The organism is Chryseobacterium foetidum (genome assembly GCF_025457425.1).
Taxonomy (GTDB): Bacteria; Bacteroidota; Bacteroidia; order Flavobacteriales; family Weeksellaceae; genus Chryseobacterium; species Chryseobacterium foetidum.
Map to the genome: position 1 here is coordinate 3,398,950 of NZ_JAMXIA010000001.1, position 115,343 is coordinate 3,514,292.

Annotated in this window: 106 protein-coding genes, 1 pseudogene and 1 riboswitch (2 of these 108 only partly in view); of the genes and pseudogenes, 69 read left to right on the top strand and 38 right to left on the bottom strand. The window is 36.5% G+C overall.

Going from position 1 to position 115,343, the window contains the following annotated elements:
• The 3 genes in view from NG809_RS15730 to NG809_RS15740 are tightly spaced (at most 16 nt apart) and all read right to left on the bottom strand, a layout consistent with a single transcriptional unit that may run on beyond the window.
• Positions 1–190: the beginning of a hypothetical protein gene (locus NG809_RS15730; protein ID WP_262152219.1), read on the bottom strand. Its footprint begins 671 nt before the window's first position; the window shows 190 of its 861 coding nt (coding positions 1–190); it begins with the start codon at positions 188–190; its stop codon lies off the left edge, out of view.
• A gap of 16 nt (positions 191–206) precedes the next feature.
• Positions 207–629 carry a hypothetical protein gene (locus NG809_RS15735; RefSeq protein ID WP_262152220.1) on the bottom strand — a complete coding sequence of 141 codons (423 nt, stop codon included), beginning with the start codon at positions 627–629 and terminating at the stop codon, positions 207–209.
• Position 630: 1 nt separating this feature from the next.
• Positions 631–903, bottom strand: a complete 273-nt coding sequence (locus tag NG809_RS15740) for a hypothetical protein (RefSeq protein WP_262152221.1) — start codon at positions 901–903, stop codon at positions 631–633.
• Between the two features lie 351 nt (positions 904–1,254).
• On the opposite strand from NG809_RS15740, the pseudogene NG809_RS18435 reads away from it, so the two are divergent.
• From NG809_RS18435 to NG809_RS15800, 13 genes and pseudogenes are all read left to right on the top strand, one after another.
• A pseudogene (locus NG809_RS18435) lies at positions 1,255–1,515 on the top strand (recombinase family protein); the annotation flags it as partial.
• A 38-nt stretch (positions 1,516–1,553) separates the two neighbouring features.
• Positions 1,554–1,718 (top strand): hypothetical protein, encoded by a 165-nt coding sequence (locus NG809_RS15745; RefSeq protein ID WP_262152222.1) that lies wholly within the window; start codon positions 1,554–1,556, stop codon positions 1,716–1,718.
• Between the two features lie 142 nt (positions 1,719–1,860).
• On the top strand, positions 1,861–2,442 hold the full coding sequence (locus NG809_RS15750) for a toll/interleukin-1 receptor domain-containing protein (protein WP_262152223.1): 582 nt from the start codon (positions 1,861–1,863) through the stop codon (positions 2,440–2,442).
• Positions 2,443–2,453: 11 nt separating this feature from the next.
• Positions 2,454–3,404: a caspase family protein gene (locus tag NG809_RS15755; RefSeq protein ID WP_262152224.1), complete on the top strand. Its 951-nt coding sequence runs from the start codon at positions 2,454–2,456 to the stop codon at positions 3,402–3,404.
• A gap of 6 nt (positions 3,405–3,410) precedes the next feature.
• On the top strand, positions 3,411–4,184 hold the full coding sequence (locus NG809_RS15760; protein WP_262152225.1) for a hypothetical protein: 774 nt from the start codon (positions 3,411–3,413) through the stop codon (positions 4,182–4,184).
• A 3-nt stretch (positions 4,185–4,187) separates the two neighbouring features.
• Positions 4,188–4,598, top strand: a complete 411-nt coding sequence (locus tag NG809_RS15765; protein ID WP_262152226.1) for a TIR domain-containing protein — start codon at positions 4,188–4,190, stop codon at positions 4,596–4,598.
• Between the two features lie 2 nt (positions 4,599–4,600).
• Positions 4,601–5,548 carry a caspase family protein gene (locus tag NG809_RS15770; RefSeq protein ID WP_262152227.1) on the top strand — a complete coding sequence of 316 codons (948 nt, stop codon included), beginning with the start codon at positions 4,601–4,603 and terminating at the stop codon, positions 5,546–5,548.
• Entirely contained in the window at positions 5,545–6,036 is a 492-nt protein-coding gene (locus tag NG809_RS15775; protein WP_262152228.1) for a hypothetical protein, read from the top strand. Before NG809_RS15770 ends, NG809_RS15775 begins: the two co-directional genes overlap by 4 nt.
• Positions 6,029–6,547, top strand: coding sequence for a hypothetical protein (locus NG809_RS15780; protein WP_262152229.1), 519 nt, complete (start codon positions 6,029–6,031; stop codon positions 6,545–6,547). The genes NG809_RS15775 and NG809_RS15780 overlap by 8 nt, the downstream gene beginning before the upstream one ends.
• Positions 6,548–7,171: 624 nt before the next feature.
• Positions 7,172–7,504 (top strand): hypothetical protein, encoded by a 333-nt coding sequence (locus NG809_RS15785; RefSeq protein ID WP_262152230.1) that lies wholly within the window; start codon positions 7,172–7,174, stop codon positions 7,502–7,504.
• Positions 7,505–7,558: 54 nt separating this feature from the next.
• Positions 7,559–8,647 (top strand): efflux RND transporter periplasmic adaptor subunit, encoded by a 1,089-nt coding sequence (locus NG809_RS15790; protein ID WP_262152231.1) that lies wholly within the window; start codon positions 7,559–7,561, stop codon positions 8,645–8,647.
• 18 nt (positions 8,648–8,665) lie between these two features.
• Positions 8,666–11,788: an efflux RND transporter permease subunit gene (locus tag NG809_RS15795; RefSeq protein ID WP_262152232.1), complete on the top strand. Its 3,123-nt coding sequence runs from the start codon at positions 8,666–8,668 to the stop codon at positions 11,786–11,788.
• The gene (locus NG809_RS15800) at positions 11,769–13,214 is read left to right on the top strand and encodes a TolC family protein (protein WP_262152233.1); all 1,446 of its coding nucleotides are present in this window, start codon (positions 11,769–11,771) and stop codon (positions 13,212–13,214) included. The genes NG809_RS15795 and NG809_RS15800 overlap by 20 nt, the downstream gene beginning before the upstream one ends.
• 150 nt (positions 13,215–13,364) lie before the next feature.
• On the opposite strand, the gene NG809_RS15805 is transcribed toward NG809_RS15800, so the two are convergent.
• The 4 genes from NG809_RS15805 to NG809_RS15820 all read right to left on the bottom strand — a co-directional run bounded on the left by NG809_RS15805 (position 13,365) and on the right by NG809_RS15820 (position 16,800).
• Positions 13,365–14,237 carry a helix-turn-helix domain-containing protein gene (locus NG809_RS15805; RefSeq protein ID WP_262152234.1) on the bottom strand — a complete coding sequence of 291 codons (873 nt, stop codon included), beginning with the start codon at positions 14,235–14,237 and terminating at the stop codon, positions 13,365–13,367.
• A gap of 84 nt (positions 14,238–14,321) precedes the next feature.
• Positions 14,322–15,437, bottom strand: coding sequence for an alanine/ornithine racemase family PLP-dependent enzyme (locus tag NG809_RS15810; RefSeq protein ID WP_262152235.1), 1,116 nt, complete (start codon positions 15,435–15,437; stop codon positions 14,322–14,324).
• Position 15,438: 1 nt separating this feature from the next.
• Positions 15,439–15,885 carry a GNAT family N-acetyltransferase gene (locus NG809_RS15815; RefSeq protein ID WP_262152236.1) on the bottom strand — a complete coding sequence of 149 codons (447 nt, stop codon included), beginning with the start codon at positions 15,883–15,885 and terminating at the stop codon, positions 15,439–15,441.
• 9 nt (positions 15,886–15,894) lie between these two features.
• On the bottom strand, positions 15,895–16,800 hold the full coding sequence (locus tag NG809_RS15820; RefSeq protein WP_262152237.1) for a universal stress protein: 906 nt from the start codon (positions 16,798–16,800) through the stop codon (positions 15,895–15,897).
• Positions 16,801–17,916: 1,116 nt separating this feature from the next.
• On the opposite strand from NG809_RS15820, the gene NG809_RS15825 reads away from it, so the two are divergent.
• Positions 17,917–19,374, top strand: a complete 1,458-nt coding sequence (locus NG809_RS15825) for an SdrD B-like domain-containing protein (RefSeq protein WP_262152238.1) — start codon at positions 17,917–17,919, stop codon at positions 19,372–19,374.
• A 30-nt stretch (positions 19,375–19,404) separates the two neighbouring features.
• Positions 19,405–19,938 carry a hypothetical protein gene (locus NG809_RS15830; RefSeq protein WP_262152239.1) on the top strand — a complete coding sequence of 178 codons (534 nt, stop codon included), beginning with the start codon at positions 19,405–19,407 and terminating at the stop codon, positions 19,936–19,938.
• A gap of 183 nt (positions 19,939–20,121) precedes the next feature.
• Here NG809_RS15830 and NG809_RS15835 read toward each other — a convergent pair whose 3' ends face one another.
• Positions 20,122–21,027, bottom strand: coding sequence for an IS1595 family transposase (locus NG809_RS15835; RefSeq protein ID WP_262147160.1), 906 nt, complete (start codon positions 21,025–21,027; stop codon positions 20,122–20,124).
• A 344-nt stretch (positions 21,028–21,371) separates the two neighbouring features.
• Between NG809_RS15835 and NG809_RS15840 the strand changes: the two genes are divergently transcribed.
• The 4 genes from NG809_RS15840 to NG809_RS15855 are packed head-to-tail and all read left to right on the top strand — an operon-like array spanning position 21,372 to position 24,991.
• Entirely contained in the window at positions 21,372–22,466 is a 1,095-nt protein-coding gene (locus NG809_RS15840) for a fatty acid desaturase family protein (RefSeq protein WP_262152240.1), read from the top strand.
• Positions 22,467–22,484: 18 nt separating this feature from the next.
• On the top strand, positions 22,485–23,663 hold the full coding sequence (locus NG809_RS15845; RefSeq protein ID WP_262152241.1) for an acyl-CoA dehydrogenase family protein: 1,179 nt from the start codon (positions 22,485–22,487) through the stop codon (positions 23,661–23,663).
• A 3-nt stretch (positions 23,664–23,666) separates the two neighbouring features.
• A complete protein-coding gene (locus tag NG809_RS15850; RefSeq protein ID WP_262152242.1) occupies positions 23,667–24,392 on the top strand; it encodes a PIG-L deacetylase family protein in 726 nt (241 codons plus the stop codon).
• On the top strand, positions 24,392–24,991 hold the full coding sequence (locus tag NG809_RS15855; RefSeq protein WP_262152243.1) for a class I SAM-dependent DNA methyltransferase: 600 nt from the start codon (positions 24,392–24,394) through the stop codon (positions 24,989–24,991). Before NG809_RS15850 ends, NG809_RS15855 begins: the two co-directional genes overlap by 1 nt.
• Here NG809_RS15855 and NG809_RS15860 read toward each other — a convergent pair.
• Positions 24,946–26,130, bottom strand: coding sequence for a glycosyltransferase (locus tag NG809_RS15860; protein ID WP_262152244.1), 1,185 nt, complete (start codon positions 26,128–26,130; stop codon positions 24,946–24,948). The two genes, NG809_RS15855 and NG809_RS15860, sit on opposite strands and share 46 nt — an antisense overlap.
• A gap of 232 nt (positions 26,131–26,362) precedes the next feature.
• Here NG809_RS15860 and NG809_RS15865 point away from each other — a divergent pair, with 232 nt between their 5' ends.
• On the top strand, positions 26,363–26,788 hold the full coding sequence (locus tag NG809_RS15865; RefSeq protein ID WP_262152245.1) for a hypothetical protein: 426 nt from the start codon (positions 26,363–26,365) through the stop codon (positions 26,786–26,788).
• Positions 26,789–27,192: 404 nt separating this feature from the next.
• Here the strand turns inward: NG809_RS15865 and NG809_RS15870 are convergent, their stop codons facing one another.
• Complete coding sequence (locus tag NG809_RS15870) at positions 27,193–28,026, bottom strand: phosphatase PAP2 family protein (protein ID WP_317619152.1); 834 nt, start codon at positions 28,024–28,026, stop codon at positions 27,193–27,195.
• A gap of 897 nt (positions 28,027–28,923) precedes the next feature.
• Here NG809_RS15870 and NG809_RS15875 point away from each other — a divergent pair.
• From NG809_RS15875 to NG809_RS15895, 5 genes are all read left to right on the top strand, one after another.
• Complete coding sequence (locus NG809_RS15875) at positions 28,924–31,818, top strand: SusC/RagA family TonB-linked outer membrane protein (protein ID WP_262152246.1); 2,895 nt, start codon at positions 28,924–28,926, stop codon at positions 31,816–31,818.
• Positions 31,819–31,829: 11 nt separating this feature from the next.
• Positions 31,830–33,365, top strand: coding sequence for a RagB/SusD family nutrient uptake outer membrane protein (locus tag NG809_RS15880; RefSeq protein WP_262152247.1), 1,536 nt, complete (start codon positions 31,830–31,832; stop codon positions 33,363–33,365).
• A gap of 144 nt (positions 33,366–33,509) precedes the next feature.
• Positions 33,510–34,001 (top strand): cupin domain-containing protein, encoded by a 492-nt coding sequence (locus NG809_RS15885; protein WP_262152248.1) that lies wholly within the window; start codon positions 33,510–33,512, stop codon positions 33,999–34,001.
• A gap of 794 nt (positions 34,002–34,795) precedes the next feature.
• On the top strand, positions 34,796–36,466 hold the full coding sequence (locus NG809_RS15890; RefSeq protein WP_262152249.1) for a helix-turn-helix domain-containing protein: 1,671 nt from the start codon (positions 34,796–34,798) through the stop codon (positions 36,464–36,466).
• A gap of 117 nt (positions 36,467–36,583) precedes the next feature.
• Positions 36,584–37,702 (top strand): lactonase family protein, encoded by a 1,119-nt coding sequence (locus NG809_RS15895; protein ID WP_317619153.1) that lies wholly within the window; start codon positions 36,584–36,586, stop codon positions 37,700–37,702.
• Between the two features lie 68 nt (positions 37,703–37,770).
• Here the strand turns inward: NG809_RS15895 and NG809_RS15900 are convergent, their stop codons facing one another.
• Positions 37,771–38,163, bottom strand: coding sequence for a DUF7674 family protein (locus NG809_RS15900; protein WP_262152251.1), 393 nt, complete (start codon positions 38,161–38,163; stop codon positions 37,771–37,773).
• Positions 38,164–38,309: 146 nt separating this feature from the next.
• Between NG809_RS15900 and NG809_RS15905 the strand changes: the two genes are divergently transcribed.
• From NG809_RS15905 to NG809_RS15925, 5 genes are all read left to right on the top strand, one after another.
• Positions 38,310–39,323 carry a nucleoid-associated protein gene (locus NG809_RS15905; RefSeq protein ID WP_262152252.1) on the top strand — a complete coding sequence of 338 codons (1,014 nt, stop codon included), beginning with the start codon at positions 38,310–38,312 and terminating at the stop codon, positions 39,321–39,323.
• A 230-nt stretch (positions 39,324–39,553) separates the two neighbouring features.
• Positions 39,554–41,761: an ATP-binding protein gene (locus tag NG809_RS15910; RefSeq protein WP_262152253.1), complete on the top strand. Its 2,208-nt coding sequence runs from the start codon at positions 39,554–39,556 to the stop codon at positions 41,759–41,761.
• Positions 41,762–41,781: 20 nt separating this feature from the next.
• The gene (locus NG809_RS15915; RefSeq protein WP_262152254.1) at positions 41,782–42,333 is read left to right on the top strand and encodes a biliverdin-producing heme oxygenase; all 552 of its coding nucleotides are present in this window, start codon (positions 41,782–41,784) and stop codon (positions 42,331–42,333) included.
• Between the two features lie 111 nt (positions 42,334–42,444).
• A complete protein-coding gene (locus NG809_RS15920) occupies positions 42,445–43,371 on the top strand; it encodes a malate dehydrogenase (protein WP_262152255.1) in 927 nt (308 codons plus the stop codon).
• Between the two features lie 124 nt (positions 43,372–43,495).
• Positions 43,496–44,371, top strand: coding sequence for a helix-turn-helix domain-containing protein (locus tag NG809_RS15925; protein WP_262152256.1), 876 nt, complete (start codon positions 43,496–43,498; stop codon positions 44,369–44,371).
• Between the two features lie 142 nt (positions 44,372–44,513).
• Here NG809_RS15925 and NG809_RS15930 read toward each other — a convergent pair whose 3' ends face one another.
• The gene (locus NG809_RS15930; RefSeq protein WP_262152257.1) at positions 44,514–45,419 is read right to left on the bottom strand and encodes an NAD(P)/FAD-dependent oxidoreductase; all 906 of its coding nucleotides are present in this window, start codon (positions 45,417–45,419) and stop codon (positions 44,514–44,516) included.
• A 100-nt stretch (positions 45,420–45,519) separates the two neighbouring features.
• On the opposite strand from NG809_RS15930, the gene NG809_RS15935 reads away from it, so the two are divergent.
• Complete coding sequence (locus NG809_RS15935) at positions 45,520–45,894, top strand: Fur family transcriptional regulator (protein ID WP_262152258.1); 375 nt, start codon at positions 45,520–45,522, stop codon at positions 45,892–45,894.
• 28 nt (positions 45,895–45,922) lie between these two features.
• Here NG809_RS15935 and NG809_RS15940 read toward each other — a convergent pair whose 3' ends face one another.
• The 3 genes from NG809_RS15940 to NG809_RS15950 form a co-directional block, all read right to left on the bottom strand.
• Positions 45,923–46,240, bottom strand: a complete 318-nt coding sequence (locus tag NG809_RS15940; protein ID WP_262152259.1) for a hypothetical protein — start codon at positions 46,238–46,240, stop codon at positions 45,923–45,925.
• Positions 46,241–46,300: 60 nt separating this feature from the next.
• The gene (locus NG809_RS15945) at positions 46,301–46,666 is read right to left on the bottom strand and encodes a hypothetical protein (RefSeq protein WP_262152260.1); all 366 of its coding nucleotides are present in this window, start codon (positions 46,664–46,666) and stop codon (positions 46,301–46,303) included.
• 65 nt (positions 46,667–46,731) lie between these two features.
• A complete protein-coding gene (locus tag NG809_RS15950) occupies positions 46,732–47,223 on the bottom strand; it encodes a hypothetical protein (RefSeq protein WP_262152261.1) in 492 nt (163 codons plus the stop codon).
• Between the two features lie 106 nt (positions 47,224–47,329).
• On the opposite strand from NG809_RS15950, the gene pafA reads away from it, so the two are divergent.
• Positions 47,330–48,973, top strand: coding sequence for an alkaline phosphatase PafA (pafA, locus tag NG809_RS15955; RefSeq protein WP_262152262.1), 1,644 nt, complete (start codon positions 47,330–47,332; stop codon positions 48,971–48,973).
• Positions 48,974–49,076: 103 nt separating this feature from the next.
• Here the strand turns inward: pafA and NG809_RS15960 are convergent, their stop codons facing one another.
• The 4 genes from NG809_RS15960 to NG809_RS15975 form a co-directional block, all read right to left on the bottom strand.
• Positions 49,077–49,394: a barstar family protein gene (locus NG809_RS15960; RefSeq protein WP_262152263.1), complete on the bottom strand. Its 318-nt coding sequence runs from the start codon at positions 49,392–49,394 to the stop codon at positions 49,077–49,079.
• Between the two features lie 158 nt (positions 49,395–49,552).
• Positions 49,553–50,059, bottom strand: a complete 507-nt coding sequence (locus NG809_RS15965; RefSeq protein WP_262152264.1) for a ribonuclease domain-containing protein — start codon at positions 50,057–50,059, stop codon at positions 49,553–49,555.
• A gap of 91 nt (positions 50,060–50,150) precedes the next feature.
• Positions 50,151–50,942: an NAD(+) synthase gene (gene nadE, locus NG809_RS15970; RefSeq protein ID WP_262152265.1), complete on the bottom strand. Its 792-nt coding sequence runs from the start codon at positions 50,940–50,942 to the stop codon at positions 50,151–50,153.
• Positions 50,943–50,953: 11 nt separating this feature from the next.
• Entirely contained in the window at positions 50,954–51,487 is a 534-nt protein-coding gene (locus NG809_RS15975; RefSeq protein ID WP_262152266.1) for a GNAT family N-acetyltransferase, read from the bottom strand.
• A gap of 43 nt (positions 51,488–51,530) precedes the next feature.
• Between NG809_RS15975 and gldB the strand changes: the two genes are divergently transcribed.
• From gldB to NG809_RS16020, 9 genes are all read left to right on the top strand, one after another.
• A complete protein-coding gene (gene gldB, locus NG809_RS15980; RefSeq protein ID WP_262152267.1) occupies positions 51,531–52,517 on the top strand; it encodes a gliding motility lipoprotein GldB in 987 nt (328 codons plus the stop codon).
• A 95-nt stretch (positions 52,518–52,612) separates the two neighbouring features.
• The gene (gene gldC / locus NG809_RS15985) at positions 52,613–52,939 is read left to right on the top strand and encodes a gliding motility protein GldC (RefSeq protein ID WP_262152268.1); all 327 of its coding nucleotides are present in this window, start codon (positions 52,613–52,615) and stop codon (positions 52,937–52,939) included.
• 1 nt (position 52,940) lies between these two features.
• A complete protein-coding gene (locus tag NG809_RS15990) occupies positions 52,941–53,642 on the top strand; it encodes a hypothetical protein (protein ID WP_262152269.1) in 702 nt (233 codons plus the stop codon).
• Between the two features lie 109 nt (positions 53,643–53,751).
• Positions 53,752–54,891: a cystathionine gamma-synthase gene (locus tag NG809_RS15995; RefSeq protein ID WP_262152270.1), complete on the top strand. Its 1,140-nt coding sequence runs from the start codon at positions 53,752–53,754 to the stop codon at positions 54,889–54,891.
• Between the two features lie 214 nt (positions 54,892–55,105).
• Positions 55,106–55,555: a GNAT family N-acetyltransferase gene (locus NG809_RS16000; protein ID WP_262152271.1), complete on the top strand. Its 450-nt coding sequence runs from the start codon at positions 55,106–55,108 to the stop codon at positions 55,553–55,555.
• Between the two features lie 64 nt (positions 55,556–55,619).
• On the top strand, positions 55,620–56,123 hold the full coding sequence (locus NG809_RS16005; protein ID WP_262152272.1) for a DinB family protein: 504 nt from the start codon (positions 55,620–55,622) through the stop codon (positions 56,121–56,123).
• Positions 56,124–56,278: 155 nt separating this feature from the next.
• A complete protein-coding gene (gene tnpA / locus NG809_RS16010; RefSeq protein ID WP_262152273.1) occupies positions 56,279–56,707 on the top strand; it encodes an IS200/IS605 family transposase in 429 nt (142 codons plus the stop codon).
• Positions 56,708–56,772: 65 nt separating this feature from the next.
• Positions 56,773–57,321 carry an L-threonylcarbamoyladenylate synthase gene (locus NG809_RS16015; RefSeq protein ID WP_262152274.1) on the top strand — a complete coding sequence of 183 codons (549 nt, stop codon included), beginning with the start codon at positions 56,773–56,775 and terminating at the stop codon, positions 57,319–57,321.
• Positions 57,322–57,802: 481 nt separating this feature from the next.
• Positions 57,803–59,230, top strand: a complete 1,428-nt coding sequence (locus NG809_RS16020) for a CCA tRNA nucleotidyltransferase (protein WP_262152275.1) — start codon at positions 57,803–57,805, stop codon at positions 59,228–59,230.
• A gap of 80 nt (positions 59,231–59,310) precedes the next feature.
• Here NG809_RS16020 and NG809_RS16025 read toward each other — a convergent pair whose 3' ends face one another.
• The 5 genes from NG809_RS16025 to cdd form a co-directional block, all read right to left on the bottom strand.
• Positions 59,311–60,321 (bottom strand): T9SS type A sorting domain-containing protein, encoded by a 1,011-nt coding sequence (locus NG809_RS16025; protein ID WP_262152276.1) that lies wholly within the window; start codon positions 60,319–60,321, stop codon positions 59,311–59,313.
• A 40-nt stretch (positions 60,322–60,361) separates the two neighbouring features.
• Positions 60,362–61,651 (bottom strand): T9SS type A sorting domain-containing protein, encoded by a 1,290-nt coding sequence (locus tag NG809_RS16030; protein ID WP_262152277.1) that lies wholly within the window; start codon positions 61,649–61,651, stop codon positions 60,362–60,364.
• 27 nt (positions 61,652–61,678) lie between these two features.
• Complete coding sequence (locus NG809_RS16035) at positions 61,679–62,803, bottom strand: YncE family protein (RefSeq protein WP_262152278.1); 1,125 nt, start codon at positions 62,801–62,803, stop codon at positions 61,679–61,681.
• A gap of 15 nt (positions 62,804–62,818) precedes the next feature.
• Positions 62,819–64,840: a TonB-dependent receptor plug domain-containing protein gene (locus NG809_RS16040; protein WP_262152279.1), complete on the bottom strand. Its 2,022-nt coding sequence runs from the start codon at positions 64,838–64,840 to the stop codon at positions 62,819–62,821.
• Between the two features lie 117 nt (positions 64,841–64,957).
• Positions 64,958–65,093, bottom strand: a riboswitch (cobalamin riboswitch).
• Between the two features lie 47 nt (positions 65,094–65,140).
• Positions 65,141–65,623: a cytidine deaminase gene (gene cdd, locus NG809_RS16045; RefSeq protein ID WP_262152280.1), complete on the bottom strand. Its 483-nt coding sequence runs from the start codon at positions 65,621–65,623 to the stop codon at positions 65,141–65,143.
• Positions 65,624–66,032: 409 nt separating this feature from the next.
• On the opposite strand from cdd, the gene NG809_RS16050 reads away from it, so the two are divergent.
• The 4 genes from NG809_RS16050 (at position 66,033) to NG809_RS16065 (ending at position 68,255) form a co-directional block, all read left to right on the top strand.
• Complete coding sequence (locus NG809_RS16050) at positions 66,033–67,079, top strand: NADH:flavin oxidoreductase/NADH oxidase (RefSeq protein ID WP_262152281.1); 1,047 nt, start codon at positions 66,033–66,035, stop codon at positions 67,077–67,079.
• Between the two features lie 56 nt (positions 67,080–67,135).
• The gene (locus tag NG809_RS16055) at positions 67,136–67,414 is read left to right on the top strand and encodes a DUF2752 domain-containing protein (protein WP_262152282.1); all 279 of its coding nucleotides are present in this window, start codon (positions 67,136–67,138) and stop codon (positions 67,412–67,414) included.
• Between the two features lie 19 nt (positions 67,415–67,433).
• A complete protein-coding gene (locus NG809_RS16060; protein ID WP_262152283.1) occupies positions 67,434–67,760 on the top strand; it encodes a CCC motif membrane protein in 327 nt (108 codons plus the stop codon).
• 162 nt (positions 67,761–67,922) lie between these two features.
• A complete protein-coding gene (locus NG809_RS16065; RefSeq protein WP_262152284.1) occupies positions 67,923–68,255 on the top strand; it encodes a CCC motif membrane protein in 333 nt (110 codons plus the stop codon).
• Positions 68,256–68,308: 53 nt separating this feature from the next.
• On the opposite strand, the gene NG809_RS16070 is transcribed toward NG809_RS16065, so the two are convergent.
• Positions 68,309–68,662, bottom strand: coding sequence for a winged helix-turn-helix transcriptional regulator (locus NG809_RS16070; protein WP_262152285.1), 354 nt, complete (start codon positions 68,660–68,662; stop codon positions 68,309–68,311).
• 263 nt (positions 68,663–68,925) lie between these two features.
• On the opposite strand from NG809_RS16070, the gene NG809_RS16075 reads away from it, so the two are divergent.
• Entirely contained in the window at positions 68,926–69,990 is a 1,065-nt protein-coding gene (locus tag NG809_RS16075; protein ID WP_262152286.1) for an NADH:flavin oxidoreductase, read from the top strand.
• Positions 69,991–70,497: 507 nt separating this feature from the next.
• Positions 70,498–70,854 (top strand): hypothetical protein, encoded by a 357-nt coding sequence (locus tag NG809_RS16080; RefSeq protein ID WP_262152287.1) that lies wholly within the window; start codon positions 70,498–70,500, stop codon positions 70,852–70,854.
• Between the two features lie 97 nt (positions 70,855–70,951).
• Here the strand turns inward: NG809_RS16080 and NG809_RS16085 are convergent, their stop codons facing one another.
• Complete coding sequence (locus tag NG809_RS16085; protein ID WP_262152288.1) at positions 70,952–71,281, bottom strand: hypothetical protein; 330 nt, start codon at positions 71,279–71,281, stop codon at positions 70,952–70,954.
• A 355-nt stretch (positions 71,282–71,636) separates the two neighbouring features.
• On the opposite strand from NG809_RS16085, the gene egtD reads away from it, so the two are divergent.
• Positions 71,637–72,614, top strand: coding sequence for an L-histidine N(alpha)-methyltransferase (egtD, locus tag NG809_RS16090; protein WP_262152289.1), 978 nt, complete (start codon positions 71,637–71,639; stop codon positions 72,612–72,614).
• A gap of 375 nt (positions 72,615–72,989) precedes the next feature.
• The gene (egtB, locus tag NG809_RS16095; RefSeq protein WP_262152290.1) at positions 72,990–74,180 is read left to right on the top strand and encodes an ergothioneine biosynthesis protein EgtB; all 1,191 of its coding nucleotides are present in this window, start codon (positions 72,990–72,992) and stop codon (positions 74,178–74,180) included.
• A gap of 792 nt (positions 74,181–74,972) precedes the next feature.
• On the opposite strand, the gene NG809_RS16100 is transcribed toward egtB, so the two are convergent.
• Positions 74,973–76,976, bottom strand: a complete 2,004-nt coding sequence (locus tag NG809_RS16100) for a BCCT family transporter (RefSeq protein WP_262152291.1) — start codon at positions 76,974–76,976, stop codon at positions 74,973–74,975.
• 414 nt (positions 76,977–77,390) lie between these two features.
• On the opposite strand from NG809_RS16100, the gene NG809_RS16105 reads away from it, so the two are divergent.
• Entirely contained in the window at positions 77,391–77,624 is a 234-nt protein-coding gene (locus NG809_RS16105; RefSeq protein ID WP_262152292.1) for a hypothetical protein, read from the top strand.
• An 85-nt stretch (positions 77,625–77,709) separates the two neighbouring features.
• Here the strand turns inward: NG809_RS16105 and NG809_RS16110 are convergent, their stop codons facing one another.
• The 9 genes from NG809_RS16110 to NG809_RS16150 all read right to left on the bottom strand — a co-directional run bounded on the left by NG809_RS16110 (position 77,710) and on the right by NG809_RS16150 (position 89,394).
• A complete protein-coding gene (locus tag NG809_RS16110) occupies positions 77,710–77,982 on the bottom strand; it encodes a DUF1294 domain-containing protein (RefSeq protein ID WP_262152293.1) in 273 nt (90 codons plus the stop codon).
• A 113-nt stretch (positions 77,983–78,095) separates the two neighbouring features.
• On the bottom strand, positions 78,096–81,122 hold the full coding sequence (locus NG809_RS16115) for a type I restriction endonuclease subunit R (RefSeq protein WP_262152294.1): 3,027 nt from the start codon (positions 81,120–81,122) through the stop codon (positions 78,096–78,098).
• 3 nt (positions 81,123–81,125) lie between these two features.
• Positions 81,126–81,902, bottom strand: coding sequence for a hypothetical protein (locus tag NG809_RS16120; protein ID WP_262152295.1), 777 nt, complete (start codon positions 81,900–81,902; stop codon positions 81,126–81,128).
• Entirely contained in the window at positions 81,895–83,079 is a 1,185-nt protein-coding gene (locus NG809_RS16125; protein WP_262152296.1) for an AAA family ATPase, read from the bottom strand. Before NG809_RS16125 ends, NG809_RS16120 begins: the two co-directional genes overlap by 8 nt.
• 4 nt (positions 83,080–83,083) lie before the next feature.
• Entirely contained in the window at positions 83,084–84,442 is a 1,359-nt protein-coding gene (locus tag NG809_RS16130) for a DUF262 domain-containing protein (RefSeq protein ID WP_262152297.1), read from the bottom strand.
• 22 nt (positions 84,443–84,464) lie between these two features.
• Complete coding sequence (locus NG809_RS16135; protein WP_262152298.1) at positions 84,465–85,727, bottom strand: restriction endonuclease subunit S; 1,263 nt, start codon at positions 85,725–85,727, stop codon at positions 84,465–84,467.
• 36 nt (positions 85,728–85,763) lie between these two features.
• On the bottom strand, positions 85,764–88,115 hold the full coding sequence (locus tag NG809_RS16140) for a type I restriction-modification system subunit M (protein WP_262152299.1): 2,352 nt from the start codon (positions 88,113–88,115) through the stop codon (positions 85,764–85,766).
• Between the two features lie 51 nt (positions 88,116–88,166).
• Positions 88,167–88,421 (bottom strand): hypothetical protein, encoded by a 255-nt coding sequence (locus NG809_RS16145; RefSeq protein WP_262152300.1) that lies wholly within the window; start codon positions 88,419–88,421, stop codon positions 88,167–88,169.
• A gap of 79 nt (positions 88,422–88,500) precedes the next feature.
• Complete coding sequence (locus NG809_RS16150; protein WP_262152301.1) at positions 88,501–89,394, bottom strand: exonuclease domain-containing protein; 894 nt, start codon at positions 89,392–89,394, stop codon at positions 88,501–88,503.
• A gap of 768 nt (positions 89,395–90,162) precedes the next feature.
• Between NG809_RS16150 and NG809_RS16155 the strand changes: the two genes are divergently transcribed.
• Positions 90,163–90,456 (top strand): GIY-YIG nuclease family protein, encoded by a 294-nt coding sequence (locus NG809_RS16155; protein WP_262152302.1) that lies wholly within the window; start codon positions 90,163–90,165, stop codon positions 90,454–90,456.
• Between the two features lie 859 nt (positions 90,457–91,315).
• Here the strand turns inward: NG809_RS16155 and NG809_RS16160 are convergent.
• Positions 91,316–93,061 carry a DKNYY domain-containing protein gene (locus NG809_RS16160; RefSeq protein WP_262152303.1) on the bottom strand — a complete coding sequence of 582 codons (1,746 nt, stop codon included), beginning with the start codon at positions 93,059–93,061 and terminating at the stop codon, positions 91,316–91,318.
• Between the two features lie 245 nt (positions 93,062–93,306).
• On the opposite strand from NG809_RS16160, the gene NG809_RS16165 reads away from it, so the two are divergent.
• The 5 genes from NG809_RS16165 (at position 93,307) to NG809_RS16185 (ending at position 98,332) form a co-directional block, all read left to right on the top strand.
• Entirely contained in the window at positions 93,307–93,837 is a 531-nt protein-coding gene (locus NG809_RS16165) for a hypothetical protein (protein WP_262152304.1), read from the top strand.
• A 38-nt stretch (positions 93,838–93,875) separates the two neighbouring features.
• On the top strand, positions 93,876–94,103 hold the full coding sequence (locus NG809_RS16170) for a hypothetical protein (RefSeq protein ID WP_262152305.1): 228 nt from the start codon (positions 93,876–93,878) through the stop codon (positions 94,101–94,103).
• Between the two features lie 669 nt (positions 94,104–94,772).
• Positions 94,773–94,931 (top strand): hypothetical protein, encoded by a 159-nt coding sequence (locus NG809_RS16175; RefSeq protein ID WP_262152306.1) that lies wholly within the window; start codon positions 94,773–94,775, stop codon positions 94,929–94,931.
• Between the two features lie 254 nt (positions 94,932–95,185).
• Positions 95,186–97,519 carry a TonB-dependent receptor gene (locus NG809_RS16180; protein WP_262152307.1) on the top strand — a complete coding sequence of 778 codons (2,334 nt, stop codon included), beginning with the start codon at positions 95,186–95,188 and terminating at the stop codon, positions 97,517–97,519.
• A gap of 3 nt (positions 97,520–97,522) precedes the next feature.
• The gene (locus NG809_RS16185; RefSeq protein WP_262152308.1) at positions 97,523–98,332 is read left to right on the top strand and encodes a DUF4249 domain-containing protein; all 810 of its coding nucleotides are present in this window, start codon (positions 97,523–97,525) and stop codon (positions 98,330–98,332) included.
• A 207-nt stretch (positions 98,333–98,539) separates the two neighbouring features.
• On the opposite strand, the gene NG809_RS16190 is transcribed toward NG809_RS16185, so the two are convergent.
• The gene (locus NG809_RS16190; protein WP_262152309.1) at positions 98,540–98,677 is read right to left on the bottom strand and encodes a hypothetical protein; all 138 of its coding nucleotides are present in this window, start codon (positions 98,675–98,677) and stop codon (positions 98,540–98,542) included.
• An 84-nt stretch (positions 98,678–98,761) separates the two neighbouring features.
• Between NG809_RS16190 and NG809_RS16195 the strand changes: the two genes are divergently transcribed.
• The 13 genes from NG809_RS16195 to NG809_RS16255 form a co-directional block, all read left to right on the top strand.
• Positions 98,762–99,280, top strand: a complete 519-nt coding sequence (locus NG809_RS16195; protein WP_262152310.1) for an RNA polymerase sigma factor — start codon at positions 98,762–98,764, stop codon at positions 99,278–99,280.
• Between the two features lie 10 nt (positions 99,281–99,290).
• Positions 99,291–101,828 carry a vWA domain-containing protein gene (locus NG809_RS16200; protein WP_262152311.1) on the top strand — a complete coding sequence of 846 codons (2,538 nt, stop codon included), beginning with the start codon at positions 99,291–99,293 and terminating at the stop codon, positions 101,826–101,828.
• A 67-nt stretch (positions 101,829–101,895) separates the two neighbouring features.
• On the top strand, positions 101,896–104,664 hold the full coding sequence (locus NG809_RS16205) for a TonB-dependent receptor (RefSeq protein WP_262152312.1): 2,769 nt from the start codon (positions 101,896–101,898) through the stop codon (positions 104,662–104,664).
• Positions 104,665–104,667: 3 nt separating this feature from the next.
• Positions 104,668–109,194: a TonB-dependent receptor plug domain-containing protein gene (locus tag NG809_RS16210; RefSeq protein ID WP_262152313.1), complete on the top strand. Its 4,527-nt coding sequence runs from the start codon at positions 104,668–104,670 to the stop codon at positions 109,192–109,194.
• Between the two features lie 219 nt (positions 109,195–109,413).
• The gene (locus NG809_RS16215) at positions 109,414–109,917 is read left to right on the top strand and encodes a GbsR/MarR family transcriptional regulator (protein ID WP_262152314.1); all 504 of its coding nucleotides are present in this window, start codon (positions 109,414–109,416) and stop codon (positions 109,915–109,917) included.
• A 94-nt stretch (positions 109,918–110,011) separates the two neighbouring features.
• On the top strand, positions 110,012–110,389 hold the full coding sequence (locus NG809_RS16220; RefSeq protein ID WP_262152315.1) for a hypothetical protein: 378 nt from the start codon (positions 110,012–110,014) through the stop codon (positions 110,387–110,389).
• A gap of 56 nt (positions 110,390–110,445) precedes the next feature.
• Positions 110,446–110,790: a hypothetical protein gene (locus NG809_RS16225; protein ID WP_262152316.1), complete on the top strand. Its 345-nt coding sequence runs from the start codon at positions 110,446–110,448 to the stop codon at positions 110,788–110,790.
• A 6-nt stretch (positions 110,791–110,796) separates the two neighbouring features.
• Positions 110,797–111,198, top strand: coding sequence for a hypothetical protein (locus tag NG809_RS16230; RefSeq protein ID WP_262152317.1), 402 nt, complete (start codon positions 110,797–110,799; stop codon positions 111,196–111,198).
• Positions 111,199–111,299: 101 nt separating this feature from the next.
• Positions 111,300–111,677, top strand: a complete 378-nt coding sequence (locus NG809_RS16235) for a hypothetical protein (protein ID WP_262152318.1) — start codon at positions 111,300–111,302, stop codon at positions 111,675–111,677.
• A 504-nt stretch (positions 111,678–112,181) separates the two neighbouring features.
• Positions 112,182–112,964, top strand: a complete 783-nt coding sequence (locus NG809_RS16240; protein ID WP_262152319.1) for a fatty acid desaturase family protein — start codon at positions 112,182–112,184, stop codon at positions 112,962–112,964.
• Positions 112,965–113,046: 82 nt separating this feature from the next.
• Positions 113,047–113,496 (top strand): SRPBCC family protein, encoded by a 450-nt coding sequence (locus NG809_RS16245; protein ID WP_262152320.1) that lies wholly within the window; start codon positions 113,047–113,049, stop codon positions 113,494–113,496.
• Positions 113,497–113,614: 118 nt separating this feature from the next.
• On the top strand, positions 113,615–114,337 hold the full coding sequence (locus NG809_RS16250; RefSeq protein WP_262152321.1) for a YqjF family protein: 723 nt from the start codon (positions 113,615–113,617) through the stop codon (positions 114,335–114,337).
• A 776-nt stretch (positions 114,338–115,113) separates the two neighbouring features.
• A protein-coding gene (locus tag NG809_RS16255) for an alpha-L-fucosidase (protein WP_262152322.1) crosses the window boundary here: on the top strand, positions 115,114–115,343 show its 5' portion. It continues 1,213 nt past the right edge of the window; 230 of the gene's 1,443 nt are visible here — the first part of the coding sequence; its start codon is at positions 115,114–115,116; the stop codon falls past the right edge of the window.

Here is a 115,343-nt window from a genome sequence, read left to right on the forward strand (position 1 = left end):
GGCTGACAATTTCTGTTTTGAATCCTGCTTCAGTTGCAACGTCCTTTAGTAACGCTCTTATTTCTTGCCAATGATCTGCCGTACAGTTTTCCATCGGTGAAATTGGCATTATAATTCCGCAGGTAAGTTGCGATGTTTTGACAGTCTTGTACGGTGATTCTGGAAGTTCTACTGGTGTAATTTCTTTCATTTTGCTTATTCTTCTCTTAAATAAAATATGATTCGATATAGGTCTCCGGATAATCACCTTTTTCAGATAAAGTATTGTCGAATTTTTCCTTGTAGATTCTTTTGACGAACTTGTCTGAGCTTTCGTAAAAATTATATGACGTTGAATCTTTATAAACTGATATAACAGACATTGATCTATTACTGCTTTTTTCAGCTTCTGTAAGTCCTTCCAGAAATATATTGAATACCATCAACTGATAGTTATTACCATTCTTTTTGGCGTTCTTTATAATATATTTGCAACGTTCGAAATTGTCTGAAAGATTTTCCCTTTCAAGTTTTAATGTTGCATTGTACAAGCTGATAACATCATTATAAGATACTGTTTTAAAAAGTTGTTTATCTTGACCAAACAATAATCCAGATATTAAAACAAATAACATTAGGATTTTTTTCATACTATCTCTGTTGCTGTTTAATTAATTCTATAGTCACATATAAATATACACCATCCTTTTCACTTTTTTTCCACTGCCTATCTGTAACTTTTCCAACCGGCTTAAATTCTTGTTCAAGAATCTTCGTAAAAACATCGCTTCGTTTCTTACCTGGGATTTCTTCCATAGCTACAATATCTACCGAGTCACCAACGATTGGTGATTCCGGAAACTCGTACATACCTGTCCACAACTCAGATATATGTGGAATTCTAAAAGTAACTTTTACGCTCATTTTTTAATTTTTATCAAATATAATTAATCTTTAGTGAAGTAACCAAACCAAAACAAATCCGTTGGATTTACTTTCATTCTTGCTTTCAAAGTAGATAAGATCTTTTCATCGCTTATAACTTTGTAGTTCCGGGATCTTGCAATCCCTTGAGTTTATTGTAACAAAATATGAAAATAGGATATGCATGAGTTTTGACCAAAGATCAAAATTTAGATAGATAAATTGAAGTCCTACAAAAAGCAGTTTGTGAAAAATTTATCAGTAAAAATTTCCGACACAACTAAAAATCGCCCGGAGCTCGATAAGATGATCGAGCAGTTTTAGAGAAAGTGATGAGCTGTATGTCTAAGGTATGACCGATTAGGTAGTAGTTTGAAAAACATTATTGATATTGTCTTAAGTTTGAGTGATAAAGGAATTATAATAAAAAGTCTGATGGATGGGGTCGATACTTCAACCATCAATGGGCGATTATTTTTTAATCTCACGGCTTCCTTAGCTGAATATGAAAGAGAATTAATAAGAATAAGAACCAACGCACGATTGCAATCTGCAAGAGCAAGAGTAAACTTGGTGGCAGACCGAAAGGTTATACTGCTAAAACAATTATAAAGCTACTTCTTCTACGGTCAATTTATAAAGATGCAACAATGCGTCCTGAACAAATTTACAAACCTTTCGGATTGGCCAGAGCAACATTTTATGGATATGCTGAAATTCTGGATCATCATACAGATGAAGAAATAAAATATGGGAAATTAAAAAATAAACGAGCATATTTGAGTATGTGCTATCTGAAATTAGATAATAACTAAAAACACCGTATTTTTACTGATGGTTCTAAACATTTTATTTAATAAATTCCCACACAAAAATACCAATTACGGATAACCGTAACTTAGATTTTTTTATTAAGACTATCTTAGTCGAGAAAAATTAAAATAAAAACTGAAATTTATGCCATTATATGATGAAGCCTACCTCAGAAATTTGAGTAGAAATCAACCTCTTTTTGAGAGCGATAAAATGTTTAGTGAAAGTAAAAAGAAAACTTCTTTCGATATATTTCTTTCTCACAGTTTTTTAGATAAGGAAGCTGTTTATGGATTATATTATGAACTCACAAACTTGGGTTTTTCCGTATATGTAGATTGGATTGTTGATTCTGACTTGGATCGGACAAATGTAACAAAGGAATCTGCAAAATTAATTCAGAAACGTTTAAGGTCTAGCAAAACATTATTGTTAGCAATTTCTCAAAATTCTGATTTGTCCAAATGGATACCATGGGAATTAGGCTATGTTGATGGACATACACAATTATGCGCTTTAATTCCGGTTGCAAAAAGTGGTGATAGTAGATATACTTTCACTAGGAGAGAATACTTGCTTTTGTATCCTTTTATAAAAAAAATTCCCGATAATTTTGGAATTAATAAATTATGGGTTGCCGATAGTAATACGAAATATATCGTATTTGAAGAATGGCTTAAAAATGAAAATCTATTTGAAAGAGATGTTAACATCGCAGAATTATAGAAATTATATTTATGAGAAAAGCTTTAATAGTAGGAATAGATGATTATCCAAATGCACCACTAAATAGCTGTGTAAAGGATGCTATTAGTATGGAAAATATTCTAGAAAAAAATGGGGATGGATCTCCAAATTTTCATGTAAAACTATTAATAGACAAGCCAGAAGCTATCAATAAAAAAATATTAAGAAGCAATATTGAAAAACTATTTGAAGGCAAATCTGATATAGCTCTATTATATTTTTCAGGACATGGATTAGTAAAGTCTACGGGAGGGTATATTGTAACGTCGGATTTTGAGAAATATGATGAAGGAATTTCAATGAATGATATTCTGACACTTGCTAATAAATCTGAAGCGATTTACAAAATTATTATTCTTGATTGCTGTTATTCTGGAAAATTTGGTAATATAGAAATAGGAGACTCTTCGGCAGCTTACTTAGGTGATGGGCTAACAGTTTTAACTGCCTGTAGTGATAAGGAAACTGCAATATCTATCAATGGCTCAAGTGTCTTTACGTCTTTACTTTTGGATGGTTTACAAGGTGGTGCTGCAGATTTAAGAGGAAATGTTACACCTGGACATCTTTACGCTTATGTTGATGAAGCATTGGGAGCTTGGGATCAGCGACCTATTTTCAAGACGAATGTTTCGCAATTTACCTCTTTAAGACAAATAACTCCCAGAGTATCCAAAGAAACATTGCGAATGATTACAACATATTTTATTCAAGCTGAAGATGAATTTAATTTGGATCCGAGTTTTGAATTTACAGAAGAATCTGCAGTTACAGAAAATGTTCATATCTTTAAAGATCTTCAAAAATTTCAATCAGTAGGTTTGGTTGTCCCTGTAGATGAAGAATACATGTACTATGCAGCCATAAATAGCAAGTCTTGCAGGCTTACTGCTTTAGGATATCAATATTGGAGATTAGTTAAAGAAAATAAATTATCTTAGATTATGATGGATTTTTACGAAGAAGAATTGTTTTTTGATGGAGATATTGCTAAAGAAAAAGGTATTTTCGATCCTGATAAAACTACTGCAGAAGAAGAACCCGAATTGTTAGGACTAAAAACTAGAATAGGTAACAGACCCATTGTTTATAATCTACAACAGCTATTTGATTTGGCAAAAAAGAAATTGCCTCCAGAGTTGGAAGTTCAGTTTCAAACGCATAATATATATTTAATTACTCATGCGGTTGGGATAATGAGAACAAAAGGAAGTGCTAAAGTTGTAGAATTACAGTATAATGCTGAAATTACTAGTTCAATGGAAGCACAAACGATAGATTTATTTCCTAAAACTAAATTTATTGATCGATTTAAAATAGAAACCGGACTATCAGGAACAATCATGGCAGCAGGAAATTTTTCGGCAGAAGTTCCTGACGAACTAAAAAATTCTTTATCAGGAACTAGCTTGACATTAGGTGGTGAATTGAATTTAGAGCTTTCAACAAATACAAAGTTTGTTGGAAAGATTAATTATAGTATCAAATTGCCTGTAGTACAATCTTCAGGAATTGCTTCTAATAAATGTAGTTGGGTATTAAAACCTGATGAAAACCCTTTACTAGGTGATCAACTTCTTATTCAAACTATTGCAGTTCCCAAAGAAGTAAAAACTTTAAGCTACTCTGTAAAAGGACTTGTAAAAATAAGTAAAGGATGGCTTCGTAAGGTAGAAGAAAAAGAAACAACAACACAAATCATAAATATAAAACTAACATAATATATGGCAAATCCAAGAGCTTTTATAAGTTTCGATTTTGATAATAATGAAATGCAAAAGATGTATTTTATTGGACAATCAAAAAATTCCCGCACTCCATTTAATATTGAGGATTGGTCTTCAAAAACTGCATTGGCGCAATATAGTTGGCAGGACATAATAGAAGGTAAAATGAAAAAGTGTAATCTGATGATTGTTTTGGTAGGCAGAAGTATGAGTACTGCCACGGGAGTAAATAAGGAAATCCAGATGGCGCTTAAAAATAATGTTCCTTTTTTTGGTGTCTATGTAGATGGCGCAAGCTCTTCATCAACTTTACCAATTGGATTACCTAGAAATAGAGTTATTCCATGGACTTGGGATGGAATTGCTTCAGCAATTACACAAATGTTAGGTGAAGGAAAAAATCGCTAAATATGAGAGGAGCACTTATTGTAGGTGTTAACGAGTATAGTTTTGGAGAATTGCCTGGTTGTGTTAAAGACGCTCAAGACTTAGCTAAAGTTTTACATAGAGATGATTTCAATAAGAGAAATTTTGATATAGATTTGATGATATCTGATCAAGAACTAATAACTCAGAAGTCATTGAGAAAGCGAATTGAGACACTTTTTTCTACAAATAGTGAGGTTGCACTTTTTTACTTTTCAGGTCATGGAACTGAAAATAATCTTGGGGGATATATTGTAACACAAGATGCAGAGAAGTACAATGAAGGAATTTCAGTTTACGAGATTTTACAAATTGCAAATGAATCAAATGCGAGAGATAAAATTATAATATTAGATTGTTGTAACAGTGGTCATATGGGAAATCTCCCACTTGTCAAAAATGACATGGCTTTGCTAAGTAAAGGTGTATCAATAATTACAGCAACAAATGCTAAACAAAATTCTTATAATACCTCTTCTGGTAGTCTATTTACATCACTTCTTATACAATCATTACAAGGTGGTGCAGCAGATATTTTAGGTAAAGTTTCGATTCCAGGAGTATTTTCTTATCTTGATCAAGCTCTAGGTTTTTTTCATATTCGTCCATTGTTCAAATCTCATGTAGAGTCATTAGTTTCTTTGAGAGATTGTAAGCCAGCTTTAGAGTTAGATATTCTTCAAAAAATAACTGAATATTTTCACACTGATGATTTTTTATTTCCCTTAGATCCTGAATTTGAGCCTACGTTTGATAATCATGTTATAGAGAAAGTTAAAGTATTAGAACACTTACAAAAATTTAGAGACGCCAGATTGTTGTTACCTATAGGAGAAAATCATATGTACGATGCCGTAATGCAATCAAAAAAATGTGGTTTAACAGCACACGGAAAATATTATTGGTTATTAGTTAAAAATGGATTAATATGATACTAGGAATTACAGGTCATCAAAAACTGGAAAATTTTGATGAAAATTGGATTATTAAAGAAATTAGAAACTTTGTATTAAAAAATTCTGTAGATAAAGGAATTTCTTGTTTAGCAATAGGAGCAGATCAGTTATTTTGTGAAGAGTTAGTTAATAATAAAATTGATTATGATGTAATCATTCCCTGTGAAAATTATTTATCTACATTTAAAAAAAAAGAAGATATTTTAAAGTTTACCTCATTATTAGGCTTATCAAAAAATGTTTTAACTCTTAATTTTGAGAAGCCTAGTGAAGAGGCATTTTATGCTGCAGGTCAAAAAATATTGGAATATTCTACGACAATTATTGCGGTATGGGATGGGAAACCAGCAAAAGGTTTAGGAGGTACTGGTGATATTGTCAAAGCTGCATTATCATTTGACAAGAAGGTTTACCATATTAATCCAGTAGAAAAAAACTCTAAATATTTAAACTGTAATGATTAATGTATTTATATCTCATCCAACTCCTTCCAATGATCAGCAGGATAGTTTCCTTATTCTACTTAAAGAACTTTTAGCCGCGGAAGGATTAAAGCCGGTTAACTTAGGTACGAGTAACTATGATTTTAGAAAACCCTTAAAACCTATTAAAGAATTAATTGAAAGCTGTCATGGTGCTATAATTATTGGATTAGAACGTCATCATAGTTACATTGGTTACGATAATGAACAGTCGGTTAGCAAAAAGGAAACTCTACATAAATTTACAACAAGCCCTTGGATTCATATTGAAGGAGGAATGGCTTATCAGGCTGGGCTACCTTTAATTATATTGAAAGAAGAAAAGGTTTTTTCTGAGGGAATACTTGATCCTAACAATAGTGATTCATATATTTTTGATTTTATATTAGATAATAATATTGAAAAACTCTCAGAAAATATTAAAAAAATTATTGAAAGTTGGATCAAAGAATTAAATAAGACCGACCCTTATAATACAAATAAAAATTCTTAAATAAAGATAAGGATCGATGAATAAACAAAATAAAGAAACAGTAAATATTACATTATACAATGTGATTTCTCTTTGGCAGAAAAATTATCGGTCTAAATTTAGAATTGAAAACTGAATTATAAAATTTAGGTGAGCTAACTACATTTCTGAGACTGTTTATCAATGTTTTAAATAGAAATATGTAGGATAATAAATGATAGAAAGGTCAATGTTCAATATATATCCACAAATTACACTAGTAATCAGTACCTTATTTGTACCTTTAAATTATAACTAATTGGTTTTCAATAATGGTTATTTTCGAAGAAGTCAAATAATTATTGATTAATAATAATCAATAAAACATATTTAACCGCTGTGGACGAAAGTCTGTAGCGGTTTTTCTTTTGTAGTTTGATTAGTGACATTAAAATATTTATCCGTGAAATCTGGAGAAAAAATTTGAGAAACTAAACCATCTTCAGTGTGAAATATATATATATATGGATAAATATGTCTGTAATCTTAAATTTTTATCATTTTAGTAAAATTTACAGTTTTTTAACAGGTTTTTTTAACGATTCCGAAAAATAACCTTTTATATTTGTAAGCATATGTTTTTGTAAACATAATTTTTTTGAATCTATGCTGACATTCAGAGTATTTATTATCATTTATCTCACGATTCTTTCTGCGCTCTTCAATTCCAGATGGGCAGATGAATCGTTGGATAATATTCCGCGCGTTCACCAGAATACAGAGGAGAATGGTATTAATTTTCTTGATCATTCGTACATGAATGTCAAAGCTGTACAGGTTGGTTCAGGCAGCATTAAAGTTTTTGCAGTTTGTAATGAACCTTTTGAAGCTTTTGCAGCATTTGATTTCAAAAACACTCTCACAAAATACTTTTCAGTAAACGCAGAACCCAAATTCTGTGCGGTCAAAGCCTATCTGCATCTTCTTCAAAAATTCTGATTTACCGGTCAACTTAGATTTCAATTCGGTTTTTTAGTAATTAAATATTCAATAATGAATACAAAGAATGTCATATGGTGCAGTATTGCACTGCTATGCGCACTGTCATGCGGTGAAGGCAAACAAAATAAAACAGCAAAAAATAAAGAAGTTCCTGTACTTCAAATCTCAGAGAAAGATACACTGATCAGTAATGAATTTGTAACTGATATACAGGCCAAGCGAAATGTAGAAATGCGGGCGAGAATTGGTGGCATTATACAGAAAATTTATGTGAATGAAGGTCAGTTTGTAAAGCGTGGTCAGCCTTTATTTAAAATTAATGATGCAGAGCTGCAGATGGATTTGCTGAAAGCCAATGCCACACTGAAGCAGGTTCGGGCTGATGTGAAAATCGCTGAAGTAGAATTAAGCCAGATCAAAAGTCTTCACAGTAAAAAGTTTGTAGCCTCCAACGAACTGGAACTCGTAAAGGCGAAATTATCATCTGCCAAAGCACGGAATGCCTTCGCAGAAGCGGAGAGAAAAACCGTTTTGCAGAAAATTGGTTTTTCTACCGTTGTCGCTCCTTTTGACGGCGTCATAGATGTTATCCCTCACAAAGACGGAAGTTTGGTTGAGAAAGGTACTCTGCTTACCACGCTATCTCAACTTGGAGAGGTGTATGCCTATTTTTCAATTCCTGAAAATAAGTATTTTGAACTTTTGAAGAACAATAAGTTAAAGAACCATCAGAAGATCGAACTGACGCTTCCAAATGGTATGGTATACCAATTTAAGGGCTCTCTGCAACCTGCCGAAAGCGAGATAGACCGTGCAACTGGTTCTATACAGTATAAGGTATTATTCCCTAATCCAGACAGATTTATAAAACACGGTACATCCGGAAAACTGAGCATTTCAGACACAATGGAAGATGCTGTAATCATCCCTCAGAAATCTACTTTCTCAATACAGGACAAAACCTATGTTTATCTGGTGGATCAGGAAAATAAAGTGAAAATGACCAACATCAAAGTCGGAGCAACGCTCTCTGATTCCTATATCGTTGACAGCGGACTTAAAAAAGGAGATGTACTGATTGCTGAAGGATCACAGTCTCTTAAGAACGGTGATGTAGTTAAAGTTAAAAATCAATTATAACCTCTAAATAATTTGATCATGGTAGAAATGTTTATAAAGCGAAAGGTTCTTTCGCTGGTTATTTCCATTGTCTTTGTTTTAGTGGGAATATTGGCTTTAACGGGTATGCCTGTAACTCAGTTTCCAGATATTGTGCCACCATCTGTAACGGTCACGGCAAAATATACCGGTGCCAATGCAGAAGTGTCAGCAGATGCCGTTGCACTGCCTCTTGAACGTGCAATAAACGGAGTTCCCGGCATGACTTATATGTCGACAGTCACTTCAAATGATGGGTTGACTTTGATTCAGGTATTTTTTGAAGTGGGAACAGATCCTGATCTGGCAGCTGTAAATGTACAGAACAGGGTAACGACTATTCTTGACGAACTGCCGGAGGAAGTCATCAGAGCGGGAGTTACAACGGAGAAAGAAGTCAATAGTATGCTGATGTATCTGAATATTACAAGCAGTGATCCCAGTCAGGACGAACAGTTTATCTATAATTTTACAGATATCAATATACTTCAGGAGTTAAAACGTCTTGACGGTGTCGGGCGTGCTGAAATCATGGGTCAGAAAGAGTATTCTATGCGGGTGTGGCTTGATCCTCAGAAGATGGCAGCTTACAGTATTTCTGCTGATGAGGTCACTTCAGCACTGCAGAAACAAAATATATCTGCTGCTCCGGGAAAGGTGGGAGAAACCTCAGGAAAAACATCCAGCCAGCGTCAGTATGTAATGAAGTACAGAGGTAAATTTAATGAGCCTGCTCAGTACGAAGAGATTCCCATAAAAGCAGAGGAAGACGGTACAATTTTGAAGCTGAAAGATATCGCTAGGGTAGAATTTGGTGCACTGACTTATGGAATGGTCTCAAAAACAGACGGTAGGCCTTCAGCATCAATAATGATGAAGCAGAGACCAGGTTCCAATGCTTCGGAAGTGATAGAGAATGTAAAAAACAAAATGGCCGAACTGAAAGGAACTTCCTTTCCGCCGGGTATGGAATACAATATGGCGTATGATGTCTCGCGGTTTCTGGATGCTTCGATCAGTTCGGTACTTCACACGTTGGTGGAAGCTTTTATTCTCGTGGCAATAGTCGTCTACCTGTTCCTGCAGGATTGGCGTTCAACACTGATTCCGGTAATGGCAGTGCCGGTTGCTTTAGTCGGAACATTTGCATTTATGGATATGATGGATTTTTCGGTCAATCTCCTTACCCTTTTTGCCCTGGTTCTCGCTATCGGTATCGTGGTAGATAATGCCATCGTTGTGGTAGAGGCGGTGCATGTTAAAATGCATGAAGGCCATCAGCCAATGGAGGCAACTGTTCTGGCAACCAAAGAAATAGCAGGAGCCATTATCGCCATTACGCTTGTGATGTCTGCTGTTTTTATACCGGTCGCCTTTTTAGATGGTCCTGTAGGAGTGTTTTACAGACAGTTTTCATTAACACTTGCCATAAGCATTGTTATTTCAGGAGTTAATGCGCTGACCCTCACGCCGGCCTTATGTGCCATTATGTTAAAGCCACATGTTCATCATGCAAAAAAGGGTTTAACGGATCGTTTTTTTAATTCTTTTAATAATCTTTTAAGCAGGATTACGAATGGTTATGTGACGGTTCTTTCAAAATTTGCGCGCAGAACATATTTTACTTTCGGATTATTATTTCTATTCATAGTATTCACATGGGGAAGTTCCAGAATTCTTCCGGGAGGTTTTATTCCTATGGAAGATCAGGGAATGGCGTACGTAAGTGTTACAACTCCACAGGGAGCGACTGTTGAAAGAACAGAAAAGGTTCTGGACGAAATTACCGTAATGGCTAAAGACATGGACGGCGTGGAAAATGTGACAACTCTGGCCGGTTACAATGTGATTACAGAAATTGCAGGTGCTTCCTACGGTATGGCGATGATTAATCTCGCCGACTGGAAGGAGAGGGATATTTCTGTGCAGGATTTTATCGCAGATTTATCTGAAAAAACACAAACTATTTCTGATGCGGAAGTTGAGGTTTTTGCTCCTCCCACCGTTCCGGGTTTTGGTAATGCCAGTGGATATGAACTGCGACTTCTCGACAGAAGCGGAGGTGGAATAGAAAATATGGATCAGATCACCAAAAACTTTGTTAAAAAATTAAATGATGCACCTGAGCTCAAAAACAGCTTTACAGGTTTTGATGCTACTTTTCCGCAGTATATGGTCAATATTGATTACGATATGGCGGCAAAAAAAGGAGTTTCGGTTGATAATGCGATGTCTACATTACAGACAATGTTGGGATCATACTACGCTACAAACTTTATCCGTTTTCGTCAGATGTATAAGGTGATGGTGCAGGCCGGTCCGGAACACAGAAGCCATCCCGAAAGTATCCTGAATTTATACTTAAAAAATGACAAAGGTGAAATGGTTCCATTTTCAACCTTTATCACAATCGAAAAAGTGTACGGACCCGAAGTTCTCACAAGATACAACATGTATCTTTCTGCAATGATCAACGGGGAGCCTGCAGATGGCTACAGTTCCGGAGATGCCATCGCTGCGGTGGAAAGAATTGCAGGAGAAACCCTTCCCAAAGGCTTTGATATCGAATGGTCCGGTATGACAAGAGAAGAAATTCTGTCTGGGAATCAAACAGTTTATATCTTTTTGGTATGTCTTGTTTTTGTGTATCTCCTTCTCGCAGCCCAGTATGAAAGTTTCCTGCTTCCGCTGCCGGTTCTTCTCAGTTTGCCTACGGGAATATTTGGTTCTTATATCACCCTTTACATCTGTGGTCTCAATAATAATATCTATGCACAGGTTGCTTTGGTAATGCTCATAGGTCTTTTGGCTAAAAATGCCATTTTAATTGTTGAATTTGCGCTGAGCGCCAGTAAAGAAGGACAGGATGTTATTCCTGCTGCAATTGAAGGAGCCAAACAACGTCTGAGACCAATTTTAATGACGTCTTTTGCATTTATTGCAGGACTTATTCCGTTGTGTATTGCTTCTGGAGCTGGAGCGGTCGGCAACCGGTCGATAGGGACAGCTGCTGCCGGAGGAATGTTGATCGGAACTGTTTTCGGATTGATCATTATTCCAGGACTGTACATTTTTTTTGCAACCCTTGATAAAAAAAAGAAGAATGAAAAAACCAAAATTTAAATTTATATATTCGATTTCTGTTGTTGCCTTATTGAGTTCCTGTAATGTTCCGAAAGTGATGCATGTACAGCAAATCAAAAAACTTCCTGAAGAAATTCAGGTAAACAGCAAAGATCTGAAAGGAAAATACAGTAGAATCACTCTTGAGCAATGGTTTAAAGATCCAGATCTAAATTCATTGTTTAATAAAGTCACTCAGGCAAATCCTGATTTTCAGATTGCCAGAGAACGTGTAGACATGGCCAACAGCCTGCTTCGTAGATCAAAGACTGCTCTGTTGCCCACTTTAGAGTTAGGAGCACTTATCTCTGCTGATCATTACGGAAAATATACCATGGAAGGTGTCGGCAACTTTGATACAAACCTGTCATCAAATATTGGAGAAGATCAGAGAATCAGCACTGATATTACACCAAATTACTGGATTGGCGGTAGAAGTACATGGGAAATTGATGCATGGGGAAAACTCAAAAACAAAAAACTTTCTGCACAAAAGAAATTTCTGGCGTCGGGTGAGGGTCTCAGGTTATTGCAGATCGATTTAATTACAGATACTGCCAACCTCTATTATCAGTTGATTGCCTTGGATAAACGTCTCAAAATATATCAGGAAAATTTTAAACTTCAGCAAAGGGCTTTTGAAATTATAAAGGCTCAGAGAGAAGTGGGGAAAGTGACCGAACTTGCGGTACAGCAGTTTAAGGCTCAGAATAATAACTGGCTTGCAGAAATCGAACATATTAAAGTGGAAATTATTACCGTGCAGCAGGCACTTGCAACGCTCACCGGAGAATATGGCGGAGAAATAAAACGCGGTACAGATCTGCTGCCTACGAATTTTGAAATTCTCAATAAGGAAATTGATGTGACTCAAGTGATTCATTCAAGACCTGATGTAGCATCAAACTACTTTACCCTGGAGGCTTCGCATGCAGATGCGAGAGCGGCTAGAGCAGCATTTTATCCCAAAATTGATCTCAGCGCAACATTTGGATTAAATTCTTTTTCTGCCGAAACACTTTTTAAACCGGCGTCCCTTGCCGGTCAGCTTTTAGGCGGACTGATGGTTCCTGTACTGAACAGAGGAAAAATTAAATATGAATTTAATATTGCTAACAGTCAGCAGGAAATTGCTTTCCTTAATTATCAGAAGAGTGTGACGTCAGCTTTTAACGAACTTCAGTCGGTTCTAAAACAAACCAAAATCTACCACAAAGTCCTGGAGCTTAAAACTGAAGAAGTACAGTTTCTGGATCGGGGGATCGAAGTTTCCAATGATCTGTACATCACGGGATATGCAAATTATCTGGAGCTTATCAATTCGCAGAGAAGTAAACTTCAGGCTGAGCTCGATCTTCTGCAGTTCAGACATCAGAATACGCAGAATAATATTCTTCTTTTTAAGGCTTTGGGTGGATCTGCATAAAGTTAATATGTCACCGGCCATAATTCCGGAAGGTAGGGATTAAATCTGATGCAGGATTTAGCTGACAGTTGTAACGCCGGAAAAAAATCAAGAGGATTTGTCATCAGATAAATCCTTTTTTTATTTTTAAAATAATTATTAAGATTAAGACTATTCTGTTTTCATTAAGCGGTATTTTGCGGGAGCATAGTTCGTGGCAGATTTAAAGTATTTTCCAAAATGAGAATTATCCCCGAAGCCCAATTCGTAAGATATTTCTGTAACGGATAGGGTAGTGTGCAGCAGCAGTCTCTCAGCCTCCAGAATAACTCTGTTTTTAATGAACTGACCTGCCGGAATATCAAGATTTTCTTTGATCAGCACATTGAGATAGTTGGCTGTGATATTCAGTTTTGCGGCATATTGGGAAGTGGTTTTTAATTCTTTGAAATGACGGTTGACCAAATTGCTGAAGTCATCCACAATTTGTTTTTTGTGATCAACAGACCGCTCAACTCTGTTTTTTTTGTCTGAACTGCGGATGTATTTTAATACAAAAACTTTGAGCAAAAGACAGATAATTTCTTTTCTTAAAAATTTACTTTTTAAATATTCGGTCTGAAGCTCTTCAAATGTCCTGCTGAGATCTGCAAAATGTTCTTCAGATAAGACAATATAAGGTGAAACGTCGTTAAGGGCGTTATCACTTTTAATCACTTTGTTTCCGGTGTAAACGTAATTGTAAAACGACCTTGTAAACATCAGAACAAATCCTTGACTGCATCGAATGTTTTTAAAATGGTAAACCTGATTGTAATTGATAAAAAAAAACTTTCGGGATTTCACATCAAATTCCTGACGATCGATCATGATTGAACCTTCGGCATTTTCGAAAAGTAAAAAGCTGTAAAACTTATTCTTCAGATGAGAATCTGAATGCATTTTCTCAGCAAACTCATCAAATGGCAGGATCAAAAACTCATTACGCAGGGCAGAATGGGCTTTGAGTTTGCTTAAAGTCAGTGACTGGATGTTGTGATTCAAAATTTTAAGTTTTTTATTTAAAACAGATGCATAAAAAATACCACAATTGTAATTGCGGTATTGCTTTTTAAATTTAGATGAAATTTAGTTGCTGTTTTCAAGTATTTTAAATTGACGTGCATTGATTTTATGCTCAACAACCTTGTCAATGTATTCTGAATTCATCGCCCGCAGAACGGCCATATAATTCATGCTGAAATCAATAGTGTCTCCCACGTGATAATCGCGGTCGTTGGTCGCAAGATCCAGAATCATCATATCTGAACTTGCCCCGATAATTTCAATTCCTGAAGAAAGTGGCTCGATATGTCTGATATCAACATCAAGGATTCCAACATCAACAATGGCGCGAAAAGAAGTCCTGCCTTTTTTCCTTTCATCGTGCTGAGGGATTTCTCCGGTCAGGTTAGTTCCTGCATCACCTGCTGGAATCATTGGTTTCTCAACAATTTCAATAATTTCTGCAGTCAGTTTAAATACATCCTGATACATTCCGCTGATGACAGAATCGTTGTAAACATCTGTTCCGAAGAACAAAGTTTCGCCTACCCTGAAGTGATTGATTCCTTCCGGAATTTTATCTTTAAAAATAAGCGGAATGGTCACCGATGAACCTGCCGATATAAATGGAATTTTTGTCTGATGGATTTCTTCGGTAATTTCTTTAAACCGGTTGAGTTTGATCAGTTTTTTTTCATCCGGAAGTATTCCGTTGAGACAGTTGAGGTTGGTGCCAATTCCCACAATTTCTATGTTTGGGATTTTTTTGGCCTCGCCGTAGAACTGCGGAAGATTTTTGGCCATGATTCCTTCTCGTAATTCTCCCATTTCCACCATGATCACAATTTTGTGAATCTTTTTTTGATTGATGGCTTCTTCAGATAGTGCTTTGATGGTCTCAAGTTCAGTATTGAAACTCACATCTGCATATTTGACGATGCTTTCGGCTAATCTTTTTGCGGGTGGTTTAATATAAACCGTCTGTGTTTTGGCTGAAATCTCTTTGATGTGACGAAGGTTGGTCAGACGCGAATCGCAGACTTCCCTGCCGCAGATTTTTAAAAGACATTTCAGAAACTTTTCATTTCCGCAGAGCAGTTTTGCCACTACAGCCCATTCGATATGGTGTTCTTCGAAAAGCTGATTAAGATAATTATAGTTGTGATGTAATTTACTGGTATTTAAAGTGATATATGACATTTTATTTTTTTAACCGCATTTCAAGATATTTGCTGGAGAATCCCAGTTTTCTGTATAAATGTATTGCCGGATTTTCCGGTTCACAATGGAGTGCGATATCTCCCTGTGAAGATTCAATAGCCTGTTGCATAAGTTTTTTTCCTATTCCCTGACCCCGCACATTTTTATCGGTAGCGATGTAAACGAGGATGTTTTCAGGGATGTAGCCGCCCATTCCGGTTTTATTTACCACGACAGCGCCTGCCAGCTGATCTGTATTTTCATCACGTGCTGTGATGATAAGTCCGCCGGGTTTGTTGTCAAGTCCTAGCGAATAGCTGACAGCGTCCGAAATATCTTTCTCCGGATCACCGTATTTTTCAAGATGCTCAAAAAGAAACTGAACGATCTCCTCTTTTTCGTTGGCGTTGGTTCTGTTTTCATCTGAATATTTTTGTATTGTTATCATAAAATTCTGTTATCCCGGATGCGGCATTGTAATATCAAAACCAATCTGATCCTGTGAAAAGTTTTTGCTCAGTTCTCTGTTTTTAAGGAACAGCAAAGGCACATCCGTGTAATTAATAATCTGTTTGAAAAAATTTTCCGAGAAAAATGACTTCCAGCTGTCTTCATCTTTGTAATTAAGAATGATAATATCTGTACTGTCGTCTTCAGAAAATTTTGAAATCTGCGTAGCCTTGTTTCGCGTCAGTAAAAACTGAGAATCATAGTCCTGCGATTTTATGGCAAGATTAGTTTTGGCACGTTGATACGCTTCCTTGATTTTTACCACATCCTCATCGGTACTGATTCCCAAAAGACTTATTATGCCTTTGTTTCTTTTGGCAATGGCAATGGAAAGTTCAATTTTATCTGCTAAATCTTCCAAAACACGAACCGGAACGAGGATTTTGTCGAATGAGTATTTTTTACAGTTTTCAGGCACGAGTAAAACAGAACAGTTGGCATCGGTTAATATCTGATAGGATAATGATCCTAAAACCAGCTGTACGAAATTCTGCTTTCCGGAGCTCCCGCAGATAACGAGATCTGCTTTTTCAGAGTAAATCACTTCGTTCATCCCATTCAGTAAACGGTCATTTGTGATTACAGATTTTATTTCCAGTGTAGGATATTGAGCTTTTAAAGAAAGCAGAAGTTCCTTTAGCACCATCTGTGTTTTTTGATAATTATCGCTGATGGTTTCAGCAGCTGTGACCTGTATTCCGGTGCGGTCAATGATCGAATGACTTGTGATATTGTGAAATAAAATGATCTTTGCTTTATGACGCGCAGCAATGTGCACAGCCATTTCGACTGCATTGTGTGATTTCGCGGTGAAATCAACCGCTACTAATATTGTACTGATTAAATCCTGCATTTTGGTGTGAATAATTAATTCAAAAGTGAAGATGCAAAGTTAAAGTGTACCGTTTTGAAATCATGTCAGAAATGAATACGGTTGTGGTATATTTTATCTTTCAACCAATTCGATTATGATGAACATCAGATTGAATAAGTAATGCATAGGTAAATTGCAACAGTAGATTTTAGATTTGATTATTTTTTTTTTCGAAGAAATGGTAAAAATCAGTTTTCGTTGATGTAAATGAAATTGAATCATTTTTCTGAAGCTTTCTTTCATGTTGTCAGATAAAAGATGCAGCAACATAATAAATTATCACGATTGTCTTTAGGTTTTTCTTGGGCTCTGAAGTTTATCAATAAAAATCTGGTAAATGATAATTTTTCCTTAATCAGGATTGCTGATAATAATAAATATCTGAATTTGTATTGACCATTAAGACTGCAATCTGATTTAGAAGTTTAATTTTTAAAGTAAATTAATCATTTGGTAAGCATTTTATGGTTGAATCACTGAATTACGTAACGTTTCGTTAATTTTCAACATAATTACGCAAGCGTCAGGGTTGATCGTTATTAAGTGAATTTATCGATAAGATTAAAAATAAACTGATAAAATAAGTTTTATTGTTAAAGCATACCACGTTTAGTATAAATCTGCTAAAACGGCATAATTTTCCTTAAGTTAAAATAATCTACGAACACACCACAAAAAAAAGAAATGACTTCTAATAAAATACTGAACCAGAATTTTGATTCCGGATTTTATCAAACGTGTATCAAAAAAACTGAAAAGTTTTTATCAACACTGTTTTTTAATCTCAATACAATTTCCATTGACATCTATTACATGTCAAGGTCTGAAAAATCCTTTAAGCCCTTGGTAGCAATTCGGGTATCCTGCCACAGAACTTATTTCTAGTTTAATTTTCTTCAGGTTGCGTCTGCAAAACGAAACGGCTTTCTAATAGTTTTTAGAAGCTGTTATAAAAAATTGCTCATTAATCAATGTGTCATGAACTAATGTTCTTATGCACTTCTGATTAGGTGTGATGCAAACCCGTGTCTCTATAATTCATTTAAACAAGCAGTCAGCATATCCGCTGATTATAACCCATTTTATACATCTATAATGAAAAAAAGAATTATTCTTTTATCGATTTGCTTTTGCCCAGGCGTTTTTTTTGCGCAGGTCACCGCAAGTAAAATCTACACCGATTTTAACGGTTTCTGGGAAAGCATGGTTTCCGGTGCCACGATTCCTGATAACAGTCATAACCTGTTGGCCTTTGAAGTTGGTTCAACGGTTTACTCAACAGGCGTAAATGATAATGTACTTACAACACATGGAATTACATTTTCACCAGGGAATTTTACAGCATTGCCTATCGCCACCAATCCTAACCCTACCGACGGAACGTACATCGGAGTTGGGAAAATGTACGGGGGCTCAGGTAATATCAGTCCGATTCCTGTCAGCCTTCCTATAGCTCAGTATCTAAGGGATGGGGTAAAGGGTCTGGATATAGGATCTGCAATCTTTAATTTTCCTGTGAGTGCAGAGATCAATTATCAGATTGACGGTATTACACTTTCCTCCATCGGCGATGGGATTCCCGATTTGGTGATTACCCAGATGGGACAGATCAGTAATGTTCAGGATCATTACATGTTTAAAGACGCGGCAGGCAATATTGTTGGTAGTCAATACACTGTAGATTTATCCACCATACAGAGTTTGGGACTTTTCAGATGGAAGTTTTACAACGCCAACGTAAATCCGCCAACGTATAATAATGTTGTAGGACCAAATGACACCAACAATACAAGAGATGTGAGAGTGGTCACGCTGGACTGGGCAGATCTTGGTATTACAAGTGCCAATGCCGGTTTGGTAAAAACATTTGTACAGGAATTTTCCGGGCAGAGCGATTTGTCTTTTACTGCTTATAACGAAGGGTCAATTAACTTGAGATTACCAATCAGCGGTACTGTTTTTAATGACAATAATGGTGGGGTTCCTAATGGAACATCATATCAGAACGCAACGGTAGTTCTTAACAGCAGTGCAGGAAATACGGTGTCTTCAACGATCACGGATGTTAATGGTTATTATGCATTTAACAATGTTGTACAGGGAGATTACTCTATTAATTTAATTATTCCCGCGGGATATCAGGTGGTGGGCAACAGTGATGGCCAGGCATCTGCCATGATGAATATTCAGGTCGGAAATTTTCCGGTTCAGAATAAAGACTTTGGCATCTACAGACTGCCATGTGTAAAGCCCGGAGCTTTAGGAACACCTGCCGGTTTTGCTAAAATGGGAATTCTCACAAAAAAGAATATATCGCTTCCTTCATGGCCAAAAAATGTTCCGAATGGACACATAGTTATGGATTCTGACAGCAAAGGTTTTGTAATAACCCACATGACAACAACGCAAAGAAATGCTTTGGTGCCTGTAGTAGGAATGATGATCTACAACACCACTTTACAGTCTGTACAGATCTACAGAGGCAATACACCAGCAGTAGACACTTCAAGATTGGGATGGAGCAGTATTACCCGTGCATGCAACGAAGAATAAACGCAATTGATGATAATTAAAAAAGAAAAAATGAAAAAATTTAAAAATGCTGCAGCAATACTTCTTTTAGTATTCAATGCAACTGCTTTATCTGCACAGATAGGCATCGGAACAACTTCTATTACCAACAGCAGCGTATTGCTTGAATTCAGCAATGAGGCAAAAGGAATTATTGTTCCTCAGGTTACATCATCTACTGGCGCTCCAGGCGGAACTTTTATATTTGATATTAATGATAAAGTTTTAAAGGTAAAAGAAGATAAAAATCAAGGTGTAAATGGAAATTGGACAAGCCTTAGCAACAACAGCATTCCTGGAATTTCGCACACATTTTCCAATGCGGGAGCTGATGTAATTGGAAACAACGGCGTAGTGATGGGCAACAGCAGCAGTACTAAGTCTGGTGCTTTAGTTCTGGAATCTACTACAAAAGCTCTGGTTTTACCAAAAGTGAGCAATCCTCATAGTGCTTTGATAGGTGCCATCGCAGGTACAATTGTTTTTGATACTGCATCCAATACACTTGCTGTTTACGATGGTGCAAACTGGAGTTACTGGAAATAACAACAGAAAAATAACGATGATCACCAAATATCATCATTTTTTAAGCCTACATGATCTTTGTACAGTGCTCCTTTTTTTTGGAGCACTTTTTTTGCATTAAATCCATTTAATCAGAACTTTGCACTGTAAAATCTTTTTGGTTAATATATTTCATTTAAATTTTTAATGTATATCCGTTTTTAATCATACCGCTGTAATATTAGCAATAATGAGCCTTTCGAAGAGTTGGTCGCCGAAATATCTCCGATTTAGTTTGTAGATAAATTCATTTAAATACAGTTGAAGGTATTTTCTTTTGATTTTATGATAATTTCCCAATAAATTCCGTTTTGCATTACTAATGGTAATATGAACCCATTTTAAGGTTTCATTTGTGGTTTCTTTATCCGATTTCTCTGTGATATGAAGCTCTACAAAATCAGAGATATCAACGTACGAGGTACTTTTATCAGTGAAAACAATACTTTGATTATCGATCGATTCCTTAATGGTTTCGTTGATTTCAAGGGAAAGATGCGTTTCTAAAACTTTAGCTTTAAAGTATCTGCAGGATTTTGATTTTTCACCAGTCTCTATATTTTCCAAAGGCGTAGATTCGGCCATTACAGCAACATTTTGTTTGCCCGCTGCACCTCTGCCGCGGACTCCTTTTTCCTGCTCAATCTCACTGGATTCTACTGTAAAATAGCCTTCATCAAATTCAATCATTCCTTCTAAAGTATATTTTTCGTCCCGTGTTCCCATTGCTTTTCTTAGCTTATGAACCATTGCCCAAACAGGCTCATAGCGTTTCAATCCCAATTGCTTCTGAATTTCTTTAGACGAAAATCCTTTTTTTGTAACGCTCATTAAGAACATTGTCTTATACCAAATTAAAAATGAAAGATTAGAGTTCTGCATAATGGTGCCGCTTTTCAAAGAAGTCCTTTTACGGCATTTTTTGCATTCGTAGCTCCAAATGCTCTTAATCCAGAAATGTTCTTTATGACCACATTTGCATGCCACGCCAATCTTATCTCTCTGTTTCTTAAAATGAATTCTGCAATCTTCCTCTGTCCCAAAATGAGCGGTAAAGCTAAATATATCCATCTAATTATTTAAATTACAGATAAATATACGAAATTATTACGAATTACGGATATACATTAAATTTTTAAAGGTTTAAATATCATCTCTAAATTCATACAGATTTTTATTAGTTTTGAAAAATTTTCCATCTTCAGAACGCCTGAATTCTCTTTTTTTAAATTAAATAAAAGAGAATTGAATTGATAAGACGGAAATCATTTTTTTGGAGTATAAGTGGGAATGATTATTGCATTATGCAGATAAATTCCGGTAGTTTGCCGGTATACTTTAACTTTCTCCTTATTCCAACTACCAGTCTTAGCACATCTGTTTGTTCGCGAAAAGTTGATCAAGTACGATAGGTTATGTCACAAAAAGTCAAATTTTCATCTTCTTCCAACTCACGTTTTTATGCTACCGTAAGAAGCAGGGTGGATTTATTTTTCAGTCAGCAGCAGCTCAGTCAGCATGCAAATGCTCCAATGTGGCGCAAAACAGCTTTCTTTTTAACAGGATTCACAGGAATTTATCTTGTGATTATTTCAGGACTGACACCGCTCTGGTCGCTGATTCCGCTATCTGTTTTACTCGGAATGTTCAGTGCTTTTGTAGGCTTCAATGTTTGTCATGACGCTATTCACGGTTCACTATCAGGAAACAAAAAAGTAAACAAAATGTTCGGTTTTATTTTTAATCTGATCGGAGCCAATCCTTACGTCTGGAGTATTACCCACAATATAGTTCACCATACGTACACTAATATTCCCGGGCACGATGAGGATATTATAGTTGCACCCGGACTTATCAGAATTGCTGAAGAAGATGAGGTGAATTCCATTCAGAGGTTCCAGCACTGGTATGCATTTCCGCTTTACAGTCTTGCTTCGTTGTCATGGGTTTTCCGTAAAGATTATCTTAAGTTTTTCCAGAAAAAAATAGGGTCTCATCAAAACAGACACCCTAAGCTGGAGTATTTTAATTTATTCTTTTATAAAGCATTGTATTATTTTCTCTTTATCATCTTACCTCTTTTGGTTTTGGATATCACATGGTGGCAGTTTCTGATAGGATTTTTACTCTTGCATATTGCCGAAGGATTGACGATGGGACTCGTTTTTCAGCTTGCACATGTGGTTGAGGGTACAGATTTTCCTGTTCCTGATGACAAAGGATATATCGAGGAGGCCTGGGCCGAGCATCAGATGCGCACAACGGCAAATTTCGCCACCCACAATAAAATCGCAGCCTTTTTTCTCGGCGGACTCAACAGACAGATTGAGCATCATTTGTTTCCAAAAGTTTGCCACATTCATTACGGTGAGATTTCAGTAATTGTAAAAAAGACAGCATTGGAATTCAATTTGCCTTACAACGAAAACAAGAGTTTTTTGTCTGCACTGCGTTCGCATTTTATCACATTGAAAAGATTCGGCAAAGAAGCGGCTGTTCATCAGTATTGATTTTTATAAAAATTAAATTTGAAAAATAAACACGATAAAAAGCACAAATCAGATTTGGCAGAATTAATCAGTTCTGCCAAAACGATAGGAGATTCATCACAGGTCGAAGCTGCAGAAACAGATTCTGTAAAATTCTTTCCCGAAGAGACTTTGGATAAAATAAAATCTGCGAATCTCTTAACGGCAAGCATTTCCAAAAATTATGGCGGACAGAATTTAGGTCTGAAATCCGGAACCAATCTGGCGTTGCTCACTATTCTCAAAAACATTGGCAGGGGAAATCTGGTGATGGGAAGGGTGCTGGAAGGTCACATCAATGCACAGATTTTAATCAACCAGTTTGGTACGCACAGGCAAAAAAAGAATTTTACTGAAGACGCTTTTGATGGTAAGCTTTTCGGCGTCTGGAATACTCAGGCGCAGGACGGAACATTTCTTACCAAGGTAAAAAAAGACACTTTTCATTTGAGTGGTTCAAAAACCTTTGCAACCGGAACAGATTATGTTTCTCGACCGATTGTAACCGCTGCCAGAAAAGATGGATCATGGCAAATGTGCGTGGTTCCTTTGGATGAGATTACCGTAACGAAAGATTCAACATGGTGGGATCCGATGGGAATGAAAGCGAGCAGAAGTTTTAAAATGACATTCTCTAAAGCACAAATTTCCAAAATTAATCTCCTGGGATCTGCGGGTGAATATTATCAGCAGCCCGGTTTCAGTGGTGGTGCGATACGTTTTGCGGCTGTTCAGCTGGGTGCGGCGGAGCAACTTTTAGATGAAACAAAAAAATATCTCAAAAGTTTAAACAGAACTGATGATCCGTTTCAAAAAATGCGTTTGGGACAAATGGCTATTGCCGTAGAATCCGGAAATCAATGGTTAAACGCTTCTGCTTTGAAACTTGATCGGTATATGGAAAATCCGACAGTTTCTGAAGGTGAAAACTTTATCATGTATGCCAATATGATGCGAACTGCAATCGAACAGATTTGTACTGAAGTGATTAACCTTTGTCAGAAATGTGTTGGCGCACGTGGCCTCAATAAACCTTATCATTTTGAAAGGATCATCCGTGATCTGAGCACTTATCTTCGTCAGCCGGCACCGGATGCGGTATTGGCAGATGTTGGAAAATATATTTTACAGTCAGATATCAGTTCAGGGGAAATCTGGAATTTAAATTTAAATAAATAGAAAATGATTCAAAACAATTTTGAAAATATACCATTAGCGCCGGAGCAGTGCGTAACAGGATTTGGAACGACGCTCATTGTGGCTCCGCATGCAGATGATGAAAGTTTAGGTTGTGGCGGCGTGATTTCACTGCTTCGCAAATTTGGGCAAAATGTATATATTCTTCTGCTTAGCGACGGTACTTTATCACATCCCAACAGTAAAGAACACCCCGCTGAAAGACTGAGAGATTTACGTGAAAAGGAATTGCTTGATGCATCTGAAATTCTCGGTGTACCGGCCGAAAACATTATTTTTTGCAGATATAAAGACAGAAATGTTCCATCAATTCATCATGAAGGATTTGAAAATGCAGTAAATAGTATTTCAAAAATGATGGGAATGATTCAGCCGCAAAGTATTTTTGTCCCATGGAGAAGAGATCCGCACCCTGATCATCAGGCCGCTTTTCAGTTGATTAACGCTTCGGAAACTTCGAATGCAAAAATATATGAATATCCAATCTGGCTTAAGGAATTAGGTAAAGAAGGAGATAAACCAGCTCAGGATGAAACAATGCCTTTCCGTTTAAATATCAGCAGTGTGCTTGCTCAGAAACAGGAAGCTATTTCACAACACCGTTCGCAGATTAACGGTATGATTAGCGATGATCCCGAAGGATTTCAGCTTTCTCAGGAAATGCTCAGTCAGTTTAATGTTCCCTACGAAACTTTTTTTATATCAAAATAATGAATGAAAAACAATCTTTAGATTCAGAATACTTCAAAAAAGTCTATGAAGCCAACGAAGACCCTTGGAACTTTGAAAAAAGCGAGTATGAAGCTAAAAAATACGCAGCTACCATCGCAGCACTTCCCAAAAAACACTATGAAAATGTATTGGAAATTGGTTGCTCCATCGGGGTTCTGACGCAGTTGCTTGCAGAGAAAAGCATTCAGCTATTGGCAACAGACGTTTCACAGAAAGCTTTGGACATGGCTCAAAAACGATGTGAAAATTTAAAAAATGTTAGTTTCGAAAAAATGAGTTTTCCGCAGGAACTTCCCGAAGATCAATATGATCTGATCATGATTTCCGAGGTTGCTTATTATCTTTCTCCGGAAGACTGGCAGTCTGCCATTGGAATCTTATTTGACAAATTGAAGTCAAAAGGAAATATCGTGTTAGTACATTGGTTGCCTGAAGTGCACGATTATCCACAAACCGGTGACGAGGTTCATGATACATTTGAAGAATTAATGAGAGACAGAATGAAAAATGTCTTTTCCGACCGTGCAGAAACTTACAGAATTGATGTCTGGGCAAGATCGCAGCCCGAAAATTCCTGAACTTTAGTCTGTAAATCTTTAATTGCAATATCAATTTGTACAGGTGGAAATCTATTTCTGCCTGTAATTCTTTTTAACTGCATCACCTTCTTATACCATTCACCAAAATAATGATCCTGAAGAAAAGATCTGTATATTTCGCTGTTTACAATAATTTCAGGGGCAATTTCTTTCATCGATTTCTGAAAATCTGACTCTGTTGGGCTTTTCAGATCCCATAAAGTTCTGAGATTTCGTTTTTGAGTAAGCCTGTAAGTGATGGATGCAGAGGATTCAACAAAATAATCTTCAATATGGTTTCCTAAATTTTTCCAGACATTCAGCTGATAGGAAAGCCCAATTTCTGTTCGGCCTACGCACCTCGCAGAAGTATATACCTTCACTTTGTGGCTGTGACGGATTCTCACATCCACGCCTTCCAGCCTTTCAAAAAAAGCACAGTCTTCAAGATACTTCACTTCGGGAACTCCGCCTGATCGGGAATAGCAGTCTGTAGTAATCGCAAAACTTCCGTTAAAATGCTGGTGATGTCGCGGATTACAATCAAAACTTCCATTTATAATTTTTCCTTCGAGTTCGGCAATCAGCAAATGATATTTTTCGTCCCTGAAATGATGTAAAAGTGTAAATTCATCCAGTCCTGAAAGTTCCTCATCTGATAATAAAATTCTTCCTCCAACTGCTTCCGCACCATTTTCAATTTCATGAAGTGTTTGTGAAATCCAATCCGGAGCCACCATCGTGTCACCGTCTGTTGTTAGAATAATACCACCACCATTTTTTGAAAGTCTTAAAAACGCACACTCCATCAGTTTTCTCCTTACATAACCGATATTTGCCTGCCCTGGTAAAAGTTTCACTTCTTCTAAATAAATGTTGAGATGTGGATGTTTTTTTTGAAACTGTTGAATCAGATTCACCGAATTATCTGTACAGTTATTGGCTAAAACCAGAATTTCGAATTGTTGTAAATTGATGGGTTCACCGAAAATATCTATTTGATCAGCAAACGAGGCCAGTGTTTTTAAAATATATTTCTCTTCATCCTTCACCGGAATTACGATGCTCGACTTTACATTTGGTAAAATATCGGTTTCTGAAAAAAATGATTCGTCAGACTGTTTTATAGGATTTTTCATATATTACTTTATGGTTATCAGATATTCAACTTCAGATGAGACAAAATTTTAAAAAGAATATTTTTGACTTTAATTATAATTGGAAAAATAATCCGTAAGTTTCCTGAAAAGTTGAATTTCAGTAAGATATTTGCAATTCCAATACCAATGACCATCAAAATAGTGGGAAGGAGGAAGTTTTAAAAATATTTAAATAAAATGTTGGAGTTTTAATGATTAAATTGAAAAAATTATGATAAATATAAAAAGTAAACGTGAAAAAATGAACGCCGTCTTTACGAAACATCATCTCAGAGGTTTGCCTTTTGATGCGGTTATTCACCATTTCAGCGAAAAAGATCAACATGAACATATCCATGATCATCCTTTCAGTTTTACGACACATATTTTGAAAGGAAGTTATGTAGAAAAAATTTATCATATACATGAAGACGGAACCTACACTTCTGAGATCCTACACAGAAAAGAGGGTACATCGCATTTTGTTCCGGCAGATACAATACATGAGATTATTGAGCTTCCCGAAGGCGAATGTTTTACAATGATCAGACCCAATGAACGAGAAAAAGAAACTTATTTCTACCGTTTTGAGGAAGGAAAAGTTTTTGTTAGACGTTGGAACCAGCGTAAGTTCAGGGAATTTCAAAAGGAAATTTAGATTGGTATTTTTGAACATACTGAATATACTTTAGTGATTAGCTTACATTAGACAACTTATTCAGTCACTAATTTTGTTGCACTTTACTTTTTCTGTATGTAAAATTCAAGTAAAAAAAATATCTATCATGTTTAAAACGGTATGATGAAATATTAAAAAAGTTTGTTACTGGTTTTTGAGTTTATTTTTGGTATTCATGCATTACTATGCCGTTCTTTCAGATAAAAAATTGGCATTGCAAATCCGTATTTTGAATTTCGGCACAGCCTTATAAATATCTGAAAACCTGGTGAAGCAAAAAAGGAATTCAAACTTCGGGATTACAGTAAGGTTTTAAAAGGTTGATCATTCGTGTTGTAAGCATTTTATATGATCTGGGACAGTAAGCTCAGCATTTTTAAAGTTTAATCTTTAGTAGACGGACGCCTGTTTTGTCTTAACGTTAAAAGTAATACTGACAATGGGTTGCTGTTATTTTTCTTGTAATAAAAACCAACTCCAAATGTTATCATTGCAGGAAAAAAGAATATCATCGCTTCAAAACCACTGTAACTGTATAATAACATTGTTCCCAAAATAAAAATCCATCCCGCAAGAAAATAATAATTAGCTATTCTGCTGTTGATGTATTTTGAATCATTCTTACGTACAGGAAACACTATAAAGCTGAGATGTGCAAGTACAGTTCCCGTCAAAATATCTACCAAATGATGCTGATACGTTGTTAATGTTGAAATTCCTACAAGAATAAGTGAAATCATAAAGAACAGGCGCCATTTGTCCACCTCTTTGAGTACTGACCAAAATACAAAAGCAAAAACAATATGTAAAGAAGGAGATTGGTTGAATGGTGAATCAAACTGTGTTAAAAAAGAAAACGGAAGGTTCAAAAGTGCGTTTGGAACCTCTTGTTTAGCGAATGAAAATCGCAGAGGAACTGTAACAAAGCAAAAGCCGGCAATACAGATTACAAAGAGCATTCTCAGAGTTAATGTCTTCAGCTGCTCCTTACTTTTACAGCAAAAAAACACAAGGCAGAAAAAAAGCCCTCCAGCCATGTAGGGTATAATCGTCCACGGGATAAATGGTATTGATCTTTCAAAATCAAAAATAAACGATGGCACGCTGCTCAAATTAGAGGCGTACAAGGTGCAAAGATTATATACAATCATAAACACTATGGTACAAAGTGTTAATGCGTATGCCTGTTGCCGAATCTGTATTTCCCTGTCAGTCATTCTCACAAATTATATTATACTGAATTTAATTGTACTGTTGCCTGCCTCCACACATTTCTTTTAGAATAAAACGTGTTCATTTAAATAACAGAAGTTTCTGCATTTCCCTGAAAGTTTTACGGGAGTAATTTTTAATGATGTCAAATCGAAAAAGCAAAAAACAGAATTCATTGTAATTTTCAGTATTCAAAACTCTTACCAAGTTCCTTCCTTGATGTTCATCAGGTCTGAAAACGATGAGATATATTGTATGAAAACATTGTGAAGAGACTCATAGTAATTCGTTGTCCATCAGTCAGCAAATGAATCTTTAAATGATATGGAAGTGTTTTTGAAGAAATGAATTTCGTACGTAACAATCGAAATTGTAATTATTGTAAATAAACAAAAATGATGATTACCAATATCATTTCTTCATATATCATTATCTCGCAACTGGAAAGCCTGGTGTGTATTAATCACAATTTTAATCTACAAATTACGAAATAATCTAAGGTTGATAATTACATATTTACGATACAAATCTGTCATTTCACAAAGTTTAGAAATGTTTCCTCAGAGATGTGAACTTAGGCTTAAAGAGATATTATTCTAAACTTACAGACTTTCAAGTGAAAACCTGGGAATTTTTTCTGTTTACAAATGAAGCATTTCAAACACAATATTTTGATATATACAAATTAATAAATTGTTAAGTGCTTTAATTATGAGATGGTTACGCTAGTCTTGGATTTGTGAGATATAGGCAGGTAACCGCAGGATAGCAGAAATTGATGATAACTATACATTTAGGAAATTAAAATATGAGAAATATCATGTATCTGCAGTTTAACTTTTTCTCAGTTTTAATTTCATCTGAACTAAAAATTAAATAATTAATAATCCACCAATCAGAGAATGAAGAAATCCATAGTAGCTCTAGGTATTTTATTCGGTACCACAGGTTTGATCTTCGCACAGGAAAAAGACAGCATTGCAAGTCCCAACAGCAAGACAAAAGATATTGAGGAAGTTGTAGTAATTGCCTACGGTTCGCAAAAGAAAGGCGAAGTGACCGGTTCCGTAGGAAAAGTGAATGTTGAAAGTTTTAAAGACCGTCCTATTGCAAGAGTAGATCAGGCTTTAACAGGGCAAATTGCCGGTGTTAAAACACGTTCCACAACAGGTAAACCTGGAGAACCACTTGAAATCAGGGTGCGTGGTACGGCTTCAATTTCTGCAAATAACTCACCAGTGTATGTGGTTGACGGAATGGTTGTAGATGATATTGCCAATATTTCGCCGGATGATGTGCAATCGATTGACGTGCTTAAAGATGCGGCTTCTACGGCCATGTACGGATCCCGTGGTTCAAACGGTGTTGTGATCGTTACTACCAAGAAAGGAATGTCAGGAAAACCTTCATTTACCTATTCTCAATATTACGGAGTGCAAACAATAGAGAAAAAGCTGGATATCATGACGAGCACAGAATGGATCGATTATGTGTCTGAAGCCATCAACAAAAGATGGGTTTCTCTTGCTCCGGGACATTTGGCCTCCGATAGCTATGAGAAAAGAGCTCAGTATTTTAATCTTGCAAATACTACAGATTATAACCTTGCCAATATTACTGCAATGGTTGATCCGCGATGGGGAACCGATAAGGTGGCATACATAGACTGGCAGGATGCATTTTACCGTCCCGCGTCTATTCAGAATTATCAGTTGGCAGTGAGAGGCGGTAGCAACAATGTGAAATATGCAATTTCCGGAGCTTATTTTGATCAGGAAGGTCTGGCATTGAACACCGGATTTAATAGATTTAACTTAAGTGCGGTTATCGATGTTAATATTTCACCCAAATGGAAGGCGGGAATTTCATTAAGACCCAGTTATTCAAAGAGCTACGGTGCCGCTGTTGACGGAAAGGACAATGAAGCGCATAAAATGCTTTCTATGGTTCCGGTTGCAGAACTTTCTGCGGGACTTTACACCAATTTCTGGAAAAATCAGAGATACCGATGGGCAGGCTCTACGGTGAGCCCGATTGGTGTTCTAGAGAATACAACGAATAATACGAACGAATTCAGATTGCTTTCCAGTTTGTACATGTCCTATGATATTGCACCAGGATTAAATTTCAAAATTTCGGGGGGCGCAACCAATAATTTCAATATCAATAATGGTTATACACCAACCTTTAATCTCGTGACAAATATTCCAGGGCAGGTGAGTATCGCCAGCAGAAGAACGGTGAATTACAACAGATATTTGGGTGAAGCTTTATTAGATTACAAGAAAAGATTCGGAGATCACAGTATCGCAGCTATAGCCGGATACAGTGCTGAGAATTACAGAACTACTTCCCAATACAACAGAAACAGAGGTTTTGCCAATGATGATTTACAAACCTTCAACTTTACGCAGTCTGCATCAGTTCTTAATTCAGAATATACGGCTTCAGAATGGATGTTGGTTTCGATGTTTGGACGTGTAAACTACGATTACAAAAAGAAATACATGTTGTCTGCGAGTATTCGTAGAGACGGATCTTCAAGATTCGGATGGAATAACCTTTGGGGAACATTTGCCGCATTCGGTGGAGCATGGAAAATTGACGAAGAAAACTTCCTGAAAGATCAATCCTGGCTTAGCAATCTGAAAGTGAGATACAGCTGGGGAGAAAACGGAAATAACTCAATCGGTGAGTACCGGGCTTTCGGAACACTTGCTGGCGGAAATTATTCTTTCGGTGGTGCGTTGTCTAATGGTTTAATTCCAAACACAATTCCGAATCCTGATTTGACCTGGGAGAAAACGCAGTCTTCAGATTTTGGTTTTGAATTCGGATTATTCAACAGAATCAATTTTACAGCAGATTACTATATTAAAAAAACAAACGACTTACTTCTTCAGCAGCCGATTCCTTCATTGACAGGGTATACAACCATGTGGAAGAACGTGGGTTCGGTTGAAAACAGAGGTCTGGAACTGGATTTAAGCACCAAAAACCTAACAGGTGCTTTCAAATGGAATACATCAGGAAACATTGCTTTTAATAACAACAAAGTTTTACAGTTGGGAAGCTCTAACGCACCAATTTATACAGGTTTCAGTGGTTTAACCAACATTATCCAGGTAGGGCAGGAGTTGAATTCTTTCTATTTGTATGATGCAATTGGAGTACTTTCGTCGGCAGATATTGCCAATTCAGCAGTTGCAAAAACCAGTGGAGCAATCGCGGGAGATGTGAAGTACAAAGATTTCAACGGTGACGGTAAAATTGATGAGAATGACCGTCACATTATCGGAAGTCCTGTTCCGGATTATTACTGGGGATTCACAAATACTTTTTCATATAAGAATTTTGATTTATCTGTTTTCTTCCAGGGTCAGAAAGGTGGATACAGCTACGCATTGCTTGGGCGTGCAATCGATAGACCAGGTATGGGAACTACAACCAACGTGATGGGCAATTGGGCAAACCGCTGGCGTTCTGATGCTGAGCCAGGCGATGGTAAAACACCAAGATTAGACGGTACAACGGGAAGTCTTTTGGATACAAGATGGTTATATGACGCAACTTATATTCAATTGAAAAACATTACTTTAGGTTATAACTTTGATCAGGATCTGGTAAGCAAACTGAAAATTTCCAATCTTAGACTTTATGTGAGTTTGGAAAACGTCTGGAGAAAAGATAATTACTACGGCGGATACAATCCTGAGTCTGTGCAGTCAGACGGTACCGATTATGGTGCATATCCGAATGCCAAGGTTTATATGATGGGTCTAAACTTTAATTTCTAAAAATTTTTAAAATGAAAACAAACAAAAAATATACATTCCCGCTAAGATTTAATTTTAAAACTTTAAGTAAAGCATTGCTGTTTGGAGCGTTGACAATAGGAACAGTTAGCTGTGAAGACGATCTGATGCTTGAGCCGGAAAACAATATTACACAAACTTCTTTCTACACCACAGAACTGCAGATTCAGCAGGCACTGTCGGGCGTTTATTCCGCGATGATCAATTCTTCTTCAAGAGGAGGCTATGATGTTAATTTTTATCTTTTGGCATCGGAAGTCCGTTCAAATAACTTCACCGCACTTTCACAAAACGGAAACAGGGATTATTACGCTATCAACCGTTTTCAGGATACTTCATCTACAGAAGAAATGGAGATTCTGTGGGAAGATGCCTACCAGCAGATCAATTACGCCAACAATATTTTAGCAAGAATCGATGAGGTTCCTTTTGCCAGCAACACGGTAAAAGAACAGTACAGGTCTGAAACCAAATTTCTCAGAGCTTATGCCTATTTTGAGTTAATGCGTTGCTTCGGGAAAGTCCCTTTAGTTCAGAAACCTGTGAGTCCTGAAGAAGCGGTTACCATTCCAAGAACAGATTTAGCCACATTGTACACATTCATCACCTCAGAAATAGAAGCTTCCATAGGTGGATTGAAGGCAATTCATGACAATGCCAACAAAGGCCGCATCACAAAATCTGCTGCACATGCAATGCTGGGAAGAATTTATCTTACAGGCTCAGGTTTTCCTTTAAACAACACTTCTTACGTTGCTAAAGCGAAAGATCATCTATCTACGGTGATTTTGGGTGAAGGTCAGTTCGTTACTTTTGCTCCGAATTATGCAGATCTTTTTAAAAGTGTAAACGACAATAAATACCATATTTTTGAAATCCAGCACATCGGTGGTGGTTTATCTCAGGGATCCTATTTACCGAGCTACGTTTCTCCGAATTTTGGTTCGGCCGATCCGTTTTTCAATGCGCAAAGCAGCTTGTATACTGCCAATGAACTTGGCGTTTCGCAATCATTAATCAATAGTTATGAGCCTGGAGACCTTCGTTATCCGTTAACGATCAGAACCAGTTTTATCGCTACCAACGGACAACCGGATAATTCCAATTTCTTCGTGAAATTCCGTGAGAAAGGTATTGCATTAAGCAACCGTTACGATTGGCCAATCAATTTCCCTATTATCAGATATGCAGATGTTATCTTGATGTATGCAGAAATTTTAAATTCTCAGGGAAATACAAGTCAGGCAGTTCCACATCTTAACAGAATCCGTCAGAGAGCAGGTTTAGCACCGCTTCCAACCTCAATGTCTGCAGCAGATTTCACTACAGCGCTTCGTAAGGAAAGAAGAGTGGAGTTTGCAGGGGAAGGAGTGTACTGGCACGATTTGGTTCGTTGGAACACAGGAGTTGCGGTAATCAATCAGGCTGCGGCTCAGTTAAATTACAACTTTACGATTACAACAAACGATTATCTGTATCAGATTCCATTATCTCAGATTCAGGTAGCGGGATACGAGCAGAATCCTTAAAATATTTTTTTCATACTTATATTGATGATCCCTTCGTTTTTTAGCGAGGGGATTTTTATGCAGTAATGATTTTTTAAGTGGATTTAAAATAAGAATTAAATCTAAATTCCTAAATTGTATATATAAACCAAATCATAAACTTAAATGAAGAAGTCAAATTCAACAGTACTTACTATTTTAGCTGTGATCACCCTTTCATGCAAAGAGAAAAATAATGAAACTGCAGAAACTCAGATTTCTCCAAAACATGAAATGCTGTTCCCCAAAGGCAACAAGGTCCCCAATGACAAATTCACAGGAACGGTTTATCAGGCAATTTTGAGCGATGAGGGAACCCGTGTAAGCAACGTCACTTTTGAACCCAACGGGCGTACGCATTGGCACAACCATCCCGGCGGACAGACACTGTTGGTGACAGACGGCGTTGGCTATCATCAGGAAGAAGGAAAACCTGTACAGAAAATCAAAAAAGGAGATTTGATAAAAATCGCAAGAAATGTAAAACACTGGCATGGAGGCTCAGACACAGAATCAATGACGCATATTGCAGTAAGCATCGATCATGGGAAAAACCCTTCCCAATGGTTTGAGGAATTAAATAATGAAGAATTTAAACGTGAAATTTCAAAGAAATAAGTATAAAGGTTCAGAAATAAAAAAAGATAAGGATCACCGGAAAGATTCTTTTTTCAGGACAGCGGGCTTCTCAGAGGCCTGCCAAGATAACTGGAAGTCACCATCCCTTGGTAAAATCTTTTAATGATCCATATCTGTTTTTTACAGTTTCCGTTAAATGAAAGTTTAATGGAAACTCCCGTTATTTTTGTTTCGACTTTTAACTGTTTGATGGAATTTTTCATTTGCCATCATTGTTAAAAGTCTGCTGAAAGATCTGTATTCTATTTAATGTTTTTGTGTTTTTATAAATTCGAAACTGAAGATCTTCTGAGGCAATTTCACGATGTGAAAAATTACACTCCAAATAAACGGCTGGTCTGTTTCACGCAACCAAAGTCATGAGGTATAAAACCAGAAATAAAATAAATTCACTCATTTGATCGTTAACATGGTTGTAGATTTCAATCGCAAAAGAAAGATTTATTGAGATCAGAAACCTGTAAATTTTTTGTATGGTTATTTTTGTTTAAACTTTTTATCGCAACAGATCAGACAGGACTGAATTAATTTTTTTGCTAAATTATAAAGAGTAAGACAGCGTTACAATATTATGCAGGTATGAATATAAAATTCCAACGGATAAAATTTTAAAATTTTTACCAAATTATAATATAATAGACTTAAAATGAATTAATTATAAAAATATTTATTTTAAGATATTTTCGTTTGAAACACTGCATTTTATCTGTAAAATAAGTATTTTTGTACAACATCTTTTTTTGAAAATTAATATGCACGGGAAAGTTTTATGCATGATTATCTTTTTTATATGTCATCTTTTTTATTCGCAGGCATATTACGCTGAGTTGAGGAATAAATACTGGCAGTTTGAGGAGAATGATGAGAACGCTTTTGCATACATCAATATTTATATTAAATCATCAAAAAGAGATAAAAACTATGCAGAACTTTTTCAGGCATACAGTGACGCCATAAAATATTCTTCCAACAAAAAGATGCAATATGCAGACAGTGCTGTTGCTGCTGCCAAACTCTCAAAAGATCCTGACGTAATTGGTAATGCTTACCTTGCAAAAGGCAGTGTTTTCTATTTTACGCACCGAAAATTCAAACCTGCTTTGCATGAATATTTAAAGGCATACAAATACCTTGAAAATTCAAATGATCCATTCCTGAAGAACAGGAATCTCTACTACATTGGAGTTGTGAAAAGCTATCTTGGCTATTACAATGAAGCTGCAGATATTTTTAGAAAAAGCGTTGCATTTTTCAAACCCAATACAACGGGAAATATTCATCCCAATCTTATATTTAACAACCAAAAGGGATATTTGAATTCCCTGCACCAGCTGATCGTCTGTGAGCAGGCAATGGGAGATTATAAAAATGCGGTCATACACACAGAACAGGGTTTGAAAGAAACCCCCGCAACAAATGATTTTGAGCAGGAACGAAGTTATTTTTACAAAACCAAAGGCATCAACGAAATTCATCAGAAAAATTACACAGAAGCCATAAGTGATCTCAATAAATCAATTCCGGGTTTGAAAAAGGTGAATGATTTTTCGTGGATTTCAGCGATACATTATTATTCAGGGGTGAGTTACAGGAATAAAGGCGATTTGAAAGAAGCTGTAAAACAATACAAAGCTGTTGATTCCATTTTCAAAAAACACCATTTCATTTTTCCGCAGACCAGAAAAAATTATGAGGAACTGATAGATTATTATAAAAAAGAAAATAATCCTCAGCAGGAATTGTATTACACCCGCCAGCTCCTTAAGGTAGACAGCGTTCTCACCAATGATTTTAAATATCTTGCCGACCGCATTCACAGGGAATATGATACCAAATCTTTGCTTCAGGCTAAGGCTAATCTGGAAAACAAAAACAGTTTTGCCAAAAAACTGGTCATCATCCTGTCAATTGCTTTACTGATTTTAGGCGGGCTGGTTTTTTACTGGTTTAAAAGGAAAAAAGATCTTCAGAAAAAGTACAATCATATTTTGAATGAACTAAATTCCGTGAGGCCTGAGGTTATTCAGATTCAGGAAAAAAACATTGAGAAAAGCTCAAAACTTGATCCCGCTGTCATTAAAACCCTGAAAGACAAATTTAAGGAGTTTGAAAAAAGCAAAAGATTTCTTGAAAAAGGAATTACCGCAGGAAGATTGGCTGCAGAATTTGAAACCAACGCCACTTATTTTTCTCAGTTTGTGAGCGAATTTAAAGACAGTAATTTTAATACTTATGTGAATAATTTAAGGATAAAATATGCCGTTGATCAAATTTACAATCATAAAGAATGGCGAAAATACTCTGTTGAAGACATTGCATTGGCTTGCGGCTTCAGCAACAGACAAAGTTTTTCAAATTTTTTCTATGAGCAAAACGGTATGAGACCCGCAGAATTCCTCAAAAAACGGAACGAAGAAATTCTGGCTGAAAGAAAAATTGGCTGATATCAAAGAAAAAGATTTTACTTTTTCAGCCCTCTCTATGCTAATTTGAATAGAGAAAAATAGTATTTATTCACATCTTTGAAAGTAACCAAAAATATGAATTATAAATTGTTGATTTTGAAGACATTATTAATGTGCATGGTTGTTTTTCTCTACTCAAATTTATTTGGGCAAAAGACTTTTGTATTTTTTGGCTCGTTTAACTGGGATAAAGAAAAGGATGGAATTTTTGTTTATGAATTAGACACATTTAAAGGAAGTTTATCGAAAGTGACGACTGTAAGAAATATTAAAAACCCTTCTTTTCTCACGCTTTCTGCCGATGGAAAATACGTTTTTGCCTGCACAGACAGTAAAACTGAAAAAGACGGTAGTGTGAGCAGTTTTAGATTTAATTCTAAAAACAAATCGCTTACTTTCATCAACAGTCAAAAAAGTGGTGGTGAAAATCCGGTATACTTAGCTGCTCACAAAAATGGCAAATGGCTTGTAAACGGGAACTACACGGAAGGAAGCGTCTCTGTTTATCCGATTTTGGTAGATGGGAAAATTCAGCCTTTTGTTCAGAATATACAGTTTTCTGAAGGGAGTGTTAATAAAATGCGGCAGGACAGAGCTCACATCCATTCAACAGTATTTTCGCCGGATTTCAGGTATGTTTTTCTGCCGGATTTGGGAGCGGATAAAATCAGATGCTATCAGTTTAATGAAGATAGAAACAAGCCGTTGGAGAGTTGCAGCCAACCTTTTATCAAAACTACTGCGGGAAGCGGGCCAAGGCATTTCACATTTCATCCCAACGGAAATTTTGCTTATGTGATTGAAGAAATGGGAGGTGCTGTAAGTGCTTATCAATATAAAGAAGGAAATTTAACTAATATTCAGCGGATTTTTACGCATTCTGACAAATTCAAAGAAGGTTTCGAAAGTTCCGATATTCATATTTCTCCCGACGGGAAGTTTCTGTATGCTTCAAACCGTGGTTCTGAAAACAATATCGCCATTTTTGCCATTGAAAATGATGGAACTTTAAAAACAGTGGGTTATCAGTCAACAAAAGGGAAGCATCCACGTGCTTTTGGGATGGATGAGATGGGAAAATTTATCATTGTTGCGAACACGAGAACTGGAAAAGTTGTAGTTTTTAAAAGAAATTCGGAGACGGGATTACTGAAAAAAGCGGGCAGAAAAATTAAAATTAAAAATGTTTCTGCGGTGCAGATCAGAAAATATTAAATTTGATAAGGATTAAATCAAAAAAAAATCTCCCGTAACATTCCTGCTCAGGGAGATTTTTATAATTTTTATTTTCCAAAAAATATTCTGTCCTGCTTTCGCTGTTCATTATAAATCAGTTGGAAACTGACAGGCATATTCTGGTAAAGTACTTTCCACTGGCTTATTTTGCCATGTTTTCTGAAGCTTGAAAATGAACGCACAAAGATGTTTTCAATAATGTCTCTCACATATTCATCTCCCTTTTTGTAGATCATATCCATCAGTTTGATGTGGTAGGCAATAATGTTGGTTTTTGACTCAAGTAAGAGGGTTCTCAAATAATTTACAGTACTCTGAATGATTCCTGCAAAGTTGCCCTTTAGCGACAGTTCAGCAATCTCGGTACGCAGTCTCGGATAGAAAAATTTTAAATATTCTGCAGCGGTTTTCTGGTTTACAGATGTTTTGGTGTCTTTCATTTTGTTTAAAATTTCGGCTCAAATATTTCAGCTAAAAATATACCATCAAATGTTAAAATGCACTTTTTAAGTAAATTTTAATTTGAAAAAATATGAAGCTAAAATCTTCATAAAATTCTATCTTTGCACTCCATAAAAAATCATTGATGTTTACAAAAATTGTTGTCCACAGAGTCGGAAATAAAATCAACGGAGAATCGCTTATACTTTCGCAGGAAGAATTGCAATTGGATGAAGGAACGGTAGAAATGCTGGAAAATTATTTTCTGGGCTCGTTCAAGACAGAAGAAACCTATCAGTTTTACAGCGATACTTATTTGGTTAATAATCCTGTGTACAGCGCTGTTTCAGAAATTTTTGAGGACAAAGAAAAGTTTCTCTGGGAAGCAGAAAATATTGCAAAACATCTTTTTGAAGCAGCAGAAAATCCAAGAGTTCAGGGTGGAGAATTGTTCATCGTTTTCTTTGAGGACGAAAAAGAGGACGACGAAAAAGTGCACAAAATCGGGATTTTTAAAACAGAAAAAAGAGATTCTTTCCTGAAAATATTTCCTAAAAATGAAACCTTTGAGCTTGAAAAAGATCAGGGAATCAGCCTTTCTAAAATTGACAAAGCCGCATTGATTTACGATAACGGAAAAGAAAACGGCTATGTACTATCTGTGGTAGACAACAACAAAAACGGCGATATGTATTACTGGTTTGAGGACTTTTTGAAGGTAAAACAGCGCGACGACGAATATTTCCACACTCAGGAAGCTTTGATGGTTTATAAAGATTATATCACAAAGCAGCTTCCTCAGGAATTTGAGGTTTCAAGAGCAGATCAGGCAGATTTTTTGAATCAGTCTATCAATTTTTTCAAGGAAAAAGAAGAATTTAAATTAGATGACTTTGCAGCAGAAGTTCTGAAAGACGAGCATGTAATTGAAAGTTTTAATAATTATAAAACTGATTACGAGCAGGAAATGCAAATCAATATTGCTGAGGAATTTCCAATCAGTGAAGCGGCAGTAAAAAAAACGCAGAGACATTTTAAAAGCATCATCAAATTAGACAAAAATTTCCATATTTACATTCACGGTGACCGAAAGATGCTGGAGCAGGGTCAGGATGAAAAAGGGAAATATTACATGCTGTATTTTGATAAAGAAGTATAAAAAACAATGTAATTTGTATTCGTTTTAAAATAGGGAATTTGTGACTATGTGTTAATATGAATGCCGATAATGATTCATATTTTTTATATTATTTGTAATTAAATAAAGTTTTCCGGATTAAATTAATATATTTTAACTTATATTAAAATTATGATATAATTTCGAAAACTAATCTCAATCATAATTGAGAGAGATTAAATTTGGTTATATTTGATACTTTAAATATTGATATGAATTTCATAGAGTGTCACGAAGAGCCCATTCACATACCTGGGCATGTACAAAGTTTTGGATACCTTATTGGCGTTTGCTCCGTATCCGGGACGATTAATTTCTGCAGTGAAAACATCTGTGAGATTTTCGATATTGCCGTTGCAGAACAACTTTTAGGTAAAAAGATTTCAGATTTTCCCGGTATTCACACACTGTTATCTGAGTCTGCAATCTATAATTCCATAGAAGAATACACAAAAAGGGAAAACGAAACGTATTTTGATAAAATTTCTATAGATCAAAAGAAGTACCATTTTTCTCTTTTCAGAAACGGAAGCAATATTTTTCTTGAATTTGAGAAAGTAGTTGATAATCCGAATAAAAGGATAACCAATAAGTACGATAACTTTTACATAATAGACAACGATCAGGGAATTTGGGATCAGCTGCTTACTACGCTTTCCAATATCATCAATTATGACCGTATGATGGTCTATAAATTTATGGATGATGGTTCCGGTAAGGTCATTTCAGAAATCAACAACGGTATTCTGGAAAGCTACGCAGGATTACATTATCCGGAACACGATATTCCGAGACAGGCCAGGGAACTTTATGTAAAGAAGAGAAAAAGAATTTTCAGCAATGTTTATTCAGAGCCTGTTGCGATCATCAGCAAGATCGAATCTTCGGTAAATCTTACCTACGCAAGTGCAAGAGCGATGTCGCCAATTCATGGTCAGTATGTAAAAAATTCCGGAGCTGCATCAAGTTTCAGTATTTCCATTATCATTGATGATAAATTGTGGGGGCTGGTGACTTGTCAAAATAAGGAAGCAAAACACATCGATCTTGAAGACCGTGTGCAGGCCGGTATTTTTACGGTTTTGGCATCCAACGCCTATTCTTCATTTAAATCTAAAAAAGATTTGGAATACAGAATGGATCTTGATGTGAAATTATCTTTTCTGAAAGCTGAATTTTTAAAATACAATACACTTTTTGAAAGTCTTGCATCCAATAAAAGAGAGCTTCGTAATCTCCCTAAGGCAGACGGCTTTGCAGTGATTTCAGATGCTGATAAGATTACCGACGGTATTGTTCCTTCCTATGAAACGATTCAGAAAATTGTTGACTGGGCGTATGACAATACCTCAGATAATATTTTTATAAGCAGCAGTTTTTTAAAGGATTATGGTGCAGAATTGGGGCTCGACAGTACTGTAGCAGGCGTTATCATTTACTTTGTTGAAAGAAGTAAAAATGAAATTCTGATATGGTTCAGAAAAGAATTTGACGAGCACATCAACTGGGCAGGAAATCCTGAGAAAAAAATAGAAGTGATGTCTCTCAACGGAATTGACCGCAAAACGGTTTCGCCGCGTACTTCTTTTCAGGTTTTTACTGAAAATATTATTGGAAATTCAAAAAGATGGAGCTCAAAAAGCGACATTGCCGTAAAATCAATCAGGGATTTGATTTTAGGTACTTCGCACAAACAGTACATCATGATCAAAAAGCTGAATGACCAGCTGAAAAAAGTAAATGAGGAACTTGACAGTTTTTCCTACACGATTTCTCACGATCTTGGGACACCTCTTACAGTGATGAAACTTAATGCTCAAATGCTTCTTAAAAGTCTTGTAAATGCTGATGAGAAAGACAAAAAGAAGATTCAGTCCATCATTTCCGAGATTGATAATATGGCAGAAATGATGCAGAATGTTCTTCAGCTCAGCCGTGCAAAACACAGTGAAATTCTTCTTGAAAAAATTGAGACGGAAAGCACCATCGAAAAAATTACGGAAAATGCAAAGATAACCTACAACACGCCCCACAGTACAGTTGTGATAAAGCAGTGTCCGGAGGTTTTGGCAGACCGTACCATGCTTCATCAGGTCTTTTTAAATATCATCAACAACGCAATAAAATATTCTTCCGGCCACGAAAAACCTTTCATCGAAATTGAAGGTGCTGAAAACGGAGACTACATTATCTACCGCATAAAAGACAACGGAATCGGAATTCCTGAGACTGAAAAGCATAAAATGTTTAAGATTTTCAACAGGATGGACAATGCCAAAAAATTCAAAGGTAACGGAGTAGGGCTGTCTATTGTGCACAGAATTATGAACAGACTGGGTGGTAATGTTGATTACGAAAGTACAAATGAGGGTACTTGTTTTATTTTAACGTTTCAAAAACCTAAATTTGCTGAAATATAATTCTATTAGCAAATTTAGGAATGGTTTCAGAATATCTTAAACAAAAAACGGCAGATCTGCACGATGCCGCCGAAAAACTATTTAGTTCAGACAAAATTTTCAACAAAACTTTTACTTTTGATGATTATAAAAAGATCATCAGAAATAACTATTTAATGCTTTTAAATTCTGAAAATCAAATTATTGACAGTTTGTCGGCTCATTTTTCAGAAAAACTTCAGCTCGATCAACGTAAAAAATTATCTGTGATTGAAAAAGATCTGTCAGATCTTTCATTGGAAAAAGAACAGGCATCTCAAAAAGTGGAAGTATTAAATCAGAATGAAGCTTTGGGCATGCTGTATGTGATTGAAGGATCTACTTTGGGCGGAAATGTCATAGCAAAACAGCTTTCAAAGACAGAAGGTTTTGAAAACGTAACTTTCAATTTTTTTGGATGTTATAAAGAAAACACCGGTGTAATGTGGAAAAATTTCAAGGAAGTTTTGGATACGGAAGTAAAGGAAGAAAGTTATGATGAAGTGCTTGCCGGAGCCAAAAAGCTGTACACACTTCTATTAAATATCAATTAAATTTCTTAAATAATAATTAAAATTCCCGAAAGATTGCTCAATTTTTCGGGAATTTGTACATTTGGGAGGCAATAATTTAAACTAACAAAATAAATAATAAATAGTCACATTATGAAAGTAACCGTAGTAGGTGCAGGCGCTGTAGGAGCAAGCTGTGCAGAATACATCGCAATGAAAGATTTCTGTTCGGAAGTAGTTTTAGTAGATATCAAAGAAGGTTTTGCTGAAGGAAAAGCAATGGATCTGATGCAGACAGCATCCCTGAACGGATTTGATACAAAAATTACAGGTACAACAGGAGATTACAGCAAAACAGCAGGTTCTCATGTAGCAGTAATTACTTCCGGGATTCCAAGAAAACCAGGAATGACGAGAGAAGAATTAATCGGAATCAATGCAGGAATCGTAAAAGAAGTTACTGAAAATCTTGTAAAGCATTCTCCGGAAGTAATCATCATTGTGGTTTCCAACCCGATGGATACTATGGCTTATCTCGTACACAAAACCTCAGGTCTTCCTAAGCACAAAATCATCGGTATGGGTGGTGCTTTGGATTCTGCAAGATTCAAATACAGATTGGCAGAGGCTCTTGAAGCTCCGATTTCGGATGTTGACGGTATGGTAATCGCTGCTCACAGTGATACAGGAATGCTTCCTCTTTTGAGCAAGGCTACAAGAAACGGTGTTCCTGTATCTGAGTTTTTAAACGATGATCAGCAAAAATATGTACTTGAAGAAACCAAAGTGGGAGGTGCTACATTAACTAAATTGTTAGGTACTTCAGCTTGGTATGCGCCAGGTGCTGCAGTTTCTGTAATGGTTCAGGCAATTGCCTGCGACCAGAAAAAAATGATTTCTTGTTCTTTGATGTTAGACGGAGAGTACGGAGAATCTGATATCTGTTTAGGTGTACCTGCAATCATCGGGAAGAACGGTGTTGAAAGCATCGTGAACATTACTCTAACTGAAGAAGAAAAAGCTAAGTTTGCTGAAGCTGCACAAGCGGTAAGAGAAGTAAACGGAGATTTGAAATTTTAATCTTCATTGATCCTGATAAAATGAAAAAAATTCGGTACACCGCAGTGTGTGCCGAATTTTTTTTATGTTAAATTCAAAATAATTCGGTATATTTATTTTAGATAAATCAATAAATGAATTGCGCATGTACGAAGTTACCAATCAGCTGAAAAAGACGGGCTTTAGTGTCAATCATCTGAAACGTATTATGGAGCGCAACAATGGCAGCAACAATATCAATACTCAGGAATATTTCTGTATTCTGATCGCAATAGACGGTTTCGAAATCAATGTTCAGGGACGCGATTTTACAATAAAAAACGAAAGTATGCTCTTCGCAGGTCCACACAAGGAGGTTTTTGTGAGAAATACTGAAGGAAAAGATATTTACGTTATTGCATTTTCTGCAGCGTTTTACGAACAGAGCTCTATGGATTCTCTTCTTTTGAATTCTACACTTTTTTTCAATTATGAATCTGATATATTTATTGCACCTTTCATCACAGACCGCCATATTATTGAAAAATTTATCATCGAAAGATTGCTCAAATTCTACGAAAAAGGCGAAACGCTTTATATTTCGGCGGCTCACAACACTGTAAAAGCATTTATTCTTGATGCTATGCTCTTTGCTGAAGATGAGCAGATAGAAATTACCGACAATCTGGATTATGTTTCCTGTGTCAACAGATTCAGAGTTCTATTGCAGAGGGATTTTAAGGAATTTAAAATTGTAACCCATTATGCGAAAGCTTTAAATATCACCTCAAGAAAACTCACAGAGATGACCGAGTTTGTTACAGGAAAAACAGCAAAACAGATCATCACCGAAAAGGTAATCGCAGAATGCTATAAGCTTTTGAAATACAGCGGATTTACCATCTCAGAGATTTCTTACCGTTTAGGTTTTTCCAATGAGGGAAATTTTACACATTTTATAAAAAAACATACTGGAAAAAATCCCAGCGAAATAAAAAATGCCGCAGATGCTTCAGTGGTCAATCATTCAGGTTCATTTTAAAATATTTTTTAAGTTTTGGCAGAATTTAGAGTTTGTTTAAAAATCGTTGAAAGAGTTTCACCAACTGTTTTTAACTATAAAACCATTTTTTTTATCAAACTAATGTAGAAAGCCTTTTAATGTTTTAAAGTAATTGGCCAAACTAAAAAAAATCCGTCACCAATTCCATATTCGCCATCACACCAGCAACATTTCCGGTCAATACTGCATTTGCCACCGAACGCATCATCGAAGAATTGTCGCCGCAGACGAAAAGTCCCGCAATGTTTGTTTTTTGAAACATATCTGTTTTAATATGACCAAATTCCGTCAACTCACAACCTAAGTTTTCTGGTATGTGAGAATGTTGAGCAAATGGAAACGCTCCGTAAACCGCTTCAAAATCTATTTCTCTTCCATCTTCAAATAGCAGACTTTTCACATAACCATTTTTGTGTTTCAGTTCGGTAATGCCAGTTTCAATGATTTCAATTTGATTATATTTAAATTTTTCTAACTGTTCTTCTGAAAACTGAGCTTTACCTCTCGTAAGAATTGTAACATTCTCTGTTAAATTTTTAACTAAAGAAGAGATATGAAAAGCTCTGTCTCCATTCGCAATAATTCCTGTTTTTTTGCCTCTGTATTCATAACCATGACAGTACGGGCAGTGAATCAGCGAGATTCCCCATGATTCTTTGAATCCTTTGATATCCGGGATTTCATCGGTAATTCCGGTGGCAATGATCAGTTTTTTTGAATTAAAAATTTCACCGTTTTCAGTCTCCACTTCAAATCCAAAATCAGTTTTTTTTGCTGAAACAACTTTGCCGTCAAGAAATTCAACAGTTTCATATCTGGAAACCTGACTTTTCGCTAAAGTTGAAATTTCTTTAGGTGACCTTCCATCCTGAGTCAGGAAATTTTGAGAATGAGGTGTCTGTTCATTGCAGGGTTTCCCACTATCGATGACCAAAGTTTTCCGCAGTGATCTTCCCAAAGCCATTGCTGCAGAAAGTCCGGCATAGCTTCCGCCAATAATGATAGCGTCGTATTGAGTTGGATTCATAATTTTTGATTTTAAAAAAAATTAAGACAAAGTTTCGTTTGTAATATTTGTCAAATTTAGATAAAATTTTTATTATTGCAACATAATCGCATTAATAAATATGAAAAGAAGAAGTACCCCCACCAAAGAAGCCGTTTTGAACGTTTTGGCAGATTCAAAAAAAGCGATGAGTCAGGATGCTATTATGAAAAAAGTTTCTTTAAATATGGATCGAGCAACGGTTTACCGCGTGCTGAACCGTTTCTGTGAAGACGGAATTCTACACAGAATTGTAGCTGAGGATGGCAAACAGTATTTCGCAGTCTGCATCAAATGCGATGAAAAAAAATTGGCAGACCATCATTTTCATTTCAGATGTACAAAATGTGAAACGATAGAATGTTTGCCAATTGCCGTGCAGTTTTCACTTGAAAAAGGATATTCAGTGGAGAGGGTGAATTGTGTGTTGACGGGAGTTTGTAAAGAATGTGCGTGAAAAAGTATTCACATCTCAACATTTAAAGTTACTGTTTTACTGTTGACACATTTCGTCTTAAGCTAAACAGTACAACCTGAATGATGATCAGTGAAACAAGAATTCCGATTCTCACATAAGCATTTTCTGAAAATCTGTTGCGTATGACTTCTATGTAATTGATTTTCTCAATTGTAAATTCCTTTAGTTTGTCAATGTCTGTAAAACTGTTTACTGCAGCGGTTTGTGAATTGATTTCAGATTCATTGAGCGTGGCGGCAACATTAATCAGATTGACGTTGCTCATCAACAGCCAGCCAAAAAGCAATATTGAAATCAGTAAAAGACAGGGTCTGAGGAATTTCATTTAATTTTTTTTGAAACGGTTAAACTTCAAATTTAATGAATATTCAGAGAACTGTTAAGATTAAAGTTTGGCTATAAATTCTGCAATTATTTCTTTTGATTTTGTTTCATAATTGTCACTCAGCATATCAATTTCTTCGCCTTTTTTCATAATCTGTTTCAAATCTTCACGACCGGACAGTTGCGCGATTCTCGACATGTAAAAGTCTCCTTCAAAAACGAACTGTTCTGCAGATTCTTTGAAGCGTAAAATAAGAAAATCGAGCACTTCTTTATCATTCTTCTCAGCGATTAAATCCAGTATTCCCAAGTCATCGTACTGCAGTTGGTTGAGATTTAGAAAGGCATTTCTGAGTTTCTGTTTCTGGCCTTCATTGAGTTCAAATTTCCGGATGAATGTGTCTTTATCCTGATCGTAGTAAGACATGAAATCACTTTCCGGTGAGAGCTCGTATGTTCCTTCCCACCTTGTTGCTTTTTCAAGAGCGCAATCTACCAGCCAGTCAACCGTTTTACGTGTTGTTCTTCTGGATCTTTTATTTTTAAAATATCCTGCATTTCCAGAATTCTCTTTTTGTAGACCGCGTACTCATCCTCACTTAATAATTTTGAACCGTATGAAAGATCCGGTGTTTGATATCTTCCGTCATTTTTATCTTTTTCTATAAATGCCAAAGTCATCGTTCCTTTTTCAAAATATGCAGGTGCCGGACAGGAAATTCCTGTACTTGTATAGACTTCAATAATTTGTGTGGAGGAAATTTTTCCTTGTAGAACATCATGTACTTTGAGAACTGCAATTTCAGATTTAAACCAGTCATTTTCCTTTGCTTTTTTATTTTTCCTGATATCAATAACTTCTGCGTAAACAATGTTTTTAGAATCTGTTACTAATTTTCTCAAAGGTCTTGGCGAAATCGGATATGCAAGAATATTACAGCACACATTGAGTAGGAATAAAATTAAAAGAGATCTGAGTTTCATAATAAATAGTTTTTGTTGTAAAAGTATAACGCAAAAATTTAAATAAAATTTCACACACCAAAACTTTCAAAACCCTTAAATTTGTCACCATTAAAAAGTTATTTCAATGCTAAAGAAAATTACGATTGCTGCAGTTACTTTTGTTTCTCTAATGACGGTAAACGCGCAGAAAAATAAAAAATCTCAATTGGAAAAACCAAAATTGGTAGTCGGTTTGGTGATCGACCAGATGAGGTGGGAATATCTGTACCGTTTTTATGATAAGTACGGTGAAGATGGGTTTAAAAGAATGCTCAACAAAGGTTTTTCGTTTAATAATGTGATGATTCCTTATGTTCCGACGGTTACAGCTATTGGTCATACCACTATTTATACAGGTTCAGTTCCCTCGATTCACGGGATTGCCGGAAATGACTGGACAGACAGAGAAACCGGAAAAAATGTTTACTGTACTGCAGATACTGAAGTGAAAGGTGTTGGTACAAACGATAAAATTGGCGGACATTCTCCAAAAAATCTCTGGAGCACGACGATTACAGATCAGTTGAGGATTGCAAGTAATTTTCAGTCTAAAGTGGTCGGCGTTTCACTGAAAGACAGAGCATCTGTTTTACCGGCCGGTCATAATCCGACAGGCGCTTTTTGGTTCGATGAAACCAACGGAAATTTTGTGACAAGTTCTTACTACATGAATAGTTTGCCAGATTGGGTAAACAGATTTAACGAACAGAAATTAGCCGAAAAACTTGTTGCTAACGGTTGGAATACTTTATTGCCCATCATTGAGTACACAGAAAGTACGCGAGACGATGTTCCATGGGAAAAACCTGTAGGAACAGCAAAAACGCCTACTTTTCCATACAACAATCTTGCAGCAGATTATGCTGTGAATAAAGGCGTTTTGAGAACAACACCTTTCGGAAATACCTATACTTTAAAATTTGCTGAAGCCGCTATCGACGGTTATCAGTTGGGGAAAGATCAGATTACAGATTTTCTTGCCATCAACGTTGCTTCCACAGATTACGTTGGTCACGCTTACGGACCCAATGCGATTGAAGTGGAAGATACTTATCTGAGACTTGATATTGAACTGGCGAATTTCTTTAAAATGCTTGACCAAAAAGTAGGGAAGGGCGAATATCTTGTTTTCCTTTCTGCCGATCACGGTGGTGCGCACGCAGAGGGTTACATGAAAGAAAATAAAATGCTGACCGGATTTTTTGATGATGGTTTAGAGAAAAACTTAGGAGCTGAATTGGAGTCAAAATACGCCGCCAGCAAACTGATTTTAGGGATTGACAATTATCAGATTTACCTTGACCACAAACTCATTAAAGATAAAAAACTGGATGAAGTTGCCATCAGGAAAAGTATTATTGAAAATTTAAATAAAGACCCACGTGTTTTGTACGCAGTTGATCTGAAAGATGTAGCCAACGCTCCGATTCCGGAACCGATTAAGTCCAGAGTGATCAACGGTTATAACTGGCAGCGAAGCGGTGATATTCAAATCGTTTCACACGACGGAATGCTACCGACTTACGCTAAAAAAGGAACCACCCACAGCGTTTGGAATTCTTATGATGCTCACATTCCATTGATTTTTATGGGCTGGAAAGTGCCACAGGGAGAAAGCAATGCTCTTCATTTTATGACCGATATTGCTCCAACCATCGCTCAGTTTTTAAGAATTGAAAACCCAAGCGGAAACGTTGGCCAGCCATTGATTGAAGTTTTAGGAAAATAACTTTAATCAAATGTAAAAAATCCCCACAAATTAAATTTGCGGGGATTTTTTATGTCTTTACCAAACCTTCAAGGTTTAAATACTAAAGTAAATTTTATGAATATTATTCAGAGCTTTCATCCTCAGCATCAGTTTCTTCCTCATCCTCGTACTGCTCCAGATAATACGCAAAAGAAAAATCTTCCACTTCCTCTTCGGCATCTTCCAAAGTAGTCAGCAAATCTTCGAAAATCTCGAGCTGATCCACGCTCATATTAACAAATTCGAGATGCAGAGGCATTTCCAGTTCGCCGGAAATCACATCAGAAAGTGCATCCAGATTATCTCCAAAATGCTCCGGAAGTTTTACTTTTTCTTTAAGCTGGGCATAAAAATCTTCGTAATCACCAAGGTCTGCGAAGTCGATGTATATTGTGTTCATAGTTTAATTTTAAGAGTTGCAAATGTAAGGGTTTTTAAATCATTGCAATGAACAGCCTTTTCTGAGACTTTGTAAATGCAATCTTGCAGGGAATGATGCTTTTCAATATTCAAAATCTCTAAGAATTCTTCATCGTATTACTTCGTGCGATGACAGTTTTACTTTTTCTCAAAACTTTTGTAGTGATTTTTAGTCAAATAAACCTCTCCGTTTTTAGTGAAAACAATTCGGTCAGAATTTCGGTTTCCGCAGTTGTAATTGACGTCGGCTTCAAAATACTTTTCGCCTTTTGGCAGTTTTCCTTCACGGTTTCCAAAGTAATCTCCGCCAATTGCTTTTCCAGGCAAAACTTCACACAGATTTCCTTTAGAAGGATTCCACCCTTGCTTTTTTGCTTCGTTTTTGGTTAAATAATAATCAGGCAGCTGATGATTTTTTTTCACATAATTAATTACTGTTGTCGCTTCAGTGATTGAATAAATTTCACTATTGTTTTCAACTTTATTTTCCTGCTTGTAATCAGGATTATTTGAAGTTTTTAAATTTTCCTCAGTCGTAACAGGATCTTTCTTCTCTGCAATAAAATTATTATAAACATACATCGCAGACATTCCGAAGAGAAGTCCGAGACAGGCAAAAAAAAGCGAGCGCATTTTAGGATTCATATAATAAAATTTAATGTAGCAATATAACAATTTAGCAATGTAACAATCCTCTAAATTGGTAAACTGTTACACTGGTAAATTGCTACATTAATTAATTTCTCCATTCTTCAGGAATATCACACACCGGAATCGGATTGATTTTATGTTGTGCCGCTCTATTCATTCTGCTGAAAATTTGAAACACTTCCAGATCTCTTCCGCTATAATCAGATTCCGTTTTTGTACCCCATTCTTTCTGAATTTTTTCCAGCTCGGGATAGGTTGCGCCAATCTGCATTTCGTCGGTTCTTTCCGCGTCCCAAAGCCCATCTGTCGGGATTGCTTCCTGAATGTTTTTAACAAGATTTAAAGCTTTAGCCAAGGCATAAACCTCTGTTTTATAAAGATCTGCGATAGGAGAGATGTCGACCCCGCCGTCGCCGTATTTTGTATAAAAACCAATCCCGAAATCTTCCACTTTATTTCCTGTTCCGCATACTAGAAGTCCGTTGATTTGTCCGTAATAATAAAGAGTAAGCATTCTCAAACGGGATCTTGTGTTGGCAAAAGCCAGTTTTTCGTTCGGAAATTCATCGTCGTGAACATCAAACGTTTTGTACAGTTCTTCAAAAGCCGGAGTAAGATTCACAGACATTGCTTCAACGTTTGGGAATCTGGATTTTAAGTCATTCATGTGTTCCCACGCACGGTTTACCTGATCTTCTTTTTGACGAATCGGCATCTCAATTAATAAAGTTTTCAAACCTGTCATCGCTGCCAATGTAGAGACCACTCCCGAATCAACACCACCGGAAACTCCCAAAACATAACCCTTCACTCCTGATTTTTCGGCATAATCCTTTAGCCAGTTTACGATATGATCAATTACTTTCTGTGTCCGCATTATTTATTTTTTTAATATTTAAAATTCTCTTTTTTAAGTTCAAACCAAAAGCATTTATCTCCTTCGTCGATGAACGTTCCTTTTTCTTCAAAGCCCAGTTTTCTCAAAACATGATTGGAAGCGTCATTTTCAACATCAGCATACGCAAAAATAGTGTCAAGTTTCATTTCATTAAAAGCATAATTCAAAACTGCAACTGAAGTTTCTGAAGCATACCCTTTTCCCCAATATTCCGGTGTGAAACGGTAGCCAAGATCGTGAATGTTCTGATGATTGTTGATTTCTTTAATGAGTTTCAAACCGCTCCAGCCAATCAGTTTTCCGTTTTCCTTTAGAATGACGGCCCATCTTCCGATTCCGTTTTCTGTATATTGATTTCGAATGCTTTCGATCATGGCTGCACTTTGGCTGATGTCGGTCAATGGTTTTATTCCGACATATTTTACCACTTCAGGATTGCTGTCCATTGCGAAAAATGCCTCCACATCTCCAGGAATTATCTCCCTCAAGATAAGTCTTTCGGTTTCAATGAATATTTTTGCCATTAATTTTACTTATTTTTGTAAACTTAAATTTCATGTAAAAATAATGAAGATTTTTAGAATTGCGGCAGTTTCATGCCTTTTAGTTTTAGCTTTAAATTCATGTAAAAAAGAAAATGAAGCACAGTGGAAGGTGGAAATCACGCAACCAGCTGAGAAAGTTTCAATGACCGATATTTCAAAAGAGTTTTTTGATCCTAAAGTTTCTCTTGAACAGTTTCAGGCGAAATTTCCATGGTTTCAGGGGAGTGTTCCGGATGAAGATTTTATCAAAAGACGAACTGATCCTCAGGAAATTAAATTATATCAGGAAGCAGCCTCAAAAATTGATCAGACAAAACTGGAGAAAGATTTAAACGACCTTTTTTCACACATCAAATATTATTTTCCGAAATTTAAAACTCCAAAAGTTTTTCTTTTCTCATCTTCATTACAGATGATTCAGGAGCCGATTTTATATGATGAAAAAACCAATTTTCTTTTTGTAGACATTACAGGATTTATGGGTTTTAAAAATCCTAATTACAAAGGTCTGGAACTTTATTTTCAAAAATCGATGAACCCAAATAATATCGTTCCGAAAATTTCAAGAATTTTTGCTGAAAGGATTGTCCCTTTTTCAACTGATCATCAGAAGTTTGTTGATTTAATGGTCTACAACGGAAAAGTGATGATGCTTCAGGATGCTTTTTTACCGGAAACTCCGGATTATCTGAAAATGGATTACACAAAAGAGCAGTACGACTGGGCAAAAAATAACGAAGCTAACGTTTACAATTATTTCGTGGAAAGCAATCTTATTTTTGGCGATGATCACCGTTTGGTGGAAAGATTTATCAATCCCGGGCCGTTCTCAAAATTTTACACGGAAATAGATAACGAATCTTCTCCAATGATTGGCGTTTTCACGGGATGGCAAATCAGCAAAGCCTATTTTAGTAAAAATCCGGATACGAAACTGACGGATTTCATAAAGAAAGATGCTACTCAGATTTTTAACGAGGCGGGTTACAAGCCGAAGTTTGAGGAGTAGGGAAGCTGGGAGATGGAAGATGGAAGATGGAAGATGGAAGATGGAGATGAGCAGGATAATTTAGATAGAAAAATAAATATTAGAAAAATAGAGAAATGAGAAAAACTCAGATTACAATAGATGTGGAGCTGGACGAAAATCACGTTCCTGAAGTGATGACTTGGAATGCAGCTGATGGAGGCGTAGAAAAAGAAGAAACAAAAGCAGTAATGATTTCCGTTTGGGACGAAAAAACTTCTGAAGCCCTAAGAATAGACCTTTGGACGAAAGATATGCCGGTAGACCAAATGAAAATGTTTATGCACCAGATTTTTGTTTCTATGGGAAATACTTACCAAAGAGCAACTGGTGAAGATGATGTTGCAGAATGGATTGAACAAATAGCAGAGGAATTTGCCATAAAATCTGCGATAAAGATGTAGTATGTTTTTGTTGCATGATTTTTTCAAGTTTATTAAATTAAAAAACAGAATTAATCTATTTTCTTTTTTTCTTGCTTTTATCGTAAGTGTAATTTTTGTTGTAATATTTAACCTTACATCAAATCCAATTGCCTGGTTAGTAAGTTTGCTGATTTTTTACTTTGTATTTGTTTCTTTGTTGGAAAAGAAAATTTCTGGAAAGTATTTTAAAAATAAAAAAGACATTATCGGTTATATTTTTTACAGGGAATATTTTGGAGAGAGTAAATTTGATATTCATAAAAATTTTTCAAAAGAAGAAATTGAAGAATTTATAAAAGATTTAGATTGCAAAGAATTTATTTTAAAGAATAAAATTCAAAGCGAATTTTCTTTCAGAAAAAATAAAGATTATAACATTTTAAAATTTGAAGGTCCACATTTAAAACAATATACGAGAGAAATTCCTTGGGAAATAATATCATGGAAATATTCTTTTCAGGATGACGACAGTATCGAAGAATACTTAGAAATTGAATATGTGAATGAGCAAGGAATAGTAATTAAAGAAGATATTATTACCGAAAGAATCAGTCAAAAAACATCATTTCATCTCTTTTTATTATTTGTAATACATGATTTGAAATATGGACAAAGACTTTCTCTTCAAAGAGGCTATTACATGAAGAAAAGAAGCTCTTTTAAAATTGATGCATTTGGATAAATATTACATTCAGAAAAGTACATAGAAAAATAATTTTGGAATTTGTATTTTGGTAGCTCGTTAAAACATCCAGCTTCCATCATCCAGCTTCTAACCAAAAATATAAAAAATGAATTTCAACACTAAAGTAATACACGGAGGGCAACATCACGAATCTGCAACGGGTTCGGTAAATGTTCCTGTTTTTTTAACGTCAACTTTCGCACAGAAAAGTCCGGGAGTGCATTCAGGATATGAATATTCAAGAGCGGCAAACCCTACAAGACAGGCTTTGGAAGACTCTTTGGCAAGCATCGAAAACGGAGCGAGAGGTTTGGCTTTCGGTTCCGGTCTGGCTGCGATCGACTGTGTTTTAAAATTATTAAATCCAGGCGATGAGGTTGTTGCCGTGGATGATTTATACGGTGGAACGTACAGAATGTTTACGAGACTTTTCGAAAAATATCAGTTGAAATTTACCTTCGTGAATTTTGATGATGCTTCAAAAATTGCAGATGTAATTACTGATAAAACAAAATTAATCTGGGTAGAAACTCCAACGAATCCTTTGATGAAACTGGTTGACATCAAAGCAGTAGTGGAAATTGCGAAAGGAAAAGATATTTTAGTTGCAGTGGATAACACTTTTGCAACGCCATATCTTCAAAGACCAATCGATTTGGGAGCTGATATTGTGATGCACTCAGCGACAAAATATTTAGGAGGTCACTCAGATGTGATTGCAGGAGCTTTGATTGCTAAAGACGCTGAACTGGGAGAAAAACTTCACTTCATTCAGTTTGCAAGCGGCGGAATTTTAGGTCCACACGATTCTTATCTGGTTTTAAGAGGAATTAAAACTTTAGCATTGAGAGTCCAAAGACATTCTGAAAACGGAATGGCTGTGGCAAAATACCTTGAATCTCATCCTGCAGTTGCACAGGTTATTTATCCTGGATTGGAGTCTCATCCGCAATATGAACTGGCAAAAACTCAGATGAAAGATTTTGGAGGAATGGTTTCTTTCACTTTCAAATCGGGAAAAAAAGAAGATGCAATTAAGTTTTTAGAGAGAGTAAAAGTATTCACTCTTGCTGAATCTTTGGGAGGAGTAGAGTCTTTGGCCAATCATCCTGCATTGATGACTCACGCTTCAATTCCTGCTGAAAAACGTGCTGAACTGGGAATTACAGATGACCTGGTACGTCTAAGCGTTGGAATTGAAGATGCGGAAGACCTGATTGCAGATTTGGAAAAAGCATTTTCGTAAAATAATAAATCATTAACATCCGCCTCACAGCGGATGTTTGTGTATTTGCTATCATATCATCTTTTTACGATAAGAAATTTTTGGAATTTCACAAAGAGTAGAATGCCTTGTGAACCCTGTGAAAAACCATTGTGCTCTTTGTGGTAAAATATGAATTAGGACAAATTAGAAATGATAATGCAGGCAATCATTTATTTTTACTTAAATTTTTAAAATGAAAAACACAAGAAAGGCTACCCTTCAGGACTTACCTCAATTGACCAAACTGTTTGATCAATACAGAATTTTTTATCATAAAGATTCTGATATTCCTGCTGCTGAAAATTTTTTGAAAGAAAGAATTGAAAATAAGGATTCTGAAATTTTTGTTGCTGAAAATGAAAGTAAATTAGTGGGCTTCGTGCAATTGTATCCATTATTTTCTTCAACGAGAATGAAGCGGTATTGGTTGTTGAATGATCTGTTTGTCAATGAAAACTATCGTGGAAAAGGTTTTTCAAAACAGTTAATCGATGAAGCCAAAGAGTTGGCAAAATCTACAAATTCAGCAGAAATTCTCCTCGAAACCGGAAAGTCAAATGATATTGGAAACCAATTATATCCAGCTTGTGGTTTTGACCTATACGATGACGTGAATTTTTACGAGTGGACAAATAATGAATGATAATTGATAATTAATTAAATATTAGATCATCAATCATCATTTATCATTAATCAATTATATATTTATGACCGATTTCCAAAAATACATTCAAAGATATTTAGATTTAATTCCATCAGAAAACTGGTTGAACGAGTTAAGATTGGTGGGTGAGAAAACTGTTTCTCTGTATTCTTATTTGACAGAAGAACAATCAAAATTTGCTTACGCAGAAGGAAAATGGACTTTAAAAGAAGTTCTTTTGCATTTATCTGATACGGAAAGAATTTTTCAGTACAGAATTTTAGCTATTTCAAGAGGAGAAAAATCGGAATTACCTGGTTTTGATGAAGAAAATTATGCAGCAAATTCATTCGCAAACGATAGAAGTTTGGAATCTTTGCTGGAAGAATATCAATGTGTGAGAAAATCGTCAGAGATTTTATTGGAAAACTTAAATCCTCAAGTTTTAAAAAATACAGGCATTGCCAATGGAAACCAGATTTCTGTAGAAATCATTTGTAAATTAATTGTTGGTCATAATATTCATCATTTGAATGTGGTGGAGGAAAGGTATTTGCCGGAATTGTAAGCAGTTGCTTTACTCGTAATTCTTACTCAAAATCCGGAATTTTTTCACAATACTTAATCAATAGGAACGGGCTTTAGCCCGTTTTCTCATTTAAATGTTGCATTGGCTTTAGCCAAAATCTAAAAAAAATACTATTTTTAGCGAAAACAACACAAATGCCTTTCATTAAAATTTATATTCATATCGTATTTTCTACTGATAACCGAACTCCATTTCTAAATACTACAGATTTACGAGTGAAAGTTTGGAAGCACATTAAAGAAAATGCATCGGATAAAGGGATTTTTATGGACATGGTCAATGGGTATTGCGATCACTGTCACTGCCTGATTTCTTTAGGCTCAAATCAAAATATAGAAAAAATTGTTCAATTGATTAAGGGTGAATCTTCTTATTGGATTAATAAAAATAATCTAACAAAAGAAAAATTTTCATGGCAAGACGAGTATTTTGCGGTTTCAGTTTCTGAGTCGAAAATAGAATTAGTAAGAAATTATATTAAAAATCAGGAAAAACATCATCAGCATAAAAGTTTTGAAGACGAGTTTCAAGAGTTCATTGAAAAATATAATTTTAAAATGTAAGTTTTGGCTAAAGCCTAATGAATGCTTAATTTTGAAGGCGGGCTAAAGCCCACCCCTATTGAATTATGGAAAACATCATCAACATATTAAAATCCGGCGGAACCATCCTTTATCCTACCGATACCATCTGGGGAATCGGCTGTGATGCCACAAACGTCGACGCCATCAACAAAATCTTCGATATCAAAAAGCGCGAGAAAAACAAATCCATGATTATCTTGGTGGAAACAGAGAAGAGATTGCAGGATTTGGTAGATGTTCCGGAGATGGCGTGGGAAATTATGGATTTAAGTGAAAAACCGGTTACTTTAGTGTATCAAAACCCAAGAGGTTTGCCTCAGGAATTGCTTGCAGAAGACGGAAGTATCGGAATTCGTCTTGTAAAAGATTTGTACTGCAAAAAGCTGATTACAAAACTTAATAAGCCTTTGGTATCTACTTCAGCTAATTTCAGTGGCGATAAAAGTCCGTTGAAATTTTCAGATATTTCAAAGGAAATAATTGATTTGGTAGATTATGCTGTGGAAGAAAACAGAGAGAAAGTTTCAGAATATTCAGGTTCTTCGGTGATAAAAATCTGGAGTGATAATCGCATAAAAGTATTGAGAGAGTGATGTGGTGTCGCACAGATTTCACAGATTTTCACGGATTTTTTATACGTATTGTTTAAAACTTAATCTTTAAAAATTCCTTCGGTGCGCCCAGAATGAAGTTTATAAGATAATTATAAATAAACGATGTCAGGCTGAGCCTGTCGAAGCCTTCAGTCTTATGTGCTCTAGATATTTTCAAAGTATTAAACTTTAAAACTCATGTGACTCATGTGTCGTAAAATCTTTTGTGACTTTGTAGTATGAAGTACATTTATTTTATTTCACAGATTTAAACAGAGATTTCAGACGTTCACACAGAAAATCTTTGATTTTCAATCTCATGTGCTCTAAATATTCTCAAAGTATTAAACTTTAAAACTCATGTGACTCATGTGTCAAAAAATCTTTTGTGACTTTTGACTTCGTCTAATTTTCAATTTGTGGTTTAGAAACTTACAGTAAATATTTATCTTTGTCCATTAATTATCATCCCGCATAAAAAATGTTCATCAACCTCAATCAAAATCAAAACCTCAAACTTTTCAAAATCATTTCTGAAGTCGCAGCGGCAAACAATCAATCGGTGTACATCGTTGGCGGTTACGTGCGTGATCTTTTAATGAAAAGAAAAGCATCAACGGATATAGATTTTGTAACCGAACAGAGCGGAATTGAATTGGCTCAAAATGTAGGTAAAGAAATCGATCCGAAAATGAAAGTTTCCGTTTTTAAAACCTACGGAACGGCCATGATCAGATACAAAGACCTTGAACTGGAATTTGTTGGTGCCAGAAAAGAAAGCTACACCGAAGACAGCCGCAAACCGGAGGTGGAAGGAGGAACCATTGAAGACGATCAGAAAAGAAGGGATTTCACCATCAATGCGATGGCGATTTCTTTAAATAAAGATAATATCGGAGAATTGATTGATCCTTTTGATGGAATCGGCGATTTGCAGAAGGAAATCCTCAGAACACCTTTAGAACCGGCACAAACCTATTCCGATGATCCGTTGAGAATGATGAGAGCAGTTCGTTTTGCATCAACTTTAAATTTTACCATCGAAGAAAATTCTCTTGAAGCCATAAAACAGGAAGCTGAAAGAATCAAAATTGTTTCCATGGAAAGAATTATGGTTGAATTTAATAAAATCATGCTTTCTAAAAAGCCTTCTGTGGGTTTAAAATTAATGGAAGAAACAGGTTTAATGAAATTAGTTATTCCTGAATTGATTGATTTAAAGGGCGTAGAAGAAGTGGAAGGTCAAACGCACAAAGACAATTTTTATCACACTTTGGAAGTGGTTGACAATATTTCAGAAAATACCGACAACCTTTGGCTTCGCTGGGCGGCACTGCTGCACGACATCGGAAAGGCACCAACCAAAAAATTCGTGGAAGGAACAGGCTGGACTTTCCATGGGCACGAGTTTTTAGGTTCAAAAATGGTAAAAACTTTATTTCAAAAACTGAAATTACCTTTGAATGCAGATATGAAATACGTTCAGAAAATGGTAAAACTTTCATCACGACCAATTGCTTTGGTTACTGATGATGCTTCAGATTCTGCATTGAGAAGGCTTTTGTTTGATGCCGGAGAAGATTTGGAAGATTTATTTACACTCTGCAAGGCAGATATTACCACCAAAAATTCCAGAAAACAGGAAAGATTTAAGAAAAATTTCCAGTATGTGGCTGTTAAGATAAAAGAAGTTGAAGAAAAAGATCAGGTAAGAAATTTTCAGCCACCGATTTCCGGTGAAGAGATTATGACGATGTTTAATCTGAAACCTGGAAGAGAAATCGGAATTTTAAAGGAAAAAGTAAAAGAAGCAATTCTGGAAGGCGACATTGGAAATGACAGTGAAGAAGCCAGAAATTTCGTAATTGCTGAAGCTGAAAAAATTGGTTTAAAACCAGTAAAGATTTAATAAATCCAAAATACAATAATCAAAAAACCTCTTTCAAAATCAATCGAAAGAGGTTTTGTTATTTTAGAGATGATAACAAATTATTTTGAAACAATCAGTTTCAAATTCTGCTTACCATTTTCGTTTTCAAACTGCACGATGTAGTTTCCGTTTTTTAAATCTGAAATGTTCATCGCTCTGTCAACCGTTTTGCCTTGTTTTACCAACGCTCCGGTAATGCTGTAAATTTTCACTAAGATGTCCTTATCTGTAGTAATCTTGATAAAATCTGTTGCAGGATTAGGATACAAATTAATCTTAACTGGTGCTTTTTGATTTTCAGCAGTTGCCAAAACAGCAGTGTATTCGTTAATTACTCCCACGGCATTCAAGTCAAATCCTGATGATGCAAAAGGAGTAGGGAACGGGTCAATTGCCACATTTCCATAACTGTCAAACGTTCTGTAGCCTTCAACATTGCTGCCTACAACATCAATAATTTTCACATGGGTAATCTGAGATTTATTTAAAAGCGGATTATCCGGAATATCACTGATGTCAAAAGGAGTTCCGAAGCCTGAGATATATTTTCCTGCAAAATTATTCAGGTATGTTGCATCCATTGTTGCAAAACCAGGTCCGCCCGCATCAGGCGCATTCTGTACATAATCTGCAGGATATTGATTGTGAGAAGGGAACCGGAAAAAGTTGGTTCCGTCTGAGCTCACTTCCACGAAAGCAAGCTCTAAAAAAGCTTTCCCGGTTTGGTTAGACATAAACCCGTTTTCAAATACTGCAAAATCAAATCCGCTGTCGTTGGTAATTGGTTTGGCAAAAGTAAGAACAGCCGTTCCGCCGTCACCAAGACAAACCACAGAACTGTTGGGTGCACCGATAGCACTTTCAGGAGTTCCAACTGATGCATAAGCTGTCTGTGAACCGTTAATTTGTTGCAACCCTCGCACAACAGTTGCTCCCGTTGCCCATGATTTAAAAAGCGGACTGGCAGCCGGAATTGCCGTTGTTCCCGTAACATTGGCCTGTGGAGGATAGGTTTGAGCATCCAGAAAATTTACACCAATAAACGCAGCTGCGATGAATATATTTTTCATTTTATTTCTTTAAATTATTCCTTAAATTATTTATATTCAATTATTTAATGATGAATTTCTCAATTGTCTGAATGTTTTTTCCTGAAATCTGAATGATATAATTTCCTTTATTTAAGCCTGAAACTGTGATTCCGTTTTGATAAACACCGGATTTTACGATTCTTCCTGAAAGATCAACAATTTTAAACTGCGCTCCGTCAGCATTTTTCACATATAGAATATCTGAAACTGGGTTTGGATAGATTGAAATCACATTATTTACTTTCGTCTCAGCTGTTGCAAGACTTCCGGGAACAAATACATTCTTGTAAATATTGTTGATTGATCTTGTGGTGGTAAATGTATTTAATAGTGTTCCGGTTTGGTTGTAAACATTTAATGTAGAATTGTTAATATAGTCATTAGCATTTCCCTGAAAAATTTTCCCGTCGATTGCTGCAAAACCATAGAAATCACCGCTGTATCCGCTAGCGGCCGTAGTGAAAATTGGCGTACTGCTGAAAGTTGCCAAATCTGTATTCAAAGAATATACATTGGTTCCTCCTGCAATAAACAGTTTTGTTCCGTCTGTTGTGAATTTTAATCCGTCATATTGGCTAGCAGGTAACACCGCAGCATTTGTTATGCTTGAAGTTACTGTATCTGTTGTAGTATTGATTTTGTATACTGTAGATCCCGCAGATCCTATACATAATGCAAAAATATCGTTTCCAACGACAATGATAGACTGTAATCCCGGGCTCAACGTGATAGTGCTTGTGATTGCATTAGTGGCTGGGTTGATTACTTCAATGCTGTTTCCGGCTCTGAAGGAAGATTTGTTTACATAAACTTTCCCATTTGCCGTTACGAGTTCTTCAGGCTCCTCACTTAAAGGAATGCTGGTGATATACGCTAAAGTAGTTGCATCGTGTACAGAAACGTAATGTACCGCATCAGCATAATCTCCCGCATTGGTTGTAAAAATCTTCCCGTTGGCAATCGTAGTAGATCTAGGTCTGTCTATGTTACTGGTAATAGTCGCAGATTTTAAAAAGCTTGATCTGTTGGCAACAACTATTTTGTTTGAATTGTTCAAAACCAGATAAGATTTGTCTGCATTAAAATAAATTGACTGCAAAATATCCCCCAAAGCCTCACCATTATTGGCTAAACTGTATACGTTGTTCGTTAGGTTATTATTGGCATCGATATAGGAAATTTCTCCGTTTGGCGTACCGTAATTACCTTCATTAGCCACGATATACCCGTTTGAGTATTGTGCAGACATCAATGCGAATCCTGCGACTGTGAAGCTTAGTCTTAAAAATTTTGAGTAAAATTGTTTCATTTTTCTTGAATTATTTTTGATTTTAAATTATTTGTATAAAAAAGTTAAATGTCCCGGAATATCGCCGGTCTGTACTTTCCATTTCAGTTTTCCGAATTTGTTGTAGCAGAAAAGCTCGCCGGATGAAGTGTAATCTTTGGCATCACCAATAAAAATATCCCCGTTTTCAGGATTGGCAGCGATACCGTAAGGAATTACAATTTGAGACTGAGTTCCGTCTGTGATGAAATTGCTGCTCGTTTGTGCAAAAGTATCGGTATTGATAATTCCGTAGCCGCTTGATGTTCCACTGGAAGTATATTCGTAACTGAAATAATAAAGCCTGTTTTCGATAATTGAAAAATCACTGATATGCAGATTTATTTCTTTTACAACCTGATCGTTCTGAGGATTTAAAACATAAGTTTTAGCAGGAATATTTCCGAAATTGCCTCTTGAAGTCACCCACAGTTTTCCGGTATCATCTTTTTTAATTTTACTTAAATTGATGGCAACAGGAATTTTTTTAATCTCCGTAAAAGTGTTAAGATCAATTACAGAAACCGTGTTGTCATAATCGGGATAGCTGTACCCGCCGGAGTTGGCAACGTATAATTTATCGCCTACCACCTCAAGTTCATCCGGCTGTTTCCCAACATTAACCTGACCTACGATTTGCAAAGTATTTACATCCACTTTTACCACATAACCAGGCTGCGATACGCCTACCGCACCTCCATAAGATGTGATATAAGCATAATTGCCATGAAAATTAATGTACCTACAGTTTGGAATTTTTATCTCGCCGATGTGTTTTGCCGTTTTGGCATCCATCACTTCAACAAAATTTGAAAGATTAATTACTGCATACAGTTTATCCTTATACACTTTAATGTCATTTCCCACGTCGCCAAGGCTGTTAACAACATTTGGGTTCTGGGCATTGTAATAATTTTTGGTGAAAGCTCCCGTGGTGTAATCAAAGAAATCTATTGAAGCTTTGTTGCTGCCCATATTTCCTTCATTCAATACATAAAGCCCTTTAATGTTGATGTTTTCAGGTTCCTGAACTCCCGAAACCGTTGCTCCGTAATTGATATAATCGTAATCTTCTCTACAAGAATGAATGCTGAGAATAAAAAGAAAAGCTAAAAGTATCTGTATATTTTTCATTTTTAAATTCTGCTTTTAAAAGTTGACTCTCAAATTAACCCTGTAATTTCTGCCCGGCATAGGATAATTTTTAATCACGCTGTAGTTTTGGTCTAAAAGATTATTCACCTCAAGTCCGAGTCTGAATTTCCAGCCCTTAAGTTTAAATTCACGTGTACCCGAAATATCACTGCTGTACCATGGCTGCTCATAATTTTCTGGAATATTCTCAGACATATTGTAACGCTCGCCTACATAGATGTAGCTGTAATTCAGCTGCCAGTCTTTGTAAGTAAGCCCCAACAGCATGCTTCCGTTGTGCTTTGCAGTATATGGAATCTGATTTCTGTAATAAGAAGTAATGTTGCTTTTTGTGATATTTAAAGCTTCTGTAAAAGTATAGGTAAAACGGCTGCTGAATAACAGATTTTCAGAAAGCAGCCAGATCGCCTGTGCCGAAACATCTGCGCCTTTAATTTCAACTTCACCCAGATTCGTCATTGTCCAGCGGAACTGCTGGCCTTTCGGATAAGAGATAATTTTATCCTGAACCCTGTTGTAATAAGCATCAGCGATGATATTAATATTCTGTAAAACGCCTGTTTCAAAATCTTTATTAAAGGTAAAACCTAAATCGTACTGATTGGTAAATTCAGGTTTCAGCTCCGAACTTCCGACTTCTGCGTAGTACAGATCATTAAAAGTTGGCATTCTGAAAATTCTTTTATAAAAACCATGGAATTTGAAATCTGCTGCAAACGGCTGATAGGAAGCGAACACAGTCGGTGTAAATTCCGAACGGTTTTGAGGAACGGAAAATGTAGTGTTTTCAATTTTCTCCTGAACAAAAGTTCCCAAAACACTTCCCTGAATTTTAAATTTATTGAAATCAAACTGTGTAGCCAAAGCAATCAGTTCGGTATGTCTTTGAGGGTACGCAAACTGACGTAAGTTGGCATCCAAAGTATTGTATTGATAATCTGCCGAAAGATTGATCTTCCAGAATTTATACGGGGAATACTGTTGTGCTGTAGAAACATAAAATTCCTGTTGCTTGTAAATATTGTCAATAAAAAGTGGCGTTCCTCCGGGATTGTCATTGTAATATCTTGTATAATCATCAGCAAATTTAGAATTGATCTGAAACTTGTATTTGGACGAAATTTCCTTCTCGAAACTTCCCTGTACAAAAAAGTTTTTATCCCATTGTCGGCTTGATGAAATATCTCCGTTTCTGATGATTGCTCCCGGAACACCTCTTTCAGAATCGTAGTAGTAACCTTTGAGTTTCCAGATTCCGTTGTTGATTTTTCCGAAAACACCGGCTTCAGCACGGAGGGATTCGATGTCACCGTTTTCTCTGATGCCGCTTCGTTCCCAACCCAGACTTCCGTCGGGTAAGGCAACTTTTTGATGAAATTTATACCGTCCATGACCTGTAAGATATTCTGTATTTAAAGAAATACTGATGTTCTCCGTCAGTTTCTGCTCTAATAAGATGGAAGGATTTACCACACCAAAAGATCCCGAGCGGTAATTAAAATTGACATTCGTTTTCTTTGAACCTGAAAAAACCGGAGTTCTGCTTCGCAAGTAAATAGATCCCGAAGAACCAAAGTCTTTGGCTGCCTGAAAAATTTCGCTTTTCTGTCCGTTATAAAGTGAGATGGATTCTAAGTTATCTAAAGAAAATCTTCCAAGGTCAACGGTTCCGTTTTGAGCATTGCCAATAGGAATTCCATCGTAGAAAACCCCAACATGCTGCGTTCCCATCGCACGGATATTTACTGTTTTCATACCGCCAATTCCACCATAATCCTTCACCTGAATTCCGGAAAAATAGCGTACAGCATCCGCAACAGAAGTACTGTTGAGCTTCTCAAGTTCAGTTCCTGAAAGTTTTTGTGAAGAAATTACCCCTGTTTCCTGTCGCTTTCTGTTGAAGATAATATCCCTGATAACTGTAGTTTCAATACTGTCATTTTCTGTGTTTTGGGCAAAAACAGAAGAAGGGCTGGCGAGCATCACAAGCAATGCGGAAGAGTAAAAATATTTCATTCAGTTCAAATCAAATCAGTAAGAATCGCTGTGAATGAAAAGGTAGAAGGTAATAACCTGTTTTGCGTAATGCAAAAAGGAAAAGAGACCGACTGCGCTTCATTCCACGAAAGCTTCATCAAAAAAATGCTTTAGAAAGGTATCTGACTTATATTTTCTGAATTTCAGAAAAATACTTACAGTAGCGGGTCTGCTTCGGATTCACACCGAATTCCCTTTTTAAAACGTTGCAAATTTAAGCTTTTAAATAAGAACTGACAATGAGAAATTGATAATTTAGGAATGACTTTTTTACAGAATCTACAAAAAGCTGGAATCAAAATAAAACGGAAGCAAATCTTTCACGGAACTCACCTTATAAATTTCATCTGTAAGACTCGCAAAATAGATCTCAATATTCTGGTTCTGTTTCGTTTCGTATTCCATTAAACTCTGACGGCAGTTGCCACACGGTGGAATAGGAGGTGTTTTTTCTGTAGATTTTCTCGGACCGCCCACAACAAAAATTTTACTGATTTTCTCATTCGGAAAATTGGCAGCCACCCAGTAAATGGCCGTTCGCTCAGCACAAAGACCCGATGGAAATGCAGCATTTTCCTGATTGTTGCCTGAAAATATTTCACCGTTTTCAAGAAGCACAGCGCAGCCCACCAAAAAATGGGAGTAGGGAGCGTATGCATTTTCCCGTGCTTTTTTAGCAGCTTCCAAAAGGGAAATTTCGCTTTCGGTCAACTCGTTTTGTGCTGTAAAGTGCTCAAAACTGATCTGAAAATCTTTTTTCATTCAAATTAAATAAAGGGAGCTAAAAGTAAAACAATTTTCAAGGCTGGCAAAATATCTCAGAGATTATTCAATATTTAAAATTCAATATTCAATGTTCATGAATTGTTCTTATCAATTATATAATGCGAGGAGCTTCAAAATAATTAGCATTACAAAAATTCCTACTCATCACATCACTTGCGTATCAGACCCGTAGGGTTTAATATGAATAACCATAGGTGAAACCTATGGTTAAAGAACACTTACATGAAACAGAACCCGCAGGGTTCAACAATTTTAAACCTTAAACCTTAAACCTTAAACCTTAAACCTTAAACCTTGAATCTTCCATCTCCCGCCTTCCATCTTCCAACAAATTCCCCAACTTTCACTCTTATTTCGTATTTTTAAATTTTTAAAACAAAACTTCATGTTATACACACCAATCAACTTCAGAAATGTAGAACTGAAAAACCGCTGGGTAATGTCGCCAATGTGCATGTACAGCAGCGATAACGGACTTGCCAATGACTTCCACTTTGTACATTACGTAAGCCGTGCCCAGGGCGGAACCGGACTAATCTTCGTGGAAGCCACCGCCGTGGAGCCAAAAGGCAGGATCACCAATCACTGCATGGGAATCTGGAATGATGAGCAGGCAAATGCATTGAAACGAATCGTTGATTTCGTGCATCAGAATACAGAATCCAAAATAGGAATTCAGCTGGCACATGCAGGACGAAAAGGTTCTACATGGGAAAACAAACAGATTTCTCTCGAAGAAGGCTGGGAAACATTAGCTCCAAGCCCAATTCCTTATCACCCGACTGAGAGAATCCCTCATGTTTTAAGTGTTGAGGAAATTAAAGAGCAGGTTCAGAATTTTAAAATTGCTGCGAAAAAAGCTGTAGATGCAGGTTTTGATGTAATTGAAATTCACGCGGCACACGGCTATTTGGCTCATCAGTTTCTTTCACCGCTTTCCAATGTAAGAACGGATGAATATGGCGGGAGTTTTGAAAACAGAAGCCGTTTTTTACTTGAAATAGTAGATGCTGTCAATGAAATACTGAATGAAAATGTTGCATTGTTTGTAAGAATTTCAGGAACAGAATATGCGGAAAACGGTTGGGATATTGAAGACAGTGTAGCTCTTGCAAAAGTTCTTAAAGATCACAGCGTTGATTTAATAGATGTTTCAAGTGGTGGAAATATTCACGGTGCAAAAATTGAAGTTAAACCATTGTATCAGGTTCATTTATCGGGTCAGGTGAAAAAAGAAGCGGATGTAAAAACAGGAACTGTTGGATTAATCACAAGCGCCGAACAGGCCGAGTATATTATGGGACAAAATGAAGCAGATCTTATTTTTGTGGCAAGAGAAATTCTGAGGAATCCGTTTCTGGCAGTACAGAGTTCGTTTGCAGCTCACAAAGACTGCTTCTTTCCCCACCAGTATCTCCGCGCAAAATTATAATTAAAATACAACTTCCATCCTCAACCTTAGCCTCAACCTTAACCTCAGCCTCAAAAATGAAAATTGAAGAATACATGTTATCCTGTCCGAGCAAGAAATTTTTAGGAATAGAATGTTTCGGATGTGGCACCCAAAGGGCAATTGTATTGGTTTTTCAAGGGAAATTTGTGGAAGCTTTCCATATGTTTCCGGCGGTATATACGCTTTTGCTCTTTTTTATGACCGTAATTCTCACGTTTGTAGACCGAAAAAGAAACTACGGAAATATTTTGGTTATTTTAGGAATACTTAATGCACTAATCATGGTAATTTCTTATTTTTATAAACGAATTTAAACTATTACACAAATTTATTATGGAACAACAAAAATTACCAAATGCAACCACGGTGTTGGTTTTAGGAATCGTATCAATCGTAGGAACATGCTGCTGTACTGGTCTCGTCGGAGTAATCTGCGGTTTAATAGGGATGAACTTATACAAAAAAGACAAAGTTTTGTATGATCAGAATCCTGCTTCGTACACAGATTTCAACAATCTGAATACCGGTAGAATTTTATGCATCATCGGATTGGTTTTAGGAGCTATTCAGCTTTTGTATTTCGTATACATTCTTGCTACCATCGGCTGGGAAGGTTACATGGAACAGATGCGTGGAATCACCAACATGGGAAGAGGCTAATTAAAGAAAAATAATAATATTAACTGGAAGACCGCTTAATTGCGGTCTTTCTTTTGATGAGAAAAAAAAGATTTAAGGAGAGTGAATAATTTCATTAACTCTAAACTTAATCTTTTTCGCTGTCAGATTTTAATCAAATAAAAATTTAAACACTTTATAAATATGAATCAACAAAGTTTACCAAATGCTACGGCAGTTTTGGTCTTAGGAATTTTATCACTTGTATCATGTATCTGTTACGGAATTCCCGGTATCATCTGTGGCGTAATCGCACTGATCTTGTACAGTAAAGACAAGAAACTTTACATGAAAGATCCGCAACTCTACAACAACTACAGCAACCTGAATACCGGAAGAATACTGGCTATTATAGGTTTGGTCTTAGGAGCGCTGTTTTTAGCATTTATGATTTTCTATATTTCTCTTATAGGTATGGAAGCACTTTCAGATCCGGAGCTTTTGCAGGAAAGGATGAGAGAATTGCAGGACAATTAAAATAGTAAACAGAAGAAAGACCGCTCAAATTAAGCGGTCTTTCATTTTATTATTTATGCTGTAACAATACAGTCTTTATCATACTTTTTATCGGGATATTTTGCTTCCCATTCTTCAAGCTGAAACATGATAGGCAAAAGAGCCAAGCCCTTTTCAGTCAGCGAATATTCCACCCGCGGCGGGATCTCCTTAAACTCCTCGCGAATGACCAGACCATCGGTTTCCATCTCTCTCAGCTGATCTGTAAGCACCTTCCTGGAAATCACATTGATGCGTGCGGCAAGCTCACCAAACCTAAGTTTGCGGTCTTTAATCACCAGCACGATAATGGGTTTCCACTTACTTCCCAATGCCGCCATCGCTTTCCCGAGCGGACAGCTGTATGCCATCAGTTCATTCTTTTTCATAATAATACAGATTTTAGTTTAGTTTTAGTTGTTGTAGTGCTAAGTTATTAATTAACTTTTAAAGTTTTTATTAATAATCTGATTTTCATCTGAATAATAACATACTAAACTCATTAAAATCGCCTGTTGTTGATTTATACATTCGGTTACTTTTAAGTTACTATCAAATGTTACTGCAAAGTTACCACTTTTTTACACTTGTAAGATACAAATACAAACTATTATTAGTTACTTTGTGTAACAATTAGAAAACATTCAAGAAAATGAGCACACAATCGTTATTTAAACCATTTACATACAAAAATTTAGAACTCAAAAACAGAATCGTCATGGCTCCGATGACCAGAGCACAATCTGACAATGGAGTTCCGACACAGAAGATAGCAGATTATTATGCAAGAAGAGCAGAAGCTGAAGTTGGATTAATTCTTTCTGAAGGAACTGTAATCGACAGACCGGCTTCAAAAAACATTCAGAATATCCCGGATTTCTACGGAACTGAAGCATTAAAAGGCTGGAAAAATGTAATTGATGCTGTACACGAAAATGGCGGAAAAATGGGACCACAGATCTGGCACGTTGGAGATACCAGAAGTTCAGAAGACTATCCTTTGGTAGAAATGGAAAAAGCTTCCACTATGACATTGGAAGACATTAAAGACACCATCGCCAAATTTGCAGAATCTGCGAAGGCTGCCAAAGATTTAGGCTTCGATGTTTTGGAAATACACGGAGCACATGGATATTTAATTGACCAGTTTTTCTGGGAAGGAACCAATACAAGAACCGATGAATACGGTGGAAAAACCATTGCGGAGAGAAACCGTTTTGCTGTAGATGTTGTAAAAGCGATCAGGGCAGCAGTTGGGGAGGAATTCACTATTATTTTAAGACTTTCTCAATGGAAACAGCAGGATTACACGGCAAGAATCGCTAATACGCCTACGGAAATGGAGGAGTGGCTGTTGCCATTAAAAGAAGCAGGAGTCGATATTTTCCACTGTTCACAGAGAAGATTTTGGGAAGAAGAATTTGAAGGTTCTGATCTGAATTTTGCAGGTTGGGCAAAGAAAATTACAGGTCAGCCAACCATTACAGTAGGTTCTGTAGGTCTTGATGGCGATTTTATGAAAGCTTTCGCAGGAGAAGGAACAGAAAAGAAAACCGATTTTTCTGAACTGACACGCAGACTTGAGAGAGGCGATTTTGACCTTGTAGCCGTAGGAAGAGCAATCCTTCAGGATCCTGAATGGGTTTTAAAAATCAAAGACAACAAAACAGAAGAACTCGAGAATTTCTCGGCAGAAAGTCTTGCAGTATTATACTAAACCAAAAAAGATATTGATTTTGACAGATCAATTCAATACATAATTTACCTATTTATTTTTTTCTAAAACAACGCGGTTTTCATCATTTGAAAGCCGCGTTGTTCTTCTATTTGAGATCATTAAACACCCAAAGTCTGGAATTATAGATTTCATGATTTCAATAGAAACGGGCTTTAGCCCATTTATATAATGAAAAACGAAAATAAGGCTTTAGCCGAAACTTATATGGAAATATGATTGTCTATTTTTGATTATAATGCAAAATCAGCAGTCAATTTGTCATTCCGTAGGAATCTCAACATTCTTTAATAAAGTAGTTTAGATTCCTACGAAGCGACAAACAAACTTTTAAAATCTAAGTTATTACTAGGTACGGACATTCGTTTAAAATTTAATTAATTCCACAATTTTAAACAAAAAACTGAATATGATATGATTGCTATTAATTAATTACAATTAGTCAATAATCACAATTGCCTACATTTGCAGTCATTAATTTTCAAAAAAATGACAGTTCACGATTTAGTTGGCAGCTATATTATTCAGGGAAGCAATCAGGTGGAGGAAGATGATTTTACCTATCAGGGAATATTGACTTTAGACACAGACGAAAACAACCGGATCATCGCTGAATGGACGATCGGCGATCATACTCAAAACGGAGAAGGTTTTTTTAAAGACGATATTTTAGTTATCAATTTTAGATATGAAGGAGATGAGGGTGAAATTTTTAAAGGAGTTGCAGTCTACAGATGCATCAGGGAGAATGTTTTGGATGGGTTTTGGTATGAAAAGCATGGCGATCCCCGCTACTTAGGAAGCGAATATGGTGTAAAAATTCATAATTCTGAATATTTAAATTAAACTGCAAAATCAGTTGAACTATATTTTAAAAAAAAAACTTTGGCTTTCAGTTAATTCCGAAAGCCAAAGTTCTTAGTAAAAAATAATCTGTATTGTTTTATCTGTGTCTGATTCCACGTTGGTGGTAATCTACAGAAGGTTTTGGAGCATCATGATTTTTAAAATCTGATTTAATTTTTGCCGGATCAAAATGTCCGTGGGTATCTTCAATACTTTGCGCAGGCGTCTGGTATTTAACCTCTTTACCGTTTTTGAAATACCGGTTATCAATAGTACGGTAGATTTGATCTTCAGCATAAAAGTTTCCATCTGGTGCTGTAAAAGTTTTGGGGGACTGTGGCTTCTTTTTCCGGAATCCAAGTACCGTAATTCCACCTACCACTACCGCTGCTGCGATGCCAAGTGCAAATTTCGCTGGTGTTTTCATATTGTTTTGATTTTGAGGATAAACACACAAATTGCTTGCCAACACCGATTCAAAAAGTGAGATGAGGTAGCCGCGCACAGATCACATTCATACTTCAAACTCCCAAGTTCATACTCTATATCACGCCCACTCAAAGATTTTCTCCAAAAACAAATCCAAAAAAAAAACCCCAAACCCTCCGCATTCGAAAACTCCAAAAACTCTCAAACTCTCAAACTCTCTAACCTTCGCACCCCGCATCCCGCATCCCGCATCCCGCATCCAACACCCCGCACCCAACCAAATACCACATTTCCAAATTCACATCACCCTCGGCAAGATACTTGCATTGAAAAATAAACCAAATCAAATTATTATGAATTCACCCTGCGAAACGGCACCTCTCCTTGAGAAAAGCCCAACGCAGACTTTCCTGAAAGATGTACTTGAAGGTCTGTCTGCCCACCCCAAAAAACTTTCTTCCAAATATTTTTACGATAAAAACGGCGACCATCTCTTCCAGCAGATTATGGCTATGCCTGAATATTACCTGACGAAGTGTGAACTGGACATATTCAAAAATAAAACCCAGGAATTAGCAGATTCTATTGATTACTCAACACCTTTTGACCTCATTGAGCTGGGAGCGGGCGATGCCATGAAATCATCATTTCTATTAGAACATCTGTGTAATCTCGATTGTGATTTTAACTACATGCCTATTGATATCTCAGGAAACATATTATCTGTTTTGAAAGAAAATCTCACTGAAAAAATTCCTGCACTGAATATTATTCCGTTGGAAGGCGATTATTTTGATATGCTCGATGAAGCAACGAAACTTTCAGAAAGAAGAAAAGTTGTTCTTTTTCTTGGTGGAAATATCGGAAATATGTCCAAAGATGAAGCGGTTAATTTCTGTACAGAATTAAGAAAAAGATTCAGTCCCGGTGATCTTCTGTTAACAGGTTTTGACCTGAAAAAAAATCCACATACTATTTTGGCAGCGTACAATGACGGGGCAGGAATCACTGCTGCATTCAATCTGAATCTTCTTGCAAGAATGAACCGTGAACTCAATGCGGATTTTATTCTGACGAATTTTGAACATTATCAGACCTACGATCCTACATCAGGAGCCTGCAGAAGCTTTTTAGTGAGTCGTTTCGACCAGACAGTTCATATTGGAAATCATACAGTCGGTTTTAAAGAAAATGAATTGATTGATATGGAAATCTCACAGAAATTTTCACTTGAAGACATTCAGAATATGGCTAAAAAATCATGGTTCAGAATCGTTGACGAAATTAAAGACTCCAAAGGCTGGTTCGTAGATTCAATTTGGACTGTTTAAATAAGTTTTAATATCTTGATTAGAGTTTAGTAAAAAAATTGTGAACTCCGTGTCTGGATTTTATTGGGCATAAACACTTAAATATACGAGTGTTCGTTTTTTACCACAATGCAAAATATGTAGTGTTTTTGTCATTCTGTAAGAATCTATAATGCTTTGTTTTAAGTCTGTTGAAATTCCTACGGAATGACAAACAAACTGTAAAATTAAGTCATTATCAATTACGGACAGTCATTTTAATATAACTAAAAACAAGCTTCATTGATCTTATACGAGCAAAGCGGCTTAGTGAACCTTTCAAAAGTTAGCAATAAAAATTCTCTGTGAACTCTGTGTTCAGATTTACACCAAACAAAATAAATTAAACTGAAAATAATGGAAACAACAATATCAGCTGAAAAAAGAGGTCAGGATCTTACGGCCTCCGAAAGATTTACCCAAGTCAGAAACCGTTCGGTAGATATTTGCAGACCCCTCGAAACTGAAGATTACGTAGTACAGCCCATTGTTGATGTGAGTCCGCCCAAATGGCATTTAGGTCATACTACATGGTTTTTTGAAACCTTTTTGTTGCTGCCCCATTTCCCGGACTATAAAGTTTTTGATGAACAATATAATTTTGTTTTTAACAGCTATTATGAAACAATAGGAGCGAGGGTAATCCGCACAGACAGAGGAAATTTAAGCCGTCCGTCGGTAGCTGATGTTTTCAAATACCGTGAATATGTAGACGGTCACATGAATGATTTTCTCAACAGCAGCTTTTTTAAAGACGAACTTGAAGCATTGGTACAATTAGGTTTAAATCACGAAGAACAGCATCAGGAACTGTTGGTCACCGACATCAAATATATTTTGGGACACAACCCGCTCTTCCCCGCATACACCAATGAACAAGTGAGAGAAAAACGCCCTGAAGTTTCCGCAGAAATGATTCAGATCCCTGAAGGTGTTTATGATATTGGTTTTAAAGGTGAAGGATTCTGTTTTGATAACGAACTGGGCGGACATAAAGTCTATCTCAATGATTATGAAATTTCCACTGAACCGGTAACCAACCGTGAATACCTGGAATTTATGATTGAAGGAGGTTACAAAGATTTCAGACACTGGCATGCCGAGGGCTGGGACTGGGTTAAAATGAACAGTGCCCATTCACCGCTCTACTGGCACAATGTCGACGGAGTCTGGATGAATTACACATTTAACGGATTACAGGAAATTGATCTTTCAGAACCTGTCTGTCACATCAGTTTTTTTGAAGCTTCAGCATTTGCATCATGGAAAGGCATGAGACTGCCCACAGAAGCAGAGTGGGAGGTTGCCAGCGACCATTTCGACTGGGGAAGACGCTGGGAATGGACCAATTCTGCCTACCTTCCATATCCTGGATTTAAAAAAGAAGCCGGAGCAGTAGGAGAGTATAATGGTAAATTTATGGTCAATCAGATGGTCCTCCGCGGAGCTTCAGAAGCCACCCCGCCCGACCACAGCCGCAAAACCTACCGTAATTTTTTCCCGACAGGATTGCAGTGGCAGTTCACGGGAATACGATTGGCGAAGTGATTCGGGATTCGGGATGCGGGGTTCGGGATTGAGGGTTCATGATGCGAGATTTAAGATTCAAGATTCAAGGTTTGGGATGCGGGATTCGAGTTTCGTGATGCGGGATTCGAGTTTCGGGATAGATTCGAGCTTCATGATGCGAGATTTAAGATTCAAGATTCAAAGTTCAAGGTTCGTGATGCGGGATTCGAGTTTCGTGATGCGGGATTCGAGTTTGGTGCTGCGGGATACGATATACGGGGTTTATGATGCGAGATTTAAGATTTAAGATTCAAGATTCAAGGTTCGGGATGCGGGATTCGAGTTTGGTGATGCGGGGTTCAAGTTTCGGGATGCGAGGTTCGAGTTTCGGGATACGAGATTCGAGCTTCATGATGCGAGATTTACGATTCAAGGTTCAGGATTCGGGATTTAAAAATAGAGTTTCTGGGTCAAGCGTTTCGTCAATTCAATTTCACCCCGAACGGACGTGACCTAGCATCCCTCATCCAACCCCCGCATCCCGAAACATACATCGCACATCGCACATCAATCATCAATCATCAATCATCCGACACCGCGCATCCCGCACCTCGAAACACGCATCCCGTATCAATTATCAATCATCATTTATCAATCACACAACCTCCCGCATCCCGAAACACACATCGCACATCAATCATCAATCATCAATCATCCGACACCGCGCATCCCACATCCCACATCCCGCACCCCGAAACACGCATCCCGCATCAGTCATCAGTCATCAATTATCAATTATCAATTATCAATCATCCAACCTCCCGCACCCCCTCACTTAAACCTATGATTCGCATCGCTGCTCACAAACATCGTATTTTTCTCTTCGGAAATAATATCGATAAAGCGTTCATAATGTTTCAGCACGTCTGAGATCAGTTCATTTTTGGTGAATAATTTTACATCATAACCCTCCCTGTTGTCGCCAAAATAAGATTTTGGAAAATAGACACGGTTTTCTTCGGCATCGGGCAGATTCTCTTCATTCAGGAGAAATTCAGATACCATTTTAGACTCACTTCTTACTCCGTAGATGAAATTATTGATGAGGTCATATCTGATCTCAATTTCCAGTTGTTTAGGATTTTCGTCTGCATTAATTTTAGCATCGATTCCGTTCGCTTTAAATTCGTTTAAAAGATCTTCGAAAGCATCATTTGCGGTAGTTTCAATATACTGATCTGCAGATGCCACATCTTTAAAGGAGACAATCTGCTTCAGTCTTTCTTTCCAGTGCTCCCCAGACCAGGGAACGGTGGTGGAGGCAAAATCTTTTTCGTAATAATTTTTATCGATCATCAGAGCCTTAACCAGACTCACAATGAACAGAAGCATAATAACAGAAAAGGGCAGGGCGGTGATGAGGGTCATGCTCTGCAAAGCTGCCAATCCGCCTGCATTCAAAAGCATGAGGGCGAGTACCGAGAGCAATATTCCCCAACCGACGGTTTGCCATTTGGGAGAAATTCTGGCATTTTTTGTGGCGATATTGTTCATTACAAAAATCCCGCTGTCGGCAGAGGTAACGAAGAAAATTAAAATAATGAGGATCACAAAAAGGCTCATCAATTCTGTGAAAGGCAGGTATTCCAAAAACTTAAACATAAGTCCGTCTGCATCGCTGGCCATTGCGCTCAAGGCACCTTCAGCACCATTCATATCCAGCCAGATCGCAGTATTTCCGAAAACCGACATCCAGATAAAATTAAAAAGGGTAGGAAGAATTAAAACAGCGGAAACAAATTCTCTGATGGTGCGGCCTTTTGAAATCCTTGCGATAAAAAGTCCCACATACGGCGACCATGATATCCACCATGCCCAGTACAGAATCGTCCAGTCATAAAACCAGGTCTGTGTTCCTTCTTCATAGACGTGTGTATTGAAAGTGAGCGAGAAAAAGCTGTTGAGATAGGTTCCGATTCCTTCGGTAAAACTTCCGACCAGATAAACCGTAGGTCCTGCAATTAACACAAATAACAGCAAAATAACTACCGCAATAATATTGATTTTACTCAGTAATTTCACTCCTTTATCCAGGCCGCTGACTGCTGATAATACAGATAAGCTCACCAAAACTGCTACAATAACTGCCTGATACAGAAAACCTGTTTCAGGAAGAATATTCATTTTCACCAATCCTGAATTGATCTGCACTACGCCAAATCCGAGGGTTGTGGTAATACCGAAAAAAGTACTGCAGAGTGCAAAAACATCAATTATATTTCCCCATCTGCCTTTTATTTTATCTTTCAGTAAAGGATAAAAACAGCTTCGCAGAGATAGCGGTAGACGGTAGCGGTATGAAAAATAGGCGAGTGCCAAACCCACGACACCATAAATTGCCCACGCATGCACGCCCCAGTGAAAAAAGGTGTAAAGCTGTGCATTCTGTGCCCGCTGTACCGGAGCTTTGCCCTCAAAGATAGGGTTGGAATAATGTTGCATTGGTTCTGCTACACTGAAATACATCAGTCCGATTCCCATTCCCGCTGCAAAAAGCATCGACAGCCATGAGAAAAAAGAATAGTCGGGTTTACTGTCGTTCCTGCCCAGACGGATGTTACCGTATTTTCCGGTCATAATATACACCAGAAACACAACGAAAATAGTCACCGCCCAAACATAGATCCAGTTCAGATTCACAAAAATAAATCCTTTGACTACCGTAAGAAGCGCATCCATCATTTCCGGAAACAGAGCCGAAATCAGACATATTCCGACAATAAAAATCAGGCTGGGAACCGTAATTCCTTTTTTGAGTGTAGTTCTGAGCTGCATATTGGTGTGTTTATGAGATATAAATGTAGGAATAAACAGGGAAATTAATCTAAATAATGACCCCTGCTTTGTCACTGTAAGCGATTCTTCTGCCAATCGTAATAAAACACACTTCACACTATAAAATTTATAATTGAACTAAATAATTAGATTGACAATCAATAAAGAAATAGTCAGACAGGAATTGTATTTTCCGGACAACATAATCCGATTGTAATCATCAATCATCAATCATCAAACATCAATCATCAATCATCAATCATCCAACACCTCGCACCCCGCATCCCATATCCCGCATCTCGTATCCCGAACCCCGCACCGCGCACCAACAAATCCCAAACAAAAAATACCACATCACCATCATTTTACTATTCAAGGCATAGTTCTTGTTAGTAAAACACCAAACCACTCACAATGTATACTTACGATCAATTTTTAGAACTCGACAGCGAGACACAGCTGGCTTTGGTACAGACCGAAGGCAGAATTATAGTAGAACAGAGATGTTCAGATTTCCATTCTATCATCTATGGATTGCAGAATTTCAACGTAGAACTGGTGGATGATATGAAGACAGGTAAGGTAAAAATCAATCGAACCTACCGCAACGTCAGCCGTGAGAATGTGCGTCCCGTGTACTACAAATAAGACACCAACTCAACATTATATATGAAAAACAGGCTGCCTCACGAGGTTGCCTGTTTTTGTTTTATAGCTGATATCATTCTAAAATTTATTGAACCGTAAGGTGTTCTTTTAAAAGAAAAATAAGAGCCAACTGTACAGCCACCACCAATACCAGTTTAAGGATAAATGTTTTTTTTGCGTATTTATGTCTGAAGAAGGTCATCCCGATCAGAGCTCCAAAAGTACCGCCCAAAAATGTAAGCATAAGCAAGGCGCTTTCCGCTATTCTTTTCTTTCCGTTTTTTGCCAGCCGCTTATCCCATCCGAAGGCAAGGAAGGTGAGGAGGGTTATGATGATGAGGTAGAATTTTAGGGGCATGGGATGCTTTTAAAGTTGCAAGATAGGTAATTGAAAGTATTGAACCTTTGATAATACAAACTATTTGACAAAAAGAAACCTGAGAATAATCTCAGGTTATTAATTTAACAATATTACCTCACATTCACCACCTGCTTAATCGTATTATAAAAAGCCTGATAGAATGAGGGGTCTTGTGCATACAATTTATACAGTTCCAATTCCTGTTTTCTCTGTTGAGACATGACGTCATCCAGTATTTTCTTCAAGGCTAATTCTCTGTTTTGGTCATCTGCATTTTGTGCTACCTTTATATCAAAATCAGGGTGTGCCTGTACAGATTTGCTCAACGAAACAAATTTTACTCTTTGATCTTCCGGTGTCGCTTCCCATCCCTGAAACCATTTCTCATTAAATCCGTTGATGATATTTTCTAATTCATCTTTTTCTTCGCTGCCGTGTGCTCCCCTAGCATTTGGATTTTGAGGATCAACTTGTGTTTCAGAATCATCTAAAGAAATAGTTGCATTGAGCTTCACTCTTTCCAGACCGTATGTTGATAAATCAACAGATTCTAAAAGCTGATCTAATAGGTCTTTATTTTTATCTTCAATCTTTAATTTTGGGATAAGAAACTTTAAAAACCAAAACAATTTTTCCCACGCCAACATTTCATAAGGCAAAATAGCAGCAACTTGTCCATATATCTTCACAAATTGTTTCGCCTTGATTTTATAATCTGCTTTGTCTTTTTCTTCCAAGTCCAAATCGGAAATAAACCGTTGTGCTGCCACATCAATTATTGGACTTAAAAACTGAGCATCCACTTTGTTAAAGTATTTCTCATTGAAATCTTCCACTTCCGACTGCTCATAAATTCCGGAATCATCCAAACTGTCTTTCAGTTCGTGCAACACATTGATGTCCGTAGCACTGCTTAAGGATGTTGAAGTATAGAACGGGTCGAACGAGTTCTTAATATCTTCCACCGTATTGAAGAAATCCAATACAAAAAGGTCTTCAGTTTTCTTAGCCAATTTATTGGCAGAGCGGTTTAATCGGGATAATGTCTGAACAGCCAAAACGCCTTGCAGTTTTTTATCCACATACATTGCAGAAAGTTTGGGTTGGTCAAATCCCGTCAGGTATTTATTGGCAACCACCAGCATTCTGTATTCGTCTTCATCAAATTTATCTTTGGTTTCGCTTTCCGGAAAACCGTTCATTTGGGCTTCGGTATATTCGATGCCATCCACTTCTTTTGTTCCGGAAAATGCAATGACGATTTTAAAAGGATTTCCTCTGCCAATTAATAATTGTTGTAAAGCCTGATAATAACGGATAGCCGATTCTATACTTTGGGTAACAACCATCGCTTTGGCTTTACCGCTCAATTTCTTTTTATTTACAATCGAACCCGCAAAATGGTCCAGCACTATTTCGGCTTTTGTACCAACGGTCTGCTTATGCTTTTCTACATAAGCACGTAGTTTTTTCTGTGCTTTACCCGTATCAAACAGAGGATTATCCTCTATTGATTTTTCAATTTCATAATAACTTTTATAGGTGGTGTAATTGGCTAAAACATCCAGAATAAATCCTTCTTCAATCGCCTGTTTCATCGAATACAGATGAAAAGGTTTGAAGGAACCTTCTTCCTGTTTTACCCCAAACTTCTCCAAAGTATTATTCTTGGGCGTGGCGGTAAAAGCAAAGTAAGAAGCGTTCTTGGTCATCTTCCTCGCTTTCATTGCCTCCAAAATCTTGTCCTGATAATCAACTGCATCCGAATCTTCACCTTTATTTCCAATGGCTTCATTGAGTTTGTCGGCAGAACTTCCTGACTGTGAACTGTGTGCTTCATCCACAATGACAGCGAACTGCTTATTGCTCATATCGGCAATACCTTCAATTATAAACGGAAATTTTTGAATGGTCGTAATAATAATTCTTTTACCATTTTCCAAAGCTGACTTTAAATCCGAAGACCTGTACGCTGGAGCAACAATGTTTTTAACTTCTGAAAATTCTTTGATATTATCACGAAGTTGTTTGTCCAACAATCTTCTATCGGTGACAACAATTACAGAATCAAACAAAGGCTGATTGGTATTTTTACTTCCAGCAACAGCTTCGCTCTCAGGGTAGGCTTCTATCAACTGATAAGCCAACCAAGTTATGGAATTGGACTTACCCGAACCAGCACTGTGCTGAATCAAATAGGTTTCTCCAGCACCTTTTTGAGTAGTGTCTTTTATCAGTCTGCGTACCACATCCAGCTGATGGTAACGTGGGAAAAATAAAGTCTTCTTACTCAAAGCATCATTTTCTGCACCATCAAACCTTACGAAATGCTGAATGATATTGGCAATGCTTTCTCTTCGCAAAACATCCTGCCAGAAATAAGCGGTCTTATGTCCAAAAGGATTTGGTGGATTGCCCTTCCCAAAATTATTACCGAGATTGAAAGGTAGGAAAAACGTATTTGCTCCATCCAGTTTGGTAGTCATATAGATTTCATCGGTATCGACTGCAAAATGGACAATACATCTTCCAAAATTCAACAAAGGCTGAGCAATATCTCGTTTGTATTTATATTGGTTTACGCCGTGTACTTTGGCATTCTGTCCTGTCCAATGATTTTTCACTTCTATGGTTGAAATAGGAATACCATTGATGAAAATCACCATATCGATTTCCTCAAGCGGATTGGTTACCGAATATTTTAATTGTCGGGTAACGCTGAACTGGTTATTTTCAAAATTATCTTTGATGCTCTGACTGCTATTTTGCAAAGGCGCTACATAAAACAAAGTAAAATGTGCATCATCTACTGCCAAACCTTTACGAAGCAGACGAAGAATACCATACTTCTTCACCAGCTTATCGAAACGGTCAAGCACTTTTATTTTCCAATCCGACTGGCGTTTGAGTTTTTCTAATTCTTCCTTATGGGTCGTCTCAAGAAAATCCCAAAAGCGCACCTCATCCAATGCGTATCTTGCATTGAAATCTGTGGGATTGCCAATGCGATAACCGTTACCGCTATAAGGCTCACTAGGTTCAGCAACAGTTCCGTTTTTTATATCTTCGGTCGAAAGACCACAGAGTGCTTTTTCTATGGCGGTTTCGAGCGCGAGTTCGTTAGTTTGTGATGGCATAAATTAAATAGTTAAATGTGGTCCGATATATCCGACGAATACTTTTCTACTTTTATTTTGAGGAAAAAAATGGAATCTTAAATCACCAGTCTTAATATGTAACTCAAAATATTCAGTTCCTCCTTCAGGCAGAGAAAATAATCTTTCATTTCCATAATTGCTCATTGTTTGATTTGTTTCTGGTGAGATTCTTAATGAATATTTATTATTTATATCTCGATAACTAAAATCTCCTTTATCCCATTTAGAAACAGCTGCATCAAATTCTTTTAATCTATCAATTATTTGATTAAAATGACTTGACTTGCCTATCTTTAAAATTTGGTTTTTTACTTCACCACAAAATGTTAGGTTAGGAAATAATCGATTTCTCTTAGTCCAAAAATTCCGAAAATTAACTCTCCATAGATTGATAGAATTAAAATTTGCATAGTCATCATTATTTTTTATCTGTTTATCTTTAATGATTGACGTTTTTATAAAATCTCCTCCTAAAAAACCATTATCTTCGCCAGGAAAGTTTGCATCAATCTTCGCTTCAGTATCTAAATAAATACTATGAGGTTTTAATTGCTCAATAAAAACAGCAATCGCAGCTTCATCTTGATTACTATAATTTGAATATAATTGTGTAATGTGAGGTATGTCGAAAATTGAGTTATGCTTTAAAAACTGATCTTCCGCCAATCTTTCTATTGCAACTAAATCGCGACAATAATTTAAAAACATATCATATGTTTTGCAATTTAATGCTTCATTCAGCGTGAAAAAATTACTCATCTGTTTTTTCTACTTTTTGATTGTTTTTTTCTTTTCTTATATTAAAAAGCATTGCAAAATCCATTTGAGTCTGATCAAAAAATCCTTTCGGCCAATCAGATAATTCACCAAGTTCATTTATTGATATTGATTCTATTTTGGGTTGTATGTGATCCTCTTCTTGGCTGAAAAAATTGATTGTGACTGATTTTGTAGAAATTTCTTTTGTTGCAACAGATATTTGAACACCATTAATAAAATGATCGCTATGTGTTTCAACAATTACGTTTACTCCTGCATTAGCAACCATAGCAAGAAATTTCCCAACTTTAGACTGAGCTGATGGATGGAGGTGAGCTTCAGGGTTTTCAACTATCATATAGCTTCCTTTTTTTGCAATCAATCCTGTAACCAAAATTGGTAAAACATAGCTGATACCAAATCCAATATTTGTTGCAATAGTTGAATCTCCTTTTGTATAAAAATTATCGACCTTTATTTGAGCAGAATGAGTTTCAGGATTATAAGAAGCTGAAATTGAAACACCAGGCATCAGTTCGCTTAGCCAAGCATTTACTTGTTGTTCCAAGCGTGGACTTTTTGATTTTTTGTTTCTTCTTATTTCTTCTATTTCAAAGGTGTAATTTGAATCGGTGTCAGCAATTAACTGTGCGACAAACTCCCCTTGAAATCCTGCATTTGGAAAGTCATAAAATTTTATGCCTTGGTTAATTCTTGGTCCAATTCTTTCAGCATTCAAATAATAAAATTCTTGTAAGAACATACCATCCAAATTTATCAAGTGTTTATTATGAACTTCAATGGGTTTAAGGTGTAAGTTTGCTTTTTCATCAATATTGTAGACTACGTTAAAAGATTGTCTACTATTAATACCAATAGAAACAAAATCAGGCGAAGTATTTCGTGGAATTAGCATATAACTATTTCCAAGTGCCAGACAGTAAGAACCATTCAATTCTACATCTAACCCATTTGTTTTTTCATATACATATCTTTTTCCATCACCTTTTTCCCAACTACCACAATGTTCAATCGTTCTTCTTAGAAATAATAATGCTTGAATAACGGTACTTTTACCATTTCCATTAGCACCTGCCAAAATTGTCAATTTATTTAATGGGACTATTATATTCCTAAAACATTTAAAATTTTCAATTTCTAAACTAAAACTGTCCATAAAACTAATTATTTAAATTTTCATCAATTATATCCTTCACTTTATCAAAAACATAGAGCAAATTATTTTTACCATTTGTTCCATAAGATAAAAAATTTAAAAAAGTTCTATCTTCATAAATATTTTCAGCTAAAGGCTCTAATAGAGCCTTTTCACTATTTAGACTACGTATTTGATTATGATCATATCTAGCTAAAAACACAGACCAACTTACAAAAAGAGCTTTGTTAATTAATTGTTTATTTGCATTTGGATTTAAATCAACGGGTCTTACCTTTCTAAAAGCATATTTTCGTCCAAATAAATATTCAGCATTTTTCATTGAGTTAGAAAATAATGAAACATATTTGCTTAGTTCGTTATAGTTTTGTTTTGATAGTTCTTCAGTTAAATCATCCAAGGAAGTATCCATATATCCATTATATTCTTCTATACTATTATAGTTTTCTATAAATCTATCAAACAAAATAAACCTTAATGCAATTTCCTGATCATCCATTCTCGTGGGTTTGATACTTTTATCAGTAGCACTTTTAAATTCAGGAAGTTCAACCATTGCTTTTAACACATCGCGTAAACTATTAGTAGCTAAACAATTTCTTATCTCTTGATTATTTAGAGGTTTACCACCTGTATTAATTCTTCTAAATATATCATATTTAACTTTTGGAGGAGAAGACGGATCAATTACATTAACAGAAAATTGTGTCTGATTAAACCATCTAAAGTATTTGGGGTCTAATCCCGCCTTTCCTTCATCGCTTCTGTAATATTTACCGCCACAGCTCTCCTCAAGATATTCCAAATTTCTTAGTGAGAATTTATTATCCATAAATTCCTTGATTGTTGTTAGACGCTGCAGACCATCAACAATTGTTATTCTGCCCTCGTCGTCTTCCGAGAAATAAAACATAGGAAGTGGTATTCTTAACAGAATTGACTCTATTAATCTCGACTTCTGCGCACTGTTCCAAACAAAATTTCTTTGAAAATCTGGGGATAAATCAATATCTCTATCATCAATCATATCAGATATCAGACGTAAACTAAATGACTTTGCGTGAACTTTGATTTCTTCGGGATTAAACGGACTATGTTCTTCCGGTATGGCACTTTCTGTATTTTCAGTTCCAGATTGCTCAGATTCTATTAAATCTAAAACTAATTTATCCAACTTGGAAGACAATACAACATCATCTTCATTCAAATCAGTGTTCTTATCAGTGATAACGAATATATTATTTTCTATATAACCTTTTAGCCATACTACATCTTCATTATCTTTAAATTCAAAATGATTGTCTTCTAATTTAAAAGCATTAACAAATATTGACGTTCCATCTAAAATATTTAATTCTATCATTAGTAATTGATTTTTTTCAAATTTAATTAATTTTCACCTTCCCCGTTACCACATTATCGATCAGCACCGTTTTATACTCCTTCAGCTTTTCTATTTCCTGCTCTTTCAGCGTGATGACTTTGGCGATTTTTTCGTTGATATTTAATATGTAATCCGAAATTTCATTAATTTCTTCTTCGCTAGACGGAATTAGAACTGAAAAACCAAGGATTTTGGTTTCAGAAATTGTTGGTATAGTACTTCCAATCACATTTCTTTCAACCTGCAATTGAAATATATCGCTTTTTAAAAGTTCATACAAATAATCAGCTTTAATTTGGATTTTCTTCAAAACTAAAAGCTGAGGATTAATTGTAGCTTTTTGAGGCAAATTTTTAACGATGCCAATTTTACCATAGGTTGAGCCTGTTTTAACAATTAGTATGTCGTTCTCTCTAATTTTAATTTCTGGAGATTCGTTATACTTAAACCACGACAAATAAGAATTACTATTGAATTCCATATTCGTTTCTTTGATATTTGATGGACTAATCGTTATTGCCCCATCTCCCTCATCAACTAAATCAGCAGTGGTATATCCTCTAAATCCAATTCTACCAAAAGCTGTACAAAATGACTTCAACTTCCTCACCTCCCAATGCTCCGGAATTTCCCCAATCCAATCCACACCGCTGTCTTTGAGTTTTACGGTATCATCCAAACCTTTGGTAACTGCCTTTTGGATGAGGATTTGGCGGCGTTCTTTCAGCAGTTCTATTTCTGTTTGCTTGTTGGCAATCGTTTGGTCTATTTTGGCGGTTTTGTCATCTAGAAAGGTGGCGATAGTTTGCTGTTCGGAAAGTGGTGGAATCGGAGTATAAGAATATTTCAATTCTTCATAACTGATGTTTTTACCTTCTCTAATTCCAACAATACTTAGCTGTAGTTCAGCAATGAATGCTTTGCTTTTAAAAAGAAATTTAAAGTAATTATCATTAATTTCTTTTTGAGATTTTAATACAGTGTAGGCAGGACTTATTATTCCTTCATATTCAGAATATTCTAATCCTCCTTCAAAAGACCTCAAGCTTATTGCGAAATCACCTTTACAGATAACTTTGAAAGATTCTAAATTTCCGGTAGGCATAACCATTCGGCTTTCTACCATACTTCTTGGAATCACTCCTTTATCTTGAGTTACAGAAAGCAACTCCAAGTCTGGTTTATTTTTTACTGAAACATCTTTAAATAAAAACTTTAATTTTAAAATCTCCCATTTATCAGGAATCTCCCCAATCCAGTCCACGCCGCTTTCTTTGTATTTTTCGTATCGCTGCATCGTCTAAAAATTTAAGATTTCAGCCAGCAATCCGTCGCCTTCCTGTTCCAACGCCAAAATATCTTTGGTCACATCTTCCAGACTGCGCAATGGGGCAGGTTGGTAAAAATATTTATTGAAGCTCAGCTCATAGCCAATCTTTACAGAATCCAAAGCAATCCAGCTTTCTTCGGCATAAGGTTTTACTTCTCGTAAGAAATAATCCTGTATGTTTTCTTTCAGCGGTATGCTTTCGCTGTCGCGTAAATCACTTTCGGTTTCATAGACCGTGTATTCGCCTTTTTTATCGGTAGCAAAATAGCCGTAGTAAGCAAGGTCTTTTTCTGTACAACCTAAATAATCAAGCAAATCCGTCAGTTTCTGTCCGCTCAGTTTTTCTGTTTTCTTAACGACTTTATCAGCTTCGGCATCATACCAGCTTACGGTATCTAAAATCTGTTTTTTTTCCGAAGCAGACAGTTTGGTTTTGTCGCCTTTCAACACTTCATCCACCTTGCTGCCAAATTCATTGAAGTTGTTATAAACCTCTGTTCCCAAAACTTCCATCAGGCGAACCGCCGTTTGGTACAGGCCATCCTGTTTTTCCCAGCTTTCTTTTTTCAGAAATGCAGACAGCTGTTTTGCATTGATGTTGAGGTCCTGCTTTTCGGCAAGGTCTTCAATTTCTTTTTTATGTTTTTCCAAACCTGCATATACTTCCATTCCGTATTTCTCATACAGTTCTTTGGAAAATACAGGTTGTGTCTTATCCCATTTCAAGGCTTCAATTTTCTCTTGGGTAAACTGGGATTTTAAGCGTTTCGGTCTTTCGATATTGACTTTGTAATAGCCAAAATCGGCATTCTCAAAAACTTTGCTTCCGATATTTCCGGTATCTTTTTTATCTAGTGTTGAAAGCTCTAAATAACAGTTCAGAATTTCTTGAATATGTTGTTTCGTCAGTTCACAGTTTTTGTTACCGAGATTTTTTCTGAGTTTCTGATACATTTCACTCGCATCAATCAACTGTACTTTCCCTTTGCGGTTAGCGGGTTTGTTGTTGCTGAGAATCCAGATGTACGTGGTAATGCCTGTGTTGTAAAAAATATTATTCGGCAACTGGATAATCACATCCAGCAAATCATTTTCAATAATGTAGCGTCTGATATTGCTTTCGCCACCGCCTGCATCGCCGGTAAACAGACTCGAGCCATTGTGTACCGAGGCAATACGGCTTCCGATGGTATTTTTGTTTGTAATGGCTTTCATTTTATCCACCATTTCCATCAGGAAGAGCAATTGTCCGTCGCTGCTTCTCGGCACGGCATCGGCATCTTCTTCTTCGCCCCAGTAATTTTTCAGTTTAATGAGAAAACGGTTGTCGATAACATCTTTTCCGTCTTTAATGTATTTCTGTTCACTCGCCCAGCTTTTTCCATAAGGCGGATTCGACAGCATAAAGTCGAATTTCGTTCCGGCAAATTCATCTGTAGAAAGTGTAGAACCAACCTTGATATGTTCAGGGTCTTTGCCCTTAATCATCATATCCGATTTACAGATGGCGTAGGTTTCGTCATTCACTTCCTTCCCAAAAAGATACACCGATGTATTGGTCGCTTTGATTTCGCCCTCTTCATCGGTAATGAACAGTTCAGATTCTGTCAGCATTCCACCCGTTCCGCAAGCAGGGTCATAAATGGTAATCACCGATGGTATTTTATCTTTAATCGGGTCAAAAACCATATGCGTCATCAGGTCGATAACTTCCCTCGGCGTATAGTGTTCTCCAGCTTCCTCGTTATTTTCTTCATTAAATTTCCGGATCAGTTCCTCAAAAACATAACCCATTCCCAAATTGGTTAGCGCAGGAATTTTTCTTCCGGCAGTATCCAGTTTTTCAAAAGGCGTCAAATTGATATCCGGCGAAGTGAATTTCTCCAAAACATCCAGCAACACATCTTTGTTCGCCATATGCTTGATTTGCGCCCGAAGCTTGAACATCTCAATAATTTCCTGCACATTGGCACTGAAACCATTAAGGTAATCTTCAAAATTCCCCAACAAAATCTGCTGGCTGTTAGTAGCCGAACCGTGAAGACTTTGCAGTGTCCATTCGCTGGTATTATAGAATACGTACTTGGAAGCAGCGGTCATTCCTTTGTCGTCCCATTCGGTAAACTTCATTGTTTCCTTCTGGAAAGCGACTTCTTCTAAAACGTGTTGTTTGGTAGGTTCCAACAAAGCATCCAGTCTTCGCAAAACAACCATTGGCAGGATGACATCCCTATATTTTCCTCTTACATAGACGTCTCTTAGGCAGTCATCGGCAATACTCCAGATGAAGGAGACGAGTTTATTGTGTACAGCGTGGTTCATTTAATTGTATATCATTATAAGCACTCGATTCAAAGAGTGCTGTTTCATTTGTTAATCTTTACTGTCCTGCCACATCTGCACCCATTCCTCAAAATAGGCACGCAGACTGTCAGAAGTTTGAATATAGTATTTTACAGGATCATTTGCAAACGATTTGAGTTCCGTTTCATGAGTTTCTTCATTGTAGATGGGTAGAAATATATTGTTTAATTCAAAAATAAGATTGCCTCCCTGTTTGAGGAACTCCATATGAATGGCTTTTACGTCAAGAAGATCTATGGCAATACCGCCGTTATGCATGATCATAGCTTAGTTTTTATATTGAGAAATCAAAGATAATTAAAAATTCATTTTCACCATTGAGGGAAAGCTGAAATCAGAAACTTTATCCATTTATAAAATCTTTAATCAACCCCAACAATTCCTCCTCATTCATTACCGCAATACTCAAAGCAGAAATCTTTTCCATTTTCTTCGGACCAGCTCCGGTGCCTACCAGTACCAGATCTGTATTTTTTGAGATACTCGTGTTAATATCTGCACCGCAGTCAAATAAAATCTGGGCTAACCTGTTTCGCTGTTTCGGAAAGGCAGAAAACTCTCCGGTAATCACCACTTTTTTAGAATAGAAATAGTGATTTTCATACTTGGGTTTTTCAGCAGGATAAATCAGTGAAGAGTCAATCTTCTTGAATGAAAAAGTGTTGGTGAAAAAATCTGTTTTTGAACTTTCTTTTTTCACTTTATGATCAGGCATAAAGCGGTTGTTCAGCTTAAAAAACTGATTCATCTTCAGGAAAATAAATCCACAGACTTCAGCATCATACTGAGCATTATGATGTTGGTTTTCACTGAAATTCAGACTGAACAGTTCGGCTACGGTAGATAATTTGTGATTATTCAGGTAGGGAAACAGCTGTTTTGAAAGCTGTAGAGTACAGATGCCATGATAATCGGGTAGGGTCATTCCATAAAAACGAAACAGACTTTCCAGAATCGGAAACTCTACCGTACATCCATTGTGTGCAACAACAGTTTCACCCTTGATATACTGTCGGATTACATTCCACACTTCTGGAAATGCCGGAGCATTACACGTGTCTTCCGCAGTCAGTCCGTGAATCGAACTGTGAAGAGCCAGATAAACATTATCAGGTGGCTGCACCAGATAATTTTTGGAATAAATAATGCTTCCGTTTTCAAATACCGCAATCCCGATACTGCAGACCGAACAGGAATCATTGTTGGCTTTTTCAAAGTCTATAGAGGTAAATCTCATCGTTTAGTTTTCAGTTTTTTCAAATGTAAATAAAAAAACACAACGCCTTTTACGTGAATCCCCATTTACGCCAAATCTTTTAAAATTAATCTTAAAACTAACGAATAGGTTATCCATTATTTCGCATAGATGCCTACGGCATGACAAATTGGCTGCAGATAAATTTTAAGAAGTATAGTGAAACAACCTCCGTCAGTTCGAGTGTTTTTCGCAGCGCAGCGTAGAAAAATGTATCGAGAACCAGTGAACAGACGACCCTTTTGTTAAACACAAACTTCTCGATACGGTTTTCTTCAAAAACCTACTCGAAGTGACGCGACCATCAAAACATTGAATATCCGCGCGTCAGTTCGAGTGTTTTTCGCAGCAAAGCGGAGAAAAATGTATCGAGAACCAGTGAACGAACGAAACTTTTGTAAAACAACAACTTCTGGATACGGTTTTTGTCAAAACCTACTCAAAGTGACGCTACCATCAAAATATTGAATATCCGCGCGTCAGTTCGAGTGTTTTTCGCAGCGCAGCGTAGAAAAATGTATCGAGAACCAGTGAACAGACGACCCTTTTGTTATACACAAACTTCTCGATACGGTTTTCTTCAAAAACCTACTCGAAGTGACGCTACCATCAAAATATTGAATATCCGCGCGTCAGTTCGAGTGTTTTTTGCAGCATAGCGGAGAAAAATGTATCGAGAACCAGTGAACAAACAACCTTTTTGTAAAACAACACTTCTAAAATATCTGTAAAATTTTATTATTTTTAGATATGCAAATTTCATTTGTTTATATATTACTCTGCTCCGATAACACTTACTACACTGGTGTAACCGAAAATGTTTACAAACGTTTTGATGAGCATCAGGACGGAAAACATTTTGGTTCATACACTTATTCACGACGTCCGTTACAATTGGTCTATTTTTGTCAGTTCATGGATATTGAAATGGCGATTGCATTTGAGAAAAAAATCAAGAAATGGTCACATGCTAAGAAAAAAACTCTAATTGAAGGAAGATATGACGATCTACCTAATCTCGCAAAAAAGAAGTTTGATAAATAATTCATCAACAGCCGCTAACATCACAGTATTGATTCCCCACGTCAGTTCGAGTGTTTTTCGCAGCGCAGCGTAGAAAAATGTATCGAGAACCAGTGAACAGACGACCCTTTTGTTAAACACAAACTTCTCGATACGGTTTTCTTCAAAAACCTACTCGAAGTGACGCCACCGTCACTACATCGATTTCTACGTCAGTTCGAGTGTTTTTCGCAGCACAGCGGAGAAAAATGTCTCGAGAACCAGTGAACAGACGACCGCTTTGTAAAACAACAACTTCTCGATACGGTTTTCTTCAAAAACCTACTCGAAGTGACGCGACCATCAAAATATTGAATATCCGCGCGTCAGTTCGAGTGTTTTTCGCAGCATAGCGGAGAAAAATGTATCGAGAACCAGTGAACAGACGACCCTTTTGTTAAACACAAACTTCTTGATACGGTTTTCTTCAAAAACCTACTCGAAATGACGCTGCCATCAAAATATTGAATATCCGCGCGTCAGTTCGAGTGTTTTTCGCAGCGCAGCGTAGAAAAATGTATCGAGAACCAGTGAATAAGCGATAATTTCGTAAAACAACAACTTCCCGATAAGGTTTTATGTCAAAACCTACTCGAAGTGACGATACCGTCATTACAGGGAATTTTACGTTAGTAAGAATATCATTCAGATCAGAGAAATAGCTATCAGGAAACATTTCTAAATCAGTTAAACAATTTTTTCAAATTGCATTCGATCAACTGAGAATAGTACAGAACGGTGCCCACATTTCCCACCGTATATCTACATATCAGGGTCGTGGAAAAAGAAAATGTTTTATGTAACATTTGTTTTGAGATTTATAATTTAAAAAGAACAGGGATTAGTGCCTTACTTCACTCTCAATCCCATCAATTCCCAGTTCCTTCTGAAGTTCCCTGATGTAACTTAGTATTTCATTTTCAGATTGTGAAACCAAAGTTATTTTGGAAGAGAAGATAAAGCTGCGGCTGGTATTTCCGTTCTTTTGCAACACCTGCATTTTTCCGCTGTAACCACCAGATCTGCTGCCTGCTTTGAAGGAACTGAAAATTATTTTGTTGATGTCACTGATTTCAAATTTTTTAAAAGACAGATTGTTCATAATGAGATAACCATCTTTTATGAAAAAAGGATGAAACTTAACATTGCGGAAAAAGTATGAGATTGCGTAGACCAAACCTGCCACCCCGAAAATAACCCAGTAGGAGTCATACCAATTATTGTCAGAGTCCGTAACGGCTTTTACAACTGTTGTACCTTCTCCACCTGTACTCATATTCCTTTTGCTTAAATCCCGGATAGCTTCTGAGCCCAATGTTCCGTCTCCGGCAAGCAATTTTACGGTATTGATATCCTTGATTTCATAAACTGTTGAGGGCATCATCTGGGAGCTTCCGGCATCATCAAAATAAAAATATCGGCTCCCGTGCTGCCACACACTTCCATTGTACGAATCAGCACGGCTGATCTTTTTAATTCCGGAAGCCAGCACATCCTCAAGCTCGATAAGATGAGTGGTTCTGCTGAGCAGTCCTCTTTTTCTGCCCCATTCTTCGGTGGCTTTCAAAAAATAAACTTTGTTGCCACTGGTGAATACGTCCGGTGCAATCTCCTGAAACTGGTTATTTTCAAATGGATTATCGCCGGCACGTATTACTTTTTCAGCTTCTGTGTCATAAAAATACAGACCGTCTTTGGAAACGAACAGAGCCTGGTAAGCATGTTTAAGATTCATTCCCAAAAGTCGGTATGGTGCTTTTGATTCATCAAAGGGTTTACCATTGACGTAGACCATTCCGTTCTGAGGGTTGATAAGATAAGCACTTCGGGACGGAATATCGCTTTCGATTCCAATCTCATGGATCTTTTCGTTGTATTTGAGGGGGAGCTGCCCATCTTGAAAGTAAACATTTCTGCCGTCTGTAAAATATCCTTCGCTGTCCCGCACATCTCCATCGTAATAGTGAATCTTAACTGGACGGATGGTTTTGGGATTGGAGTTTTTCATCTCAAGACCTTTGAAAAAAGCAACTTTTTCACCTGCTGCTATTGCAAAGCCTGGTTTGGACAGATATGTGCTGCTTTCGTCAAGTTTTTTAAAGGGATACCAATAGTTTTGAGGCTTGTCTGAAAGTCCGAGACTCTGACCACCCAAACGGATGACAAAACCGACCGCACTGAGCGATTCATTCTTTTCGGAATTGCGGGCACAATAGTATGTTGTTTTACCGTCCGTATAGTAATTGTTGCCTAAAACAGTCAGTCGGGAAGGATCTAAGTCTTCCAGAATTATATTTCCGGCATAGACATGTTGGTCATCGTAACCAATATGAGCATCTGAAAAACTTTCAGAGATAATTTTAAAGGTTGCAGTATTGGCACCTTTTACTTCATAATAGCCGTTGCCGGGGACCATGGCGTAGATTTTCCCTTCAAATTGCGTAAAAATTCTATTGAGATCTTTCTTGTTGGAATCATAATCAATGGGCTCACTTTTTGATGAAAGCGAGACAAACAGTAACGCAAACATCATCAAAAAAATAAAGATCAGAAAGCCATAAATTAAAAACCGGAATCTGTAGAGCATCGGCATTATTTTAAATATTTTAAATACGTCAAAGTACTCGCTAAATTTTCAATCATCTGGGAATTGCTTTAATCTGAAACCTCAAATTACTGGTCATTATTATTTTATATAAATTAAAATTTTCCACTATTATTACCATTAAAAATAATCATAGATCTTCATAGATCAACTATTAATCATTACTCGCATATCTCCTCAATAATTGGCTGTAATTTTGCATGATCTACTGTTAAAAAAAGAACACTATGAAAAATTTTTTGCTTGCCATTGCCATTTTAAGCACGAGTCTTGCTCACGGCCAGAAAAAGAAACCTGCCAAAGTGATCCCGCCACCTCCAATTGTAAGGACTGAGAAAGAACCACCACCACCACCAAGCCTTGCCATTGAGGATTCATCAAAGAAATGTTTTGTACACGTAAGTGAAGTTCCAAAAGATTCTATGGTTGCTGTCACCGAAAATCTTCTGGAGTATTTCCCTTCGGGAAGCAATGCCAGAATGGTCATCACAACCTATCAATATGATCCCAAACTAAAGAAACAGTTGAATGGCTCAGACGAAATGCTTGCCCAATCCCAACAACTGCAGTTTATCGAAGGTAAATACACCATCGAAAAAGGAATTCTTACGATGATACCTTACAAGAAAGATAAATTCGACACCCGCCGGTTTAAGCTCGTGAATAAACCTAAAACACAGACCGTCATCAACTTAAAAGACGAGCAGAACCATCTTTATAAAAAAGGGAATTGTATCGAACCCATGATCAGTTTGTGAATTCGAATTAAATTCATAACAGCAAAATCTAATATAGGATGAGAAAACTGATTTTAAAATATTGGATCACTAATGTTCTTTTCAGTCTCACCCTGTTTGCTGTCCACAGAATTCTGATTGCAGATAAAGAGTATTCAAACGCCAACTGGCTTGATTTCTTCTTCAGTCTGACAGAAATCTTCGTCAATCTCGGTGTCATTAATATTTTTAGTGTTATTTCCGGTCTGCTCGCTGACTTTCTTTTTGAATTTAATGATCAGGGTTAGAAATCAATACTACTTATCATTACTGACGTTTATTATAGTTCCTCTCGCCGTTTCTGTTTATATTCTGACAGCATTCATTGATACCTTTTCATCCGGAAATTCGGTGTTCGAAACTATATCAATTTTACTGCTGATTTACCTGACCTTCAACTGCATTCAGTTCCGTATGTTCCGGCAAAGAATGCTTTCGCTAACTACTGTGAGCAAAGAATAGTGTATTTTATTAACTGCAAATTAAAAAATCTCTATGCCATCACCAGAAAACTGAACTAACTGCGAAAAATCTGAAATTTTTGTTGTATAACTTTCCCGCCCAGACAAAGTTTCAGAAAATAATGGTAATCAAAACTTATCTCAGAAATTTGCCACAATTTAGGGTCGGGGCAAAGAAGATTTAAAAGGAAATTTCGATTACAAATTAAAAATCTTTGCACCTATCCAACCAAAAAACAAAATCCCCGGTTTGTTTCCAAACAGGGGATTTTTCATATAAGGAGTGATAAGTGTGGTGTAGTATTTTTCAAGTCGGTACTTTGCAAGTATTATGCCTTAAGATAATAATTGGTGATAATATTTGAAATTATTTGAAATTGTTTGATGTTGCAAAATTTTAATATAAAACGGTACGGTTTTCGTTTAACAGAAAGTATTAACCAAAACACCAAAAATATGCAGTCTTCTACTAACTACGATCAGTCGATCTCAAGCATGACAAAAGAAATTGAACGTCAAAAAGCACTTAAAGTGCTTGAAAAAGCAAAAAGTATTAAAAGAAAAGTGGTGTTTCTGCCACGCGGCGCCTCAGGAAGCATTAACCCCGCCATATAAACTTTAATTAAACAGAGTCCGTCTCACAGCTGGTGAAAACGGACTTTTTTATGATTTTTATCGACCTCCTGGTGGGAGAATGATTTTCATACAGTCGATTCTGAACCCACATCATTGAGTTGTGAGACTAACTTTGTTTAATGAAAAGATCGAATTCTATCTCAGTCATAAAATTTTACAGCAAGATAAAGATGTCTGTGGCGGCGGGTGTAAATGTGTATAATTTCAATATCTTTACATCGTAAATCATTTTAATGCAGACATCATCCTTCAAAGTTGCAGTTTCCATCGCTGCAGTTTGTTTCAGCACAGTCGTTTTTGCACAGCAGAATTATTCTGTGAGCGGAACAGTAAAAGATCAGAAAAACGGCGAATTGCTGATCGGAGTTTCCGTAAAAGTAGCTGAAGATCCCAGCATTTCAGTCACGTCAAACGAATACGGTTTCTATTCTCTTTCTCTTCCCAAAGGTTCCTACACTTTACTGGTCTCCAGTCCGGGCTTTAAAGATTTTCAGCAAAGCATCAACCTTGAGAATGATGTAAAGCAGAACATCCAGCTAATTCAGGAAGGCGATGAGAAAACTTCACAGATTGATGAGGTGGTCATTTCAGCAGTTAAAAAAGATAAAAATCTGAGTTCTGCCCAAATGGGAACTGAAACTTTAAGCATTAAACAGATCGATAAACTTCCTGTTTTGTTTGGTGAAAAAGATGTGATGAAAACCATTCAGCTTTTGCCGGGAATTAAAAGTAATGGTGAAGGAAGTAGTGGATTTTCCGTAAGAGGTGGAGCAACAGACCAGAATTTAATTCTCTTGGATGAAGCTGCGGTTTATAATGCATCGCATTTGCTTGGCTTTTTCAGCACCTTTAACAGTGACGCTCTGAAAGATGTGAGTATCATCAAAGGAAACAGTCCGGCTCAGTATGGCGGGCGTTTGTCTTCTGTTCTGGATGTTAAAATGAAAGACGGAAACAACAAAGACTACAACGTCAACGGCGGAATCGGTTTGATCAGCAGCCGACTCAGCGTTGAAGGACCGATTCAGAAAGAAAAATCTTCGTTCATTGTTTCGGGAAGACGTACTTATGCTGATGTTTTTTTGAAAGCAACCGATGATTTCAAAGACAGTAAACTGTATTTCTATGATTTGAATTTAAAAGCCAATTATCAGATTAACGAAAACAACCGTTTGTATTTATCGGGATATTTTGGAAGAGATGTTTTAGGTCTGGGAGATACTTTCTCGACAGATTGGGGAAATACCACGGCAACTTTGCGTTGGAACAGTATTATCAGCAGTAAATTATTTTCAAACACATCATTCATTTACAGCAATTACAACTACAATGTTGCATTGAGCAGCAACAACAATACCTTCGGTCTCGATTCTGAAATTGAAGACTGGAATTTGAAGCAGGATTTCTCATGGTTTGCAGGGAATAAACATTCAGTAAAATTTGGTTTACAGTCGATTTATCATACCATCACACCAAGCAGTGCTTCGGGAACGAGTGTCAGCAGTTTTCCTCGAAATCCAAGATATTCATGGGAAAATGCGGTGTACATCAATGATGATTTTAAAGCAACAGAGAAGCTCACGATCAACTACGGAGCCAGACTGGCAATGTTCTCAGTCTTAGGCGGCGATACTTTTAACACCTACCAAAACGGAGTTTTAACCGATTCTGAATATTTAGAAAAAGGAAAATTTGGTAAAACGTATGTAAATCTTGAACCGAGAATTACAGCAAATTACAGAATCAATGAAGTAAGCAGCATTAAAGGTGGTTATTCAAGAAATACTCAGAATTTACATTTATTAAGCAACAGCGGAAGCGGAAACCCTACCGATCAGTGGATTGGAAGCAGCTATACCGTAAAACCTGAAATTGCCGACCAGATCAGCGCAGGCTACAGCCGGAATTTCAACAACAATAATTATGAATTGAATGCTGAGATTTATTACAAATCTATGCAGAACCAAATCGATTATAAAAACGGAGCACAAATCTCCTTCGACACCGCTGCGGATGTAGAAAGTGAACTGTTATTCGGAAAGGGAAGGGCTTACGGACTGGAACTCATCGCCAAAAAGAAAAGCGGAAAACTCACCGGATGGATTTCTTACACTTTATCTAAAACCGAAAGACAGATTAATGGCATCAACGATAACGAATGGTACGATGCAAGACAGGATAAAACGCACGACCTCTCTGTTGTTGCAACGTATCAGCTGAATCCAAAATGGTTGATCTCTGGATTGTTTCTTTACAGCACAGGAAATGCAGTGACTTTCCCAACCGGCAAATACGAACTGAACGGACAAACCGTCTTCCAGTACAGCAACCGAAACGCAGACAGGATGCCGGCGTACCACAGAATGGATCTGAGTGCAACCTACGAACCGGTTTCCGAAAAACGTTGGAAAGGCTCATGGTCATTCGGTGTATATAATGTGTATGGAAGAGAAAATGCCTACACCATTACGTTTGAAGACAATCCAAATAATCCGGGAACAACAAGAGCTATGCAGACTTCACTGTTCAAATGGGTTCCGAATATTACTTATAATTTCAAATTCTAATCTATGAAAAATATATTTTTAATCATATTAACTCTGTTTGTAGTAATCTCCTGTGAGAAGGAAATAGATTTAGATTTGGAAGATCAAAGCGGACAGATTGTGATTGAAGCTAATGTTACAGATCAGACCGGACCATATTCCGTGAAAATTACCAAATCGGTTGCTTTCACACAGGCAAATCAATATCCGGCAATCGAAAATGCACAGGTTGTTCTGAGCGACAACACCGGACAAACCGAAACCTTACAGTATACAGGAAACGAAACTTATAAAACATCAACATTTGTGGGACAGCCGGGAAGAACATACACCTTAAAAATTCAGGCTGAGGGAAAGGAATATATTGCCACAAGCACAATGCCTGAGGCAGTTTCTTTCGATGGTATCGAACAGGATTCTTTTATGGTCGGAGGCGAAACAAGTTATACGCTTCTGCCGGTTTTCCTTGATCCACAGGCTTTGGGAAACCGATATTTATTCATTTACACGGTTAATAATAATCCAAAAAAATATTTCTCAGAATTTTCAGATAATGTCAATAACGGATTGCCTAATCAGCGACCTTTAATTCTCCCTAATGATGACGGCGATAACCCTGATGATATCAAGGTGAAAGTGGGTGACACCATTCATGTAGAGATGCAGTGTATAGACAACAGTGTTTACTTGTTCTATTCGGCACTTCTACAACTTTCGGGAGGCGGTTCCGGTGGTGGAATTACACCCGCAAATCCTCCCAGCAATATAAGCAATGGTGCTTTAGGATATTTTTCGGCACACACCGTACGAACGAAAAGTATTGTGATCAATTAGATTTAAAAAAATAGTGAGAGCTTTTGTACAAACAGAAGCTCTTTTTTATAGATTTATTAAATCGGCTTAGGAAACGGAGGCGTGAAAAAATTTTGAAAATTTCCGTAAAGAAATCTCCACTGTCTGAGTGGCGGCAAAGATAGGAGTTATATAACGAAATTTTCTATTCGCCCGAGTTTTGGAGATTTTAGGGAATGCTTCAAAATTTTAACCGACGGTTCCAAGTCTTGAATTTTTGGTTCTTTTGTTTGACGTCGCCGAATCTTCGATTTCAAGACAAAAGAACAGAGCAGTAAAATAAATATGCTCTAAATTTAAAAATCTACATTTTTTGTCAATATCCATAAATATTATATTTTTAAAAAAAAGTTTTACATGTTTCCAACCTCAGTCCAATTTTCTGCATCTTTTAAGGTATAAAGCCACACTATGGAAAATCAATTACTGATAGAATGCCAGCGGAACGACCGCAATGCCCAGCGGAAGATTTACGAGAAAATGGCGGGCAAACTTTATTCAGTCTGCAAACGTTACCTGAAAAACGACGAAGATATTGAGGAAGTTTTGGCCGATACTTTCTATAAGATCTTCACAAAACTCAACCAACTTCATAATCCTGAAATTTTTGAAGCATGGGCAAAAAAAATTGCTGTAAATGAATGCCTTCAGAAGCTGAGAAGTATGAAGGCGCTTCATATTTCTTTAGAAGATGATTTTGTAGAATCTAAAGATGCCCCCACCGACAGTATTTCGTTTGAAAAAGACATTTTGAAGCTGCTCAATTTTCTACCAGAAGGTTGCAGAGCGATTTTCAATCTGTTTGCGATTGAAGGTTATCCTCACAAGGAAATTGCTACCATGCTTTCCATCACTGAGGGAACATCAAAATCCCAGCTCAATTTTGCGAGAAAAAAACTGCAGGAACTTCTGGTTAATCACAACATTTAAAACTTTTACAATGGAAAACAATCACGATATAGATAAAAAATTCAACGAGGCTTCTCAATCTCTGGAAGAACCTGCGACTTTTAATGGTTTTGATAAAGTCTGGGCTAAAGTTGAAGAAAAATTAGATCAAAAAGAAAACAAAAAGCGAATTGTCCCAATCATGTTTCCATACGGAATTGCGGCGAGTTTGATTATTGGTCTGGGAGCTTTTTATTTTATTGAAAAAAATGAAAAATCTCAAATTGAGAGACCTGCAATCGCTACAAATACTGTTGTACCTGAAGTTAAATCAAATGTACAGACCACCGACAGTCTGATAAAATCTAATATAGAAAAAGAATTGAGTTCGCAGAAAGAAATTCAGAAACCTGAAGTTGTAGCGTACGAAAATGCCTTACCAGCACAAATTCCTGTTCTCAGCCCTCCTGAATTACCGCGTCACAGTTCTGATCTTGCATATGAAAAGATTGCTGAGGCACCCGTAATTGCTAATGTTATCACGGAAAATGATGTAAGAGAAGTTCTTGTAACAGGAGCATTAGGACTAAAGAAAAGACAGGATGTGATTGTCAGTTCCAATGCGATTGTTGATGATTCTTACATCAATAAAAGTAATAATTCCAATACTTACAGCACATTATCGAGCAAAGCAACCGGAATTGCGATCAATTCCTCAGGTAAACGAAAAAAGAGCAAAAATGATTCAAATTACACATTACAGCCTCAAGTCAACCAAATTGCAGGGAATGAAAAAGGCTATTTCGACAAGACGCCTTACAACAACAATGTAATAAATTCCCTTCGTGGAAGCGTTGGTGGCTTAGAAATTAATTCAGGATTCAATCAAAATATTACCATTCGTGGAGCAGGAACTTTATCAGGAGGAAATCAGCCAATATATGTTGTAAATGGTGCAGTACAAACGGGAAATGTTTTAAATAAAATCAATCCAAAAAGTATTGAAAGCATTCAGGTGTTAAAAGACGCTTCTGCAACAGCTCTGTACGGAAGCCGTGCCGCAAATGGAGTAGTTGTTGTGACCACCAAAAAACTTTCAAGAAAAGAGAAAAAAGCGTTTAAAAAACTGCAGAAAGTTCAGGACAGCATCAACCGTGCAAGACAGATTCAGCAACAGAATTCTGAAGAATATGATGCTTTTGTTGAAAACCCTTTTGAACTGACGAAAAATCAGTCCGTTTCTACATTTTCGGTTGATGTGGATAAGGCGGCGTATTCCAACATCCGACGAATGATTAACAATGGCGAATATGTTAATAAAAACGCTGTGAGAATAGAAGAAATGATTAATTATTTTAAATACAGTTATCCACAACCAAAAAACAATCAGCCATTTTCAATCAACACGGAGTACAACGATTCACCTTGGAATTCTCAGCATAAATTATTGAAAATAGGACTTCAAGGCAAAGATTTACCGATGGAAAAACTGCCGAATTCAAATTTTGTTTTTTTAATTGACGTTTCGGGATCGATGAATGCTGCGAACAAATTGCCTTTATTGAAATCGTCTTTCAAAGTCCTTCTGGATCAGTTAAGACCGACGGATAAAGTCGGAATTGTAGTCTACGCAGGAAGCGCAGGAATGGTTTTACCACCTACTTCAGCCAATGAAAAAAATAAAATCATCGAAGCTTTGGATCAGCTCGAAGCTGGCGGAAGTACAGCAGGCGGTGCAGGAATTGAGTTAGCTTACAAACTCGCTCAGGAAAATTTCATTAAAGGTGGAAACAATCGTGTGATCATCGCAACCGACGGAGATTTCAACGTGGGAACTTCTTCTACAGGCGACCTGCAGACTTTGATTGAAGATAAAAGAAAATCGGGCGTTTTTCTGACCTGTTTAGGTTTCGGAATGGGTAATTTTAAAGACAACCGCATGGAAACTTTAGCCAACAAAGGCAACGGAAACTATGCTTACATTGATAATCTTCAGGAAGCCAATAAGTTTTTAGGAAAAGAGTTTGCCGGAAATATGTACGCCATTGCAAAAGATGTAAAAATTCAGATTGAATTCAATCCGAAATATGTGAAATCTTATCGTTTGATCGGTTACGAAAACCGAAAACTGAAGAATGAAGATTTTACCAACGATAAAATTGATGCAGGAGAACTGGGAAGCGGTCATACCGTAACGGCTCTATACGAAGTTATTCCAATTGATGTGAAATCTGAGTTTTTACCGAAAGAATCTGATTTAAAATACACCAAAAACACAAATGATGGAAATTTCAGTGATGAACTGGCGACCGTAAAATTTAGATACAAAAAACCTGATGGTGATACAAGTTCGGAGATCGTTCAGGTCGTGAAAAATTCTAATGAAAGCTTTTCATCGGCGAGTGAGGATTTTAAATTTGCTTCTGCTGTCGCGTGGTTTGGTTTGGTTTTGAGAAATTCAGATTTAATTAAAAATAAAGATTTGAAGGAGGTTGAAAAACTGGCAAAGAAGGGCAGTGGAAACGATGATGAAGGTTACAGAGCAGAGTTTGTAAGATTGGTTGAGGCTTACAGAAATTTAAACAGATAAGTGAAACTTAAAACAGAAATTTCTTCGGAGATTTCTGTTTTTTTCTCTATTTTTAGACATATTATTGATGATGAAAAAAATCTACCTGTTTCTTCCTTTTTTAGCGACTCAGTTTTTGTTTGCTCAGAGTTCGCAGCAGTATTATTCCGGAATATTTTTAGCTAAAGACAAAAAACCCAAAGCTTTTCTCAAAGTTTTCAATAAAAACACGGGTGTTTACGAGGAAACTGATGAAGAAGGTTTTGCCATTATTCAGGCGCAGAAGTACGATACTCTTGTCTGGAACAATGGTAAAAACACGCAGGTTGTTTACGGGGTTCAGGAACTGAAATATATTCTGGAAAACCGTGTTCCCCTAAAATCAGTTGAAGCATTAAAATCGAAAGATTACGACAGTCTGATTACAAAACCCAAATCAGATGAATACAGTATTTCCAAGCCGGATTATTATCTTTCAAAAAACTTAGATTCTTATTTCGACAAAATCAGAAAGCTGAAGCAGAAAAACGGCGATACTATAAAAATAAAGAAGCAAGAGCAGAATAAACTCATCATCAACGGGAGTTTCAATACATCATTTGAGGTTAGAAACCGAAATTCAATTCCGCAAACCCAAAACCGATATGTGCAGGGAAGATCTCAGAGCGGAAATTTGATCTGGCGCGGTCCGGAGACCAATGAAATATTCAGTTATGGTCCAGATATTTCAACCTTAGCCTACAATTTTCAGCCTTATGATTACGATGTAAACGGTCAGTTGATTCCTGTTTCAGGAGGAGTGAATGCTGCGAGACCGTATGATAATTCTTTGTTTTCTACGACTGTAGGTTTTCACAATCAGCTGCAGATCAATACATTTATAAAAGGAGATGGTTACAACGAAAAAGTTCGTCTTTCAATGGATTTAGGTCAGCATAAAAACCAAACCTACTTCATCAGTCAGTACGACATCAACAATACTTTTAAGGCTAAACTCAATGCGTATGTTTTGAAATTTAAAATTCAGGCACTGTTTGATTTGGATGAAACTAAAGCGACAAATACCAATCGTGCGGCACTTTTCAACCGTGCTTATCAGGAATCTCTGCTCACGCCGGTTTCGTTTTCAAATCAGCAGGGAGGTTTTCTTACCAATGGTCAGAAAAGAAGTTACAGTCAGTTGGGCGATAACCCAGAATTTCTTTTTGCACAGAACAACAGGTATAATTTTCTTTCCAATCAAAAGAAATACAGCTTTAATATTTCAAGAAAATTTGATGATTTTAATTTCAGCGTCAGTCAAACGTACGAAAATGACAAATTCAGTAATTCAGATATTTATAAACCCACTACCAACGGCTTTTTAGGTGGGTTGATCAATGAAAGACTTCAGAATAACGATCTTTACAATGCCAATGTCTCTGCCAATTACTCTTTTGGCGACTATGATTTCAGAAGTACATTCAATCTTAATTTTATTTTAAATGAAAGAAAATCTGATGTTTTTCACAGTTCGCAGAACCAAAAATATTTGTATCAAAGAAGTTCACAGGATTATATTTTTAATTATGATCTGAAATTTGATGACGGTGATTTTGAATTTGGTGCTAATATTGGAAACTCATTTTACGTCTCAAACACTTCTCTGAATAATAAATTCTGGCTTCCCAAAGCCAATGGATTCGTTCAGTTCAACGATATTTTCGACTGGAGAGGCACACGCCTGAAACTTTTTGGAGCATATACACATCAGAGTTCAGAACCTGATATTACCAATTCGTTTTCGTCATATTCGACCACGCAGTTTCTCGCTCAAAACGCAAGTCAGTATTTTCCAATACGTGAGGTTGAAAGTTTTAAAAATTTCTCAACCGTCGATATTGCAGAAACCAAGGCAGGATTTAACTTTAATATTTACAGCCGATTTAATTTTGGCGGTGAATACTTTTCAAGAAAGATTATAAATGATATTTTTCCGGTGTTCGAAAATAACAGATTGTTGCTGAAGAATCTCGCAGATCATACGTACAGCGGCGTTGAACTGAATGCTTCCTATGAGAATTTCAGGATCGCAGAAGATTTTACAATGACGAACCGTGCTTCATTTTATAAATATCGGGATGTCGTTGATAAAGTTGCTTCAGGATACAATAATCTTGCTGTTGCAGGTTTTCAGGATGTTTATAAAACGTTAACTGAAGGCGAGATTTTAGGTGCAGTAGTCGGAAATTATTATGAAACGAATGCTGCCGGCCAAACCCTTATCGATGATTTTGGATTTCCGGTAGCATCAAACACAAAAAAAATAATTGCAGATCCTACACCGGATTTTGTGATGAAATTTACGCACACTTTCAACTATAAAATGTTCACGCTCGATATCAACTGGGAATGGAAAAAAGGCGGACAACTCTGGAACGGAACCCAAGCTGTACTCGATTATTACGGACGTTCCAAAACCTCTGGCGATGACAGAAATCTGAAAAATTATGTCTTTTCAGGTGTTAATTTAAACGGAACCGTCAATCAGATTCCGGTTGATTTTTACGACCCAAACCTGACTGTTTTTGAAAACCGCTGGACGAGATATGGCTACACAGGAGTTGCAGAAAACTATGTGCAAAATGCAGATTATGTAAGAATCAACTCAGTTTCTCTAGGAGCAAAGTTCGATGTCGGAAGTTTCAGAAGAAGTCTTGGAGTTTCTTTGTTTGTGAACAATATCATGCTTTGGCAGGCGAATTCAGGTGCAGATCCGAGTCAGAATTTTTATGATCTGGATAGCGGTCGTGGCTTGGATTTCTTCAATCTTCCGTCTTACAAAAGTTTTGGATGCATGGTTTCATTTCAATTTTAAATTATGAAAAAAAGATTTACCCAATATATTTCGCTTCTGATTTTAGTTTTGATCAGCTTAAATCTCAACGCACAGCAGAAATTCAGCGATTTCAAAAAAGAAAAAACGTACATCCAGACCAATCACGTTTTTTACAAACCAGATGAGGAAATGTACTTTAAAATTTATGTCGTTCAGGCAGAAAATCAGCTTCCTGCAGATCAGTCTAAGGTGGTGAATTTTGAAATGACAGATCCCAGCGGAACCGTCGTTAAAAAAGATAAGTACGAGATTAAAAACGGTCACGCAGAAGGATATTTCTATTTTGGAAATGAAATGAAAGGCGGAATTTACAAACTGAGAGCCTTTACCAACTGGATGCAGAATGAAAACGGAAAAAATGTATTTGAGAAAGAAATTACACTCCAGAAAATTGTTTCGCCAAGAATTTTAATGAAACTTGATTTTCCAAAAAAAGGCTACGGTGCAGGCGATGAGGTTCTGGCTGATTTCTCAATGCGAAGTCTGAGCAATCTTCCAATTCCTTTTTATGAAGCCAGTTTTACGGTAACGCATCAAGGTGAAAAAATTAATGAAGGCACTTTGATTACCGATAAAGAAGGGAAATATCTATTGAAATTTAAGCTTCCGGGTGTTTTAAAATCTTCTGATGCTTTGTTGAATATTAAAGTAGACTTTGATGGTTTTACAGAATCTATTTCAAGAAATATTCCTATTGTTCTGAATAATCTTGATCTGAAATTTATGCCTGAAGGCGGAACTTTTATCAACGGAATCGAGCAGAATATTGCCTTTAAAGTTTTGGATGAGTTTGAAAAACCTGTGGATGCCGTTTTGGGAATTTACAATCAGGATCATCAGAAAATATTGGAAGTTTCAGCCTATAATTTTGGGATGGGAAGCTTTAATTTAAATCCAAAAAATGACGAAACATATTATGCAAAGGTTTTAAAACCGGAAAATATCAGTCAAATTTATCCTTTACCAACAGCGAAAAATGATGGAATTGTTTTAAATCTTAAAAAAGAAAATCAGATCATCAGTTTAAATATCATTTCAACGTCAGAAAGAAACGTTTTAATCTCAGGAAACTTCCGTGAAAAGGAGATTTATTCTAAAAATTTAAGTTTAAAAAAAGGTTTAAATCAAGTTGAAATTTCAGAAAAAGAACTTCCGATCGGGATCTGCAGATTTACGGTTTCAGAAAATAAAATTCCGTTGGCTGAAAGAATTGTTTTTGCCAATGAAAACAAGCAGATGAAGGTGAAAGTTACACCTGTAAAGAAAAACTATTTGCCGAGGGAAAAAGCTGTTGTCAATATTGAAACGACCGACGAAAATAACCAACCCATTCCTGCAAACCTTGCTGTAAGCGTTGTTGACGATAAATTATGGACGTATGCTGATGATAAGCAAAATCACATCCAGTCATGGCTTTTGATGGATTCTGAATTGAAAGGTAAAATTGAAAGACCGCAGTTTTATTTTGATAAAAACGAAGAGAAAGCAACGAAAAGTTTAGATTTGATAATGCTGACGAACGGTTACCGGTATTTTGAAATCATTCCCGAAGTCGAAAAGTCAGGCAAATACAAATATCTTCCGGAAAAGAAAAATCCGATCTACGGAATTGTCGAAGACGAAAATAAAAAGCCTGTTGCCGCTGAAGTTTATCTGTTCAACGGAAAATCTCTGAAAAAACAAATCACCTCAGACAATGGATTGTTTTACTTCTCAGACCTTAATGCCGGTGAGGGAAACAGAGTGATTGCAAAAGCTTTGAAACAAAAAAAAGAAGTCAAAATAAGATTTTTATCCTACAAACTTCAACTCAATCCTTTAGAAAAACAAATTCTGAAAAATATTGACGTTGAGGAGATTATCAAAGAAGCTGAGATTAAAGAAAAGCCGAAAACCAATGCCCAGAGCGTTGAAAGTTTAAACAAAAATAAAGCGTATGTAAATTCAAGAGCAGATACAATCAGTAAAGAAACCAGAATTGAAGAAGTAGTTTATGTGGGAGCAATTTCCAGAAAAACAGAACAAACGTCGGCAGTTCAAACTGTCTGGTCAGACGAAATAAATTCTTCAAACACAATTTCTGCAGTCTCGGGAAGAGTATCTGGCATCCGAATTAGTGAATCTGCAACTCCGGGAATTTCTACTCAATCTATTGTTATTCGTGGAGCTGCAACAATTGGAAGTCAAAATGAACCTCTTTATATTATTGATGGTGTGGTTTCGAATTCTGCAGAATTAAAAGCTTTGAACCCAAAAAATATCAGCGATATTTCTATATTAAAAGATGCTGCAGCGACTTCTGTGTATGGAAGCAGCGGAATGTCTGGAGTGGTGATTATCAACTCAAAAAAATACCAGAATGCGCTTTTGAAGTTTGATATCACGCCAAAATCTCAGTATGCTCTCAAAAATGTGCCGCGAGACAGCCTGACAAATTACGCCTACAGCCGTAATTTTGCCTATCCTGAATACAAAACCACCAACACAGCCTACCGCCACGATTACCGTGAAGCTTTATACTGGAATCCCATCGTAGAAACCGACAAAAACGGGAAAGCTCAGATAGAATTTTATCAGTCTGATGCCAATTCTGCTTTCAGAATTATGACCGAAGGAATATCTGCAAAAGGCTTGATTGGAAGAGATGAAACCACGTATTCAGCTCAAAGTTTAATTTCTATTGATGCCAAAATTCCACAATATCTGACGCGGACAGATCAAATGACCATTCCGGTTGTGATTAAAAATAATTCGTCTGAAACGAGAACTTTAACGATGAACGTCATTGTTCAGAATCATATCAATGTGATGAGAACAGACAGTTTGATCACATTAAAACCTTTGGAATCGGGAAGATTATTTGTGACAATGCAAACCGATAAACTGATTCATTCCAATATTCAGTTTACTGTAAAATCCGGTGATTTCAGAGAAACGGTGATTTTGCCTGTGAATGTTGAAGAAAAAGGGTTTCCACATTATTTTTCGATCATCAACAATAAAAACGAAACCTACAAAATTGATGTTCCGGAATATGTGAACGGAAGTTTTATGTCTTCATATTATGTGTATCAAAATTCTGCTTTGCAGATGTTTGAAGATCTGGAAAGACTTAAAAGAGAACCTCATGGCTGTTTTGAACAGCTTTCTTCAACAGTTTATCCGAATATTTTTATTCTCGATTATTTAAAATCAACCAAAAAAATTGATGCTGATACTGAGTCTAAAGTGATGAGAAACTTGAAAAAAGGGTATCAGAAAATGCTTTCCTATAAAAATAGAGATGGCGGTTTCTCTTATTTTGGGTCGACGGATTCTGATGTTGCACTTTCTGCCTTTGCTTTGTTGGAATTCAGAGATCTGAAAAAATATGTGAATGTTGATGCGAAATTAATTCAGAATTTAAGCTCATTTATTTTGTCTAAAAAAGATGCAAACGGCCTGTTTGAAGTGAGAAAAAGCTACGAAATGAGAACTTCATATTCAGAATATTCATGGTCGAGAAATATGTATGTTTTGTATGCTTTATCGAAACTTGGTTATAAAAATGAACTGCTTCAAAACTATGACTACAGCCTGAAAAGAGTTATGGCGACAAAAGATTCTTACCAATTGGCATTGATGGCAAATACGGCGAAAAATTTAGATAAAACTGAAGATTACAGCACTTTACTTACAATCCTGAACAAACAGTATGCAGCCAAAAATGTCAAAACTAAAACTACGTTCACTGGTTCGGGAGGTATTTCTGCCAGTGCCGAAACGCTTTCGCTTTACCTGATGGCTTTACAGAAAAATGAATCTGCCAATCAGTTAAAAATCGCTGAAGTTGCCGATGAATTAATTAATTACAACGGGTATTACGGATTTGGCTCTACACAGGCAACCGCTTTGGCCTTGGAATCACTTTCAGGTTTTTTTGCCAAAAATGAAAAATTATTTGGAACTGAAAAACCGGTCATTAAAGTAAATGGTGCTGTTGTTTCAGACAAAAATATCAGCTTTTCATCGGCTTTCAGAAAAGGAGAAAATGATTTGAAAGTGGAATATCCAGGTAAAAAAGGTCTGCCTTTTAAATTGGATTATCAATATTATACTTTAGAACCGCCGAAAAGCGTTGATATTCCTGTTACTTTAGAAACAAAACTGAAATCTCAAACTTCAAAAGTAGGAGAGACCAACAGAATGACGGTAGTCGTGAAAAATAAAATTAATGGAGATTTACCAATGACTACTGCGAAAATCGGAATTCCTGCAGGCTTGACTTTACAAAATGCTCTGTTGAAAGATATGGTTGATAAAAAGCAGGTTTCTTACTATGAAATATTTGATAACTATCTGGTTTTGTATTGGGAACACTTGGATGCGAATGAAACGAAAACGATTAATTTAGATTTAAAAGTACAATTTGCCGGAGAATATACAGGAAAAGCAAGCAATGTTTATCTTTATTACATGCCGGAAGCTAAGTTTTGGAATCAGGGACTTCAGGCTAAGATTGCGCCTTAGCTTAATATGAAAAAAAATATATCTTGAAACTTTCATATTTGCTATCCTCCAGCTGAGCAATATTTTTGCAGCAGAAAAATTCTTTACAAAATGGCGTTCCATTGGAGCGCTATCTTTTTTGAAACAATAAAAATCAATAATTTCAAAATAAACTTTCAAATATTATTGAAAATTCAAAAACTATTATTATATTTGTAATAGAAATTTAAAGAAGACAAAATGAAACTTTCAGAAGCCAAAGAAAAATACATCCAAACGTGGGGAACATTCGCAACGAGTTGGGGAATCAACCGGACGATGGCACAGGTTCACGCCTTGCTTTTGGCCAACGGGAAACCACTTTCCACCGATGAGGTGATGGAACTTCTGGAGATTTCGAGAGGTAACGCCAACATGAATCTCCGTGCGTTGATGGATTGGGGAATTGTGAAAAAAGAATTTATCAAAGGCGACCGGAAAGAATATTTTACTGCAGAAAAAGATGTTTGGTTTCTTTTTAAACAAATCACAAAAGAACGCAGAAAACGTGAAATTGAGCCGGTTGTAGCATTTTTAGATGAACTGAAAAACATCGAAGACAACGACTCAGCAGAAGCAAAAGAGTTTATCAAATTAATGGACGATTTTAGCAGCGTGACGAGTAAAATCAATAATATTATGGATCTTGCCATCAAAAGCGACGATCATTGGCTGGTAGGAAAGATTACCAACTTGTTAAAATAGAAATGAACTCAAAATCCATTTTTATTTCAAATTAACTTTCAAAAATTACTGAAAGTATAGTAAATAAAGTAATTAAGCTATAAAAACTGGAGTCATGAAACTTAAGATTTTAACTGTAGAATTGGTTTTTCAAATCTTGTTGAGTATCGGAAGTACTCTGTGTGTCGTCTATCAATACTTTCAAAATGATTTTCTGATGGCATTTTTGATCGCATTATTTTTTGTTGGAATTGGTAATTTGATTGGCTTTTTTATCAGACTTTCCACAATTCAGAGTCCTTTCAACAAATATTACTTCTACGGAATTGTTGTGTTTTTCGCGATGACTTTTCTTCTCTATAAGTTTGATTTTGGCGAAGAAACTATATTTAATTTTTTAGGAATCGGTGGTGTACTTTTCAATTTGTATTATCTGATGTACGTATTTATCAACGTTAAAAAGTTATCAGACGAAGCGAAAGTAATACTATAGCACTTTTTTATTTAAAATTTCCTTTCAAAAATTATTGAAACTATAATAACTATAAAATGTTTAATATTATTTCATACATTATTTTCCTCGCCATCACCTCTTACATCACGGTCGATGTGGGCAGAAGATGCTTCAATTCAGGGAAACTATATCTGGAATATTTGATTAAAGACAAAGATTTCTGCCTCACCGTCAACAGAATTCTACTCGGAAGTTACTATCTCGTGAATCTCGGCTACATTTCCATCAGTTTAAGTTTTTGGGGTAAAATTTCGAGTATAGAGGAACTGATTTATACCGTTTCGAACCGCATCGGAATTATCATATTAATCCTATGTACACTACATTTTGTCAATTTGTTCACGCTTTATATTTTAAGAAAAAAATTAACAATAAAATAAATTATCATGACAGCAACCATCCTTACCCAAACGTACAATTTTTCAGCGTACATGATTTACCTACCAATCGTCATCACACTCACCGTGCTGGTTTCACAGTTTCTGTTTAAAAATTCCAAAACTTTTATGATCGATATTTTTCATCAGAAACAGGACATTGCTATGGCAACCAACTCGCTTTTTAAAATTGGTTTTTACCTTCTCAATCTTGGTTTTGCCCTCTGTATCATTGAGTTTTTTCAAATTGAAACGGTCGAGAGACTGGTCGTGGCACTGAGCAAAAAAATAGGAGGATTCTCAATTTATCTCGGCGTAATGATGCTTTTAAACTTACTCCTTTTCCTTAAAGGCCGCAAACATGCGATGAATAAAGACAAAGTACACACTGAAGAAACTGTAGAATTATAATTTTAAAAATTTAATATTATGAAAAACCTGATCGTTCATCTGTTCCTCATCTTTTATTTCGGAGGAAAAACGAAGAGAATTAACTTTTAAAATTGAATGCAATGAAGACTTTTCTTAATATCGATTACTACATTCAAATCACCGTATTCTTCGGTTACATCATTTTCGCTTTGATAAATTCACAGTTGCAGAATGGATTTGCTCAGGTTTGGTTTTATTTCTATTACGTGGTCGGAGGATTTCAATTAATAAGTTATTTATTAAGAATTTGTCTGGGATTCTGGAAAGACCTTTTTATCAAAATTTATGGAATAATGATTTTACCAATTTGGCTTATACTTCTGCTTGAGAAATTTTATATTAACATTGATCCGCTCTTTTTTATTTTGTTTTATGGATTGTTTACCAGTCCTGTCATGGCTTTTTTTTATCTTTTTTACTGTCGTGATAAAGCGAACAATCCTGCAGTACAACTATAATTCTATTATTTAAAATTAAAATATAGTGCCATGAAAACTTTTCTTACAATTGATTATAAAATTCAGATTTTTGGATTTATCTTCATACCTGTCGCTTTCGCTCTGTACAGTTTTATAATGAAGGAAATGTTAGTTTTTAAAGCATTTGTATGGATATCCTTGTTGCAGTTGGTAAGCATGATAATTAGACTGATGATCAATCATAAGAAAGATCTTTTCTTCTGTTTTTATCTGCTGTTTTTCATATCATTTTGGATGTTTGTTTTGTACGAAAAATCAAGGTTTAAATTTTCATATTCATTTGAAAGTATTTGGCTTCAGCTGAGCGTTTTCAGCGGATTTATTTACTATTTTTTTTTATTCTTCTATCCGTTTTATCTGCGTGAATTATCAAAAATAAAAACTTAGAATTTTTATTTTCGATCTGCCAGTTCTTCCAAAGTTGACATTCTGAACGACTAAATTGCTAATGTCTAATATGATAACCTTTAAAAACTAAAAAAAATGAACCACCTCGAACTGACAAAAAAAGTAGAATGGAAAGACCTCAAAACTCTTTCCACAAAAGAAATGTTAATCGAAAACAACATCAGTCTCCCTTGGCTTCTCATCTCTCTTTTTCTGGCTTACAAAGGATATTATTGGGCAGCGCTTCCGTTTTCAGGATTTTATTTTCTTACTGCTTTAAGGCAGGTTCACAATGGCTTTCACAATTCGTTGGGAACGGGAAAATTCCTCACATGGCTGTCGATGTATTTAAACAGTATCTCAATGTTGGCGTCGATTCACGCCGTTAAATTTAATCACATCAGGCATCACAAATATTGTCTTTCCGATGACGATTATGAAGGGAAATCTGCCTCAATGAAATGGTTTCAGGCGATCTTATACGGCCCGAAACATATGTTTTTAATCCATTGGATGACGTTTAAACTGGCGAATAAAAGCTACAGAAAAAATTTAATTTTAGAGCTGCTTTCAATTTCAGTTTTTGTTGCTGTGACGCTCTGTTTCCAAATCAATTTCCTGATGTATCATATTGTAATTATGTTTTTCGGAGAACTTCTCATGGCGTTTTTTGCAGTCTGGACGGTGCATCACGATACCCACGACACTCCGAATATCGCAAGAACACAGCGTGGATTTTGGAAAAATAAACTAACTTTCAGCATGTTTTACCACATGGAACACCATCTTTTTCCAGCCGTTCCAACCATTAAATTACCCGAACTGGCAGAAAGAATAGATAAAGTTTTACCGGAATTAAACAAGAGACAGACGTTCTAAAGTCCGAAAGGGAGGATTTAACAAAGGATAGGATGCAATCCTATCAAACATATATAATTTTTCTGCCCATAAATAACACAAAATGTCAAAAATCCATTTAACCACAATCATCAATTCAGACATACAAACCGTTTTCGATTTGTCAAGAGATATTGATCTTCATCAGAAATCAACTTTCAAAACCGGAGAAAAAGCCATAGCCGGTCGCACATCCGGTATGATTGAATTGGGAGAAACGGTAACATGGAGGGCAAAACATTTAGGGTTTTATCAAACCCACACTTCAAAAATTACCGAAATGGAAAAGCCATCTAAATTCACAGACGTCATGCTGAAAGGAAGATTTAAATCTTTTAAACATCAGCATTTATTTAAAACAAGAGGCAAACAAACCATTATGACAGATATTTTAGAATTTGAATCTCCCGCCGGAATTATCGGTAAATTGTTTAATTACTTTTTTCTAAAAAATTACATGACTGAATTCCTCACCGAACGCAACAAAGTAATCAAACTCACCGCCGAAAAATAAATCCATAATCTTTACCCCGAATCCCGCACCCCGTACCCAAAAAAAACCGAATCCCGAATCCCGAATCTCGCACCCCGAATCCCGAATCTCAAATCTCAAACTTCAAATCTCAAATCAAATGAAATTCCTACAAGCCGAATGGCGAAAATTAGCCATCATCAACTACGAAATAGACCCGGAAATTCTTACAAAATACCTTCCCAAAGGAACCGAACTCGATTTCTATCAGGAAAAATGTTATGTAAGTCTGGTCGGATTTATGTTTTTAAATACCAAACTGCTCGGACTGCCGATTCCATTTCACAGAAATTTTGAGGAAGTGAATTTGAGATTTTATGTAAAGAAAAAAGAAGGAAACGAATGGAAGAGAGGCGTGGTTTTCATTAAAGAAATAGTTCCGAAATATGCCTTGAGCATCGTTGCCAATTCGGTGTATAAAGAGAATTACAAAACCATGAAAATGACAAATCAAATGCATTACAGCGAAGATGATCTGATTGTAAAGTATTCATGGAAAGACAAAAACTGGTACTCCATGGAAATCACTGCCGAAAGCATATCCCGAACAATGGAAGACAAGTCCGAATTTGAATTTATCACAGAACACTATTGGGGTTTTACCAAAAGAGGAAACAAAACTTCAGAATACGAAGTCTGCCACCCAAAATGGGAATGGTATCCGGTAAAAAGTCATCAGTTGGAAATAGATTTCAAACAGGTCTACGGAAAAGATTTTGAATGCCTGAATCATCAAAAACCAATTTCGGTTATGCTCGCCGAAGGTTCTGAAATTGAAGTAAGAATGAAAAAATATCTTTTGGAAGAAACAAGACAGAAATAGAAAGAATCAAGTAAAAAGTAAAAAGAGCCAGAGGTGAAGCCGGAATATTTGTATTCAAACAAATTTTATATCAAGTCCAAAAAGGTGTGTTTGTATTAAAATAAAACTTACATTGAGTTCAACCAGGTGTGTTTGTACTTAAAATCAATTTACATTAAGTCCAAACAGTGCTGTTTTAATTAAAAATCATTTGACATTTAATTAAAACAGGGGTGTTTGTCCTTTAATGCAATTCCATGAGCGTTAGAACAAGGGTGTTTATACTAAAACATAGATCTGTTTAAGTTAAAACAGGTGTGTTTGTCCTTTCACAGAATTCTGTTAGAATTAAAACAAACCTCTTTGCACTCTCACAGAAAATCTCAGATTTTCAATCTTATGTGCTCTAAATATTCTCAATCATTTAAACTAAAACTAATGTGACTCATGTGTCAAAAAACTTTTGCAGTTAATTTTTTAGATTCTCTGTCCAGATATTCGACATGTTTGCTCTCCCGGAAAATCTCAGATTTTCACTCTCATGTGCTCTGAAATATCCACAATCATTTAAACTAAAAACTAATGTGACTCATGTGTCAAAAAACTTTTGCAGTTAATTTTATAGATTCTCTGTCCAGATATTCGACATGGTTTGCTCTCCCGGAAAATCTCAGATTTTCACTCTCATGTGCTCTAAAATATTCTCAATCATTTAAACTAAAACTAATGTGACTCATGTGTCAAAAAACTTTTGCGCCTTTTGTGATGAAACATTAATTTAGCAAAAACTAAACTTAATGTTCACCAAATCAAAAACGAAAACTCTTTTTCTCTCCTCTTTATTACTTTCTTCCACCTTTTTTTCACAGGCACACAACGTTTCAGACGGTTATCAAAAACCGACAGATCCATTGGTTGTACAGAATCTTGAAAACTGGCAGGATTTAAAATTCGGACTTTTTATGCATTGGGGAACGTACAGCCAGTGGGGAATTGTGGAGAGCTGGAGCCTTTGTCCGGAAGATGA

What these genes read in the sequence shown, in the direction of transcription:
- NG809_RS15735 (WP_262152220.1), bottom strand. Translation starts at nt 629, where the DNA reads ATGAAAAAAATCCTAATGTTATTTGTTTTAATATCTGGATTATTGTTT.
- NG809_RS15740 (WP_262152221.1), bottom strand. Translation starts at nt 903, where the DNA reads ATGAGCGTAAAAGTTACTTTTAGAATTCCACATATATCTGAGTTGTGG.
- NG809_RS15745 (WP_262152222.1), top strand. Translation starts at nt 1,554, where the DNA reads ATGCGTCCTGAACAAATTTACAAACCTTTCGGATTGGCCAGAGCAACA.
- NG809_RS15750 (WP_262152223.1), top strand. Translation starts at nt 1,861, where the DNA reads ATGCCATTATATGATGAAGCCTACCTCAGAAATTTGAGTAGAAATCAA.
- NG809_RS15755 (WP_262152224.1), top strand. Translation starts at nt 2,454, where the DNA reads ATGAGAAAAGCTTTAATAGTAGGAATAGATGATTATCCAAATGCACCA.
- NG809_RS15760 (WP_262152225.1), top strand. Translation starts at nt 3,411, where the DNA reads ATGGATTTTTACGAAGAAGAATTGTTTTTTGATGGAGATATTGCTAAA.
- NG809_RS15765 (WP_262152226.1), top strand. Translation starts at nt 4,188, where the DNA reads ATGGCAAATCCAAGAGCTTTTATAAGTTTCGATTTTGATAATAATGAA.
- NG809_RS15770 (WP_262152227.1), top strand. Translation starts at nt 4,601, where the DNA reads ATGAGAGGAGCACTTATTGTAGGTGTTAACGAGTATAGTTTTGGAGAA.
- NG809_RS15775 (WP_262152228.1), top strand. Translation starts at nt 5,545, where the DNA reads ATGATACTAGGAATTACAGGTCATCAAAAACTGGAAAATTTTGATGAA.
- NG809_RS15780 (WP_262152229.1), top strand. Translation starts at nt 6,029, where the DNA reads ATGATTAATGTATTTATATCTCATCCAACTCCTTCCAATGATCAGCAG.
- NG809_RS15785 (WP_262152230.1), top strand. Translation starts at nt 7,172, where the DNA reads ATGCTGACATTCAGAGTATTTATTATCATTTATCTCACGATTCTTTCT.
- NG809_RS15790 (WP_262152231.1), top strand. Translation starts at nt 7,559, where the DNA reads ATGAATACAAAGAATGTCATATGGTGCAGTATTGCACTGCTATGCGCA.
- NG809_RS15795 (WP_262152232.1), top strand. Translation starts at nt 8,666, where the DNA reads ATGGTAGAAATGTTTATAAAGCGAAAGGTTCTTTCGCTGGTTATTTCC.
- NG809_RS15800 (WP_262152233.1), top strand. Translation starts at nt 11,769, where the DNA reads ATGAAAAAACCAAAATTTAAATTTATATATTCGATTTCTGTTGTTGCC.
- NG809_RS15810 (WP_262152235.1), bottom strand. Translation starts at nt 15,437, where the DNA reads ATGTCATATATCACTTTAAATACCAGTAAATTACATCACAACTATAAT.
- NG809_RS15815 (WP_262152236.1), bottom strand. Translation starts at nt 15,885, where the DNA reads ATGATAACAATACAAAAATATTCAGATGAAAACAGAACCAACGCCAAC.
- NG809_RS15820 (WP_262152237.1), bottom strand. Translation starts at nt 16,800, where the DNA reads ATGCAGGATTTAATCAGTACAATATTAGTAGCGGTTGATTTCACCGCG.
- NG809_RS15825 (WP_262152238.1), top strand. Translation starts at nt 17,917, where the DNA reads ATGAAAAAAAGAATTATTCTTTTATCGATTTGCTTTTGCCCAGGCGTT.
- NG809_RS15830 (WP_262152239.1), top strand. Translation starts at nt 19,405, where the DNA reads ATGAAAAAATTTAAAAATGCTGCAGCAATACTTCTTTTAGTATTCAAT.
- NG809_RS15835 (WP_262147160.1), bottom strand. Translation starts at nt 21,027, where the DNA reads ATGGATATATTTAGCTTTACCGCTCATTTTGGGACAGAGGAAGATTGC.
- NG809_RS15840 (WP_262152240.1), top strand. Translation starts at nt 21,372, where the DNA reads ATGTCACAAAAAGTCAAATTTTCATCTTCTTCCAACTCACGTTTTTAT.
- NG809_RS15850 (WP_262152242.1), top strand. Translation starts at nt 23,667, where the DNA reads ATGATTCAAAACAATTTTGAAAATATACCATTAGCGCCGGAGCAGTGC.
- NG809_RS15855 (WP_262152243.1), top strand. Translation starts at nt 24,392, where the DNA reads ATGAATGAAAAACAATCTTTAGATTCAGAATACTTCAAAAAAGTCTAT.
- NG809_RS15860 (WP_262152244.1), bottom strand. Translation starts at nt 26,130, where the DNA reads ATGAAAAATCCTATAAAACAGTCTGACGAATCATTTTTTTCAGAAACC.
- NG809_RS15865 (WP_262152245.1), top strand. Translation starts at nt 26,363, where the DNA reads ATGATAAATATAAAAAGTAAACGTGAAAAAATGAACGCCGTCTTTACG.
- NG809_RS15870 (WP_317619152.1), bottom strand. Translation starts at nt 28,026, where the DNA reads ATGACTGACAGGGAAATACAGATTCGGCAACAGGCATACGCATTAACA.
- NG809_RS15875 (WP_262152246.1), top strand. Translation starts at nt 28,924, where the DNA reads ATGAAGAAATCCATAGTAGCTCTAGGTATTTTATTCGGTACCACAGGT.
- NG809_RS15880 (WP_262152247.1), top strand. Translation starts at nt 31,830, where the DNA reads ATGAAAACAAACAAAAAATATACATTCCCGCTAAGATTTAATTTTAAA.
- NG809_RS15885 (WP_262152248.1), top strand. Translation starts at nt 33,510, where the DNA reads ATGAAGAAGTCAAATTCAACAGTACTTACTATTTTAGCTGTGATCACC.
- NG809_RS15890 (WP_262152249.1), top strand. Translation starts at nt 34,796, where the DNA reads ATGATTATCTTTTTTATATGTCATCTTTTTTATTCGCAGGCATATTAC.
- NG809_RS15900 (WP_262152251.1), bottom strand. Translation starts at nt 38,163, where the DNA reads ATGAAAGACACCAAAACATCTGTAAACCAGAAAACCGCTGCAGAATAT.
- NG809_RS15905 (WP_262152252.1), top strand. Translation starts at nt 38,310, where the DNA reads ATGTTTACAAAAATTGTTGTCCACAGAGTCGGAAATAAAATCAACGGA.
- NG809_RS15910 (WP_262152253.1), top strand. Translation starts at nt 39,554, where the DNA reads ATGAATTTCATAGAGTGTCACGAAGAGCCCATTCACATACCTGGGCAT.
- NG809_RS15915 (WP_262152254.1), top strand. Translation starts at nt 41,782, where the DNA reads ATGGTTTCAGAATATCTTAAACAAAAAACGGCAGATCTGCACGATGCC.
- NG809_RS15920 (WP_262152255.1), top strand. Translation starts at nt 42,445, where the DNA reads ATGAAAGTAACCGTAGTAGGTGCAGGCGCTGTAGGAGCAAGCTGTGCA.
- NG809_RS15925 (WP_262152256.1), top strand. Translation starts at nt 43,496, where the DNA reads ATGTACGAAGTTACCAATCAGCTGAAAAAGACGGGCTTTAGTGTCAAT.
- NG809_RS15930 (WP_262152257.1), bottom strand. Translation starts at nt 45,419, where the DNA reads ATGAATCCAACTCAATACGACGCTATCATTATTGGCGGAAGCTATGCC.
- NG809_RS15935 (WP_262152258.1), top strand. Translation starts at nt 45,520, where the DNA reads ATGAAAAGAAGAAGTACCCCCACCAAAGAAGCCGTTTTGAACGTTTTG.
- NG809_RS15940 (WP_262152259.1), bottom strand. Translation starts at nt 46,240, where the DNA reads ATGAAATTCCTCAGACCCTGTCTTTTACTGATTTCAATATTGCTTTTT.
- NG809_RS15945 (WP_262152260.1), bottom strand. Translation starts at nt 46,666, where the DNA reads ATGTCTTACTACGATCAGGATAAAGACACATTCATCCGGAAATTTGAA.
- NG809_RS15950 (WP_262152261.1), bottom strand. Translation starts at nt 47,223, where the DNA reads ATGAAACTCAGATCTCTTTTAATTTTATTCCTACTCAATGTGTGCTGT.
- pafA (WP_262152262.1), top strand. Translation starts at nt 47,330, where the DNA reads ATGCTAAAGAAAATTACGATTGCTGCAGTTACTTTTGTTTCTCTAATG.
- NG809_RS15960 (WP_262152263.1), bottom strand. Translation starts at nt 49,394, where the DNA reads ATGAACACAATATACATCGACTTCGCAGACCTTGGTGATTACGAAGAT.
- NG809_RS15965 (WP_262152264.1), bottom strand. Translation starts at nt 50,059, where the DNA reads ATGAATCCTAAAATGCGCTCGCTTTTTTTTGCCTGTCTCGGACTTCTC.
- nadE (WP_262152265.1), bottom strand. Translation starts at nt 50,942, where the DNA reads ATGCGGACACAGAAAGTAATTGATCATATCGTAAACTGGCTAAAGGAT.
- NG809_RS15975 (WP_262152266.1), bottom strand. Translation starts at nt 51,487, where the DNA reads ATGGCAAAAATATTCATTGAAACCGAAAGACTTATCTTGAGGGAGATA.
- gldB (WP_262152267.1), top strand. Translation starts at nt 51,531, where the DNA reads ATGAAGATTTTTAGAATTGCGGCAGTTTCATGCCTTTTAGTTTTAGCT.
- gldC (WP_262152268.1), top strand. Translation starts at nt 52,613, where the DNA reads ATGAGAAAAACTCAGATTACAATAGATGTGGAGCTGGACGAAAATCAC.
- NG809_RS15990 (WP_262152269.1), top strand. Translation starts at nt 52,941, where the DNA reads ATGTTTTTGTTGCATGATTTTTTCAAGTTTATTAAATTAAAAAACAGA.
- NG809_RS15995 (WP_262152270.1), top strand. Translation starts at nt 53,752, where the DNA reads ATGAATTTCAACACTAAAGTAATACACGGAGGGCAACATCACGAATCT.
- NG809_RS16000 (WP_262152271.1), top strand. Translation starts at nt 55,106, where the DNA reads ATGAAAAACACAAGAAAGGCTACCCTTCAGGACTTACCTCAATTGACC.
- NG809_RS16005 (WP_262152272.1), top strand. Translation starts at nt 55,620, where the DNA reads ATGACCGATTTCCAAAAATACATTCAAAGATATTTAGATTTAATTCCA.
- tnpA (WP_262152273.1), top strand. Translation starts at nt 56,279, where the DNA reads ATGCCTTTCATTAAAATTTATATTCATATCGTATTTTCTACTGATAAC.
- NG809_RS16015 (WP_262152274.1), top strand. Translation starts at nt 56,773, where the DNA reads ATGGAAAACATCATCAACATATTAAAATCCGGCGGAACCATCCTTTAT.
- NG809_RS16020 (WP_262152275.1), top strand. Translation starts at nt 57,803, where the DNA reads ATGTTCATCAACCTCAATCAAAATCAAAACCTCAAACTTTTCAAAATC.
- NG809_RS16025 (WP_262152276.1), bottom strand. Translation starts at nt 60,321, where the DNA reads ATGAAAAATATATTCATCGCAGCTGCGTTTATTGGTGTAAATTTTCTG.
- NG809_RS16030 (WP_262152277.1), bottom strand. Translation starts at nt 61,651, where the DNA reads ATGAAACAATTTTACTCAAAATTTTTAAGACTAAGCTTCACAGTCGCA.
- NG809_RS16035 (WP_262152278.1), bottom strand. Translation starts at nt 62,803, where the DNA reads ATGAAAAATATACAGATACTTTTAGCTTTTCTTTTTATTCTCAGCATT.
- NG809_RS16040 (WP_262152279.1), bottom strand. Translation starts at nt 64,840, where the DNA reads ATGAAATATTTTTACTCTTCCGCATTGCTTGTGATGCTCGCCAGCCCT.
- cdd (WP_262152280.1), bottom strand. Translation starts at nt 65,623, where the DNA reads ATGAAAAAAGATTTTCAGATCAGTTTTGAGCACTTTACAGCACAAAAC.
- NG809_RS16050 (WP_262152281.1), top strand. Translation starts at nt 66,033, where the DNA reads ATGTTATACACACCAATCAACTTCAGAAATGTAGAACTGAAAAACCGC.
- NG809_RS16055 (WP_262152282.1), top strand. Translation starts at nt 67,136, where the DNA reads ATGAAAATTGAAGAATACATGTTATCCTGTCCGAGCAAGAAATTTTTA.
- NG809_RS16060 (WP_262152283.1), top strand. Translation starts at nt 67,434, where the DNA reads ATGGAACAACAAAAATTACCAAATGCAACCACGGTGTTGGTTTTAGGA.
- NG809_RS16065 (WP_262152284.1), top strand. Translation starts at nt 67,923, where the DNA reads ATGAATCAACAAAGTTTACCAAATGCTACGGCAGTTTTGGTCTTAGGA.
- NG809_RS16070 (WP_262152285.1), bottom strand. Translation starts at nt 68,662, where the DNA reads ATGAAAAAGAATGAACTGATGGCATACAGCTGTCCGCTCGGGAAAGCG.
- NG809_RS16075 (WP_262152286.1), top strand. Translation starts at nt 68,926, where the DNA reads ATGAGCACACAATCGTTATTTAAACCATTTACATACAAAAATTTAGAA.
- NG809_RS16080 (WP_262152287.1), top strand. Translation starts at nt 70,498, where the DNA reads ATGACAGTTCACGATTTAGTTGGCAGCTATATTATTCAGGGAAGCAAT.
- NG809_RS16085 (WP_262152288.1), bottom strand. Translation starts at nt 71,281, where the DNA reads ATGAAAACACCAGCGAAATTTGCACTTGGCATCGCAGCAGCGGTAGTG.
- egtD (WP_262152289.1), top strand. Translation starts at nt 71,637, where the DNA reads ATGAATTCACCCTGCGAAACGGCACCTCTCCTTGAGAAAAGCCCAACG.
- egtB (WP_262152290.1), top strand. Translation starts at nt 72,990, where the DNA reads ATGGAAACAACAATATCAGCTGAAAAAAGAGGTCAGGATCTTACGGCC.
- NG809_RS16100 (WP_262152291.1), bottom strand. Translation starts at nt 76,976, where the DNA reads ATGCAGCTCAGAACTACACTCAAAAAAGGAATTACGGTTCCCAGCCTG.
- NG809_RS16105 (WP_262152292.1), top strand. Translation starts at nt 77,391, where the DNA reads ATGTATACTTACGATCAATTTTTAGAACTCGACAGCGAGACACAGCTG.
- NG809_RS16110 (WP_262152293.1), bottom strand. Translation starts at nt 77,982, where the DNA reads ATGCCCCTAAAATTCTACCTCATCATCATAACCCTCCTCACCTTCCTT.
- NG809_RS16115 (WP_262152294.1), bottom strand. Translation starts at nt 81,122, where the DNA reads ATGCCATCACAAACTAACGAACTCGCGCTCGAAACCGCCATAGAAAAA.
- NG809_RS16120 (WP_262152295.1), bottom strand. Translation starts at nt 81,902, where the DNA reads ATGAGTAATTTTTTCACGCTGAATGAAGCATTAAATTGCAAAACATAT.
- NG809_RS16125 (WP_262152296.1), bottom strand. Translation starts at nt 83,079, where the DNA reads ATGGACAGTTTTAGTTTAGAAATTGAAAATTTTAAATGTTTTAGGAAT.
- NG809_RS16130 (WP_262152297.1), bottom strand. Translation starts at nt 84,442, where the DNA reads ATGATAGAATTAAATATTTTAGATGGAACGTCAATATTTGTTAATGCT.
- NG809_RS16140 (WP_262152299.1), bottom strand. Translation starts at nt 88,115, where the DNA reads ATGAACCACGCTGTACACAATAAACTCGTCTCCTTCATCTGGAGTATT.
- NG809_RS16145 (WP_262152300.1), bottom strand. Translation starts at nt 88,421, where the DNA reads ATGATCATGCATAACGGCGGTATTGCCATAGATCTTCTTGACGTAAAA.
- NG809_RS16150 (WP_262152301.1), bottom strand. Translation starts at nt 89,394, where the DNA reads ATGAGATTTACCTCTATAGACTTTGAAAAAGCCAACAATGATTCCTGT.
- NG809_RS16155 (WP_262152302.1), top strand. Translation starts at nt 90,163, where the DNA reads ATGCAAATTTCATTTGTTTATATATTACTCTGCTCCGATAACACTTAC.
- NG809_RS16160 (WP_262152303.1), bottom strand. Translation starts at nt 93,061, where the DNA reads ATGCTCTACAGATTCCGGTTTTTAATTTATGGCTTTCTGATCTTTATT.
- NG809_RS16165 (WP_262152304.1), top strand. Translation starts at nt 93,307, where the DNA reads ATGAAAAATTTTTTGCTTGCCATTGCCATTTTAAGCACGAGTCTTGCT.
- NG809_RS16170 (WP_262152305.1), top strand. Translation starts at nt 93,876, where the DNA reads ATGAGAAAACTGATTTTAAAATATTGGATCACTAATGTTCTTTTCAGT.
- NG809_RS16175 (WP_262152306.1), top strand. Translation starts at nt 94,773, where the DNA reads ATGCAGTCTTCTACTAACTACGATCAGTCGATCTCAAGCATGACAAAA.
- NG809_RS16180 (WP_262152307.1), top strand. Translation starts at nt 95,186, where the DNA reads ATGCAGACATCATCCTTCAAAGTTGCAGTTTCCATCGCTGCAGTTTGT.
- NG809_RS16185 (WP_262152308.1), top strand. Translation starts at nt 97,523, where the DNA reads ATGAAAAATATATTTTTAATCATATTAACTCTGTTTGTAGTAATCTCC.
- NG809_RS16190 (WP_262152309.1), bottom strand. Translation starts at nt 98,677, where the DNA reads ATGGATATTGACAAAAAATGTAGATTTTTAAATTTAGAGCATATTTAT.
- NG809_RS16195 (WP_262152310.1), top strand. Translation starts at nt 98,762, where the DNA reads ATGGAAAATCAATTACTGATAGAATGCCAGCGGAACGACCGCAATGCC.
- NG809_RS16200 (WP_262152311.1), top strand. Translation starts at nt 99,291, where the DNA reads ATGGAAAACAATCACGATATAGATAAAAAATTCAACGAGGCTTCTCAA.
- NG809_RS16205 (WP_262152312.1), top strand. Translation starts at nt 101,896, where the DNA reads ATGATGAAAAAAATCTACCTGTTTCTTCCTTTTTTAGCGACTCAGTTT.
- NG809_RS16210 (WP_262152313.1), top strand. Translation starts at nt 104,668, where the DNA reads ATGAAAAAAAGATTTACCCAATATATTTCGCTTCTGATTTTAGTTTTG.
- NG809_RS16215 (WP_262152314.1), top strand. Translation starts at nt 109,414, where the DNA reads ATGAAACTTTCAGAAGCCAAAGAAAAATACATCCAAACGTGGGGAACA.
- NG809_RS16220 (WP_262152315.1), top strand. Translation starts at nt 110,012, where the DNA reads ATGAAACTTAAGATTTTAACTGTAGAATTGGTTTTTCAAATCTTGTTG.
- NG809_RS16225 (WP_262152316.1), top strand. Translation starts at nt 110,446, where the DNA reads ATGTTTAATATTATTTCATACATTATTTTCCTCGCCATCACCTCTTAC.
- NG809_RS16230 (WP_262152317.1), top strand. Translation starts at nt 110,797, where the DNA reads ATGACAGCAACCATCCTTACCCAAACGTACAATTTTTCAGCGTACATG.
- NG809_RS16235 (WP_262152318.1), top strand. Translation starts at nt 111,300, where the DNA reads ATGAAGACTTTTCTTAATATCGATTACTACATTCAAATCACCGTATTC.
- NG809_RS16240 (WP_262152319.1), top strand. Translation starts at nt 112,182, where the DNA reads ATGAACCACCTCGAACTGACAAAAAAAGTAGAATGGAAAGACCTCAAA.
- NG809_RS16245 (WP_262152320.1), top strand. Translation starts at nt 113,047, where the DNA reads ATGTCAAAAATCCATTTAACCACAATCATCAATTCAGACATACAAACC.
- NG809_RS16250 (WP_262152321.1), top strand. Translation starts at nt 113,615, where the DNA reads ATGAAATTCCTACAAGCCGAATGGCGAAAATTAGCCATCATCAACTAC.